95 protein-coding genes, 1 other RNA gene and 3 pseudogenes (1 of these 99 cut by a window edge) are annotated in these 114616 nt (G+C 63.1%); 41 read left to right on the forward strand and 58 right to left on the reverse strand.

The features are described 5' to 3' along the window. Positions 1–161 precede the first annotated feature (161 nt). Positions 162–791 (reverse strand): 23S rRNA (uridine(2552)-2'-O)-methyltransferase RlmE, encoded by a 630-nt coding sequence (rlmE, locus tag ABWY06_RS20700; protein ID WP_353927471.1) that lies wholly within the window; start codon positions 789–791, stop codon positions 162–164. Positions 792–895: 104 nt separating this feature from the next. On the opposite strand from rlmE, the gene yhbY reads away from it, so the two are divergent. Next, positions 896–1204, forward strand: coding sequence for a ribosome assembly RNA-binding protein YhbY (yhbY, locus tag ABWY06_RS20705; protein WP_353927472.1), 309 nt, complete (start codon positions 896–898; stop codon positions 1202–1204). A 35-nt stretch (positions 1205–1239) separates the two neighbouring features. Here the strand turns inward: yhbY and ABWY06_RS20710 are convergent, their stop codons facing one another. The 8 genes from ABWY06_RS20710 to grpE all read right to left on the reverse strand — a co-directional run bounded on the left by ABWY06_RS20710 (position 1240) and on the right by grpE (position 11892). After that, entirely contained in the window at positions 1240–1695 is a 456-nt protein-coding gene (locus tag ABWY06_RS20710) for a DUF4149 domain-containing protein (RefSeq protein ID WP_502948234.1), read from the reverse strand. Then, positions 1667–2143 carry a transcription elongation factor GreA gene (gene greA, locus ABWY06_RS20715; RefSeq protein WP_353927474.1) on the reverse strand — a complete coding sequence of 159 codons (477 nt, stop codon included), beginning with the start codon at positions 2141–2143 and terminating at the stop codon, positions 1667–1669. Before greA ends, ABWY06_RS20710 begins: the two co-directional genes overlap by 29 nt. Continuing rightward, the gene (gene carB, locus ABWY06_RS20720; RefSeq protein WP_353927475.1) at positions 2140–5361 is read right to left on the reverse strand and encodes a carbamoyl-phosphate synthase large subunit; all 3222 of its coding nucleotides are present in this window, start codon (positions 5359–5361) and stop codon (positions 2140–2142) included. Before carB ends, greA begins: the two co-directional genes overlap by 4 nt. Positions 5362–5532: 171 nt before the next feature. Continuing rightward, positions 5533–6681, reverse strand: a complete 1149-nt coding sequence (gene carA / locus ABWY06_RS20725) for a glutamine-hydrolyzing carbamoyl-phosphate synthase small subunit (protein ID WP_353927476.1) — start codon at positions 6679–6681, stop codon at positions 5533–5535. 354 nt (positions 6682–7035) lie between these two features. Next, positions 7036–7836 carry a 4-hydroxy-tetrahydrodipicolinate reductase gene (gene dapB, locus ABWY06_RS20730; RefSeq protein ID WP_353927477.1) on the reverse strand — a complete coding sequence of 267 codons (801 nt, stop codon included), beginning with the start codon at positions 7834–7836 and terminating at the stop codon, positions 7036–7038. A 226-nt stretch (positions 7837–8062) separates the two neighbouring features. Next, positions 8063–9187, reverse strand: coding sequence for a molecular chaperone DnaJ (gene dnaJ, locus ABWY06_RS20735; RefSeq protein WP_353927478.1), 1125 nt, complete (start codon positions 9185–9187; stop codon positions 8063–8065). A gap of 122 nt (positions 9188–9309) precedes the next feature. Continuing rightward, positions 9310–11223 (reverse strand): molecular chaperone DnaK, encoded by a 1914-nt coding sequence (dnaK, locus tag ABWY06_RS20740; RefSeq protein WP_353927479.1) that lies wholly within the window; start codon positions 11221–11223, stop codon positions 9310–9312. Between the two features lie 99 nt (positions 11224–11322). After that, on the reverse strand, positions 11323–11892 hold the full coding sequence (gene grpE, locus ABWY06_RS20745; RefSeq protein ID WP_353927480.1) for a nucleotide exchange factor GrpE: 570 nt from the start codon (positions 11890–11892) through the stop codon (positions 11323–11325). A 198-nt stretch (positions 11893–12090) separates the two neighbouring features. Between grpE and recN the strand changes: the two genes are divergently transcribed. Next, entirely contained in the window at positions 12091–13764 is a 1674-nt protein-coding gene (gene recN / locus ABWY06_RS20750; RefSeq protein WP_353927481.1) for a DNA repair protein RecN, read from the forward strand. A 173-nt stretch (positions 13765–13937) separates the two neighbouring features. Here recN and fur read toward each other — a convergent pair whose 3' ends face one another. After that, positions 13938–14342 (reverse strand): ferric iron uptake transcriptional regulator, encoded by a 405-nt coding sequence (fur, locus tag ABWY06_RS20755; RefSeq protein WP_353927482.1) that lies wholly within the window; start codon positions 14340–14342, stop codon positions 13938–13940. Positions 14343–14441: 99 nt separating this feature from the next. On the opposite strand from fur, the gene ABWY06_RS20760 reads away from it, so the two are divergent. Next, entirely contained in the window at positions 14442–14957 is a 516-nt protein-coding gene (locus tag ABWY06_RS20760; RefSeq protein ID WP_353927483.1) for an outer membrane protein assembly factor BamE, read from the forward strand. Between the two features lie 60 nt (positions 14958–15017). Here ABWY06_RS20760 and ABWY06_RS20765 read toward each other — a convergent pair whose 3' ends face one another. Beyond that, positions 15018–15326, reverse strand: a complete 309-nt coding sequence (locus ABWY06_RS20765) for an RnfH family protein (protein WP_353927484.1) — start codon at positions 15324–15326, stop codon at positions 15018–15020. Further along, positions 15319–15753 carry a type II toxin-antitoxin system RatA family toxin gene (locus ABWY06_RS20770; protein WP_353927485.1) on the reverse strand — a complete coding sequence of 145 codons (435 nt, stop codon included), beginning with the start codon at positions 15751–15753 and terminating at the stop codon, positions 15319–15321. Before ABWY06_RS20770 ends, ABWY06_RS20765 begins: the two co-directional genes overlap by 8 nt. 250 nt (positions 15754–16003) lie before the next feature. Here ABWY06_RS20770 and smpB point away from each other — a divergent pair, with 250 nt between their 5' ends. Beyond that, positions 16004–16486, forward strand: coding sequence for an SsrA-binding protein SmpB (smpB, locus tag ABWY06_RS20775; protein ID WP_353927486.1), 483 nt, complete (start codon positions 16004–16006; stop codon positions 16484–16486). A 363-nt stretch (positions 16487–16849) separates the two neighbouring features. Here smpB and ABWY06_RS20780 read toward each other — a convergent pair whose 3' ends face one another. Beyond that, positions 16850–17617, reverse strand: coding sequence for an FCD domain-containing protein (locus ABWY06_RS20780; RefSeq protein WP_353927487.1), 768 nt, complete (start codon positions 17615–17617; stop codon positions 16850–16852). A 280-nt stretch (positions 17618–17897) separates the two neighbouring features. Between ABWY06_RS20780 and ABWY06_RS20785 the strand changes: the two genes are divergently transcribed. From ABWY06_RS20785 to ABWY06_RS20805, 5 genes are all read left to right on the forward strand, one after another. Further along, the gene (locus ABWY06_RS20785; protein WP_353927488.1) at positions 17898–19586 is read left to right on the forward strand and encodes a lactate permease LctP family transporter; all 1689 of its coding nucleotides are present in this window, start codon (positions 17898–17900) and stop codon (positions 19584–19586) included. Between the two features lie 172 nt (positions 19587–19758). Next, entirely contained in the window at positions 19759–20907 is a 1149-nt protein-coding gene (lldD, locus tag ABWY06_RS20790) for an FMN-dependent L-lactate dehydrogenase LldD (RefSeq protein WP_353927489.1), read from the forward strand. 108 nt (positions 20908–21015) lie between these two features. After that, entirely contained in the window at positions 21016–23832 is a 2817-nt protein-coding gene (locus tag ABWY06_RS20795; protein ID WP_353927490.1) for an FAD-binding and (Fe-S)-binding domain-containing protein, read from the forward strand. Positions 23833–24006: 174 nt separating this feature from the next. Continuing rightward, a complete protein-coding gene (locus ABWY06_RS20800) occupies positions 24007–24279 on the forward strand; it encodes a PA2433 domain-containing protein (RefSeq protein WP_353927491.1) in 273 nt (90 codons plus the stop codon). A gap of 194 nt (positions 24280–24473) precedes the next feature. Further along, entirely contained in the window at positions 24474–24728 is a 255-nt protein-coding gene (locus ABWY06_RS20805; RefSeq protein ID WP_353927492.1) for a PA2433 domain-containing protein, read from the forward strand. A gap of 309 nt (positions 24729–25037) precedes the next feature. Here ABWY06_RS20805 and ABWY06_RS20810 read toward each other — a convergent pair whose 3' ends face one another. Continuing rightward, complete coding sequence (locus ABWY06_RS20810) at positions 25038–27935, reverse strand: ATP-binding protein (RefSeq protein WP_353927493.1); 2898 nt, start codon at positions 27933–27935, stop codon at positions 25038–25040. 458 nt (positions 27936–28393) lie between these two features. Here ABWY06_RS20810 and ssrA point away from each other — a divergent pair. Together ssrA and ABWY06_RS20820 are read left to right on the forward strand one after the other, a co-directional pair. Beyond that, positions 28394–28780: a transfer-messenger RNA gene (gene ssrA, locus ABWY06_RS20815) on the forward strand. Positions 28781–28967: 187 nt separating this feature from the next. Then, positions 28968–30224, forward strand: coding sequence for an integrase domain-containing protein (locus ABWY06_RS20820; RefSeq protein ID WP_353927494.1), 1257 nt, complete (start codon positions 28968–28970; stop codon positions 30222–30224). Positions 30225–30421: 197 nt separating this feature from the next. On the opposite strand, the gene ABWY06_RS20825 is transcribed toward ABWY06_RS20820, so the two are convergent. Together ABWY06_RS20825 and ABWY06_RS20830 are read right to left on the reverse strand one after the other, a co-directional pair. Continuing rightward, positions 30422–30781: a helix-turn-helix domain-containing protein gene (locus ABWY06_RS20825; RefSeq protein WP_353927495.1), complete on the reverse strand. Its 360-nt coding sequence runs from the start codon at positions 30779–30781 to the stop codon at positions 30422–30424. Then, positions 30781–31083, reverse strand: coding sequence for a type II toxin-antitoxin system HigB family toxin (locus ABWY06_RS20830; RefSeq protein ID WP_353927690.1), 303 nt, complete (start codon positions 31081–31083; stop codon positions 30781–30783). Before ABWY06_RS20830 ends, ABWY06_RS20825 begins: the two co-directional genes overlap by 1 nt. A gap of 142 nt (positions 31084–31225) precedes the next feature. Here ABWY06_RS20830 and ABWY06_RS20835 point away from each other — a divergent pair. Both ABWY06_RS20835 and ABWY06_RS20840 read left to right on the forward strand, forming a co-directional pair. Beyond that, a pseudogene (locus ABWY06_RS20835) lies at positions 31226–31696 on the forward strand (tyrosine-type recombinase/integrase); the annotation flags it as partial. 271 nt (positions 31697–31967) lie between these two features. Further along, positions 31968–33395, forward strand: coding sequence for a mechanosensitive ion channel domain-containing protein (locus tag ABWY06_RS20840; protein ID WP_353927496.1), 1428 nt, complete (start codon positions 31968–31970; stop codon positions 33393–33395). Between the two features lie 586 nt (positions 33396–33981). Here ABWY06_RS20840 and ABWY06_RS20845 read toward each other — a convergent pair. From ABWY06_RS20845 to ABWY06_RS20855, 3 genes and pseudogenes are all read right to left on the reverse strand, one after another. Beyond that, entirely contained in the window at positions 33982–34272 is a 291-nt protein-coding gene (locus tag ABWY06_RS20845; RefSeq protein WP_353927497.1) for an addiction module antidote protein, read from the reverse strand. After that, positions 34269–34567: pseudogene (locus ABWY06_RS20850) on the reverse strand (type II toxin-antitoxin system RelE/ParE family toxin). Before ABWY06_RS20850 ends, ABWY06_RS20845 begins: the two are co-directional and overlap by 4 nt. 217 nt (positions 34568–34784) lie before the next feature. Continuing rightward, the gene (locus tag ABWY06_RS20855; RefSeq protein WP_353927498.1) at positions 34785–35582 is read right to left on the reverse strand and encodes a substrate-binding periplasmic protein; all 798 of its coding nucleotides are present in this window, start codon (positions 35580–35582) and stop codon (positions 34785–34787) included. Between the two features lie 882 nt (positions 35583–36464). Between ABWY06_RS20855 and ABWY06_RS20860 the strand changes: the two genes are divergently transcribed. From ABWY06_RS20860 to ABWY06_RS20870, 3 genes are all read left to right on the forward strand, one after another. Next, entirely contained in the window at positions 36465–37358 is an 894-nt protein-coding gene (locus tag ABWY06_RS20860) for a GGDEF domain-containing protein (protein WP_353927499.1), read from the forward strand. 30 nt (positions 37359–37388) lie between these two features. Next, a complete protein-coding gene (locus tag ABWY06_RS20865; protein ID WP_353927500.1) occupies positions 37389–42050 on the forward strand; it encodes a CHASE domain-containing protein in 4662 nt (1553 codons plus the stop codon). 422 nt (positions 42051–42472) lie between these two features. Beyond that, positions 42473–43246, forward strand: coding sequence for a substrate-binding periplasmic protein (locus ABWY06_RS20870; protein WP_353927501.1), 774 nt, complete (start codon positions 42473–42475; stop codon positions 43244–43246). A gap of 58 nt (positions 43247–43304) precedes the next feature. On the opposite strand, the pseudogene ABWY06_RS20875 reads toward ABWY06_RS20870, so the two are convergent. From ABWY06_RS20875 to ABWY06_RS20885, 3 genes and pseudogenes are all read right to left on the reverse strand, one after another. Next, a pseudogene (locus ABWY06_RS20875) lies at positions 43305–43451 on the reverse strand (NmrA/HSCARG family protein); the annotation flags it as partial. A gap of 635 nt (positions 43452–44086) precedes the next feature. Beyond that, the gene (locus tag ABWY06_RS20880; protein ID WP_353927502.1) at positions 44087–44623 is read right to left on the reverse strand and encodes a YdeI/OmpD-associated family protein; all 537 of its coding nucleotides are present in this window, start codon (positions 44621–44623) and stop codon (positions 44087–44089) included. A 327-nt stretch (positions 44624–44950) separates the two neighbouring features. After that, on the reverse strand, positions 44951–45703 hold the full coding sequence (locus ABWY06_RS20885; RefSeq protein ID WP_353927503.1) for an SDR family oxidoreductase: 753 nt from the start codon (positions 45701–45703) through the stop codon (positions 44951–44953). A 97-nt stretch (positions 45704–45800) separates the two neighbouring features. On the opposite strand from ABWY06_RS20885, the gene ABWY06_RS20890 reads away from it, so the two are divergent. The 7 genes from ABWY06_RS20890 (at position 45801) to ABWY06_RS20925 (ending at position 52406) form a co-directional block, all read left to right on the forward strand. Then, a complete protein-coding gene (locus ABWY06_RS20890; protein ID WP_353927504.1) occupies positions 45801–46742 on the forward strand; it encodes a LysR family transcriptional regulator in 942 nt (313 codons plus the stop codon). 147 nt (positions 46743–46889) lie between these two features. Further along, positions 46890–47387, forward strand: a complete 498-nt coding sequence (locus ABWY06_RS20895) for a hypothetical protein (RefSeq protein ID WP_353927505.1) — start codon at positions 46890–46892, stop codon at positions 47385–47387. Positions 47388–47930: 543 nt separating this feature from the next. After that, positions 47931–48737, forward strand: a complete 807-nt coding sequence (locus tag ABWY06_RS20900; RefSeq protein WP_353927506.1) for a hypothetical protein — start codon at positions 47931–47933, stop codon at positions 48735–48737. Positions 48738–48818: 81 nt separating this feature from the next. Then, a complete protein-coding gene (locus tag ABWY06_RS20905) occupies positions 48819–49451 on the forward strand; it encodes a hypothetical protein (RefSeq protein WP_353927507.1) in 633 nt (210 codons plus the stop codon). A 159-nt stretch (positions 49452–49610) separates the two neighbouring features. Continuing rightward, positions 49611–49781, forward strand: coding sequence for a hypothetical protein (locus ABWY06_RS20910; protein WP_353927508.1), 171 nt, complete (start codon positions 49611–49613; stop codon positions 49779–49781). Positions 49782–49802: 21 nt separating this feature from the next. Beyond that, the gene (locus ABWY06_RS25990; RefSeq protein ID WP_502948235.1) at positions 49803–50513 is read left to right on the forward strand and encodes a TonB-dependent receptor domain-containing protein; all 711 of its coding nucleotides are present in this window, start codon (positions 49803–49805) and stop codon (positions 50511–50513) included. 912 nt (positions 50514–51425) lie between these two features. Beyond that, complete coding sequence (locus tag ABWY06_RS20925) at positions 51426–52406, forward strand: SMI1/KNR4 family protein (RefSeq protein WP_353927509.1); 981 nt, start codon at positions 51426–51428, stop codon at positions 52404–52406. Between the two features lie 205 nt (positions 52407–52611). Here ABWY06_RS20925 and ABWY06_RS20930 read toward each other — a convergent pair whose 3' ends face one another. Beyond that, on the reverse strand, positions 52612–52974 hold the full coding sequence (locus ABWY06_RS20930) for a DUF2195 family protein (RefSeq protein ID WP_353927510.1): 363 nt from the start codon (positions 52972–52974) through the stop codon (positions 52612–52614). A gap of 844 nt (positions 52975–53818) precedes the next feature. On the opposite strand from ABWY06_RS20930, the gene ABWY06_RS20935 reads away from it, so the two are divergent. The 3 genes from ABWY06_RS20935 to ABWY06_RS20945 all read left to right on the forward strand — a co-directional run bounded on the left by ABWY06_RS20935 (position 53819) and on the right by ABWY06_RS20945 (position 55927). Then, positions 53819–54337, forward strand: a complete 519-nt coding sequence (locus tag ABWY06_RS20935; protein WP_353927692.1) for a VOC family protein — start codon at positions 53819–53821, stop codon at positions 54335–54337. Between the two features lie 145 nt (positions 54338–54482). After that, positions 54483–54719 (forward strand): hypothetical protein, encoded by a 237-nt coding sequence (locus ABWY06_RS20940; protein ID WP_353927511.1) that lies wholly within the window; start codon positions 54483–54485, stop codon positions 54717–54719. A gap of 416 nt (positions 54720–55135) precedes the next feature. Next, complete coding sequence (locus ABWY06_RS20945; RefSeq protein WP_353927512.1) at positions 55136–55927, forward strand: PEP-CTERM/exosortase system-associated acyltransferase; 792 nt, start codon at positions 55136–55138, stop codon at positions 55925–55927. On the opposite strand, the gene ABWY06_RS20950 is transcribed toward ABWY06_RS20945, so the two are convergent. Beyond that, complete coding sequence (locus tag ABWY06_RS20950; RefSeq protein WP_353927513.1) at positions 55917–56747, reverse strand: ThiF family adenylyltransferase; 831 nt, start codon at positions 56745–56747, stop codon at positions 55917–55919. The two genes, ABWY06_RS20945 and ABWY06_RS20950, sit on opposite strands and share 11 nt — an antisense overlap. Positions 56748–57799: 1052 nt before the next feature. Continuing rightward, positions 57800–59032, reverse strand: a complete 1233-nt coding sequence (locus ABWY06_RS20955; RefSeq protein ID WP_353927514.1) for a lysozyme inhibitor LprI family protein — start codon at positions 59030–59032, stop codon at positions 57800–57802. A 241-nt stretch (positions 59033–59273) separates the two neighbouring features. Between ABWY06_RS20955 and ABWY06_RS20960 the strand changes: the two genes are divergently transcribed. From ABWY06_RS20960 to ABWY06_RS20995, 8 genes are all read left to right on the forward strand, one after another. Then, the gene (locus tag ABWY06_RS20960; protein ID WP_353927515.1) at positions 59274–61058 is read left to right on the forward strand and encodes a DUF1538 domain-containing protein; all 1785 of its coding nucleotides are present in this window, start codon (positions 59274–59276) and stop codon (positions 61056–61058) included. Continuing rightward, positions 61055–61417, forward strand: coding sequence for a P-II family nitrogen regulator (locus ABWY06_RS20965; protein ID WP_353927516.1), 363 nt, complete (start codon positions 61055–61057; stop codon positions 61415–61417). The genes ABWY06_RS20960 and ABWY06_RS20965 overlap by 4 nt, the downstream gene beginning before the upstream one ends. After that, complete coding sequence (locus ABWY06_RS20970) at positions 61414–61803, forward strand: hypothetical protein (protein WP_353927517.1); 390 nt, start codon at positions 61414–61416, stop codon at positions 61801–61803. Before ABWY06_RS20965 ends, ABWY06_RS20970 begins: the two co-directional genes overlap by 4 nt. A 102-nt stretch (positions 61804–61905) precedes the next feature. Beyond that, on the forward strand, positions 61906–62715 hold the full coding sequence (locus ABWY06_RS20975) for a tetratricopeptide repeat protein (protein WP_353927518.1): 810 nt from the start codon (positions 61906–61908) through the stop codon (positions 62713–62715). A gap of 233 nt (positions 62716–62948) precedes the next feature. After that, a complete protein-coding gene (locus ABWY06_RS20980; RefSeq protein ID WP_353927519.1) occupies positions 62949–64910 on the forward strand; it encodes a hybrid sensor histidine kinase/response regulator in 1962 nt (653 codons plus the stop codon). A gap of 606 nt (positions 64911–65516) precedes the next feature. Beyond that, positions 65517–65984 carry a hypothetical protein gene (locus ABWY06_RS20985; RefSeq protein WP_353927520.1) on the forward strand — a complete coding sequence of 156 codons (468 nt, stop codon included), beginning with the start codon at positions 65517–65519 and terminating at the stop codon, positions 65982–65984. A 424-nt stretch (positions 65985–66408) separates the two neighbouring features. Next, positions 66409–67062, forward strand: a complete 654-nt coding sequence (locus ABWY06_RS20990; RefSeq protein ID WP_353927521.1) for a tetratricopeptide repeat protein — start codon at positions 66409–66411, stop codon at positions 67060–67062. Between the two features lie 288 nt (positions 67063–67350). After that, positions 67351–67866 carry a DUF2059 domain-containing protein gene (locus ABWY06_RS20995; protein WP_353927522.1) on the forward strand — a complete coding sequence of 172 codons (516 nt, stop codon included), beginning with the start codon at positions 67351–67353 and terminating at the stop codon, positions 67864–67866. A gap of 385 nt (positions 67867–68251) precedes the next feature. On the opposite strand, the gene ABWY06_RS21000 is transcribed toward ABWY06_RS20995, so the two are convergent. Continuing rightward, on the reverse strand, positions 68252–69421 hold the full coding sequence (locus tag ABWY06_RS21000; protein WP_353927523.1) for a T6SS immunity protein Tli3 family protein: 1170 nt from the start codon (positions 69419–69421) through the stop codon (positions 68252–68254). Positions 69422–69582: 161 nt separating this feature from the next. Then, positions 69583–71082, reverse strand: a complete 1500-nt coding sequence (gene pdxR / locus ABWY06_RS21005) for a MocR-like pyridoxine biosynthesis transcription factor PdxR (RefSeq protein WP_353927524.1) — start codon at positions 71080–71082, stop codon at positions 69583–69585. A 135-nt stretch (positions 71083–71217) separates the two neighbouring features. Here pdxR and ABWY06_RS21010 point away from each other — a divergent pair, with 135 nt between their 5' ends. Together ABWY06_RS21010 and ABWY06_RS21015 are read left to right on the forward strand one after the other, a co-directional pair. After that, positions 71218–72423, forward strand: a complete 1206-nt coding sequence (locus tag ABWY06_RS21010; protein ID WP_353927525.1) for an NAD(P)/FAD-dependent oxidoreductase — start codon at positions 71218–71220, stop codon at positions 72421–72423. 558 nt (positions 72424–72981) lie between these two features. Then, a complete protein-coding gene (locus tag ABWY06_RS21015) occupies positions 72982–74295 on the forward strand; it encodes a methyl-accepting chemotaxis protein (RefSeq protein ID WP_353927526.1) in 1314 nt (437 codons plus the stop codon). Positions 74296–74818: 523 nt separating this feature from the next. Here ABWY06_RS21015 and ABWY06_RS21020 read toward each other — a convergent pair. Beyond that, entirely contained in the window at positions 74819–75583 is a 765-nt protein-coding gene (locus ABWY06_RS21020; protein WP_353927527.1) for a hypothetical protein, read from the reverse strand. Between the two features lie 282 nt (positions 75584–75865). On the opposite strand from ABWY06_RS21020, the gene ABWY06_RS21025 reads away from it, so the two are divergent. Then, a complete protein-coding gene (locus ABWY06_RS21025; protein ID WP_353927528.1) occupies positions 75866–76336 on the forward strand; it encodes a YniB family protein in 471 nt (156 codons plus the stop codon). A gap of 36 nt (positions 76337–76372) precedes the next feature. On the opposite strand, the gene ABWY06_RS21030 is transcribed toward ABWY06_RS21025, so the two are convergent. The 4 genes from ABWY06_RS21030 to ABWY06_RS21045 form a co-directional block, all read right to left on the reverse strand. Further along, positions 76373–76786: a hypothetical protein gene (locus ABWY06_RS21030; RefSeq protein ID WP_353927529.1), complete on the reverse strand. Its 414-nt coding sequence runs from the start codon at positions 76784–76786 to the stop codon at positions 76373–76375. Positions 76787–76868: 82 nt separating this feature from the next. Beyond that, complete coding sequence (locus ABWY06_RS21035; protein WP_353927530.1) at positions 76869–77441, reverse strand: hypothetical protein; 573 nt, start codon at positions 77439–77441, stop codon at positions 76869–76871. 122 nt (positions 77442–77563) lie between these two features. Continuing rightward, positions 77564–78079, reverse strand: a complete 516-nt coding sequence (locus ABWY06_RS21040; RefSeq protein ID WP_353927531.1) for a GNAT family N-acetyltransferase — start codon at positions 78077–78079, stop codon at positions 77564–77566. A 64-nt stretch (positions 78080–78143) separates the two neighbouring features. Next, the gene (locus ABWY06_RS21045; RefSeq protein WP_353927532.1) at positions 78144–78281 is read right to left on the reverse strand and encodes a hypothetical protein; all 138 of its coding nucleotides are present in this window, start codon (positions 78279–78281) and stop codon (positions 78144–78146) included. A gap of 167 nt (positions 78282–78448) precedes the next feature. Between ABWY06_RS21045 and pssA the strand changes: the two genes are divergently transcribed. Together pssA and ABWY06_RS21055 are read left to right on the forward strand one after the other, a co-directional pair. After that, positions 78449–79792: a CDP-diacylglycerol--serine O-phosphatidyltransferase gene (gene pssA, locus ABWY06_RS21050; RefSeq protein WP_353927533.1), complete on the forward strand. Its 1344-nt coding sequence runs from the start codon at positions 78449–78451 to the stop codon at positions 79790–79792. Between the two features lie 244 nt (positions 79793–80036). Beyond that, entirely contained in the window at positions 80037–80735 is a 699-nt protein-coding gene (locus ABWY06_RS21055) for a pirin family protein (protein WP_353927534.1), read from the forward strand. 91 nt (positions 80736–80826) lie between these two features. Here ABWY06_RS21055 and ABWY06_RS21060 read toward each other — a convergent pair whose 3' ends face one another. The 6 genes from ABWY06_RS21060 to ABWY06_RS21085 all read right to left on the reverse strand — a co-directional run bounded on the left by ABWY06_RS21060 (position 80827) and on the right by ABWY06_RS21085 (position 89178). Continuing rightward, entirely contained in the window at positions 80827–81276 is a 450-nt protein-coding gene (locus tag ABWY06_RS21060) for a GNAT family N-acetyltransferase (protein ID WP_353927535.1), read from the reverse strand. Between the two features lie 209 nt (positions 81277–81485). Continuing rightward, a complete protein-coding gene (locus ABWY06_RS21065) occupies positions 81486–83960 on the reverse strand; it encodes an efflux RND transporter permease subunit (RefSeq protein ID WP_353927536.1) in 2475 nt (824 codons plus the stop codon). Positions 83961–83988: 28 nt separating this feature from the next. Beyond that, positions 83989–85062 carry a YCF48-related protein gene (locus ABWY06_RS21070; protein ID WP_353927537.1) on the reverse strand — a complete coding sequence of 358 codons (1074 nt, stop codon included), beginning with the start codon at positions 85060–85062 and terminating at the stop codon, positions 83989–83991. Positions 85063–85212: 150 nt separating this feature from the next. Then, positions 85213–86571: a DUF1329 domain-containing protein gene (locus tag ABWY06_RS21075; RefSeq protein WP_353927538.1), complete on the reverse strand. Its 1359-nt coding sequence runs from the start codon at positions 86569–86571 to the stop codon at positions 85213–85215. 40 nt (positions 86572–86611) lie between these two features. Then, positions 86612–88531 (reverse strand): DUF1302 domain-containing protein, encoded by a 1920-nt coding sequence (locus ABWY06_RS21080; RefSeq protein WP_353927539.1) that lies wholly within the window; start codon positions 88529–88531, stop codon positions 86612–86614. A 32-nt stretch (positions 88532–88563) separates the two neighbouring features. Next, a complete protein-coding gene (locus ABWY06_RS21085) occupies positions 88564–89178 on the reverse strand; it encodes an RBBP9/YdeN family alpha/beta hydrolase (protein ID WP_353927540.1) in 615 nt (204 codons plus the stop codon). Between the two features lie 309 nt (positions 89179–89487). On the opposite strand from ABWY06_RS21085, the gene ABWY06_RS21090 reads away from it, so the two are divergent. Beyond that, positions 89488–90498, forward strand: coding sequence for an AraC family transcriptional regulator (locus ABWY06_RS21090; protein ID WP_353927541.1), 1011 nt, complete (start codon positions 89488–89490; stop codon positions 90496–90498). 3 nt (positions 90499–90501) lie between these two features. Here ABWY06_RS21090 and ABWY06_RS21095 read toward each other — a convergent pair whose 3' ends face one another. From ABWY06_RS21095 to ABWY06_RS21140, 10 genes are all read right to left on the reverse strand, one after another. Then, positions 90502–91269, reverse strand: coding sequence for a hypothetical protein (locus ABWY06_RS21095; protein WP_353927542.1), 768 nt, complete (start codon positions 91267–91269; stop codon positions 90502–90504). A 288-nt stretch (positions 91270–91557) separates the two neighbouring features. Beyond that, positions 91558–92187 carry a CoA transferase subunit B gene (locus ABWY06_RS21100; protein ID WP_353927543.1) on the reverse strand — a complete coding sequence of 210 codons (630 nt, stop codon included), beginning with the start codon at positions 92185–92187 and terminating at the stop codon, positions 91558–91560. A gap of 2 nt (positions 92188–92189) precedes the next feature. Further along, positions 92190–92885, reverse strand: coding sequence for a CoA transferase subunit A (locus tag ABWY06_RS21105; RefSeq protein ID WP_353927544.1), 696 nt, complete (start codon positions 92883–92885; stop codon positions 92190–92192). Positions 92886–92927: 42 nt separating this feature from the next. Beyond that, positions 92928–93938 (reverse strand): YeiH family protein, encoded by a 1011-nt coding sequence (locus ABWY06_RS21110; protein WP_353927545.1) that lies wholly within the window; start codon positions 93936–93938, stop codon positions 92928–92930. Continuing rightward, positions 93935–94261 (reverse strand): Rieske (2Fe-2S) protein, encoded by a 327-nt coding sequence (locus tag ABWY06_RS21115; RefSeq protein ID WP_353927546.1) that lies wholly within the window; start codon positions 94259–94261, stop codon positions 93935–93937. Before ABWY06_RS21115 ends, ABWY06_RS21110 begins: the two co-directional genes overlap by 4 nt. Then, the gene (locus ABWY06_RS21120; RefSeq protein ID WP_353927547.1) at positions 94258–94908 is read right to left on the reverse strand and encodes a DsbA family oxidoreductase; all 651 of its coding nucleotides are present in this window, start codon (positions 94906–94908) and stop codon (positions 94258–94260) included. Before ABWY06_RS21120 ends, ABWY06_RS21115 begins: the two co-directional genes overlap by 4 nt. Next, positions 94905–96233 (reverse strand): MFS transporter, encoded by a 1329-nt coding sequence (locus tag ABWY06_RS21125; RefSeq protein WP_353927548.1) that lies wholly within the window; start codon positions 96231–96233, stop codon positions 94905–94907. The genes ABWY06_RS21120 and ABWY06_RS21125 overlap by 4 nt, the downstream gene beginning before the upstream one ends. 383 nt (positions 96234–96616) lie before the next feature. After that, complete coding sequence (locus ABWY06_RS21130; protein WP_353927549.1) at positions 96617–97666, reverse strand: beta-keto acid cleavage family enzyme; 1050 nt, start codon at positions 97664–97666, stop codon at positions 96617–96619. 52 nt (positions 97667–97718) lie between these two features. Continuing rightward, positions 97719–98567: a TauD/TfdA dioxygenase family protein gene (locus ABWY06_RS21135; RefSeq protein WP_353927550.1), complete on the reverse strand. Its 849-nt coding sequence runs from the start codon at positions 98565–98567 to the stop codon at positions 97719–97721. Positions 98568–98580: 13 nt separating this feature from the next. Continuing rightward, positions 98581–99561 carry a quinone oxidoreductase family protein gene (locus ABWY06_RS21140; protein WP_353927551.1) on the reverse strand — a complete coding sequence of 327 codons (981 nt, stop codon included), beginning with the start codon at positions 99559–99561 and terminating at the stop codon, positions 98581–98583. Between the two features lie 260 nt (positions 99562–99821). Here ABWY06_RS21140 and ABWY06_RS21145 point away from each other — a divergent pair, with 260 nt between their 5' ends. Continuing rightward, complete coding sequence (locus tag ABWY06_RS21145) at positions 99822–100619, forward strand: sulfite exporter TauE/SafE family protein (protein WP_353927552.1); 798 nt, start codon at positions 99822–99824, stop codon at positions 100617–100619. 21 nt (positions 100620–100640) lie between these two features. Here ABWY06_RS21145 and ABWY06_RS21150 read toward each other — a convergent pair whose 3' ends face one another. From ABWY06_RS21150 to ABWY06_RS21195, 10 genes are all read right to left on the reverse strand, one after another. Next, positions 100641–103736 (reverse strand): DUF6519 domain-containing protein, encoded by a 3096-nt coding sequence (locus ABWY06_RS21150; RefSeq protein WP_353927553.1) that lies wholly within the window; start codon positions 103734–103736, stop codon positions 100641–100643. A gap of 37 nt (positions 103737–103773) precedes the next feature. Beyond that, a complete protein-coding gene (locus ABWY06_RS21155; RefSeq protein ID WP_353927554.1) occupies positions 103774–105903 on the reverse strand; it encodes a hypothetical protein in 2130 nt (709 codons plus the stop codon). Then, entirely contained in the window at positions 105900–109025 is a 3126-nt protein-coding gene (locus tag ABWY06_RS21160; RefSeq protein WP_353927555.1) for a putative baseplate assembly protein, read from the reverse strand. The genes ABWY06_RS21155 and ABWY06_RS21160 overlap by 4 nt, the downstream gene beginning before the upstream one ends. Then, positions 109022–111451 (reverse strand): putative baseplate assembly protein, encoded by a 2430-nt coding sequence (locus ABWY06_RS21165; RefSeq protein WP_353927556.1) that lies wholly within the window; start codon positions 111449–111451, stop codon positions 109022–109024. The genes ABWY06_RS21160 and ABWY06_RS21165 overlap by 4 nt, the downstream gene beginning before the upstream one ends. A gap of 7 nt (positions 111452–111458) precedes the next feature. Continuing rightward, positions 111459–111824 (reverse strand): GPW/gp25 family protein, encoded by a 366-nt coding sequence (locus ABWY06_RS21170; protein ID WP_353927557.1) that lies wholly within the window; start codon positions 111822–111824, stop codon positions 111459–111461. A 1-nt stretch (position 111825) separates the two neighbouring features. Next, positions 111826–112149, reverse strand: a complete 324-nt coding sequence (locus ABWY06_RS21175) for a hypothetical protein (RefSeq protein ID WP_353927558.1) — start codon at positions 112147–112149, stop codon at positions 111826–111828. Positions 112150–112258: 109 nt separating this feature from the next. Then, positions 112259–112771: a phage baseplate assembly protein V gene (locus tag ABWY06_RS21180; protein ID WP_353927559.1), complete on the reverse strand. Its 513-nt coding sequence runs from the start codon at positions 112769–112771 to the stop codon at positions 112259–112261. Beyond that, complete coding sequence (locus ABWY06_RS21185; protein ID WP_353927560.1) at positions 112768–113892, reverse strand: hypothetical protein; 1125 nt, start codon at positions 113890–113892, stop codon at positions 112768–112770. The genes ABWY06_RS21180 and ABWY06_RS21185 overlap by 4 nt, the downstream gene beginning before the upstream one ends. Then, entirely contained in the window at positions 113885–114205 is a 321-nt protein-coding gene (locus ABWY06_RS21190; protein ID WP_353927561.1) for a LysM domain-containing protein, read from the reverse strand. The genes ABWY06_RS21185 and ABWY06_RS21190 overlap by 8 nt, the downstream gene beginning before the upstream one ends. A 44-nt stretch (positions 114206–114249) precedes the next feature. Then, positions 114250–114616, reverse strand: partial view of a hypothetical protein gene (locus ABWY06_RS21195; RefSeq protein ID WP_353927562.1) — the 3' portion only. The gene runs 290 nt beyond the window's last position; the window shows 367 of its 657 coding nt (coding positions 291–657); its start codon lies beyond the right edge, outside the window — the gene reads right to left on this strand; the stop codon is at positions 114250–114252.

The following is a 114616-nucleotide window of genomic DNA, read 5'->3' on the forward strand; positions in this document are numbered from 1 at the left end:
GCGCGCGCTTCGCATGATATTCACCGGCCTAACTTACTACATTACCTACGGCTCTGGCAGGCGCCGTCTGTAACCCTTTGTGAAACACTTTCTACACAATATTCGCTAATGCTCACGGGGCGAAATACGAAAATCCTATCGACCCGCAAAAAAACCTCGTTTTACTCACTACGGCCGCGGTAGCCCCAAGCCAGCATGTATTGCTCGCGGGAACTGCCACGGGAAGAGTCCGGCTTGATCATCTGGACCTTGTCGAATTTCCGACGAGCGTCCTTCACGTAAGCATCAAACCCTTCGCCCTGAAACACCTTGATCACGAAATTACCACCCGGCTTGAGTATCCGAGCCGCCAGATCAAGAGCCAGCTCACATAGAAACATGGCTTTTGGCATGTCCACCTCAGGCGTACCACTCATATTGGGGGCCATATCGGAAATCACAAGGTCCACCGGTTGATTACCGACCGCCTCGAGAATCTGCGTCAGCACCTGGGGCTCGGTGAAGTCACCCAGGATAAAGGTCACGTCCGGGATGCTGTCCATCTCCAGGATGTCGGAGGCGATTAGGCGCCCCTTGTCGCCCAGCACCCGGCTGGTGACCTGGGACCAGCCACCTGGAGCAGCGCCCAGGTCGATCACGGTATTACCCGGACGCAGGATGCGGTCTTTTTCCTGGATCTCCAGCAGCTTGTAGCTGGCACGGGAACGGTAACCGTCCTTCTGCGCCATCTTCACGTACGGGTCGTTGAAATGTTCTCTCAGCCAGTTCTGGCTAGTTTTGGAACGGGCCACGCGGCACCTCAAAAGTAACGGGTAGTGATTAAACGGGCGGGCCCGGAGTGGCTCGGGTAAACTGGCCGCCGCTTTTTACAAGATTCAGACGTAGGGGTCAGATTATGCCGCTCACTCAGGAGCAGAAGAAACAGTACAAATCCATCGGCCATCATCTTAAGCCGGTTGTGATCGTGGCTGACAATGGTTTGACCGAAGGTGTGACAGCGGAGCTGGAGCGCGCGCTGAGTGATCACGAACTGATCAAGATCCAGCTGCGCATCACCGAGCGCGAAGAGCGCCTGGCCGCGATTGCCGCCATTTGCAAAGGCAGCAAAAGCGAGCTGGTCCAGGTCATTGGCAAGATGGCCTTGATTTACCGCAAGAACCCCAAGGCCAACAAGCTGCTGTCCAACGTCAGCCGTCACGCCTAAAGGGGACGCTCGGTGACTGAGCCGGCCCAGCCGACTCAGTGCCGTGCCAACCGCTCCTGGCTGCCGTCCCTCTGCGGAGCCGGCTGGACGACCAGCAACAGCCCACAAAACAGCAGTAGCAGATAACCGAACTGCAGCCACCAGGCAGCGTCCGGGGCCCACCGATGCACGCCAAAGTACGCCGCAGCGATCGCCAGCGCCGCCAGCAACGCCTGCCCGCGCCTGTCCCGCCACAACGCCGACAGGCCCGTGACCTGCACCAGCAGCAACGCCTGCACCAGTACACCCGCCACGGCCCCCAGGACCATCAAGGGCTTAAGGTGGGCACTCAGGTCTTCGACCAACAACGACGCCAGGCCAATCTTGCCCAGCGCCGGCAATACCGCGAAGTGCAGCAGCGCCAGGCCGCCGACCCAGCAGGTCTGCGCCAGCTGCCAACAGGCGACGGTAAACGTTGGCCGGCTAGAGATGACGGACTTCGACAATTTCATACTCCACCAAGCCGCTGGGCGTCTTGATCACCACCACGTCCCCTTCTTCCTTGCCAATCAGGCCACGGGCGATGGGGGAACCCACGGAAATCTTGCGCACCTTGAAATCGGCTTCGTCCTCGCCGACGATCTGGTAGACCACACGCTCATCGGTCTCGACATTGGCGATCTCCACCGTGGTGCCAAAGATCACCTTGCCGGTTGGCGTGATCGCCGCCACGTCGATGACCTGGGCGTTCTGCAAACGCCCCTCGATATCACGAATGCGCGCCTCGACCATGCCCTGCTGCTCACGGGCGGCATGGTACTCGGCGTTCTCCTTGAGGTCGCCCAGCTCCCGCGCCGTGCCGATGTCCTGGCTCAGCTTGGGACGGATCACCTTGGTCAGGTGGTGCAACTCCTCTTCCAGGGCGCGCGCGCCCTGAACGGTCATGGGGTATTTGGTCATGCCTTGATTCCTGCGTGAAGATCCTGCAAGCGACGCACGGTCTTCTCGGGACCGAACTTCAGCGCTTCACAGATCGCCGCGCCCGCCGCCAGGGTGGTGGTGCAGCAGATCCGGTGTTGCAGGGCATTGCGACGAATGGAATAGGAGTCAGCGATCGACTGACGCCCTTCGGTGGTGTTGATGATCAGCGTCACTTCGTCATTCTTGATCATGTCGACGACGTGCGGACGTCCTTCGGTCACCTTGTTCACGCGACGCACCGGCAAGCCGGCGGCCTCGATCATCTTGGCGGTCCCCGAGGTGGCGACCACTTCGAAGCCCAAGCTGATCAGGTCGCGCGCCAACTCGGCCACCAGCGGCTTGTCGTCGTCGCGCACACTGATAAAGGCGCAACCGCTGTTGGGCAGGATTTCACTGGCGCCCAGCTGTGCCTTGGCGAAGGCCTCGCCAAAACTGTCGCCCACCCCCATCACTTCGCCGGTCGATTTCATTTCCGGGCCAAGGATGGGGTCGACGCCCGGGAACTTGGCGAAGGGGAACACCGCTTCCTTGACGCTGTAGAAGTTCGGGATGATTTCCTGGGTAAAACCGATTTCCTTCAGCGTCTTGCCGGCCATGACCCGGGCCGCGATCATCGCCAGGGAGATACCGATGCACTTGGACACGAACGGCACGGTCCGCGAGGCACGCGGGTTGACCTCGATGACGTAGATGTCCTCGCCCTGCAGGGCCAGTTGCACGTTCATCAGGCCGACCACGCCGAGTTCCAGCGCCATCTTCTTGACCTGCTCGCGCATCTCGTCCTGCACATGGGCGGGCAACGAATAGGGCGGCAGCGAACAGGCCGAGTCACCGGAGTGCACGCCCGCCTGCTCGATATGCTGCATGATCGCGCCGATCACCACATCGGTGCCGTCGCAGACCGCATCGACATCCACCTCGATGGCGCAGTTGAGGAAGTAGTCCAGCAGCACCGGGCTGTCGTTGGACACCTGTACTGCTTCACGCAGGTAGCGCTTGAGCTCTTCCTCCTCGTAGACGATTTCCATCGCCCGACCGCCCAGCACATAGGAAGGACGCACCACCAGCGGATAACCGATCTTGTTGGCGCCGCGAATGGCTTCCTCTTCGCTGCGTACCGTGGCGTTCGGCGGCTGGCGCAGGTTGAGGCGCTCGACCATCTGCTGGAAGCGCTCGCGGTCTTCCGCGCGGTCGATGGCATCGGGCGAGGTACCGATGATCGGCACACCGGCTTCTTCCAAGGCGCGCGCCAGCTTCAACGGAGTCTGCCCACCGTACTGGACGATCACACCCTTGGGCTGCTCGACGCGGACGATTTCCAGCACGTCTTCCAGGGTCACCGGCTCGAAATACAGGCGATCGGAGGTGTCGTAGTCGGTGGAGACGGTCTCCGGGTTGCAGTTGACCATGATGGTCTCGTAACCGTCTTCGCGCAGCGCCAGGGCCGCGTGCACGCAGCAGTAGTCGAACTCGATGCCCTGGCCGATGCGGTTCGGCCCACCACCGAGGATCATGATCTTGTCACGCCCGGACGGCCGCGCCTCGCACTCTTCCTCATAGGTCGAGTAGAGATAGGCGGTATCGGTGGCGAACTCGGCGGCGCAGGTATCGACGCGCTTGTAGACCGGGTAGACCTCCAGCTTGTGGCGATGACGGCGCAGGTTCTTCTCGGTGACACCGAGCAGCTTGGCCAGGCGCGCATCGGAAAAGCCCTTGCGCTTGAGGCCGTACATGGCGTCGCGGTCGATCGAGGCCAGACCCAGGGTCTTGACCCGCTCCTCGTCCTTGATCAGGTCCTCGATCTGCACCAGGAACCAGTGATCGATCTTGGTCAGGGCGTAGACATCGTTCACGCTCATGCCAAAACGGAAGGCATCGGCCACGTACCAGATGCGCTCGGCACCCGGCACCGTCAGCTCGCGCTTCAGGATGCTGGCCGCTTCCGGGTTGCTCGGATCGACCTTGGGATCGAAACCATTGACCCCGACTTCCAGACCGCGCAGGGCTTTCTGCACCGACTCCTGGAAGGTCCGACCGATGGCCATGACCTCGCCCACCGACTTCATCTGGGTGGTCAGGCGGGCATCGGCCTTGGGGAATTTCTCGAAGGCGAACCGTGGCAGCTTGGTCACCACGTAATCGATGGCCGGCTCGAACGACGCCGGGGTACGCCCACCGGTGATGTCGTTCTGCAGCTCGTCGAGGGTGTAGCCCACGGCCAGTTTGGCGGCGATCTTGGCAATCGGGAAGCCGGTGGCCTTGGACGCCAGCGCCGAGGAGCGCGAGACCCGCGGGTTCATCTCGATCACCACCATGCGGCCAGTTTCCGGGCAGATACCGAACTGCACGTTGGAGCCACCGGTTTCCACGCCGATTTCACGCAGTACCGCCAACGAGGCGTTGCGCAGGATCTGGTATTCCTTGTCGGTCAGGGTCTGCGCCGGGGCCACGGTGATCGAGTCGCCGGTGTGCACGCCCATCGGGTCGAAGTTCTCGATGGCGCACACGATAATGCAGTTATCGTTTTTGTCGCGCACCACCTCCATCTCGTACTCTTTCCAGCCGATCAGCGATTCGTCGATCAGCAGCTCGCTGGTCGGCGAAAGGTCCAAGCCGCGGGCGCATATTTCCTCGAACTCTTCACGGTTGTAGGCGATACCGCCACCCGTGCCGCCCATGGTGAAAGAGGGACGGATAATGCAGGGAAAGCCGACCTTCTCCAGCACGCCGTAGGCTTCTTCCATGCTGTGGGCGATGCCCGACACCGGACAGGCCAGGCCAATGTCCTTCATCGCCTTGTCGAAGCGCGAGCGATCTTCGGCCTTGTCGATGGTGTCGGCGTTGGCGCCGATCATCTCGACCCCGAATTTTTCCAGGATGCCGTGCCGCTCCAGGTCCAGGGCGCAGTTCAGCGCGGTCTGCCCACCCATGGTCGGCAAGAGGGCGTCCGGACGTTCCTTCTCGATGATCTTGGCCACCGTCGACCACTTGATCGGTTCGATATAGGTGGCATCGGCCATGTCCGGGTCGGTCATGATGGTCGCCGGATTGGAGTTCACCAGGATGACCCGGTAACCCTCCTCACGCAGGGCCTTGCAGGCCTGGGCGCCCGAATAGTCGAACTCGCAGGCCTGGCCGATGACGATGGGGCCGGCGCCGAGGATAAGGATGCTTTTGATGTCGGTACGTTTTGGCATGGGTCTACTCTCGAATCCTTGGGTCAGTCGGCGAATCGTTCTGGCCGGCGCGCATCACCGGGGCGGGCATGCGCGGGGCGGGTTGATCGCCGTACCGCTGTCTACTGTCTCGTCGTGGCGTGCCGGGCAGTTGCCCAAGCGCCGCGCGCGACGCTTTCCCAAACGACCTGATTATTTGCGCTGGGCCATCGCGTCGATAAAGCGATCGAACAGGGGCGCCACATCGGCCGGACCGGGGCTGGCTTCCGGGTGCCCCTGGAAGCTGAACGCCACCTTGTCGGTGCGTTCAATGCCCTGCAGGGTGCCGTCGAACAGCGACTTGTGGGTGGCGCGCAGGTTGCCGGGCAGGCTCGCCTCGTCCACCGAAAAGCCGTGGTTCTGGCTGGTGATCATCACCACCCCGGTCTTCAGGTCCTGCACCGGGTGATTGGCGCCGTGGTGACCGTTGACCATCTTCAGGGTCTTGGCGCCGGACGCCAGGGCCAGCAACTGGTGCCCCAAGCAGATGCCGAAGACCGGGATCTCGGTTTCCAGCACGTCCTTGATCGCCTGGATCGCGTAATCGCAAGGCTCGGGATCGCCCGGGCCGTTGGACAGGAACACGCCATCGGGGTTGAGTGCCAGCACGGCCTCGGCCGAAGTCTGAGCCGGCACCACCGTCAGGCGGCAACCGCGCTCCACCAGCATGCGCAGGATGTTGGTCTTCACGCCGTAGTCGTAAGCCACCACATGGTAGGGCAGTTCGCTGGCGTCGATCTGCGGATGGCTGTCGCTCTCCAGGTTCCACACGCTGGCGCGCCATTCATAAGCCTTGGCGGTGCTGACCTCCTTGGCCAGGTCCATGCCCTTGATACCGGCGAAGCCGCGTGCGGCGGCCAGTGCCGCTTCTTCCGAAGCGCCCTCGCCGGCCATGATGCAGCCGTTCTGCGCGCCCTTTTCACGCAGGATACGGGTCAGCCGGCGGGTGTCGATGCCCGCGATGGCCACTACCTGGTTGGCCACCAGGTAGTCGCCCAACGACTGGGTGCTGCGCCAATTACTGGCCACCAGCGGCAGATCGCGGATTACCAGGCCGGCGGCCCAGACACGGGAAGACTCGGCATCTTCAGGCGTGGTGCCGGTATTGCCGATATGCGGGTAGGTCAGGGTAACGACCTGTTGGGCATAGGAAGGATCGGTAAGGATTTCCTGATAGCCGGTCATGGCGGTGTTGAACACCACCTCGCCAACGGTCTGACCGTCGGCTCCAATGGCTTCGCCGCGAAAAATGCTGCCATCAGCAAGGGCCAAAATGGCGGGCTTAAGGGCTGGCTTAGTCAAGAGACCTCCGATAAATCAAGCCTGACAGGGCATACGCGGGTTGTAAAAAAGCGGGATGACGTATGGACACGTCACCCCGCTTTTTTTCGAATCACTTTTTCAAGTTCCCGCGCGCTTTTAGTGGACACACTAAAGCTGTAGCTTACAGAAAAAGCCCTTTTTGGTCTACCCGCCATTGCTGCCGCGTTAATGGCCAGGCGACGAACCCCTCACCCTGCCCTCTCCCCAGGGAGAGGGAAACGCACCGTGCCATCTTCAGCGCACCGATCACACCGGCCCGACGAAAACCCACTGGCACCCGCACGTCCACCCCCTCTCCCGCCGGGAGAGGGTTGGGGTGAGGGGCTAACGGTGTCAGCGCAGCTCCAGCACGTCCTGCATGTCGTACAGGTTCGCCGGACGGCCTTGCAGCCACACCGCCGCCCGCACCGCGCCCTTGGCGAAGGTCATGCGACTGGAAGCCTTATGGGTGATCTCCACTCGCTCGCCTTCGGCGGCGAACAGCACCGTATGATCGCCCACCACATCGCCGGCCCGCACGGTGGCAAAGCCGATGGTCCGCCGCTCGCGGGCGCCGGTCTGGCCTTCACGGCCATAGACCGCCACTTCGGCCAGGTCACGCCCCAACGCCTGGGCCACCACTTCACCCATGCGCAGCGCAGTACCCGACGGCGCATCGACCTTGTGCCGGTGATGGGCCTCGATGATCTCGATATCCACCTCGTCACCCAGCACCCGCGCCGCGGTGTCCAGCAGCTTCAAGCAAAGGTTGACGCCGACGCTGAAGTTGGCGGCGAAGACGATGGGGATCTCCCGCCCGGCCTCGACCAGCAGCTGCTTCTCGGCCGCGCTGAAGCCGGTGGTACCGATGATCATGGCCTTGCCTGCCTGGCGACAGAGCGCCAGGTTCTGCAAGGTCACCGAAGGGTGGGTAAAGTCGATCAACACATCGAAGTCGTCCAGCACCGCCGCCAAGTCAGCGGACAATGGCACCCCCAGTTTGCCCAGGGCCACCAGCTCACCGACATCCGCACCCAGCAGGCTGCTGCCAGGCCGCGCGACCGCCGCCCCCAGGCGCGCCCCCGATTGTTGCACCGCCTCGACCAGGGCCTTGCCCATGCGCCCAGCGGCGCCCACTACGGCTATTCGTTGCATACCATCAGCTCCACGCAGCGAGCTGCAAGCAACGCCCTGCGCCGCCTGCAGCGGATTATCCAAACCCGAACAAACCGAGCAAACCGAACACACTCGGAACCGGAACGAGGATCGTCACGAGCGCAGGTCAGGCAAGGCGGAAGCAGGCGAAAAAAGCGCAGTTGACTGCAGTCAATGAGCATTTTTTTGCCTGCTTCCAACGCCGCATCACCAAGCGCAGTAGATCCTAGGCGTCGCCGAAGAAGCGCTTGACCCCATCGAACCACCCAGTCGCCTTGGGCGAATGGGACGTATCACCGGCCAACGACTTGCGGAACTCCTCGAGCAGCTCGCGCTGACGGCGATCCAGGTTGACCGGCGTTTCCACCGCCACCCGGCACATCAGGTCACCCGCACCGCCGCCACGCACTGGCGCCACACCCTTGCCACGCAGACGGAACAGCTTGCCGGTCTGGGTGCCATCCGGGATCTTCAGCTTGACCCGACCGTCCAGCGTCGGCACCTCCAGCTCACCGCCCAGGGCCGCGTCGGCGAAGCTGATCGGCACCTCACAGTACAGGTGCTTGCCGTCGCGCTGGAAGATCGCATGCTCGCGCACGTTCACCACTACGTACAGGTCGCCTGCAGGCCCACCCATGGCACCGGCCTCGCCCTCGCCCGAGAGGCGAATGCGATCGCCGGTATCGACCCCTGGCGGCACCTTGACCGACAGCGTCTTGTGCTCTTCCACGCGCCCCTGACCCTGGCACGAGGTGCAGGGGTCGGCGATCATCTTGCCGCTGCCGTGGCAGCGCGGGCAGGTCTGCTGCACCGAGAAAAAGCCTTGCTGCATGCGCACCTGACCGACACCGCCACAGGTGGTGCAGGTGACGGGCGCAGTGCCTTTCTTGGCACCTGACCCCTCGCAGGGCTTGCAGTTGACCAATGTCGGCACGCGAATGGTGACCGTGGTGCCGCGCACCGCTTCTTCGAGGTCCAGCTCCAGGGTGTAGCGCAGGTCGCTGCCACGCTGGGCACCGCCACGTGCGCCACCCCGGGCACCGCCGAAGAAGTCGCTGAAGACGTCGCCGAAGATGTCCGAGAAATTGGCACCACCGAAGCCCGGGCCACCCGCACCTGCGCTGGGGTCGACCCCGGCGTGGCCGTACTGGTCGAACGCCGCGCGCTTGCTGGCGTCAGACAGCACTTCGTAGGCCTCGTTGGCCTCCTTGAACTTCTCTTCCGACACTTTATCGTCGGGGTTGCGGTCCGGGTGGTGTTTCATGGCCAGGCGCCGGTAAGCCTTTTTCAGCTCAGCCTCGCTGGCGCCACGCTCCACACCCAGCACTTCGTAATAGTCACGTTTAGCCATAAGTCTTCTGCACTCTCAAAATCGTCTTCCCCAGACACGCCAACGCGGGAGCAAGCTCCCGCGCAGCGAATCATACCGGTCGGGCGAGGGCCGCGACCGGCTAGAACAGCAGCAAACCGCGCTTACTTGTTCTCCTTGACCTCTTCGAACTCAGCGTCCACCACGTCGTCGCCACCCTTGGCGTCGCCGCCGCCCGGGGCCGGCTCGCCGGCTTGCGGTTGCTCAGCGTACATTTTCTGCGCCAACGGAGCGGTAACTTCGGACAAAGCGCTCATCTTGGCTTCGATCGCCGCCTTGTCGTCGCCGCGCACCGCCAGCTCCAGTTCGCCCAGCGCTTTCTCGACCGCGGTCTTCTCGTCCGCAGTGGCCTTGTCGCCCGCCTCAGTGATCATCTTGCGGGTGGCGTGAACCAGGGCATCCCCCTGGTTGCGCGCCGCCGCCAGCTCTTCGAACTTGCGATCTTCCTCGGCGTTGGCCTCGGCATCGCGAATCATCTGCTGGATTTCGTCTTCGCTCAGACCCGAGTTGGCCTTGATCACGATGGACTGCTGTTTGCCGGTGGCCTTGTCCTTCGCACCGACGTGCAGGATGCCGTTGGCATCGATATCGAAGGTCACTTCGATCTGCGGCACGCCACGCGGGGCCGGCGGAATATCGGCCAGGTCGAACTTGCCCAACGACTTGTTCTGCCCAGCTTGCTTGCGCTCGCCCTGCAGCACGTGGATGGTCACCGCGCCCTGGTTGTCGTCGGCGGTGGAGAACACTTGGGACTTCTTGGTCGGAATGGTGGTGTTCTTCTCGATCAACGCGGTCATCACGCCACCCATGGTTTCGATACCCAGGGTCAGCGGGCTGACGTCCAGCAGCAGCACGTCCTTGACGTCGCCGGCCAATACCGCGCCTTGGATCGCGGCGCCCAGGGCAACGGCTTCGTCCGGGTTGACGTCCTTACGTGCTTCCTTGCCGAAGAACTCGGTGACCAGCTTCTGCACCAGCGGCATGCGGGTCTGGCCACCGACCAGGATCACATCATGGATGGCACCGACGTCGATACCGGCATCTTTCAGAGCGATACGGCACGGCTCGATGGTGCGCTGCACCAGGTCTTCGACCAGGGCTTCGAGCTTGGCGCGGGAAATCTTCACATTGAGGTGCTTCGGACCGGTGGCATCGGCCGTGATATACGGCAGGTTGACGTCGGTCTGCTGGCTCGAGGACAGCTCGATCTTGGCTTTTTCCGCCGCTTCTTTCAGGCGCTGCATGGCCAGCGGGTCACCCTTGAGGTTCATCCCGCTTTCTTTCTTGAATTCGTCGACCAGGTAGTCGATCAGGCGGATGTCGAAGTCCTCACCCCCGAGGAAGGTGTCGCCGTTGGTGGCCAACACTTCGAATTGGTGCTCGCCGTCGACTTCGGCGATCTCGATCACCGAGATATCGAAGGTACCGCCACCCAGGTCATAGACGATCACGGTGTGGTCGCCCTTGGCCTTGTCCATGCCATAGGCCAGCGCGGCCGCAGTGGGCTCGTTGATGATGCGCTTGACTTCCAGACCGGCGATACGACCGGCATCCTTGGTGGCCTGACGCTGGCTGTCGTTGAAGTAGGCCGGGACGGTGATCACCGCTTCGGTCACCGGCTCGCCGAGGTAGTCTTCGGCGGTTTTCTTCATTTTTTTCAGGACTTCAGCGGAGATCTGCTGCGCCGCCAGTTTCTGCCCGCGCACTTCCACCCAGGCGTCACCGTTGTCGGCCTTGGCGATCTTGTACGGCACCATCTGGATGTCTTTCTGCACGACCTCTTCTTCGAAACGACGACCGATCAGGCGCTTGACCGCATAAATGGTGTTGTGCGGGTTGGTGACCGCCTGACGCTTGGCGGACTGGCCGACCAGGATCTCGCCATCGTTGGTGTAGGCGATGATCGACGGCGTGGTGCGCGCACCCTCGGCGTTCTCGATGACCTTGGCCTTGCCGTTTTCCATGATGGCGACGCAGGAGTTGGTGGTCCCCAGGTCGATGCCGATAATTCTGCCCATTTTACTCTCCCGAAATTTTGAGTTGGCCACGATCCGGTTTTACCGCCCGCGGTAGTACGAAATCGCTTGGTGTAACAGATGGGGGCACTTGGCCGTATTTCAAGCCTGCTCGTCGATGGACGGCGGCGTTTCGGCCGGCGCCTTGCTCACCACGACCATGGCCGGGCGCATCAGGCGGCCGCTCAGCAAGTAACCTTTCTGGAACACCTTGAGCACACTATTGGGCTCGACATGGGTGCTTTCCTGCATCGCCATGGCCTGGTGGTGCTCCGGATTGAAGGGCACCCCTTCCTGGTCGATGGCCACCAACTGATAACGCTTGAGGGTGTCGTGAAAGATCTTCAGCGTCAGCTCCATCCCCTCGCGCATGGGCCGCAGGGCCTCACTGCTGGCATCGGACAGCTCCAGGCCACGCTCGAGGCTGTCGACCACCGGCAGCAGGTCGTTGGCGAACTTTTCCAGGGCGAACTTGTGGGCTTTTTCCACATCCTGTTCGGCGCGGCGGCGCACGTTCTGCAAATCAGCCGCTACCCGCAGGGCCTGGTCCTGAGCCGCAGCCAGCTCCTCTTCCAACACCTGGATGCGCGCATCCACGTCGTCGCCCGAGCCCATCTCGGTGTCGTCAAGGACGTCCGGCAAAGGGGTATCGTGGATCTGTTCGTCAGCCATTAGGGCTCTCCTCTCAAATTCGACTGCGCAGCTTAAATTTGCGCGGGTGTCGCCTATATGGGGCCGGATTCCCAGGCTTCAAGGCCGCGCACGGACACTCGACCGACAAAAAGCCGGAACCAATCGACAGACGGAGCATTGTCAGCCCGAAATAAAACACTGTATAAATAACCAGACATCCACCCCGGAGCGGCCGCCATGCTGGTGCATCTGTCCGTACACAACTACGCCATCGTCGAACACCTCGACCTCGAACTCGAGCGCGGCATGAGCGTCATCACCGGAGAAACCGGTGCCGGCAAATCCATCATGCTCGACGCGCTGGGCCTGACCTTGGGCGATCGCGCCGACAGTGGCGTGGTGCGCCCGGGCGCCGACAAGGCGGACATTCTCGCCAGCTTCGACCTCAGCGACATCCCCGAGGCCCGCGCCTGGCTGGCCGAGCGCGACCTGGACAGCGAAGGTCCCTGCATCCTGCGCCGAGTGATCACCGCGGAAGGGCGTTCGCGCGGCTATATCAACGGCTCGACCTGCCCCCAAGGCGACCTCAAGGCCCTGGGCGAGCTGCTGATCGACATTCACAGCCAGCATGAACACCAGTCGCTGCTCAAGGCCGACACCCACCGCCGCCTGCTCGACGAGTACGCCGGCAGCCAGGACCTGGCGCGCCAGGTGCAACTGGCTGCCCAGCGCTGGCGCCAGGCACGTCACGAGCTGGAGCGGCTGTCCAGCGCTGGCGATGAACAGCGCGCGCGCCACCAACTGCTCAGTTACCAGCTCGAAGAACTGGACAACCTGGCGCTCGGCGAACACGAGCTGGCGCAACTGGAACAGGACCACAAGGCCCTGTCCAACGCCGAAAGCCTGCTGGCCGCCTGCCGCCTGGTGCTGGAGCAATGCAGCGAGCACGACGGTGGCAACGTGCTCTCGGCCCTGACCTCCAGCCTGCAACGGCTGGCGCCGTTCAACAGCAGCCAGGGGCCGCTGGCCGAAGCGGTCAACCTGCTGGGCAGTGCCCAGATCCAGGTCGAGGAAGCGGTCGGCGAACTGAACCGCTTCCTCGACCATTTCGATGCCGACCCGGCGCGCCAACAGGCCCTCGAGGAGCGCCTGGACGCCATCTACACCCTGGCGCGCAAGCACCGCATCCAACCCACGGAGCTGGGCGCGCTGCAGCAGCAACTGTTCGAGGAACTGGAAAGCCTGAACGCCGACGACCAGGCCGCCGAACGCCTGGGCGAAGAATTGGCGGCCTACGCCCGCCATTACCAGGACAAGGCCGGCGAATTGAGCCAGTTGCGTCAGGGTGCGGCCGGCCGGCTGGCCGAAGCGGTGGAAGGCGAGATTCAGCGCCTGGGGATGCCCGGCGGCCGCTTCACCATCGAACTGCGCGGCGCCAACAGCGCCGAACCCCACCCCCAGGGCCTCGAGCATGTGGAGTTCCTGGTCAGCGCCAACCCCGGCCAACCCCTGAAGGCCCTGGCGAAGGTCGCCTCCGGCGGCGAACTGTCGCGTATTAGCCTGGCGATCCAGGTCATCACGGCACAGACCTCCCGCGTGCCGACCCTGGTGTTCGACGAAGTCGACGTGGGCATTGGCGGCCCGACTGCCGAGGTGGTCGGGCAATTGCTTCGTCGCTTGGGCGACCGTGGCCAGGTATTGACCGTCACCCACCTGCCGCAAGTCGCCGCCCAGGGCCACCAGCACCTGTTTGTACACAAGGCCCGTGGGGGCGATGCCACTCGCACCGCGGTGACCAGCCTGGATGGCCCGCAGCGGGTGGAGGAGATCGCCCGTATGCTGGGCGGATTGGACCTGACCGAAGAATCCCTGGCCCACGCCCGGCAGATGGTCAGCGCCGCCCAGGCTTGAAGCCGTAGGATAGGTGGGGCCGCCTAGGTGGGGCCGCCTAGAGCCGTAGGATGGGTTGAGCGCAGCGATACCCATGCTGAAGCGATACCCTCGGGAAATGGCCACCCATAAAAAAGCGACCCTAGGGTCGCTTTTTTGCCTGATGCCTGCCGTCTCGCAGGCGACCCCAAAGCTCAGCGTTTCTTGCGCACGTACAGAACCAGGTTATGGTCGACCAGCTCGAAGCCATGCTCCAGAACGATTTCCTTCTGACGCTTCTCGATTTCGGTATCGAAAAACTCGATCACGTCACCCGTGTCGACACAGACCATATGGTCGTGGTGGCCGCCATCGGCCAGCTCGAACACCGCATGACCGCCGTCGAAATTGTGCCGCACCACCAACCCGGCCGCCTCGAACTGGGTCAGTACCCGATAGACCGTGGCCAGTCCAACATCTTCGCCCGCCTCCATCAGTGCCTTGTAGACATCCTCGGCGCTCATGTGACGCTGCTCGGCGGAATCGAGCATCTGCAGGATCTTCACCCGCGGCAAGGTCACTTTCAGGCCAGCTTTGCGTAATTCGCTATTTTCAACCATGGTCGGCTTTTCTCTGCGGATGCTGCTTCGCAGCTCCCTGTAATGCGGGTATGATCGGAGGTCACTTTGCCCAGCCAAGATAGTGGAAGTCACCCACCGATGCAAAACTCCAAGCTATTGCTGACCAGCCTCACGTTCGCGGGACTGCTCGCACTCGCCGGTTGTTCGTTCCCCGGGGTTTACAAAATCGACATCCAGCAGGGCAATGTCGTGACGCAGGACATGATAGACCAGTTGCGTCCTGGAATGACCCGCCGCCAAGTGCGGTTTATCATGGGCAACCCGCTGATCACCGACACCTTCCATGCCAACCGCTGGGACTACCTGTACAGCATTCAACCCGGCGGCGTGGAGCGCCAACAGGAGCGTGTCAGCCTGATGTTCGGCAGCAATGACCAACTGATCGGGCTGACAGGCGACTTTATGCCCGGCGTGAGCCGCGACGAAGCGATTCTCGGCGAGGATGGCAGCAGCCCTGCGCAAAGCACCCCGCAGCCACAGACGGAAGAAAAACCCGCCCCCGGCTCGTTGCTGGAAAAAATCCAGGACGAAGTGGACAACGCCGAGACTGCACCGGTACCGACGCCCGAGCCCCTGGACACCACGCCGCAGTAAACCAGCACTCAAGAAAAAGCCCGGCATCGCCGGGCTTTTTTCTGCGTCGGGATCCGCCGCTCAACCCCGCTCGCCCTTGGCCTGGGCGGCACGGGCGGCGCGTTGCTTGCGGACCTCCTTGGGGTCGGCAAGCAACGGCCGGTACAGCTCGATCCGGTCACCGGCCTGCAGTGCATAGCCCTCGGGGTCGGCCACTGCACGACCGAAGATGCCCAGCGGGCAGGCCAGCAGGTCCAGCCCCGGAAAGTCCGCCGCGATGCCCGAACGCAACACCGCCTCGCGCAGCGAGGTGCCCCGCGGCACGCTCAGCCGAACCAGGCGCTGCCGCTCGGGCAGGGCAAACACCACTTCTATGGCGAGCTCATCCATGCAGCTGTTTGGCGCGGTGGCAAAAGGCGTCCATCAGGGTGTTGGCCGCCTGGTTGAACAGCGGCCCCAGGGTTGCCCGCACCAACGGACCGGCGTAATCGAAGGTCAGGTCCAGGCTGATCTTGCAGGCTTTCTCGCCCAATGCCTTGAACACCCACAGCCCGTGCAGTTGGGTAAAGGGCCCTTCCTCGAGGTTCATTTCGATCGACTGGCCAAAAACCAGGGTGTTGCGGGTAACAAAACGCTGGCGCAGCCCGCCTTTGGCCACCCCCAGGCTGGCACGCATCTGGGTGGCGTCCGCTTCCAGTACCTCGGTGCTCGAACACCAGGGCAAGAACTCGGGGTAACGCGCGACGTCATTAACCAGGTCGTATAGTACCTGGGCCGGATAGGGCAGCAGCGCCGAACGCTGGATATGGGTGCTCATGGGCGCCGTGCACCGACAGGGCCCGGCACCTCGTTCGCCCGGGCAAGCGGGATCGAAACCTTGTCGTCAGCCATGTGTGCGCTCGTGATACCTGTGAAAAGAACCGCCATTGTCCGAGATTCGCCGCGCGCCCTCAAGCCTGAGCCCGAATCCTACCCCCCGGACAACGACCTATAAGTGCCGCAGGATTGCACACCGCGACGCCTAAACTGTCGCCAGCCGGCCGGCGACTCCCTATAATGCGCCCCCTATGGCCAAACAAACGAAACACCCTCAGGGCACCATTGCCCAAAACAAGAAAGCCCGTCACGACTACTTCATCGAGCACAAATTCGAAGCAGGTATGGTGCTGGCTGGCTGGGAAGTGAAGAGCCTGCGTGCCGGCAAGGCCCAATTGGTCGACAGCTATGTGCTGCTCAAGAACGACGAAGCCTGGCTGATGGGGTGCCATATCGCGCCGCTGACCGCCACCAGCACCCACGTGATCGCCGACCCGGTGCGCACGCGCAAGCTGCTGCTGAACAAACGCGAGCTGGAAAAACTGGCCGCCTCGGTACAGCAGAAGGGCTTTGCCTGCGTGGCGCTGTCGATCTACTGGAAAGCACACCTGATCAAGTGCGAGATCGGTTTGGGCAAGGGCAAGAAGGAATACGACAAACGCCACACCGAACGCGAACGCGACTCCGATCGCGAACTGCAGCGGGCCGTGCGCAGCAAGGGCAAGGACGACTAGGGCGTTTGCCCGCCTCGGGAAAAACCCTGAGGTGGCGTCCCTAAGACCGTGATACCCGCGCAGGCGAGTATCCAGGGCCGCCGCCGGGCACCAACCGATGGCGCCCAGGTTCCGCGTCGCAGCGGTGCAGCACGTCCCAGGCGGTATTTCCACGCGAAGCGTGGCAACGATCAATTCGCCAGAACTCGCGGGCGTTGCCCGCCCTACAAAGAACCGATGCCTCCCACACTCCTGCGTGGGAGCTGCTCTACGACGCTTTGTGTAGCCGCCGCACGCTACTGAACCGCTGTGCAGGGGACGCGAAGCGTCAAAGGCTGCATTTCCACGCGGAGCGTGGCAACGATCAAGTCGGGGGGCGCCTAGCTACAAGCCCTGGCGCCGTTCCGCCCGGGCGGTGCGCTGGACTTCCTGTTGCACCTCGGCCAGCACCTCCTGCACATAATGGATATGCCGGTCCGACAGCGCCCGCGCCTGCTCGGCACGCCCCTCCATGATCGCCCGATACAGCTCACCGTGCTGCTCCATCAGCTTGTCGCGGGTTTCGCTGCGCTGGGCATACATGCCGCCGATGTTGGTCACTACGTTACGCTTGAGCAAATCGAACAGCCCGCGAATGGTGTGCAGCAGTACCGCGTTATGGCTGGCCTCGGCGATCGCCAGGTGGAAGCGCGCGTCGGCGGCGCCCTCTTCCGCCCGACTGACCGAACCGGCGCGGGCATAACAATCCTGCAGGGCCTCGAAGGCTTCCGTCAGGCGCTGGCGGTCGGGCTCGGTGGCCCGTTGCGCCGCGTAAAAGGCGCAGGAGCCTTCCAGGGTATGGCGAAACTCCAGCAAATCGCGCTGGGCCTCGGGGTTGCTCTCCAGTAGCTGCAGCAGCGGGTCGCTGAAGGTCGAACCCAAGGACTCGGCGACGTAGTTGCCGCCCCCCTGCCGACTCACCAGCAGGCCTCGGGCAGCGAGTTTCTGCATGGCCTCGCGCAACGAGGGGCGTGACACGCCGAACTGCTCGGCCAGCGCCCGTTCCGCCGGCAGCCGTTCGCCCGCCTTCAGCGACCCCTCGAGAATCATCCCTTCCAGCTTGTCGACGATATCGTCCGACAAACGGCGCGACTGTACTTGCCCGAACCCCATAACCCTTCCTCTGTTGCACCACCTGCGCCGGACGCTCTGCGTCGCGCCTGGTCGCCAGCCTACCCAGGCTCACCCGCCGGAGCAACGCCGGGTATCAGCCAGTATCCCGCGACCAAAGTTGTAGGACAGGAAATTGACAGGCCTACCCCAAGGCTTTTACCCTGGCTACCGTCAGCGGTAAATTGGTATTACCAATTTACCAAAAACATCACGCTAGCCGGCACCCATCCGGACCTGCGGCCAACGACTGCCCACCACAAGAATAAATCCGGGAGCCACGATGCAAACTTGGCAACAGCTGTACACCCCACTTGGCGGCCTAGGCCTGTCCGCGCTGGCGGCCCTTATCCCCATTGTGTTCTTTTTCCTCGCCCTGGCGGTGTTCCGCCTGAAGGGCCATGTGGCCGGCAGCATTACCCTGGGACTGTCGATCCTGGTCGCCATCTTCGCCTTCGGCATGCCGCTGGACATGGCGTTCGCGGCTGCCGGTTATGGCTTCGCTTATGGCCTCTGGCCCATCGCCTGGATCATCGTCGCGGCGGTGTTTCTCTACAAGCTGACCGTCAAGAGCGGCCAGTTCGAGATCATTCGCAGCTCGGTACTGTCGGTCACCGACGATCAGCGCCTGCAGGTGCTGCTGATCGGCTTCGCCTTTGGCGCGTTCCTCGAGGGCGCCGCCGGATTCGGCGCGCCGGTGGCCATCACCGCCGCCTTGCTGGTCGGCCTCGGTTTCAACCCCTTGTATGCCGCCGGCCTGTGCCTGATCGCCAACACCGCGCCGGTGGCCTTTGGCGCCCTGGGCATCCCGATCATAGTCGCCGGCCAGGTCACGGGCATCGACCCGTTCAAGATCGGCGCCATGGCCGGCCGCCAGCTGCCTTTGCTGTCGATCATCGTGCCGTTCTGGCTGGTGGCGATGATGGATGGCTGGCGCGGCATCCGGGAAACCTGGCCGGCCGCCCTGGTGGCCGGGGTGTCCTTTGCCGTCACCCAGTACTTCACCTCCAACTACATCGGCCCGGAACTGCCGGACATCACCTCGGCCCTGGTCAGTCTGGTATCGCTCACCCTGTTCCTGAAAGTCTGGCAACCGGCACGGGCCGCCCGCGCCGCCGTGGCCGGTGTGTCGCCGGCCAGTGCCGCGGTGATGGGTGGTTTCGGCGGCCAGCGCAGCACCACGCCGTCGCCCTATGCGTTCGGCGCGATCCTCAAGGCCTGGTCGCCATTCCTGATCCTCACCGTGCTGGTCACCCTCTGGACCCTGAAACCCTTCAAAGCGCTGTTCGCCGCCGGCGGCGCGCTGTACAGCTGGGTGTTCACCTTCGCCATCCCGCACCTGGACCAGCTGGTGATCAAGGTCGCGCCAATCGTCACGGCACCGACCGCCATGCCGGCGGTGTTCAAACTCGACCCGGTCTCGGCCACCGGCACGGCGATCTTCTTTGCCGCGCTGATATCCATGGTCGTACTGAAGATCAGCGCCAGGACCGGCCTGACCACCTTCAAGGACACCCTGGTCGAGCTGCGCTGGCCGATTCTGTCGATTGGCATGGTGCTGGCGTTCGCCTTCGTCACCAACTACTCGGGCATGTCCTCCACCCTGGCCCTGGTACTGGCCGGCACCGGCGCGGCCTTCCCGTTCTTCTCGCCCTTCCTCGGCTGGCTCGGGGTGTTTTTGACCGGCTCGGACACCTCGTCCAACGCCCTGTTCAGCTCCCTGCAGGCCACCACCGCGCACCAGATCGGCGTCAGCGATACCCTGCTGGTGGCGGCCAACACCAGTGGCGGCGTGACCGGCAAGATGATCTCGCCGCAATCGATCGCCGTGGCCTGCGCCGCCACCGGCCTGGTGGGCAAGGAAGCCGACCTGTTTCGCTTCACCCTCAAGCACAGCCTGATCTTCGCCGCCTTTGTCGGTCTGATCACCCTGGCTCAGGCCTATGTCTTCACCGGCATGCTGGTGCACTGAGGACATTCGGACCGGCTGCGCGTCGGCGATCCAGCGTTAGGCATGGCCTCGGGCTGCTTCTTTACACCTCGTAAAGTGCGTGCCCTCGGCCCTCTCTGCCTGGTCTGGCTCCAGCTCGCGAGATCCGTTCGACACAGTGTGGTTTTACTTTTTACAACCGGATGAGACACCCATGATCATCTCCGCCGCAACCGACTACCGCGCCGCCGCCCAACGCCGGCTGCCGCCGTTCCTGTTCCACTACATCGACGGCGGCGCCTATGCCGAACACACGCTCAGGCGCAATGTCGAGGACCTGGCCGGCATCGCCCTGCGCCAGAGGGTGTTGCGCGACATGTCCACACTGAGCCTGGAAACCCGCCTGTTCAAGGAAACCCTGAGCATGCCGGTGGTCCTCGCGCCTGTGGGCCTGACCGGCATGTACGCGCGCCGCGGCGAAGTGCAGGCGGCCAAGGCGGCCGCGGCCCATGGCGTGCCCTTTACCCTGTCCACCGTCTCGGTCTGCCCGATCGAGGAAGTCGCCCCGGCCATCGAGCGGCCAATGTGGTTCCAGCTCTACGTGCTCAAGGACCGCGGCTTTATGAAAAACGCCCTGGAGCGGGCCAAGGCGGCCGGGGTGACCACCCTGGTCTTCACCGTCGACATGCCGGTGCCGGGCGCACGCTACCGCGACGCCCACTCGGGCATGAGCGGCCCCCGCGCGCCGTTGCGGCGCATGCTGCAAGCCATGACCCACCCGCGCTGGGCCTGGGACGTGGGTTTGCTGGGCACGCCCCACGACCTGGGCAATATCTCCGCCTACCGGGGTAATCCCACCGGCCTGGCGGACTACATCGGCTGGCTGGGCGCCAACTTCGACCCGTCGATTTCCTGGAAGGACCTGGAGTGGATCCGCGACTTCTGGGACGGCCCGATGGTCATCAAGGGCATCCTCGACCCGCAGGACGCCCGGGATGCGGTTACCTTTGGCGCCGACGGCATAGTCGTATCCAATCACGGCGGCCGCCAGCTCGATGGCGTGCTGTCCAGCGCCCATGCCCTGCCGGCCATCGCCGATGCGGTCAAGGGCCAGTTGGCCATCCTCGCCGACTCGGGCATTCGCAGCGGCCTGGACGTGGTGCGCATGCTCGCCCTCGGCGCCGACAGCGTGATGCTCGGCCGGGCCTACGTCTATGCCCTGGCGGCGGCCGGCGGGGCCGGGGTCAGCCATCTGCTGGAGTTGATCGAGAAGGAAATGCGCGTGGCCATGGTGCTGACCGGCGCCAAGTCGATCCAGGCTATCAGTGCCGAGTCGCTGGTCCGCGAACTGCGGCCCGGCTAACGGCAAAAGGCGCTGCGACTTTCGCCGACGCGGCCACTCCTATCACTGCGCCTTGCACTAACCTACCCGCCGGCCGCTGCGCGGCCCGCCCACTGATCCGGAGCCTGCATGAGCCTGCCCGCCGCCTTTCTCGCCGCCGTTGACCGTCTGATCCCCGCCGAACGACGTTTCGACGACCCGCTGTCGACCCTGGCATTCGGCACCGACGCCAGTTTCTACCGGCTGATCCCCCAGCTGGTGGTGCGGGTCGAGAGCGAGGCCGAGGTGATAGGGCTGCTGCAGCTGGCCGGCGCCGAGCGGGTGCCCGTGACCTTCCGCGCCGCAGGCACCAGCCTGTCCGGCCAGGCGATTTCCGACTCGGTGCTGATCGTGCTGGGCGACCACTGGAACGGCCGGGAGGTGCGCGACAACGGCCTGCGCATTCGCCTGCAGCCCGGGGTGATCGGCGCCCATGCCAATGCCCTGCTGGCGCCCTTCCAACGCAAGATCGGCCCGGACCCCGCGTCGATCAATGCGGCGAAGATCGGCGGCATAGTCGCCAACAACTCCAGCGGCATGTGTTGCGGCACCGCGCAGAACAGCTACAAGACCCTGGCCGGGCTGCGCCTGGTACTGGCCGACGGCACTGTGCTGGACAGCGAAGATCCGCAGAGTGTCGCGGCGCTGCGCCAGAGCCACGGGGCGCTGCTCGAGCAGCTGGCGCAGCTGGGTCGCGACACCCGCGGCAACCCCGCGCTGGCGGCCAGGATCCGCCATAAGTACCGGCTGAAGAACACCACCGGCTTTTCCCTCAACGCCCTGGTCGACTACGACGACCCGCTGGATATCCTCTGCCACCTGATGGTCGGCTCCGAAGGCACCCTGGGTTTTATCAGCGCCGTGACCTACGACACGGTGCCCGACCACCCGCACAAGGCCAGCGCCCTGCTGGTCTTCCCCGACGTGGAAAGCTGCTGCCAGGCGGTACCGTTGCTCAAGCTGCAGCCGGTCTCGGCGGTGGAGTTGCTCGACCGCCGCAGCCTGCGTTCGGTGCAGGACATGGCCGGCATGCCGGACTGGGTCAAGGCGCTGTCTGCCGGCGCCTGCGCCCTGCTGATCGAATCGCGGGCCGCCAGCCAGTCGCTGCTGCACGAGCAGATCGCGGCAATCATGGCCGCCGTGGCGCCCTTCCCCCTGGAAAAGCGCGTCGACTTCAGCGAGGACCCGCGGGTCTACGAGCAGCTGTGGAAGATCCGCAAGGAGACGTTTCCGGCGGTAGGGGCCATGCGCCCGACCGGCACCACGGTGATCATCGAGGACGTCACCTTCCCGGTCGAGCGCCTGGCCGAGGGGGTCAACCGGTTGCTGCAGCTGCTGGAGAAACACCGTTACGACGAGGCGATACTGTTTGGCCATGCCCTGGAGGGCAACCTGCATTTCGTCTTTACCCAGGGTTTCGACGACCCGCGCCAGGTCGCCCGCTACGACGCCTTTATGCAGGAGGTGGCGCAGCTGGTGGCGGTGGAATTCGGCGGCGCACTCAAGGCCGAGCACGGCACCGGACGCAATATGGCGCCCTTCGTCGAGCTGGAGTGGGGCACGGAAGCCTACCAGTTGATGTGGGCAATCAAGCGCCTGCTCGATCCGCTGGGCATCCTCAACCCCGACGTGGTGCTGTCCGAGGATCCCCAGATCCACCTGAAAAACCTCAAGCCGCTGCCCGCCGCCGACGCGCTGGTCGACACCTGCATCGAATGCGGTTTCTGCGAGCCGGTCTGCCCGTCCCAGGGGCTGACCCTCAGCCCGCGCCAGCGCATCGTCATCTGGCGCGATATCCAGGCGCGCAAGCGTGCCGGCATCGACACCACCGCGCTGGAAAGTGCTTACCAGAAACAAGGCCTGGACACCTGCGCCGCGACCGGGCTCTGCGCCCAGCGGTGCCCGGTGGGCATCAACACCGGCGCCCTGGTGAAAAAACTGCGCAGCCTGGATGCCCCTCATGGCAAGCGGGCCGACTGGTTGTCCACGCATTTTGCCCAGAGCCTGCAGGGCGCGCGCCTGGTATTGCACGTGGCCAATGGCGCGCGCCTGATGCTCGGTGCGCCCCTGCTGAGCAAGGCCTCGAAGGCTTTCAGCAAAGCCTCAGGCGGACGCGTGCCCGAATGGAACCCGGCCCTGCCGCAACCGGAGCGGGTCATCCGCCTGCCCGTACCCGCCGCCAGCGACACGCGACCACGGGTGGTGTATTTCTCCGCCTGCGTCAGCCGGGTCATGGGCCCGGCATCGGGCGATCGCGAGCAGATGTCGCTGGCCGGCAAGACCTTCGCCCTGCTGGAAAAATCCGGCTACCAAGTGGTGGTTCCGGCCGGCCTGGACGGCCTGTGCTGTGGCCAGCCGTTCGCCTCCAAAGGCTATCCGCAACAGGCCGACGACAAGCGCCGTGAGCTGCTCGATGCGCTGCTGCAGGCCAGTCGCGGCGGCCTGGACCCTGTTTATTGCGACACCAGCCCCTGCACCCTGCGCCTGATCCAGGACCTGGCGGACAGCCGGCTGAACATCTGCGATCCGGTCAAATTCATTCGCACCCACCTGCTCGATCGTCTGACCTTCACCCCCCAGGCGGAGCCAGTCGCGGTGCATGTCACCTGCAGCACCCAGCACCTTGGCGAGGCCCAGGCCCTGATCGAAATCGTCCGCCGCTGCAGCACCCAGGTAGTGATCCCCGAAGGCATCCACTGCTGCGGCTTTGCCGGCGACAAGGGTTTTACCACGCCGCAGCTGAACCGCCATGCGCTGCGTAGCCTGAAGGACGCTGTGCAGCACTGCAGCGAGGGCATCTCCACCAGCCGCACCTGCGAGATCGGCCTGAGCCAGCACGGTGGCATCGACTACCACGGCCTGGTCTACCTGGTGGACCGGGTGACCCAGGCCAAGCCTGCCTCTTAGCCCTCAATCTGGACACAACCGCTACGGGGAAGCGACTGCTCGGCCGGAAAAATACTGAACCCTGTTCAAATCGCGGCAGTCCATTTTTCAAGCCCGATGCGTTGGGCCGATCTCGAGCGGTGATCACGCCACCCGGCGAACACCGTGATCAATAACGATGAGAGGAATACCCCCATGAAGCGTATTGCCCTGTTCTTCAGTGCCGCCCTGTTAGCGGCCCCGGTCTTCGCCGCCGACCTGTGCACGGTCAACATGCAAAAGCTCGACGACAGCATGGCCACCCATGCCAACCTGGCTTCGCCGCTCAAGGAACAGGTCGCGGAACATAAAAAAGCGGCTGAGGCTGCTCGTGCCGCCAACGACCTGGAAACCTGCGGCACCCATGCCCAGAAGGCCTTGCAACTGCTCGAAGCCCCAGGCGACAACGGTGAAGCCGACGCCGGTTGATAGCACCGTTGCAACGCCGCCAGGCCCGCCATTGCGCGGGCCTGCTGGTTTTAGCGCCTCGCGGAGGGCGCTGAAGGCACGCCCAGCGTCCTACCGTTCCTCCGCTGGCCCGCCTCGCACCAAGCATCGCCGCGCTCGCGACTGACACTTTTTACCTATAGTGAAAAGCGCCATCACCGTTCGAGGACACCATCATGCGCCGCCTTGCCCTTTGCCTGGGTCTGTTTTGTGCCACCCTCTGCAGCGCCCCGGCCTGGGCGATGCACTGCCCCGCCGATATGGCGCGCATCGACGAGATGCTGAAAAGCGAGCCCCCTGCCGATCCCGTGGTGCTGGAGAAGGTGAAAAGCCTGCGGGCCGAGGGGGAGGCGCTGCACAAGGCCGGCGACCACAGCGAGTCGGTCAAGGTGCTGGGCGAGGCCCTGCAGTTGCTCGAAGCCAGCGAATAACCCGCGCCGCGGCTTGGGCGGTGAAACTGTCACCCCGGGTGGTTGTGGGAAGCCCGGCTTCGGACCGAGGCCGTCGGGGCGCGCACGCACCGCGCCTCCCGCACTACACAATTGATAATTGATGGGTATCGCTTCGCTCAACACCATCCTACCCACCGCGTGAAAATGCCGTCCCTTAACACTCCCACAACAACAAGCTCCGTAGGGCGGGGTACACAGCCACGGCTCGCGGGCTGCACCCGACCTACACGTGCACCACGCGGAAACCTGAAGCCCCCGACCGTTTCGTAGGGCCGGCAGCGCCCGCGCCTAGCGCCCCAACAACGACAACGCCAGGCGACGCAACTGCGCCAGGTCGACGGGTTTGGCCAGGCAGGCTTCGGCACCGCGCTGACGCGCCTGGGTAAACAGGGTCTCGCCCACCGCGGCGCTCATCACCAGCACCGGCACTCCTTGCAACTGCGGGTTATGCCGTACCGCGTCGAGCACTTCCAGCCCGTCACCGTCCGGCAGGTCGAGGTCGAGCAGCAGCAAAGCCGGCACGCAGTGCTGCAATTCATCCAGCGCCAGCTGCACCGAGCGGGCCCCACGCACTTCGGCGAATTCGCGCAGGGCTTCCTGCAGCACCTGCAGGCACACCGGCTGGTATTCGACACAAAGCACCGTAGCCAGCACCGAGGTCGCCGGTTCGGCTTCCACCAGCGTGGACTCGGGCGCCGCCGAGCCCGGCAGGTCGATCCAGAAGCAGGTCCCGCGCCCGGGCGCGCTGCGCAGGCCGACCTCGCCCTGCATCATGCTGGCCAGCTCGCGACACAGCACCAGGCCGATACCGGTCCCGGGAATGCTCGAGTTTTCGCGCCCCAAGCGCTGGAAGGGTTGGAACAACTGCGCCTGCTGCTCCTCGGTCAGACCATTGCCACTGTCCTCGACCCACAACCGCACGCAATCCGAGCGCACCTCGTAACCCAAGCTGATCAGGCCCTGCGGACCGTTGTACTTGATGGCGTTGGACAGAAAATTGAGCAGCACCTGCCGCACTCGCCGCGCATCAGCCTGCACATATAGCGGCGAACTGGCCGGTGCCATCAGTTGCAGCTGTTGCTGGCGCTGCTGCAATTCGGGCTGGATCAGCTCCGCGCAACTGGCCAACAACTCTCCGATTTCCACCGGCATCAACTGCAGCTGCTGACGACGCGTCTCACTGCTGGACAGGTCGAGGATATCGTCCACCAGGGAGGTCAAGTGACGGCTGGCCTTGACGATTTCACGGGCATAACCGACCTCGACCTGCAAGCCGGCCTTGTCCTGGGCCTCCAGCTCGATCAACTGGGCGAAGCCATGGATCGCATTCAGGGGCGTGCGTAACTCATGGCTCATGCTCGACAGGAAACGGCTCTTGGCCTGGCTGGCCGCCTGGGCCTCCAGGCTGGCGCGGCGCAACTCCTCCTGTACCCGCTTGAGACGCGTAATCGCCACATGGGTACCGGCCACCCGCAAGGCTCGTCCTTCAGCGTCTCGCTCGAGAACTTTGCCGCGGCTAAGCAGCCAGGCGTACTCGCCCTGGGCATCGGCATAACGGTATTCGGCATCGAAATAGTCCTCGCCGCTGCTGGCGAAACTCAGGCGCAAATGACGCACGCGTTCCAGGTCGTCGGGGTGAATACGCTGGTTAAATTCACTGAAGGGCATCCGTTCGCAGGGTAAACCAAAGCGCTCGGCAAAACGGGTGCTGATATGGATCTGATGGCCATCCGCGGAGACTTCCCAGAGGCTTTCAGTGGTGCTTTCCAGCACCAGTTCGAGCAGGCGTTGAGCCTCGAATCGTTCGTTCTCGCTGGCCTGCAGCTGCGCGCCGGTCTGCTGCACGGCAAGGGCCATTCCCGACAGCTCCTCGATGGGCGTGTCCGGGGCCTGCGGCTGGTAATCGCCCTGGCCGAGCCGGCGCATCATTGCCACGATGCCGGAAATCGGATCGATCAGCGCATTGCTCAGGCGCCGTGAACGGACCCACATCCAGCCGAAAAACAGCACATAGAAGGCCACCAGGCCGGCGATCAGCAGGTAACCGATCTGCTGGTACCGCTCCGCCAGACGATTGGTTTCAGTGAAGATATTCGCTTCATCGACCACCAGCAGCAGACGCCAGCCGGTTTGCGGAATCTCGCTCCAGGCCACCAGTTGCTGCCGGCCACCGAGCGAAACCTCCTGCACGTTGCTCTTGCCTGCGGCCATGGCCTTCAACAGCGATTGCATGTCGGGACGACGGGCCAGGCTGAAATCTTCCGGCTTGAGCACCTCGCGCCGCACCGCCTCATCGTAGGAGTACTGGGTCAGCTCGCGCAGGCCCAAGTCGTGCTCACCGGCGGCCGGCAGTGCCATGATGCTGTGGTCGCGATTGACCAGCATGGCGTAGCCCTGCCACGGCACCTTCAGCTCGCCGATCTCGGCCAGCATCTGGCCGACCGTCATGTCCAGGCCGACCACGCCTTCGAGGAAGTCGCCACGGTACACCGGCGCGATGGCCGACAACGTCCAACCCTGACCCGCGGGGTCCAGGTAGACGTCGGTCCAGGCCACCTTGCGCGTCGGGTTGTGCTTGGCATCGGCCAGGTAATAGAAATTGAACGCCGGAATCACCATGTCGTGGGGATACTGCTCGGGCGTCATAAAAAACGGGTAAATGCGGTTGTAGCTGTCCCAGGTATTGAAATAAATCGCCGCCACCAGCGGGTTGACCGCGCGGATCGAACGCATCAGGGGATCGACCTGGGACAACCGCAAGGCCTTGTCATGGTCCTGTTGAGCCACCGGCGTGCTGCTGGCATAAAAGGATGCCGCCCGACCGTCGTCGCTGCGGCTGTAGTACACGCCATCCTCGCTCAATACATGGCGCTGACGTTCGAGCGCGTCGGGTTGAAAGCGCTTGTCCTCCAGGGCCGTGCTGACCGCATCACGGTAGATCTGCACCTGGGACTCCACCAGGCGCAGACGACTGTCGATCACCTGCCCCTCGCGCTGAACCGCGCTGGACAGGTCGCGCAGGGCGCTCTGCTGCAGATGCTCCACTTGGGCATCGCGGATCGCCGTATTGGTCAGCAGGTATACCGTGATCAATCCGGACTCCACCAGGATCAGCGGCAGTAACGAACTTTGCACAAAGGCACGCCAGATCCACTGGCGCAACGGATAACGCGACGGTCGCGGCATAAGGCTCTCTCGGGAGAATGCAACGCTAACAATAGCCGCGGATGATATCGCGTGACGGACTGTCTGACGTTAAGACATGCCAGCATTTTCTTGGTTAAGTGATATCAGCGGCCTGCAGTGCAGCCGAGCGAGTCGCTCCCACGGCGAGCGCCATTCCATCATACCGCCGCCCACCGTCAATGCCCGTCGAACCTGCGCTGGGGGGAAGGCGCAGGAAGCAGGCAGCCCTCTAGCCCTCCTCATACCCGCGCAGGTGGGTATCCAGCAGTATTGGCGAGTGACTGGGGACGCGGCCCGAACACCCCCTCGATGCCACCATCACACGGACGACATACCTTGAGCGCACGCTTGACCGCCAACCGCCGCAGGTACGGATCGTCGCAGCCCTACCGCGGGTGTCGACGCTCGGGAACCTTTGCCGTACACTGCGCGTCCTACCTTGGTAGCAAGGTTGTTTTGGGGCCGATTAGGATTCGACGCCGGTTACAAAACTTTAGGGGCATGCCGAGTTGGTAACAGAACTCGTAAATCCACTGTTGCACAATCCATAATTGCCAATGATGACAATTACGGTGCTCAACTAGCTGCGTAAGCAGCCTAGTCGCACTTCTGGTAGCTTCGGCTCCAGCAATCATTAGGGGATGTCTGTAAACCCGAAATGATTGTCAGATAGAACAGAATCGTCGCCTAGTACGTTGTGGACGAAGCGATTAAAACTTACACAACTCGCCCAAAGCACCCTGCCCGTCGGGCGGCTGAGGGTTAACTCAATAGACACGGCTAAGCATGTAGGCCCGACAGCGGCGAACTGGCGGACGGGGGTTCAAATCCCCCCGGCTCCACCATTTTGATATCAAAAGACGTCCCAGGACGTCTTTTTTTATGCCTGGAATCCAGCAAATCCGGGGGTTTAGCGTCCACTGACGTCCACTGAGCGCTACTGAAAGCTACTGCGTTTGGTATTCCCATTGGTATTCCCAGCCTTCCGCAGCTAATTTTGGGAATACCAAAAAGCGCCAGGGAGGCCGTGCCATGGGCCCTCGAGCCACTCGTCTGACGGATCGTCAGCTCAAGGCAGTCAAACCCAAAGACAAGGATTACGTGCTCACTGACGGCGACGGGCTGCAGTTGCGCGTCAGGGTCAATCGCTCGATGCAGTGGAACTTCAACTACCGACATCCCGTCACGAACAACCGCATCAACATGGCACTCGGCACCTACCCCGAACTGCCGTTGGCACTGGCCAGGAAAAAAGCCCTCGAAGCCCGCGAGCTATTGGCCCTGGGCATCGACCCCAAGGAGCAACGCCAGGCGCGGGAGCAGGCCCGACAAGCCGAGACCGAACATACCCTGGAGAACGTCGCCCGCGCCTGGTTCGAGCTGAAGCAGGATGCGGTCACGCCCGCCTATGCCGAAGACATCTGGAGCTCGCTGACCCTGCATGTCTTTCCCAGCCTGGGGCCCCTGCCGCTTTCGCAGATCAGCGCCCCCATGGTCATCAAGATCCTGCGTCCCATCGAGACCAAGGGCAGCCTGGAAACGGTCAAGCGCGTGAGCCAACGGCTGAACGAGATCATGACCTACGGCGTCAACGCCGGGCTGATCTTTGCCAACCCGCTCAGCGGCATTCGCGCCGTGTTCAAGAAACCGAAAAAGCAGAACATGGCGGCGCTCACGCCTGACGAGCTCCCCGAACTGATGATGGCAATCGCCAATGCCAGCATCAAGCGCACGACCCGCTGCCTGATCGAGTGGCAGCTGCACACCATGACCCGTCCGGCAGAAGCCGCCACCACGCGCTGGGCCGATATCCAGGTCGACCGGAAACTCTGGATCATCCCCGCCGAGCGCATGAAAAAACGCCGCGCCCATGCCATCCCCCTGACCGAGCCCGCCCTGGCGCTGCTGGAGACCTTGCGACCCTACAGCGGCCACCGGGAGTACGTGTTCCCCGCCGATCGCGACCCGCGTACCCACTGCAACAGTCAGACGGCCAATATGGCCCTCAAGCGCATGGGCTTCGAAGGGCGCCTGGTCAGCCACGGCCTGCGCGCCATGGCCAGCACCATACTGAACGAACACGGTTGGGACCCCGAGCTGATCGAAGTCGCCCTGGCCCATGTCGACAAGGACGAGGTGCGCAGCGCCTACAACCGCGCGGACTACATCGAGCGAAGGCGCCCGATGATGGCCTGGTGGAGCACCTATATCCAACACGCCGCCACCGGCAGCCTGCTAGCCAGTGCGATCAATGAAAGCCGGGATAGGAATGTCGTGCCGATACGGTGATCAACCCGTGTAGCCGCGCTTTACGTTGGGCGGGTGGGGCCGCCTAGGCTATCCCGTGCCCCTCATTCCCTCATGCGCTTGCCAGCGTACTCTGCGTCGGCGAAGGTCATCTGCTTCATCGGGAAGCTCGGCGGGTGGTGTCCCGATATTTTGCCAAAATCAGGAAGTCTTTTTCACCGTTCCCCTAATGCAGAGCCTCACGCCGTTCCAGCCAGCAGGCTCTCATAGGGTATATTCAGGCCATCGTGCAATCGCTTAATCATTGCCAGGCTCAACTTGCGCTTGCGGTTGAGCACTTCGGAAACCCGGCCGCTCGAGCCGATAAAAGGCTCTAGGTCACGCGGGGTCAGCCCCTGCTGATCCATGCGAAATTTAATCGCCTCAACCGGGTCGGAGGCCGGCATTTGATAGTGCTCGTCCTCGTACTTGCCGATCAGCAGCCCCAGAATCTCCAACTCGTCGCCGGCGGCAGAGCCGACAGGTGCGCCCCACAATTCATCCAGGCGGGCCATGGCAGCTACATAGTCATCCTGGGTACGGATTGGCTTAATATTCATTACACGGTCTCCGCGTTGATTCTGTCGTATTGGGCATGGGTGCCGACGAAGCGAACCTTGGCAAGCTGCCGGTCATAATCAATGGCCAGCACAACCCGGTACTTGTTCCCCGCGATGTTGAACACCACTCGCCCTCCCTTGAGGATACTGGCCGTGCGGATCTCCGCTTTCAGATCCTGCGGAGTGCGATAGGTAGCCTTCTCCATGTGCCGGTACCACTCGACCAGCGGCGTCTGCGCGTCATCGAAGGCAGCACTGCTCTCCCAAAATGCCCGCAGCGTACCCCTCGAAATAACATGCACCACCAAGCCCTCCCATTTTGGGAGAATATACCGAAATGCCTACAGCAGAACAAGCGGAGGCGGTTGTGCCGCTTTGCTTCTATCAACGTCCCCCTTTCCCGCTTCCCGCTACACATCCTGCACCGGCCGTACGAGCCATATCGACCGGAAACTCTGGATCATCCCGGCCGAGCGTATGAAAAAACGCCGCGCCCATGCCATCCCCCTGACCGAACCCGCCCTGGCGCTGCTGAAGACCTTGCGACCCTACAGCGGCCACCGGGAGTACGTGTTCCCCGCCGACCGCGACCCGCGCACCCACTGCAACAGTCAGACGGCCAATATGGCCCTCAAACGCATGGGCTTCGAAGGACGGCTGGTCAGCCACGGCCTGCGCGCCATGGCCAGCACCATCCTCAACGAACATGGCTGGGACCCGGAGCTGATCGAAGTCGCCCTGGCTCATGTCGACAAGGACGAGGTGCGCGGCGCCTACAAGCGCGCCGACTACATCGAACGCCGCCGCCCGATGATGGCCTGGTGGAGCGCCACCATCCAACACGCCGCCACCGGCAGCCTGCTAGCCAGTGCGATCAATGAAAGCCGGGATGGGAATGTCGTGCCGATACGCTGATCAAGGGCTACGACCGGCGAGAAGCTGTCCTTGGGGGCGTCTGAAAACTACTGCGACTCAGCCGGCCGGATTGAGCTTTACCTCTGCCGGATGGAACCCGCATCGCCACTCGCGCGACAGGTCATTGCGCGATCCCTCATTGCCTGATGCAGGTCTTCGAGCAGGAGGCAGTACCCGTGCAGCCCTACACGAGGATTGTGCAGCACTGAGCGTTCACCTTTGCCGCCGATCCAGTCATGCTTACCCTCTCTCACCTACACCGGAGTGCGGCATGCTCGCGCTGATTCACCAACACCCGCTGCTGATAGCCGTCGGCCTACTGCTCGCTGACCTCGCGTGCTGGCGTCTGCTGCCCGCCGAGGGCAAGATCTGGCGTGTGCTGCTGCGCCTGGGATTCTTCCTCGCCTACAGCCTGGTGATCATCGAAGCCGGGATGAGTCCGCTGCAGCCACCGCCGTGGACCGAGCCGGCGCTGAACATGATGGGCTCGGTGCTGGGCATCGCGTGGTGGCTGTTGTGCGCACGCACCCTGACCGTGGTCCTTGGCGTCCTGCTGATGCCACGCAGCGGCCACGCCGGACGCCTGCTGCAAGACGTGCTGGGCGCGGTGATCTTCCTCGCAGCCCTGGTCGCTGCCGCTGCCTACATCATGCAGCTACCGGTCAAGGGCTTGCTGGCCACCTCTGGGGTGGTCGCCATCGTCGTCGGCCTGGCGCTGCAGAGCACCCTTAGCGACGTATTCTCCGGCATCGTGCTTAACACCACCAAGCCGTACCGACTGGATGACTGGGTGTCGATCGACGGCACCGAAGGCAAGGTGATCGAGATGGACTGGCGCGCCACCCACCTGCGCACCAGCCAGGGCGGTACGGTGGTGATCCCCAACTCGGTGGCGGCCAAGGCCAAGATCCTCAACCTCAATCGCAGCGCCGATATCCACCAGCTCAGCATCGGTGTCAGCGTGCCGGCGCAGGTGCGCCCGCGCCTGGTGTTCGACGCGCTGAACCGCACCCTGCAGGGCGTGAGCGCGCTGCTGCCAGCACCCAAGGCCAAAGTCACGGTGAAGGCCTCGGACCTGCATACGGTGGAATACGAGATCAGCGGCTACGTCAGTGCCCAGAGCAACAAGACCGAGGTTCGCAACCTGATGTTCGACCTCGCCCACCGCCACCTGCAAGCCGCCGGTATCCTGCGCGGCAATGAGACCCAGGAAGTGGCGCACAGCCCCCAGCGCGCGCTGCTCGACAACGTGAAGATCTTCCGCTCGCTGAGCGCCGAGGAGAAAGATCGCCTGGCCGAACAGATGCAGCCGCTGGCCGTCAGCGCTGGCCAGGTGGTGCTGGAACTGGGTGTGGTCAGCGAACAGTTGCTGGTGATCGGTACCGGCGTGGTGTCCGCCGCGGTGCACGACGGCGAACGCTTCGTCGAGGCCGGCCGCATGGGTCCCGGCGAGATTCTGGGTGAACAGGGCGTCATCCACGACACACCTTCGCAGGCGCGTTTTACTGCACTGCGTTCGGGCATGCTCTATCGCATCGACAAGCCCCTGCTCCAGGCCAGCCTGGAGCAACACAGCGAGATCGGCAACGCCCTGCAAAAGATGCTGAGCTTCCGCGAGCAGAGCAGCGCATCGCTGCTGGAGCCGAAGCCTGTAGAGACCAAGAAAGGCGGTTTTCTCAGCTGGCTGCAGCGTTCCTGAGCCGCTAATCCTGCAGCAGAGCAACGGTCACCCAGCAGGCGTGGCCGCCGTATGTGGGTCGAACGCGACCTTCTGGACCTGGTTACTAGCAACGTTCTGTCGCTCAGGGCCAGAGCTGGGTACCCAATACGCCTTCTATCTGTCCACCGACCGGCGAGCAGCAGGCAAGCCAGTCGGACTGGGCAGTGTCTGTCTTCTCCAAAGGTTTCCCGTCGGCGGCATGACTGAATCCAGGAAGCCGCTACCGGCAGCCTGCTGGTCAGCGCGATCAATAAAAATCGGGATGGGAACGTCGTGCCGATACGGTAATCACGGGCCAATACCGGCCAGAAGCGGACTGCCTGTAACTAAATCCGCCCCCCTTTCGGACTTTTCAGTTCAATAGTGCAGGCAGATCTTGCCAAAGTGACTGGCTGTGATCTGGTGGGCAAAGGCCTCGGCAATCTGCTCCAGCGGCTAGCGGCTAGCGGCTGTCGATGACGGGGCGCCAGCTGAAGTCTTCCAACGTACGCACCCTGTCCTGCTGCTGCTCGCGGCTGCCGACGATCAGGCCTCGCGTTGAGCTGTACTTCAACTGGACGTGCTCTTATTGCGCATGCGGGCGGGCGGTCAAATCAACACCCAGCGCCCGCATCACTGCCAGCATGGTTTTCAGTGTAGGGTTCCCGTGTTCGCTGAACGACTTGTAAAGCTGCTCTCTGGCCAGGCCCGTTTCCTTGGCCAGCTCTGTCATCCCCTTGGCGCGGGCAACCACACCCATAGCCTTAGCGATATAGGCGGCGTCTCCAGTGTCCAGGGCGTCCGCGATAAACACCGCTATCGCCTCCGGACCGTCCAGCGCTTGCGCGGGGTCGTAGTCATAAATTGGCTCGGTCATTGCGGTCTCCACTCACCTGCTAGGCGCTTCGCCGTTTCTATGTCCCTGGTCTGGCTGCTCTTGTCTCCACCACATAGCAGGATGACGATTTCCGTTCACGCTGCTAAAAGTACACCCGATAGCCAGGGCCATAGGGAATCCTCTACTCGCTTACTCCCTGACCGACGGGTAACACATCGCCAGGCAGACCATTCGCCAAGCGGAATATGCGGGCGGCAATTGCGGCCTTTGCCCGCTGATTCTTCAGCTTGCTTTCCCAGGTCATGAACGTGGCGGTTCGTTTGATTTCGACCATGGGGCTACTGTGCTTTATAAATCACACCAGGTCAATCAGGCGCGGAGCGACCTTGCTTTCCCGGCCAGTGGGAGTCGTTCATCACGCCCAGGACGGGCAGGCGTTCGCGCCTGCTTGGCCATTTGCGCGCCGCGGGTGCAAGTGCACACCGCCGTAATGCAACGCTGAGCAAAGTAAAAGCTCGCGGCCACGTGCTCTACAGGGAAAACGGCTGCGCTTACGGCCGTGTATAGCGCTGCACGATCCGCGCATAACTGCCATCCACCACCAGCTCACGTAGCGCATCGGCATAGGCCTGGACAAACGCGGGGTCGTTAGAACGCTTGCTGAAGGCAATCTCCGCTGCCTCACTGGACACCACCACGGCTGTGGGCTTGATCCGGTCGCTGAGGCCGAGCTGCTGGATCTCGTAGGCGCCGGTGTTTTCGTCGGCAATCACGCCGTCGATACGTTCCTTGCCAACCATGCGCCAGAGGTTGCTGCGATTGGCCACCAGTGATAGCTGCGCGGCAAACGCCGGCTCACTCACAAGCTGCTCATAGTCTGCGCCGTAGGCCACGTCGATCTGCGCGCCCAGGCGGAACTCGGTGTGTTGTAACTCCAACAACCGGGTGAAGGACCAGCGCTGCAGCGCCTGTGAATGCATAAACAGAATATTGCGCGAGGGCGGCAGCACCGGGCCGGAGAAATACGCATACGACTCGCGCTCCGGGCGGCGGAAGGCACCGGGGAGTATATCCAGGCGGCCCAGTTCCAATTCCTTGAGCGCACGCGCCCAGGGCAGTTTGCGTAACCTGGTCTGGCAGCCCAACAGGGCTAGTGCAGCACGGTTGATCTCAATCGAAATACCAACCACCGTGCCATCCTCCGTTTGCATGCTGAACGGCGGATCATCATCCCAACGCAGAGTCTTCTCGCAGGCAGCTGCCGCCAGGCTCGGCCAGCAAGCCAGCAGCAACAGGGCAAGTAACAAGGCTAATGGCGAGCGGCGTACCTCGACAGCAATCAAGATCATTACTCACGCTGGCTCGGGGGAGTGAAGGTGAGTCTAGCAGCCCTTTACCTCACTCAAGCAAGCCGCCACCGCGCCGGGGGCTCGCGGACAAATCAGGGGTAGACCAGATAGCACAGACCCAGGTTTTGGCATGAATGAGCACGCAGCGGAGAAATGAACCGTGGCCCGTCCTCGCCTTCATCGCGCACATTTCGCGGGTTGCACCCACCCTACAAAAAGCCCCAGCAGCGCCCGCGCGGGACGGTATCGACTAAAGCAGGCATGTCCGCTTTTGTAGAGTGGGTGGGGCCGCCTAGGCTAGCCGCGCAGAACGACGGCCTGGCAGACCACGCACAGGCTCCGCGCGGCGTAACCCACGCGGATAGGTGTCCAAATGCAGTTGGCCATGCCGTGTTTTGCCGGACGGCGGCTCTACCCAGCCGAGATTGCTAAAGGGGGGTTAAGACGCTTTTGTAGGGTGGGTTAGCCGCGCAGAACGACGACCTGGCAAGCCACGCACAGGCTCTGCGCGGCGTAACCCACGCAGGCCGGCGCCCAGGTGCGATAAGTCTCTGGATACCCGCCTTCGCGGGTATGACGGTTTGCCTGAGAGCATGCCGCGCGCCCTCTAGGTAGGCCGCGGGTTCAGCCGCAAGGTAGCCGCCTGGGGTCAATGGATACTCGAATGGGCAAGTCCCCGGCAGCGCTTCGCCATCATGACCACTACAATGCGAATGCGTGGTTTGGGTTGATCTGATCGCGGCGTCGCAGCACTCCAGATGACAGCTGACCTCAGGAAACAATGCCTGGCACGGCTTTACAGCTGTGCGCAGATGCCGCTGTAATGGCCACTGATCTGTCCGATAGGATGCCTTAATGCCGGAGTCAGACGCCGGATCGAACTTGATCCTGATTATCGACGATAGCGTCGATACCATCCGCTTGCTGAACAGCATGCTCACCGAGCAAGGCAAGATCCTGTTCGCCATCAACGGTGAGGCAGGCATCCGCTTGGCCAAGCTCCAGCAACCGGCGCTGATCTTGCTGGATGTGGAAATGACCGGCATGAACGGCTATGAAGTGTGCGCCGCACTCAAGGCCGATCCCATCACCCGGGATTGCGCCGTCATCATCATCACCGCACACGTTGGCATGGAACACGAGATTGCGGCACTGGAAGCGGGTGCCGTGGACTTCATCAGCAAACCTTTCAATCCGCCAGTGGTGCGAGCCCGCGTTCAGACTCACCTGCGCTTGCAACAACAGGCGGCCATGATGCGCCAGCTGGCCAATCGCGACGGTTTAACCGGGTTGTACAACCGTCGTTACCTCGATGAAGTGCTGGCGCAGGAATTCGAGCGGCACCGGCGGCAGCAATTGCCACTCGCACTGGCGATCATCGACGTCGATCATTTCAAGGCTTACAACGATCACTATGGCCACCCCCAGGGCGATGCGTGCCTGCAAGGCGTGGCCAATGCCATCAACAGCGGCGCCCGCCGCCCAGGCGAATGGGTGGCGCGTTACGGTGGCGAAGAGTTCGCGGTCATCCTGCCGTACACCGACGCGGCTGCCGCCGAAGGTTACGGCCAGTGGATCTGCGAGCAAATACAGGCTCTGCAGATCCCGCATCAAGGGTCGACCACCGCCCCGACTGTGACCATCAGCGTCGGATTGGTTTCGCTGGTCCCGACGCTCCAGTCCTCCATGCAACAGCTGGTTGCCGCCGCCGACCAGGCGCTCTATCAGGCGAAAACGGACGGTCGTAACCGGGCCATCGTTCACCACTGTTCTTAGCTACCCGACAGACCGGCAGAGGCTTTGCCCATGCGCTATAGAACGCGGCCCCCCACGACTCGCGGGCAATGGCTGCTCACTGTCCTGGTACTGGCCGGCATTTATTATGCCGCTGCCCGACTCGGGCTCCTGTTGGATTTCGCCAATACCAACGCCTCCCCGGTCTGGCCACCGTCGGGCATCGCCTTCGCCGCCCTGCTGCTGTTCGGCTATCGCATCTGGCCTGGCATTACCATCGGCGCCTTCGCCGCCAACTTCGCCGTGTTTGCCGCCAATCATGTTGCCGCGGACAGCACCTCGGTCCTCGTCTCCTTGCTTATCGCCGTGGGTAACACCCTCGAGGCCATGCTCGGCTGTTACTTGTTGCGGGCTTGGGTGAAGTCCGAACGCTTCCTGCCGTCACCGCTAGCGGTCGCCCAGTTTGTGCTGATCACCCTGCTGATGTGCACGGTCAGTGCCGGCATTGGCACCAGCAGCCTGGTCCTCAGTGGCATCGCACCCGAAGCCGCGCGCATGGTCATCTTCACGACCTGGTGGCTGGGAGACGCCGCCGGCATTGTCATGCTGACACCCTTGCTGGTCAGCTGGACCACCCGTTTCGACCCACCCTGGCCCGCGCGATCCGTTGTCGAGATGACCCTGTCCGCTCTACTGCTGGTGCTGGTGCTGGTGGTCCTGTTCGGCCAGCGTATTCCCGGCGATGCCGAGAATCGGGCGCTGGTGTTTCTCTTGCTGCCGACCATCGCGTGGACCGCCTATCGCTACGGATTGCACGGCGTCACGGCGGTCCTGTTGTTGATCACCGGTAGCGCCGTCTGGAGTACAACACAGGGTTACGGCCCCTTTGCGACCGGCACGCTGAATGAATCCTTGTTGACCCTGGAAGTCTTTATTGCCCTCGCCAGCGTCACGGGCCTGGTACTGGCGACTGACCTCACCGAGCGGGCAGGAGCCCTTCACAAAGCCTTCGGCACAGTGCCCTTTCGCCATGTTCGCCCGCAGTGGGGAGCGCTGCTGGTCAGCCTTGGCCTGACCATACTGACCTGGCATTTCGTGGCTTCAGGAGCGCAGGTCCAAGCGACTGATCGTTTCGAATACCTGGTGAGCGACGTGCAGCAGCGCATCGAAGAACGCCTGCGGACCTATGAGCAAGTGCTGCGCAGCGGACAAGGCCTGTTCCGCGCCTCCGCATCGGTTGGCCGAGATGAATGGCGGGAGTTCGTGCAGGCGCAGCAGATCGAGCAAAACTACCCGGGTATCCAGGGCATCGGTTTCGCCAAACTGTTTCTCCCTCAGCAGAAGGCAGCGCTTGAAAGTAGTGTGCACGGGGATGGTTTCCCAGACTTTCGGGTGTGGCCCGAGGGCGAGCGCGAGGAGTACAGCGCGATCCTGTTTCTGGAACCCTTTACCGGGCGCAATCTGCGTGCCTTTGGTTTTGACATGCTGACCGAGCCGGTGCGTCGCGCCGCCCTGATCCAGGCCAGAGACTCGGGCCTGCCGACCCTCTCGGGCAAGGTCAGGCTGGTGCAAGAGTCCGACAGCGATGTACAGCCCGGCGCCCTGCTCTATTTGCCGATTTACCGTAAGGGCCTGCCGCTCGCTACGCCAGTCGAGCGCAGAGCGGCATTGGAGGGTTTTGTCTACAGCCCGTTCCGGATGAAGGACTTTATGACGGGTGTACTGGGCACGAAAACCGCCGAAATTGGCATGCAGATTTTTGATGGCGACGGGATGGGCGAAGCTGCACTGATGTTCTCCAGTGGCTCAGCGTCACGGGAGCAACAGGCCAAGTATCCCAACCCCTTGGTGCGGCAAATCACGATTTCCCTCGCCGAGCATCAGTGGACGCTGAGGATCACCACCTTGCCGGCATTTGAAGCCTCGATAGACCGCCAGAAATCGATTGTGGTGCTGGTTGGCGGCTCGCTTATCAGCCTCCTGCTATTTTTTGTCGTGCGAAATTTAACCACCCTACGCGAGGACGCCAAGACGCTCGCCAAGCAACTGACCGTCGCGTTTACCGAATCCGAGATCCGCTTTGGCACGCTGGTCAATGCCGCCAGCGAGTTCTCGATCATCGCTACCGATATCAGCGGCACCATCCAGATATTCAATACCGGGGCCGAGCAGATGCTGGGCTACCGCGAGGCCGAACTGGTCAATCGGCAAACACCGTCCGTGCTGCATGTGCGCGAGGAAGTGGAAGCACGCGGCGCCGAATTGAGCCAGCTGCTTGAGCGTCCGGTCACGGGTTTCGAGGTATTTGTCGCCCTGGCCCGCCAAGGTCGGGCCGAGACGCGCGAATGGACGTATGTGCGCAAGGACGGTTCACGATTCCCCGTGCAGCTTACGGTTACCGCCGTGCGTAATTCGGCGGGCGAGGCAATGGGATTTCTTGGCATCAGCAAAAATATCAGTCACGAAAAGGACGCGGCGCAGCTGCTACTCAACGCCATGGAGCGGGCTGAAGATGCCAGTCGGGCGAAAAGCGATTTCGTCGCCAGCATGAGCCACGAGATCCGTACCCCGATGAATGCGGTGCTGGGCATCACCCAGTTGCTGTCGAATACTCCCCTGTCCGCCGCGCAGGGCAAATACCTGCAGATGCTCCGGGGAGCGGGCGAATCCTTGCTCGCCATTCTTAATGACGTACTGGACTTTTCCAAGCTCGAGGCTGGGCACCTGGCTATCACTCACGCGCCGTTCAGCTTGGGCGATGTGCTCGGTGCGCTGGCCACGATGATGTCGGTCAACGCCGCCCACAAGGACCTCGAGCTGGTTATCGGAGTGGAGCCTGATGTGCCGGACGCGCTTATCGGTGACGCGCAGCGCTTGCAGCAGGTGCTGGTCAACCTGATTGGCAATGCCATCAAGTTCACCGAGCACGGGGAAGTCGCGTTGCTCGTCCAGCAGGCAAGCTCCGAGGGTGGACCTCTGCGCTTGTGCTTCCGGGTACGGGATACCGGCATCGGCATCACGGCTGAGCAACAGGCGCGCCTGTTCGCACCCTTTACCCAGGCCGACAGTTCCATCGCCCGCCGTTTTGGTGGCACCGGGTTGGGGTTGGCGATTTCGAAGCGCCTGGTGTCGCTCATGGGCGGAACCATCACCCTTGATAGCACGATTGGCAGCGGCAGCATGTTCGACGTTGTGCTTCCGCTTGCGCAGCAGCAAGACCAGGCCAGCCAAGACATCGCTCGCTCCCGCGGCAGCCTGCGCATCCTGGTCGTCGATGACAACCCCACCAGCCTCGACTACCTCTGTAAAACAATCGCCAATTGGCAGTGGCACGTCGATGGCGTGGCCTCCGGCAAGCAGGCAGTGGAGCGGGTGCATAAACTGGCCCTGCGCCACGAAGGCTATGATGCGATTATCGCGGACTGGCAGATGCCCGAGATGGATGGGCTATGCACCCTACGGGAGATACGGGCGTCGCTGCCGAATCGCCCCCTCCCCGCGATCATCATGGTCAGTGCCGTCAATTACGACGCGCTTATGCAGTCCGCGGCGCCGACGGAGATCGCTGCCGTATTGATCAAGCCGTTCACCAGTTCCAGCCTGTTCGATAGCCTGCACAAGGTGCAGGCAACACGCATGGGCCTGGAGAGCTCCGCTCACCCGGACAGGGTGCATGCAGCGGCCGGGAAGTCCTTGCAAGGCGTTCGCCTGTTGCTGGTCGAAGACAACGTACTTAATCAGTTTGTGGCCAAGGGGATGCTGGAAAACGCCGGGGCCAGTGTAGATATCGCCGAAAACGGCCAGCAGGCGATCGACAAATTGCGAGAAGATCCACAGCGCTACCAGCTGGTGCTTATGGACGTGCATATGCCGGTCATGGACGGATTCTCGGCCACCCGTTTGATCCGCAATGAACTGCAGCTGACATTACCCATAGTGGCCGTTTCCGCGGGGGTGTTGAGTCACGAACGCGAGCAATGCGCCGCGGCCGGCATGGATGCGTTCCTCGCCAAACCCATTGACTGCGAGCAAATGCTGGCCACCATCCGTCAACACCTATCATTTACTGTTCAAGCCGCCAATCTGCAGACAGCCTCCACGGCACCAACAATTCCAACGGACACGGAAGAGAACCTTGAGGTCTTTGATATCGAGCCGTTGCTCAGCCTGGGCACGGACGCCCCCGCCTATCTGGATAGCCTGATTGCGATGGTCAAGAGGACGGTCGCCAATGGACGCTCGCCCGTTACCGACGTGCAACGTGCCTGGCAGGAAGGGCGGCCTAACGATGCAGCCGGGCTACTGCACACCTTGCGTGGCTCCCTGGGCACGTTCGGGGCCAAGCCCTTTGCCGCAACCACCCTGCTACTCGAACGGGCCATTTGCGAGAACGACGCTGCACGTGTCGATGCGTTGTTTCCTGTGCTCACCCAGGACCTGGACGCCACGCTGGCGGCGGCAGGGCGCTGGCTAACACGTCACGCCGCCCAGCAAGCCGGCGCGCACCAGTCGTTGGCATGCGATCTCACCCAGCTACCTGAGCTGTACGCGCTGCTGCAGCAACAGGATCTCGCGGCCTGCCAACTCTACAACCACATGCGTTCTTCGTTGTTTGCTGAACTGGGCAGCGATGATCGAAGCGCGTTGGAGCTGGCCATGGAGCAATTGGACTTTCAGGCGGCAATAGCGGTGATTCGGCCGATGCTGGAAAGCATGGCGAAGCCTATAGGCTGATCAGGCTTGAGTGAGCGCCTTGGTGGATGCTCTGTTACTCACACGGTGGGCTGTCGTTGAACGGCGCGCCGAGACCACCCTACGTCCTCGTTGAACAGGGCTTTTTCATATGCGCTGGACGCCATAGTGGTTTTGCCACGGGTGGAATGCCGTTCGTAGGGTGGGTTAGCCACGCGAATCGCCGGCCTGGAAACCCCACCGCACGCTCCGCGCGGCGTAACCCACGCGGGTCGGCACTCCAGCCGTTCGTGACCGACGCTAACGGTCAGGCGCAGAAGCGGGATTGGAGTGGCCTGTTGAACGGATGATGGGAGGCCATTTGCAACAGGCTGGGCGTTTGGCCCATGCCACGGTCTATAGTCTTTTTGCCCTTCTTAGCCAGATCCCCCTTTGAGTAGCGCCCGGCCCACCAGGTAGCACATTTGAGATATCCGACACTTATAGCGGCGCTGTGCTGCCTGTTGCTCGGCAGTCCTGTCTGGGCCGAGCAGTATCAGGTCGTTACCGAGGAGTGGGCGCCGTATAACTACCGGGAAAACAACCAGCTTACCGGCATGACCACGGAGATCGTTCGGGCCATCATGGCCCTGACCGGAGACGACTTCGAGGTGGTGCTGCTGCCCAGTATGAGAGCCACGCTCGCCTTGCAGAGCCGCCCCAAGACCATCATGTACTCCCTGTTCCGTACGGCGGAGCGCGAGCCGTTGTACAAGTGGGTCGGCCCCATCGTCGAAGAGTCCATTCACCCCTATCAGTTGGCCAACGCGCCGCAGCCCGTGCATTCCCTGGAGCAATTGCTGCAGGCCCCACAGATCACCACGCGCCATGCCGGCCTGGTGCCCAAAATGCTGCAGTCGCAAGGTTTCAAAAATCTGGACAAAAGTGCAACCACCAGCCTGCAGCTCTACCGCATGCTGCTGGCCGGCCGCACCGACCTTATCATCGGCGACACCGATGCGGGGGTGGCGTACTACAGCCGCCAGCTGAACATGCCCCCCGGCACGCTGCGGCGGATTCCCATCGAGCTCTATCGCGCCTCGCTGTACATCGCCTTTAGCCGTGACTGTGATGAGCAGTTGGTAGCCGCCTGGGCCCTCGCCCTGGAGCAGCTGCGCCGCTCGGGGGAACTGGCGCGCATCCAAGGTCGGTACGAGCAATCGGGAGCAATCGGGGTGGGAGTAAATAAAAGCGAATGAAGCACCGTTGGTACAACCCTTAGCCTGCACCCCTTAGCCTATTGCTCCCCTGCACCGTTCACACCCCGCCAATGGCCTCGCGCACAAAGGGTTCGTAGCTGCGCAGCGGGCGTCCCTGGAGGGTCTGCAGCCGCTCCACCGATACTTCGGCCTCTTGCATGCCGAACTTCTGGATGCCGGCCATCATCAGCCGCATGTCGTACGCCGCGCTGGCGAACCACGCCGCACGCGCCGCGCGGCGTAACGCACGCGGACAAGTGCCCAGTGCGAGAAGATCCCTGCGCACGCCTGCAACAACCTGCGGGTTGCACCCGCCCTACCGGAGCGCCATCGCCCAGCGCACCGCTTTTCGTAGGCTGGGTTAGCCTCGCGGAACGCCGGTCTGCAAACCACACCGCGCGCTGCGCGCGGCGTAACCACGCGGGCGGGTACTCGGGTGGGATCAGGTCCCTGGATACCCGCCTGCGCGGGTATGACGGCTGTCTGTGCGCCGTGAGGTCTGATCGTGCAGCGGCGTGCAAGGCGCTGTCTGGCCATCCGCGGCCCTGGGATGTCCGTCGTTCCCGCGAAGGCGGGAACCCAGGTGCGAGGCCACGCACGCGCACAACAGCCGGCGGGTTGCACCCGCCCTACCAGAGCGCCATCGCACCAGCCGAATCGCTTTTCGTAGGCTGGGTTAGCCGCGCGGAACGCCGCGCTGGCCAACCACGCCGCACGCGCCGCGCGGCGTAACCCACGCGGGCGGGGGCCCAGGTGAGACAAGGCCTCTGGATACCCGTCCGCGCGGGTCTGACGGGTGTTTGCAGGCGCCCCGTCAGATGCGCCTCTGACGCCATACCCCTACTCCGCCGCTTGGGGGGCGCTGAGACTCTTGCTGTAGTGGCCGGATTGATCGAAGCAGCAGACGCGGCGTTTGCCCGCCGCCAGCATTTCGCAGGCACTCTCCAGTCGCTGTTTACGGGTCTTGGCCTGCTTGGCAGACTCAATCCAGTGGATCCAGTCCAAGCGCGCAATGGTCGTAGTGTCTTCCCAGGTGGCTTTAGCCGCCGCAGAGGCAGCCAGCGCTTTTTGTAGCTCATCGGGTAGCGGCGGCTCCGGCTCCGCTTCGATCGGAGAAATTTCGACTGTGACGACCTCTCCGATACAGGCGCTGGCAGCCTCACGCAGCTCCTTATGCACCCTGAGCCAGTGGCTGAGCTGGCCATCAGGCTCAAGCGTGGCTTGGAATGGATGGCCGTTGAGGGTGCCCATTACTGTGGTTCGTCCTCGCCTGGGTAGCGTGTCACTGGCAGTCTTGGGCAGGATAAGAAACGCCCAGGAGTCATCGTTACCCGGCGTTGCCGGACGCAGCAGCTTTGTTGTAAATGTCGATTTCATGCCGCCACCCCAGGATGCATTGGGCACCGTCAGCCCCTGCCTAGCCTAGTGGTGATTGTGGTAAACGCGACAGCGCTTGGGGAAAAATACGACAGGCTTCACGGCAACCCCTGCTGTCTTCCTGCGATCGAAGGCGACTCCGGTGTCGCGAGACGCCATACCGATTTTGCCACCGGATACCGTACTGTTCGTAGGGTGGGTTAGGCGCATGACACGGCCTTTCGGTTGACGCGCTTAACCACTGCACCGTAACCCACCAGCGGGCACAGACACCAATCCCCCAAAAGCAGCTGTCCGCTACAGAGGCTAACGAGCGGGTTGGGCCGCTCAGACCAACCGGGCGCCGCCGTCGATATGCAAGGTGGCGCCGTTCATAAAGCCGTTGCTCATCAGGAACACAACGGCGGCACCTGCCTCGCTGGGGGTGCCCAGCCGATGCAACGGCAGCGACTGTTCCAGCGCGGCCACGAACGCATCACGCCCCTTGCCCAGCGCCTTGCTGAAAATAGGGGTGTTAATCGGGCCGGGTGACAAGGTGTTGACCCTAATTGGCGCCAACTCCAGGGCGAGGCCCCGCGCCAGCGCTTCCATGGCGGCCGACGCCGCCGCCAACACCGCACTGCCATGGGCATTGGGGCGGTCCGACAGCATCCCGGAGATAAAGGTGATGGAACCGTCTTTTGCCAGGCGCTCGCCAAGGGCGCGTATGGCGTGCACCGACGCCCACATACGCTCCTCAAATGCCCGGCGCAGGTGGTCGATCTCGGCATCCATGACTTTACCGACCACATAGGTGCCGGCCAGAAGAACCAGGTGATCCACCTTCGGGATATCCACCAAGGCGGCGTGGAGGGCTGTGCTGTCGGTAACATCGGCTGCGCGCCAGCCGTCCAGGCCGTTGTCGCGGGCGGCCTGCTCGGCACGGGTGGCATCGGAACCGATTACGGTCACCTGTGCGCCGTCGGCCTTGGCCTGAATGGCCGCGGCCAAACCGATGCCCGACGTCCCCCCGAAAATCACCACGGTCCGGCCCTGCAGATTGGCGGGCAACGTACGATTGAAAGCAGCTGTAGCAGTCATATCCATCTCCTTTAACGCCGGGATGGCGTCGGTGGGAGAAAGGCTAAAGCCTTAGGTCGAGATTGATAATTAGGGCACAAGTCGCTTTACTGGTGCCATGAAGGAACAAATAGGGTTGGACCGCCTGACCGGTCTTATTGCCTTTGCTCGCGCCGCGTCCCTGGGCAGTTATACCGCCGCCGCCCGCGACCTGTCGGTCTCACCCTCCGCCATCAGCAAAAGCGTGCAGCGCCTGGAACAGCACTTCGGGCTGAAGCTGTTTAGCCGCACGACCCGCTCGCTCACCCTGACGCCGGAAGGGCGGGATCTGTACGAGCGGGCCTTGCGCATTTTGCGCGAGGTGGACGATATCGATCAGGCTGCCGTGGCCTCTCGGGCCGAGCCATCCGGCACCTTGAAAATCACCGCACCACCGCCGATCGGTCTGAACATCCTGGCGCCGGCACTTCCTCGGTTTCGCGCGCGCTACCCAAAGCTCGCCATCGACCTGCGTCTGGGCGACCAGTTTTCCGACATCATCGAGCAAGGCATCGACGTTGCGGTACGCGTGGGCAACCTGGCGGATTCGCGGCTGATCTCGAAAACCCTGGGGCCCCATCGCATCGCCGCGTTTGCTTCACCGGTTTACTTGGCCCGGCGTGGCACGCCCCAGCAGCTCAGCGAGCTGGCGCACCACGACTGCGTAAATTTCCGCTATCAGAGTTCAGGCCAAGCGCTGCGCTGGCCGTTCCAGGTGGACGGAAAAGTGATCGAGTTAGTGCCGGACTCGGCCATCGTCATCGATGCCAGCGACGCCGTTGCAGCCGTGCTCGCCGCGGGGGGCGGCATAGGCATTTCGCCTACCTATGTAGCGGCGCCCTACGTGGCGCGCGGGGAGTTGACGCCGCTGTTTCCCGCGCTGGCGGTGGAGCGGTTTTCCATCACCGCGTTATGGCCGGAAAGCCGACGAGGCAGCCCCAACGTCAAAGCCTTTGTGGGTTTTCTCGAGGAGCTGTTTCCGACCCCCACCCCCTGGGACAAGATCGTCCGCAACGCCTGAAGAGTGGCTTGGGGCAGGCAGCAGACATTGAGCGACGGAAAATAAATCGATCCCCGTTGGCCGACGAGCCCGCCAGACTGAATACAATATCCCCCCGACTCTCCCGGGCCATGACTATGGCTACCCCGGACACAGGAACTCGCCTCCATGGCCTCTCCCGATAAACAGCAAAAACGCGCCCAGCGGGCCAAAGCCAAGGCCAAGCAGAACCGCGTAGGCAAATCCAAGTCCCCGGTCGTCCACCCGGTGCTGGCCAACCCGCTGATCAACGAACCCTTCGATGACGTTGAAATCGACCTGAGTACCTTTGACTTCAAGGACATCGAAGAGCACGGTTTCGACCCGGCGCACTTCGACGACCTGTTTCAGGCGATGAAAGTCGGCGAAGGCATCAGCCTGCTGGCGCTGTGCGTGGTGTTCCTGCAGTACCCGGTGTTGGAGCTGGTGATCGCCGAGGAAGCAGAGGATGCGGCGACCGACTTTATGATGGGCCTGCTGATCACCTATCGCGGGATCTTCCACGATGAAGACGAAGACACCGCCGTGGAGTGGATCGGCGGCAGCGCGTTCCAGCATGCCTACAACGAGGCGTCGCTGATCCTGCAGAAGAAAAACGCCCGCGCCACCCCAGGCGCCCGCGCTTAACGAACAGGATGGATCGGCCAGGCATAAGGTCGCCGACACCGGATTTTGCCAGCGGATGTAATGCCTTTCGTAGGGTGGATTAGGCGCATGACCACGGGTTATCTGCTGAGGCGCCAACTGGTTGCGCCGTAACCCACCGGCGGAGCCTGCACCGTACGAATGGCCTCGCGGCAATGGTTACCAGCCCATGGTTGGCAGTATCGGGCACACTAGGCACAAGGCATACAATCAAATGACTACCATCCCTTTACAAGACTCTAAAATGACATGGACTACTAAATACATATTAACAATTACTCCCCCGATACTTTTTTTCCTATTTTGGAAGCTGGGGATTTTTTCCTATGACTACTTCAACTGCCAAGGAGGTATCAAAAATCTTGCCCCATGCTCAGCCGGGAGCATTGATCTACTACCATGGCTAGGCTTCAGCCTGTTTTTTAGTCCGATTTTATTTTATCTATCGTTACCTATCTGTGGATTTTTCTTAATAGATACCGGTGCGAAACACATTGGCTCCAAACGGGGAGTTATAAATCCACCATGAAACAAAAAGCACTGACTTGGTTAGCCAAGCTAGCAAAAATAGTCACTCAAACAATATTTTTGAAGCAGAGCGATGCCCCTTCGAGTCCGTATTCTGGAGCAGCATCAATGACTTTTCGAACGAGCCTGAACTACGCCGAGTTACCAGCAAGCTTGAAAGCAACAGTGGGTGAATCTGATTTCCTCAAGGCCTACAACTGTCCCGACAGTGGATCAGTGGTCGCGTGGATTATCAACCGGTCGCTGGGTCGCCAGCAGGAACTTGAATTTTCCTTAAGCCTGTCTCGCCTCTTATCGCCGCTGGAACGAGAGCAAGCATTGCCCGAACCGGTTGAGGTAGCTGTTCCCGGGCTGGACGTCAGTGTCATAAAGACTTATCGGCTGGACCAATGTACCGACGTACGTTATGAGACCTATACAATTTATTCAAAAGATCTTCAGGCGCAAATTGCCACATGCGAGCAGGTCTACTTCTTGCCAGCACTAACGGATGTTGCCGATATGGTTCGCCAGGCCGTTGAGTCAGCTACGTTTCCAGCGACTTATGGTGGCTGGACGTTGCCAGAGCAAGTAAACCATTGGGTTTACGTTTTTTACCGTATTAGACATCAGGCTGGCGAGACGGGTGCTCATGAGGACGTCATCTTCAGTATCAAACTGATCGAAAAAATGAAGGAAACAGATTTGAACATCGAGCAGATTTTGCCCTTTATTATAAAAGGGCTGGCAACAATGGAATCGATTGACCCCGTCGAACTAACAAAATCGTTCAACCGACGCACCGGGCTGAATATTGCGCCCTAATAGATTATCGAATAGGCATGAATCACTGGGACGGGCTTATATTCGCCCTCTCGCTTACAGTGACATGTGCAAGGAGGCGTCGTGACTTCAAAGTGGGATGACTATATCGAGGCCAGGAGCAGCGGCCTCAAGATTAAATGGAAGCCATTGCTGGCTGAGCAGTTAGGTTATATCGCGGATCTGGGTGAAAAAGAGAAGAAAGTTTACTTGGAAGAGTTATGCCACCAGTACTTTGACCTTGGAAAAACCCAGATTCCCATCCAAGAACCAGCGATATGGGATGCCATCTTAGTCCTTTGGAAAGACAGGTTGAGCTGGAATGATGAGCAGCTGCTCTTATGGATCGTAAAATCGATCAGCTTCAAAGGGACGTACCAGCTACTCGAAAAAGATCCTAGAGAGCTGCTCAGACGGATTCTAGCGCTTAATCCGGGAAAGCTTGAAGCCAAGACACTGCTATTCGAAGAGCTACTGGATATATTGGATTTTGCCATGCATTCAATCGACACCGGGATGCTGATTGATAAATCCGTTGGTGAGGCGGTGATTTGCGAATGTGAGGTTTTGCTGGCGGGGGAGCCGGACCTTAAATTGTGCAAAACCAGGTTTGGCGGTGACTTCGCCTACTACAAAAATAGGTTTCTAGCCGGATATGATTATTCAAGGGTAGAAACCGATTTGAGTTTTGATGAGTGGTATAACAGCACCATATAAAAAACATGCTGTATGCCTCTTCGGGGTTGGAGTTAATCTCTAAGAGTCCCCCACCCTGCGCTTGATCTGCCCTGCAGCCCCCGATAACCCTGCAGCCGCCTGCCGGCATGCCAGCGCCGCAGTTGGTACCACGGCCGGACAACAAGGACGCTTAATGCCGTGCCGGAGGCTCAGGGGCTGCCGGTCCGCGGCACGCTGTTCGCCAACCCCAATGGCAAGAGCGAGCGTGACCTGTTCCTCGGCGAACCCGACCTGAACGACTACGACCGCACCCAGTACGTGCTCGGCTACGAACTGTCCCACCAGCTCAACGACACCTGGCTGCTCTAGCAGAACGACCGCTACGCCTATGTGGATGATCACTGGGTGGCGCCCCTGCACGGCTATCGGTTCGTCACCAACCCGCAGACCGGTCTCGACGTCATGCGCTACGGCGTCGACTGGCAGCAGACCAATCGTGGGCTTGGCATCGACAACATCGCCCAGGCCACGTTCGCCACCGGAGCGCTGGCTCACACGTTGCTGATCGGTGCCGACGACTACCGCTTTACCTCGAAAGTCGACGGCCTGTACGACTACAACCCGCCGATCATCGACCTGTTTGAATCGATGTATGGGCAACCGCTGAATTTCGGCAATTGCTACCGCTGGGACAACAGCATCGACCAGCAAGGACTCTACCTGCAGGACCAGATCAAACTGCAGAACTGGGTGCTCACCCTAGGTGGCCGCTACGACTGGGCCGAGACCAACATACGCCAGCGACAGCGAAGGCTCAGACTACGCCGACAGCTTCACCGTGCCGTCCTACACCCTCCACGACGCCGCGTTGACCTACGACCTGCAAAGCGCGCCCCTGCCCGGTGTGCGCCTGGCACTCAATGTCGAGAACCTGGCAGACAAGCACTACGTCGCCACCTGCAGCAGCAACTTCGATTGCTACTAGGGCCTGCTGTCGAGCGTGACTTACGACTGGTAAGCCTGGCTGGGGCGGGCGGGCTAGGTCCGCTCGCCGGCGTCACCATGAGTGGAACGGCGGGGCTAAAGAGCGGCGCTAAATGACGCCGTTAAAACGTGAGACGCAAACCGGTTGCGCCTTAACCCACCACAGGGCCAGACCGAGCACTGCTGGGTGGGTTATCACAAGTACAGATCCCACACTTGCTTCACTCACCCGGTTCCGCGGACCTTGCCACCGCGGGACACCGGACCGTGCAACCGGGGACAGACAACGGTTTGCAACCGGGGACAGACAACGGTTTAACCTGAGGTGATCGAGTAGTAGCGCAATTAATCATGGCCGGCCTCAGTCACCTCTCGGTTGAATCCAGGGTATCGCGCAATTTCAGGGCGTTGAGCAAGCAAAATAGATCAGACCTCAGAGGGACCTTGGCGTTGGGCTAAAACACAGTCATAATTCCTGGTCAGGTTTGCTATTCATCTAACCATAGCCTTGTGGGGGCCGTAATTCATGCCCTATGCAACATGTCCGAATTGCGGCTGTTATTTCCACTTAAGGGCTACAAGCAGTATCGCAGCATGGAATATAAAACTCCCAAAATCGAGCAATTGCACCAGACATTTAGAGTGTTTTGGGTGTTGGAAAGAACTTGTAGAATATGATGTCGTTGAAGTTCTCCGAAGACCGGACCCTGGGTTAGATGAGGTTATGGTCGGCGAAAAAGGAGCCGTAGTATTGAGAGACTCTGATATTGCATTCGAAGTGGAATGCGCAAACACAGATGGCACAACCAGATGGATGCACGCCTTCCTGAGGAAAGACATAAAATATGTCCAAGCATAGGAATCACGCTTTATAAAACACGGTCTCGAATGGCAGATACAAACCGGCGGGCATTATTCATCGACTTGCCTTGAACACCCCGCACCCCATTACTCTTGGATACTTCAATCCGCCTCCCGCTCCGGCGCTGGATATCCGAACATTAGGCGAAGAAATAGCAGGTGGAAATCATGAACGCTTGGGAAAAATTCAGGAATTCGGTAGAGCATAAATTCTCATACCATGCTGATTCGCTCGCAGATGGAGCCACTGCTCATGACCTGGCAGATTTCCAGGCTCGCTTAGGCATTGAGCTGCCGCTATCCATTACCGACATTTATAAAAATGCAAATGGGCAAAACCAAAATAAAAATGCGTATTTCTTTGGTATGGAATTTCTCTCCCTTGAAAAAATCACTGAAAAAATTGATGCGGAATTAGAACTACTCGAACAGTTGGCTGACGAGTGGGACATGTGCTCCTCCACACCAAAGGAGCATATTCGCCAAGCTTATGTGAATCCAAAATGGATCCCTATTTTCCATGTGAACGGCGCCTACATCGGAATAGATCTTGACCCAGACAAAAACGGAAACCTTGGCCAAGTCATAAATTTCGGCATTGATGACGAAGACAAATTCGTTCTCGCGAGGTCTGTGGATGAATTTATTGAACTGTGCACGGGTCTAGTGAGCGACAGTAAAGAGATTGAGCCGCAGAACCAGCCAGGAGTGTACTCCTACAATAATTCATATTTAGTCAACGCACTCACTAAAAATTCAATTTCACACGAAACCAAATCCTTCATCCCCAAAGACCCTGGCTATACTTCTATATGGCTATGCCAAAAAACTGACCGGGCAAAACTCGAGGCTTACTTTGAAGGTCACCGATGCTCTTTCATACATGACTTTCAAATTAACGCGAACGAATTCAATTCAACCGGGTCGATTTCTTCCCAAGATGGTTCACCTGGACCGCTTGAAACATGGATCAAGCTAGAACTATGTTTTGGAAACTCCGCACGAACGGCCTTGGAAAGGGCTAAAGAGCTAGGCATTAGCCATGTCACAAGAATGTATTGCATCAAAGAGTATAATTACGAAAAACTATGCAGTGGAATTATTCACAGTGATATGGCGATTTTTCTTGGCAGCTTTAGAACCGAATAATTTTAAATAACTGGGAGGCAGGTCGCAGTTTCGGCTGGCCTGAGCAAACAGTCTCCCGTCCCTAACTGACGCCGTGAGATCGGCGTCGCGACGCTTGGTCATTAGCCTCTCATCATTAGAGGTGGCTGGAATACGAAACGTGAACAACTGCTAATGATACTCCCCCCTTCAGCTTCCGAAGCCAACGTGGTTCCTTGCCGCTTAATCAAGACCCCTTACATCCCAGCCCGATGGTGATTTCCTCATTTTCCAACACGCCCTCGTCGGACTCGACAAACAGGAAGGCTTGCCTGGACTCCTTCAGCAGCAGATCCTCGTACCTGACTACCTGCGGGCCATTACGCACCTGATAGCTCCCCCACATCGACCGGCATCCACAGTTCCCGGTACTGGCAAACACCTCAAGCTGGACCTGGTAAAGCAGCACATTGCCATGCCTCACCAGCGAGCCATTGCTGAGGGCCACACAGCTTTCCAAATCGTTGACAAGGGTCACCACCGGCTCTGCGGCCCTTGCCGGGAACGCAACAAACAGAAGCCAAATACAAATAGCCAGGTGACGGTACATAGGTGCCTCGGTAGAGAGATACAGGAGGGAACAGGCCGCGGCTGGAACGATCGGGTGGTGCGCCCACCATTTTTCCAACGAGACCAACTGGGACGGCACGTACAGCCCCCTGCCATCCGGCCCCAGAAAACGCTCGTTGCACGAAAGAGGCTACCCCGCGATGGGATCAAACAACAATGGCCTGCGTTACGTACTACTGGGTCCTGACTTCTTTCAGCAGCTCGGGATGGCGATCACGGACCTTGATGACGGGTGTGTGCGAGCGTACTGGGGTAGCCTCCTCCCGCACGGCCCTGTGGCAGACAACTCACTGTCGTTCCCGCGCAGGCGGGAACCCAGATGCGAGGAGTTGCTGGATACCCGCCTGCGTGGGTATGACGGCTGTCTGTGCGCCGTGAGGTCTGATCGTGCAGCGGGGTGCAAGACGCTACATGGCCACTGCGACCCAGGGTTAACCGTCGTTCTCGCGAAGGCGGGAACCCAGGTGCGAGGCGTCTCTGGATACCCCGCCTGCGTGGGTATGACGGCTGTCTGCAGGGGCCCGGTCGTATGACGGAGGCCGAGGCGGCGGCGCCCAGTCGGTAGATGCCGGCTTGCAGCTCGGTGAGCAACAGCCTGCGGGTTGCACCCGCCCTACCAGAGCGCCACTGCCCCAGCCGAGTCGCTTTTCGTAGGCTGGGTTAGCCGCGCGGAGCACCGGTCTGCAAACCACACCGCACGCGCCGCGCGGCGTAACCCACGCGGACGCGCGCCCAGATGCGATAGGGTCCCTGGATACCCGCCTGCACGGAAGCAGCGATGCCGGCTTTACCCGCACCGCCTTATGTGACGCATGCGCGGCGCGATGTACAGTACCAGGCTCTCCAGCCCTCTCCCGGCTTCACAGCGCCGGCGGAGACATGGCGTAAAGGCGCGATTGGCCACTCTCCTTCAGGAGCCTTCTGTGTTCTCTCATACGTTTATCGGCGTCACCGACTTCGAACGCGCATTCTCGTTCTACACGGCGTTAATGGAGGTCCTCGGCAACTCGCTGCGGTTCTGTGATCGCGAACGTCCGTGGGCGGGCTGGCAGTCAGACCCGGAGCCCCGGCCGCTGTTCCTGATTGGCGCTCCGTATGACCAGCAGGCACATGACCCGGGTAACGGACAGATGATCGCGTTCCTCGCACCTACGCACGCAGCGGTGGACCAGGCGTATCGGGTGGCGTTACAGCAGGGTGGGGTGTCCGAGGGCGCGCCTGGCCTCAGACCTGACTACCACGCACACTACTATGGGGCCTATTTCAGGGACCCAGAGGGCAATAAACTCTGCGTGGTCTGCCACGACGCGCAGCAGAGTCCAGATAGGGAACCAGGCTCCTAGCCCCACCCGGATTAAACGGGCCGACCTGTTGTCGGTACCCGCCGCAGGGTCGCGCAACGGCGAATTTCGGGGTCTGAGCACTACTCGGGCGACACCGGAAGCAGCCTGAAAGCTTGCCCCCTTATCCTATCTTTAGGCACTCACCATGGATCAGCAACAACCCGACACCGTACTGATCCCGCTTGCCCGGGACGAAGCCGTTGTGCTGTTTGCGTTTTTACGGCGCTTTAGCGACACCGATACCCTGGCCATTGAAGACCCCGCGGAACAGCGAGCGCTGTGGAACCTATGTTGTGCCTTCGAAAAGCACGCTTCATTCTCGTTCGAACAAAGCTATCCCGAATACTTGGAAGCAGCACGCGCAAGGCTCAGGGAGGAGTGAGCCTGCCCGGCAGACGGCGTAAGGCCACCTCAGTCGGAGTTAATAAAATTCTGTTTACCCTATGGACCCCCGTCAGCTTGAGCAGTGAACTGACGGGGTGAAGTGGCAGTAAGTTACGGCGAACAGCATGCAGCGAGGCGTGCACGGTTTGAATTCACTTCTAGCACTAGCGCTGGTACGGCAGCGAACAGCGAACACAACAACCGCCAAACCACGGCATCCAATAGACAATCAAGCAGCAAGAGAACCAATTGTGATCCGCCCCCTCGATTACTACCCGCATACGGCACGTTTGTGCGACAGTTATCGCAATGTCGCGTTTTCGTATATTTTTGACCCAAACTGCAAACACGTTCGCTGATTAACAAAAGGAAAAACGCATACTCCGCGCTCAACTCCTCGGCAAGAGCAGTATCTTGACTCCCTGGTTCGATTTCACCACCCTTTCCCCGGCAGACAGTTCCTCGGCGCTGCTGACGGATATCCATCGCCTGCGCCACGAGGTCTATTGCGTCGAACGGGGCTTTCTCGACCCCGCGCAGCATCCGGACGGGTTGGAACGCGACGAGTATGATCGGTGCTCCGTGCACATCGGCGCCAGCTCGCTGGATGGCGACCTGGTCGGCACGGTCAGGCTGGTGCAGCCCAACGGCGGCATGCCGTTCCCGTTCGAGGATCACTGCGCACTGTTCGATACCGTGGCGTTGCCGCCACGCGAGCAGGTGGCCGAAATTTCCCGCCTGATCGTCAAGAAAACCTACCGCCGCCGACGGGGCGATTCGCTGGAAGGTGTCTCGGCGGAGTTTCTCGAAAAAGGCAGCGCCGCAGCGATCCTCCCGCCCGCCCCTTCCGGCGACGCGCGCAGTAACAGCCCCTTGCTACTGCTCGGCATGTATCGCGAGATGTATCGCTACAGCCGCGCCAATGGCGTGCGCTACTGGCTGGCCGCGATGGAGCGTGCGCTGGCGCGCTCGCTGGACAGGATGGGCGTCAAGTTCGTGCCGATCGGGCCGAAGTCTGAATACTATGGCCCGGTCACGCTGCACCTGATCGACCTGGACGTCCTCGAACAGAGCATGCGCACGGAAAACAAGTTTCTCGCCGCCTGGTTCAGCGACGAACCGATTCCCACCTGGATGATGCTCGAGACCGTGCTGGGTGGCTTGGCCGCCACAGGGTCTCGGCCGGCCCCTACCCCTATTTGCTGATATCGATGTGTTGGGTGACGTGATTGCGGAAGCTGTGCGCCAACAGGGTTGGCGACTCCGGTACCGGCAGGCCGGCCAGCATATCGTGCATCATCGCCACCGCCATGGCCGCCACGGTGAAGCTGCCGACCGCTATCTGTGACGCGGGGCAGGGCCGGCCATCTTCCATGATGGTCAACGCCTTGCCGACCTGCTCGACCACCTGGCTGTCCAAATGGGCGCCTATGCGTCCCATCAGCTTGCCGAAGACCACCGCATAACTGGCATCGCCCTCGGCCTGCGCGGTTTTCAGGTCGTTGGCGATGATCTGCGGCAGCGACGCCTGGGTTTCCGGCGGGAAGTAGAGCACGCCCGCGCCGAAACCGATCGACAGGGCCGTGAAGACCGGCTTGCCCATGACCTGCGCGGCCATATGCAGGCTCATAATGGCTTCGAGGTCGAGGAAATCGATGGTATCGAAGACGATATCCACCTGCGCCACCAGCGACTGGACGTTGGCCTTGTCCAGGTTGGCCTGGACGGCCTGCACCTCGGCCTGGGGATTGATGCGCAGGATCTGCTTTTGCAGTGCCGCTACCTTTGGTGAGCCGATATCCTCGAAGTCGTAGAATTGCCGATTCAGGTTGTGGGCATCGACCGTGTCGCCATCGATCAGGACGAAACGGCGAAACCCCATGCGGGCGGCCGCGATGGCCGTGGAGGCGCCCAGCCCGCAACCGGCGATCAGCAGTGCGCTGTCGTGGATTTTCTGCTGGGTGGATGTATCTACATAGCCTTCGTTACGGGTAACGAAAGTGTCGTAATTGAATTCGGCGGACATGAACGGCCCTTAAAGAATGGGTGCAGGCCAAAATAATAAGGCATTATTATTTTCCTCACTACGCCTGCCTGACTTATTGACCTGAGGACAACAGGATGCAGATCACAGTTACGAGAAAATCATCAATCAGAAGCAAAAATAAAACGTAACCTTACCCACCAGCGGCACATAAATTCAGCCAAATACTAAAACGCGTTTCGCGCTTCACTTCAGCGATAACCCCCTCGTATTTTTACCAATAACCTAGTTACCCTGGCAGCTCCCAGGAAAAGCCTTTAGCCAATTCTCATATTCTGCCCCATGATTAACCTCTGCTTCGGCAATCAAACGACTAACGTGCCGAAACTCAAGAGTACTCGCAACTTCGTGAAGCTCCTCAACCGACAGCCCATCCTCATAAAGATAAATAAGCAGGACGGCTAGTGCCGCTTGCGCGGAGGGCAGCACATGGTGCAGCTCATCGATTGCTTCCAAGGAAACTTGCTCATAGGTGCAACTGGCACAATTGTAGTAGGCTATAACCGTACCGCACTCCCAGAGTGGAACTATATCCCGCTTGGCAAGCGGGGATCCCTCCAGCAAAACGGAGGCTGACATCGAAAGCCAAGGAGACTGTCATGGTCAAAATTCTCTATGTGCTGTTTTAGACCCTCTGAGAATCCAAGATTTTTCAAAGTCACCATCAGAAATGTCCAGTTTTAAGCAGGGTACGAAGTGCTGCATGACAAGCAGAATCGAGGACCGACAGCATCCTTTGGCAGAGATAGAAAAGCGCACTAGCGGGACCCTACCATATGTTACCCAGCGGTTTCTATTTTCAATTATAATTGAAATAAATCGTCACCGGCCGCTGATTTCTCATAGCGTATGGCGGCAGAAGCTCCGATTTTGATGCGCCTTCCTTTCGCACTCCGGCAGTGGCCGCACGGGGCCGAAAATGCAGTTCCCTGAGGCAGTCCATTTTCGGACCATCCCTGACAGGCTTATTCTTCCTCAGCTCTGCTGATTAATATAACTGCCCCCCGTTATCATCCAAGCGGAGAAAACGGCGCCTACTCGCCTCCCACGTTTTCGCTGATAAAGTCCAGGCGCTGGCTTAGCCACTGCCGAACGATTTCGGCCGCGGCCTGTTGCGCCTCATCCGCCGAAAAGCCGTGCTCGTGCTGCAACCAGGTGCTGGTTACCTGCCGGGCGGGCTCGAGGGCCGCAAGGGCCTGTTGGCGCAGCGTTGTCGGCCAGGACGTCTCGTCGTTCCAGTCACGCACGATCTGTTCGAGAGCCTGCGCCGGTGCAGCCGGGGCCTTGAGAAAGGCACGCGGCGAGCTCGTAGCCCTGAGCGCCAGCAGGTTCCAGTCGGCGTAGCTGGCAAAGCGCACAGTGCCGCTGTTTTCGCTTGCCGCGGACACCGCCTCGTCAACACTGCTGCTCAGTTGCTGCCAAGGCGCTTGTTCGAACAGGGGGTCCAGGGGTTCGCAGATCGGCGCAAAGCTGTCGCGGGTAGAACCGTAGAGCGGGCCAAAGGCGTCGTAGGCGGCATCCCCCTGACGCGAGAACACAAAGCAGTGCACATAGGCGCGCTGGTCGGCGAAGAAGGCGTACTCGGCCCGCTCGATCATCATGCGCAGCAGCGTCAGTTCGACCCGATCACGACTCACCGACTGATCGCGTTCCAGGTCATCGAATAGCGAGCGCGGGTAGTCATCGCTGGCCAGTGCCGCGAGTACCTGGCGACGGCTGCCGTCGGCCTCCCCTTGCGTCACCCCACTGGCCGGCTCAAAACGATGCAGATACACCCGCCAGGCCGCAGCCAACTCATTGGTCGGATAACGCCTCAACCCTTCTGCCGCCTCGGTCGGACGATAGGGAATGCTGGCGATAATCGCGTCCAGGGCCGCCGTGTCCGGCTGGGTCAGTTGGCCCACGTCGATCACTCGCTGGCGCAACAGCGGTTGCAGGCAGGCAACCAGTGTCTGCCGGGCATCGCCGCAGGCATCGCGGATGTGCAACCAGGCTCGCTGGCGACTGCGCAAGGCTTCGCGCTGATCGGGCTCCAGGTTGGCCATCGCCCGCTCGTAGTGCGCGCCGAGGGTGCTGTCCAGTGCACTTAATTCGGCATCGGCACAGAGCGCCCGCTCCACGCTGGTCGAGGCGTTCTGGCAGTCGAAGGACGCCGCCCCGGCAGGTGTGCCGGCACCCAACAGCAGTCCGGCAAACCACCCCAGGGATACGCGGGGCGAGAAGGGACGGGCCATGCTGGCCTTGGGTGTTTTATTTCGATTGCGCATTGGGCCAACACAATAGGTTAAGGGTCGAAATCATTATCCTTGAGCACCCCGCCCCTGCACCACCGGACAATCAGGTGACCGCACACGCTCTGTCCGGCGCCGAGGTTGCTGCCCGGCGCTCAACGTCCCTGGGGTTACGCCCATTGCGCGGCCCTTAACTGGACGAGGCTGGAAACGGCGTTTACGCTCCTAGCCATTCTGCTGATCCTCCATGGGGAGATCCGCCGAGCCTGGGGAGCCTATGAAAGACTCTATTCGGTATGCCGATTACCTGCGCATGATCGGCGCAGGCCGCCGCGAAATCCCCCTACGTGACCTGGTCGGCGCGCCGGTTCGCGGCGCCGATGGCCAGTGGCACGCCGCGCCCCAGCCAACTGCGAAACTGCGCGGGAACGAAATCACCGCCGTCCTCAAGCCCTATATCAGCGTGCGCCTGAAGGAGCAGTTTCGCGCCGTGGCGCCCTTGGCGCTGTACCTGGCACTGTTCCAGATCCTGATCCTGCGCCAATTGGTGGAAGACTCGCTGCTGGTCACGGCGGGTCTATTCGCCGTAATAGCCGGGCTGATGCTGTTTATGGAAGGGCTGAAACTCGGCCTGATGCCTTTCGGCGAAATCATTGGCAGCAACCTGCCCCGCAAGTCTTCCCTGCCCGTGGTGTTGCTGGTCACCCTGCTGCTGGGTATCGGGGTGACCTTCGCCGAACCCGCTATCGGCGCACTGCGCGCCGCCGGACAGAACGTCTCCGCGGAACGCGCGCCCTACCTCTGGGCAATTCTCAATCAGTGGACCAGCGAACTGGTGCTGGTGGTGGGGGCCAGCGTCGGTCTGGCGGCGGTAATCGGCACGCTGCGCTTCCTCTACAGCTGGAGCCTGAAGCCATTGATCTACCTGTCGCTGGCGCCCGTCCTGTTGCTGACGGTGTTTCTCGCCCTTGACCCGGAACTGAGCAAGGTGATCGGCCTGGCCTGGGATGCCGGCGCGGTCACTACCGGGCCGGTTACCGTGCCGCTGGTGCTGGCGCTGGGCATCGGCATCGCGTCCGCCGCCGGCAAGGGCGGTTCCGGACTGTCGGGCTTCGGCATCGTCACGCTCGCCTCGCTGTTCCCGGTTATCGGGGTGATGCTGCTGGCGTTGTATGTGGCTGCTACCTCCTCGACGGCGGAGATCATCGCCGCGGCACAGGCGGCAGCCGGTGCGGGCCAGCAGGTCTCGGCCTGGTACGAGGTCAGCCCGGGGCTGGAGATCGTCTCCGGCGTGCGGGCCATCGTGCCCCTGGTCCTGTTTCTGCTGGTCGTACTGAAACTGCTGCTGCGCCAAAGCCTGCCGCGGCGCAGCGAAATCCTGCTCGGCATCGTGCTGACCGTAATGGGCATGTGCCTGTTCAATCTCGGCCTGACTTACGGCCTGTCGAAACTGGGTGGGAGCGCGGGTTCGTTGCTGCCGGCGGCGTTTATGTCAATTTCCGGCGCGGACAATTCCCCGCTGTATCTGTACCAGGTAGGGCTGGTGCTGGCCCTGGCCTTCGCCTGGGTCCTTGGCTACGGAGCGACCGTCGCCGAGCCTGCGCTGAACGCCCTCGGCGTCACCGCCGAAACCCTGACCAACGGCTTTATCCGCAAACGCAGCCTGATACGGGCGGTGTCGATCGGCGTGGCCTGCGGTATCGCGGTGGGCGTGGCCAAGCTGGTGTTCGACCTGCCATTGGTTTGGCTGGTGGTGCCGCCCTACCTGTTCGCCGCCGCGCTGACGGTTTTTTCGAGCGAAGAGTTTGTCAACGTGGCTTGGGACAGCGCGGGCGTGACCACGGGCCCGATCACCGTGCCGCTGGTGTTGGCCATGGGCCTGGGGCTGGGCAATGCCACCCAGGCCGTCGAGGGGTTCGGCATTCTCTGCATGGCATCCGCCGGCCCCATCATCAGTGTGATGCTGCTCGGGCAGTGGGCGCGTTACCAGCAGTGGAAACAGGCGAAAGCCGCCCTGGAACAGCCCGCGAGTCCATTTTTACCTACAGGGGAAGCGGGATGAAAGCTGAAGGGATCACCTACCTGACCGACGTTGCCCTGATCACCTGTGTGGTCGCCGCTGGCCGCTCAGATGCGGTGATCCGCGCCGCCCAGGGCATGGGCGCGCCGGGGGCCGTGGTCTACCACGCCCATGGCGTGGGGCCCCGCGAGCGCCTCGGCCTGCTCAGCATCGCCATCGACGCGGAGAAAGAAGTGGTCAGCCTGCTGGTGGCCGCCGACTACCAGGACGCGGTGCTCGAGACCATCTACCGCGCGGCCGGGCTGGATGTGCCTGGTGCCGGCATGATCTATGCGACCGCGGTGGAAAAAGTGGCCACCTATATCCCCCGTGAACTGCTCGCCCAAGGGAAGGCCTCGTGAACGGGGTGGCTGCGGGCATACCGGGCGGGGCGGCCAAGCTGATCACCTGCGTCTTGCCCGACGACGGTACGGACCGTCGCCTGTTGCAGCTGCTGCGGGAGGCGCACGGCATTACCCGCGCCGACAGCGTTTACTGCCGCGGCGTGGCGGTGCTTCAAGCCGCCCAGGCTCAGGGCAACCAGGTGCCGGAGGCGACCCTTGCCCGGGTGATCAACGTGGTGGTGGATGACGCCCAGGCCGACGCGGTGTTCGAGCTTATCTGCGTGCACGCCCGGCTGAGCGAGCCGGGCAATGGCCCGGTGTACAGCGTTGCCTTGACCTTCGCCACGCCGCTGACGATGCCCGTGGGCCTGCCGGAAGAATCCGAGGCGTCGGAGAGCCTTTAGCCGGCGCCGCACCTACCGCGGACGGGGCACCACGCACAATCGCTGCCCGTTCCGTGGGCTTGCCTGCACGCCCCGTGCACCTGCCCGTTGTCCGGTTTCACTGTGTGCGGCGGGCTGTCGCTGGACAACGCGCCGAGACCGCCCTACCGCTATGTCCCAGGCGCCTTAACGCCCGGCCGCTCGCCCGCCACGCCACCTGTTCGCCAGGGACTTATGCAAAGCATATCGAAACGCAAATGGTCCGCGCTGACCCAGTCAGCCGGAGAAGGCAATGCCGATGCCCAGTGGGAACTGGGCTACTACCTGGAGCATGGCGCCGTCACACGATCCGGAAAGGTCCTGGCGACTCCCGACAGAAGCGCAGCCACGGGTTGGTACCTGCTGGCCGCCCAACAAGACGACGCCGGTGCCAAAAACGCCCTTAGCGCCCTGCTGAGTGCTGGCGATAACCCCGACTACAAGGCGGCGATTTTCTGGGCAAAATCGGCCATTCGGCAAGGCGACGCCAGCGCTGCCTACAACCTGGGCATCATCTACCGGGACTTGGGCAAACCTAAAGCCGCGTTTGGGCAGTATCAGCTCGCGGCGGCAATGGGGGACGCCGATGCCCACCTGCAAATTGGACTCTGTCATTTGCTGGGTCAGGGGACCGCCATCGATCATGGCGCCGCGCAGGCCAGCCTGAACAAGGTCCTGCTTGCCCCTTCCATTGGGACAGCCAAACGTACCCGGGAGGATGCGCTGTACTGGCTGGCGCTGATCAACCTGATGGGCCTTGGCCAGCGCCGAAACCTGGGGCAAGCCCAGGATATGCTGGAACGGACCAACGCGGACGATGATCATGAGCAGGCCAATGACATCCTCCATGTCATCGGCCATGCGGCCACACGTCGGCTTCGATCACCGGTGTGATCTGTCGCTCCCAGGGAGCCCGGCAGCGGACAATACCGCTATTGCGCAGGCCTGGACCGGCGGCGCACAGGCTCAGGGGACTGTCCGACCTTATTAACGATGCAAACTATATTTTATAACCGCCTCTGTACAACTTACGCATCGAAAACAACAAAAAGAGCGGCTGTACTTTTTCATTTACAGATGAACTTCTGCATACTCCCAAGCAAATAACTCAGTCCCATGGGGCCGTGATGCAGGATCCACAGCCATTGGCAGCGGCGCTTACCGACAACGACCGATATCGCGTGTTGGTGGAAGCGGTCATCGATTATGCCATCTACATGATCGATCCCCAGGGCATCGTTCGCAGCTGGAGCACCGGCGCCAAACGGATCAAGCTGTACGAGGAAGCCGAGATCATCGGCCAACATTTCTCGATCTTCTATAGCCCCGAAGACCGTGTCGCGAATCTGCCGATGAAGGCCCTGGCGATCGCCGCCAGCGAAGGGCGTTTCGACGGAGAAGGCTGGCGGCTACGAAAGGATGGCACACGCTTCTGGGCGCTGGTGGTGCTCGACCCCATCTGGGCCGAAGACGGCAGCCTGATCGGCTATGCCAAGGTCACCCGGGACCTGACCGAACGCAAGTTGGCCCAGGAGGCTCTGCGCGCCAGCGAGCAGCAGTTCCGTCTGCTGGTTCAGGGCGTGACCGACTATGCGCTCTACATGCTCGACCGCAACGGCATCGTGACGACCTGGAACGCCGGTGCGCAGCGGATCAAGGGATACGAGCCCAACGAAATTATCGGCAAACATTTCTCGTTGTTTTTCGAGCCTGACGACGCCGAGAACGGCGCTCCCCAGCGCGCCCTGGAAACCGTGGTGCAAGACGGCCGCTTCGAGGGCCAGGGTTGGCGCCTGCGTAAAGATGGCTCACGGTTCATGGCCCATGTGGTCATCGACCCGATCCGCGAAGACACCGGCACCATCATCGGCTTCGCCAAGATCACCCGCGATATCACCGACACCCACCTTGCCCAGGCGGCGCTGAAAGAAGCGAAGGAAGCCCTGTACCAATCACAAAAAATGGAAGCCCTGGGTCAGCTTACCGGCGGAATCGCCCACGACTTCAACAACCTGTTGATGGTCATTCTGGGCAGTCTGGAGCTGGCGAAAAAACGCCTGACAAACCAGCCGGCCGTTCTGCCCCTGCTGGACAACGCCATCGCCGGCGCTCAACGGGGCGCGTCGTTGACCCAACGCATGCTGGCGTTTGCGCGTCGGCAGGAACTCAATCCCCAGCCGGTCGATGTCGGCACCTTGATCCGGGGCATGTCCGACCTGCTGGCCCACTCGCTGGGCCCGCAGGTCGCCATCGAAACGCGTTTTCCCTTGGTCCTGCAGCCCGTGCTGGTGGACGCCAGCCAACTGGAAATGGCCATCCTGAATTTAGCCATCAACGCGCGCGACGCGATGCCCAACGGCGGCACCCTGGTCATCGCGGCCAGGGAGGAGCGGATAAGCAGCGCGCCAGCCCTCGAAGACCCGGACATTTTCGTCTGCATCTCTGTCACAGACGAAGGCATCGGCATGGACGAGGCCACCCTGCAGAGGGCCATGGAGCCGTTCTTCACCACCAAAGGCCTGGGCAAGGGCACTGGTCTGGGCCTGTCGATGGTGCACGGCCTGGCCCAGCAATCCGGCGGCGCCTTCAGCCTGAAAAGCGTACTGGGCCAGGGCACCACCGGCGAGTTACGGCTGCCGGTTTCGCCTGCGCTGAACCCTGCCATGGACGGCGACGCGGCCCCCTCCACCAGGCCACGCGCCAGTGCTGACCCGGCTCGGCTGAAGATATTGTTCGTCGACGATGACCCGTTGCTGCTGCTCAGCGGCACGGCCATGCTGGAAGATTTGGGGCACTGGGTGCTGGCGGCCGATGGCGGCGCCGACGCCCTGGCGTTGTTGCCGCTGCACCCGGATTTCGACCTGGTGATTACCGACCTGGCCATGCCGGGCATGTCCGGGCAGCAACTGGCCGAACAGATCCTGCGGCTGGTGCCCGGGCTGCCGGTGATCCTGTCGTCCGGCTTTACCGAGTTCGCCACGTCCAGCACCCACGGCCTGGCGAGGCTACCCAAGCCCTATACCCAAAAGGAGCTGGCCCAGGTGATAGCCAGGATACTCACCCCGGCCGGCATCCGCGCCACGCCGTAGCCGGCTCCCGGCACCGCCGGGCGGCGCTGGCGCCCCCTTTCCCTGCGACAGGTGGGACTGTGCAGGGACAGGCCGATTGAACCGCGCAGACCAGTGGCGCGCACGCGATGTCCAGCGCGACCTCAACCGAGAACGACAACGCCGCGGGAGCGCGCATATGATCACCACCCGGGTTATCGATATTCGCATCACCAGGGCCAGCGGCCAGGTTCGGGCCGGGGCATCAGAGTTACTGGCCGGCTTGAGCTGCATCGGGCCGGACATGGAAATGTAGATCTGCTCGCAACCCCATCACCTGCCCTCTCTACACGCCATACTAGCGTCCCTGTGTGGCAATCATCCCTCGCGGCGAAAGCATAAGCGCATCCGCAGACACAGTTCTCAAGCGCTTGGCGCGTCCATGGGAGCGTTTTGCCCCATGACTTTTCCGAGGGAAACATTTAAATTGACGCCTCTTTGTCTAAGACCCTCCTTGGCGGGCAATCCTCATTGACCGTCGCGTGCCCCCATCAGGCTTTAACGTGCGCGCTACAACAGCGGCCTTCGGCCTGGGTCCTTCACTTACATAAAAAATAATCACCCCACCTTACGGATATAGGACCTTATATGGAAACGCTTAGGCAATTATTGTCCGACCCCCTTAGAAAGAAAGCTTTTATAGGGTTAATCGCGTTCAGCCTGCTTAATACAGTACTGACATACAACCCAAACACACTTGACGTAACCCTGATTTATCTGCTGCTTTGCCCAGCATTCAATGCATTTGCAATTTATCTGATACTTACGCTACGAGGCGAGGAGAAACTTCATCGACTGAAACCTCAGCTGGTCACCAGCATTGGAGTTTGGGGTTACTTATGGCGCTCGTACATTATCATTGGCACGGCGACGCTTATGGCATTCCTCTCCCTGTATTGGGTGTTCGGCTTCCACTCGGCGGGATCGAGCGGCACGCAGTATCTCGCACTTTCCATGCTTGCCCTGTTCTGCATGCCAATCACCTGTTGGCTGTTTTTTTCGATAGCCAGGCAGGCACAGCTTGCACAGCTCCTGACGCTGTTCAGGGGGGTCTAGCCTCACGCGCCAAACCTTGCTGGACCCAAGCAGGGCTGCTGGACGTTATCAACCATTCGGCGTAGCCCTGCTACTCACTGGCTCCGCCGACATAGCGTGAGTCTGCGCGGCAACAGGGCCTGCCAAGCCTGGAAATATCCACTATCGCGCGCAGGCCAAAAACCGCCGGGCCTTGTACAAAACTTACAACTCTCCCTCTTGTGCGCAGTTGTATCAAGCGGTGATGCTAGGGCCAGATCCAATGGGCCTGGATACTGTTACTCCGCACATTCGAAATTCCGCTGATGGACGTAATTCGGCCCATGCATCTGCTGCCCGGGCCGAGACAATGTTCGCTGCAAACGTCACCCTGCCTGCCATCGCCGCCTTCGCGCTGGCCCACAACCGTCGCGCATCAGCCGGTCACCATATCCTTGGAGCTGTCATGCCTTTCTCCGCCTTCGCCTGTATCGACAACGGTATCGATGCGTACAGTTGCGGCGATTACCTCACCGCGTTCAACGAGTTCTCTCAGGCGGCCCAGGCGGGGGAACCCGAAGGCAAGCACTTGCTGGCCAGCCTGTATTACCAGGGACTGGGTACCGAACGCGACCTGCAACAGGCCGTGCGGCTGTTTCAGGAAGCCGCCGACGCCCACTATCCGCCGGCCCTGGCCAACCTGGCGCTGATGCATGGCAATGGCGATGGCGTCCCCCTGGACCCCAAAAGGGCACACGAATACGGCCTGAAGGCGGCGCAAGCGGGGGATCCACAGTCGCAGTTCAACCTCGGGCAGGCCTACCGCAAAGGGCTGGGCCTGGCGCAGGACCTGGAACAGGCCGCCTATTGGTACCGCCAGGCCGCGGAGGCGGGCTCGCTGGCCGCGCAGAACGAGTACGGCCTGTTGTTCGCCCAAGGCCTGGGCGTGGCCCTCGACCCGGTGCAGGCCTTCGCCTGGATCGATCTGGCGGCCAGTGCCGGCGATCCTCAGGCGCTGAGGAACCGCGCACAACTGCTACGCGTGCTCGAGCCGGACCAACAGCACATCGCACGCCAACTGGCGGCGGAGTATGCCGCCCGCTACGCCGCTCACCCATAAACTGCGCACTCATCCGTTTGCGTTTTTTGTGGACCTCACTACCACGGCTCCCAGGGCGCCGGTGGTGTGCGGAGCAGAGTGTGCCTGGGAAGTGGAGCTACTGCGGGCCTCAACCTGCCGAAAAATCGGGACTTTCCCTAGCAAAGCTTATAAAATTTTACACCGCACAAACGCTTATTTCGCTGTGCTCCTCCACAGTTCTACGGGCTAACCGAAAAAAGCAAAAGCTTGTAACTTTGCTACGCCCTACTTCAGCCTTCGAACTCACATTCATACGGAAATTCCGATATGCGCAAATTATTCATCATATTACCTCTTCTTTTCGCCACTCACACGTTCGCTGACGCCAAAAGCGAAAAAATCGGGGAGCTGATGAAAGCACAGGGGCTGCTTGAGACCTGGACTCAGCAAATCGAACTAGGCAAGAAATATAATAAGAAAACCAGTACCGATGCAATTGAACAGGTCCTCTCGAAGCTAAACCCCAGCGACGAATTCAAGAAACGTCTCAGGATCGCGGCTGACACATTTATCAAAAAAACAGAAGCGCCCTGGACACCGGAAAAAATTGTAGATGTTTGGGCGGGTTTTTACGGACCGGAATTCACCGAAACCGAGCTCGATCAATTGATTGCATTCTACCGTTCGCCACTGGGACAAAAAGATATCCGCGCCTCACGCAAAGCGGTAGATAATTTCTCTAAGTATTTCCAAGAAGCCAGCCAACCCATCCTTGAAAAAGCCACCTCGGATTTCGTAGAGGAACTCCAGATTATTGCCAAGGAATGCAACTGCGCCAAATAGACTATTGCGTCAGCCGCATTAACAACATGGTGAAGGCGTATGGCTAGCGCGTTGCATTCAACGTCACCGGTACAGCCATAGGGCGACTCCCCGAGGGCCTGTTGACACTACCCGCACGGCCGCGCCGAACCTAGTTTTGAAACCAGGCCCGGCATGAAACGGGCCGTCGGGAGCGTCAGAACGAAGCACGAGTAACCCCTTATCGCATCAGAACAGGACCGGCGTGGCGTGGCGTGGCGTGGCCCGACCCTGCGGGTTGCGCGAAAAAGTGCACAATGCCGCGTGGCGAACCTGGGCAAGGGAATGACCCTTGCCGGCGTCTCGCGCCTTGCCTGGAACCCTTCTTCGCAGCACCGCGCCTCGCGAGGGTTAATGCCCACAGGCCCTAATCCGAACGAAGGTTGACTTCAGCCGGGTCGGCCAGCGCCTGGGACGGGTACACCTGCCACCAGGCGCCTTGCCCCGAACAGTGGAATTTCCGCTCGAGCGGCGCCTTGACCAGGCGCAGCACTGGCTGGTCGTCGACGCTGGACGTGGCCCAGTTGCGGTTCCAGTCCCAGCCGTCCTGGAACGGCCGGGACAAGGTCGCGGTCAAAACCTCCCGGCCCTGGAGCACGGTCACCTTGTCAGCGGAAACAATCAACTTGTTGCCGCCCGCGCCCGGCGCCCCGACCGTGGACCAGGTCCGGCCGCTGTCGGTGGTGAAGTCGATCGGATCGCGACAGCCGCCGCCGTTGGAACCACAACTCCCGGAATCCTTTCGCCAGGGCGCAACCAGGTACTGGCCGTTGCCGGCGTCGATAATGAATTCGTCCTGTGGAGCGATGGAGTACGAACTTCCATCCCAAACCCTGACCAGGCTGCGGATGCCCAGCTTCTTATCGACGTAGGTCAGGTTACCCTGGATGCAGGCGTAGGCCTGCCAGGGTTCGAACTCGAAGTAGCGCGCTTCGTCGATGCGGTAGACCACTTGAGGGGCCGCAACCGGTCCGCGATACAGGGCTCGTTGATCGGCATCCGCGTATTGATCGAGGTTGGGCTGCAGATCCGCCCAGAAGCGGAAATCAAAATCCGTGGACAGCTCCCTCAGCTCACCGTTCTCCTGCACCTCGGCTCGTACTTCCGCCGCCTTGAGGTGAATGCTGTCGCCCTCGAGCCAGTAGAGTGCGAACGCGAACGAATCGACCGGACGTTTGCCCACATTGCCGTAGGTCATATTCTTCGCCTCCAGCAGATACGGCCTTGGGCAACCGGGCGTGGCCTGGCGAATCCGCTTGCGCAGCTTGTCGCGACCGTCACCCGCAAGACGAAAGGGGCTCAAGGCGCTCCAGTCCACCAGGTGTTGCCGTATCCCGCGAGCCTGATCGACGTAATACAGATCGGGTACTCCACACGGGCCACCCACCGGCACGGCCTGGATAAAACGCTGGCTGTCGATCTGGTTGACGATGCCACCTGGTCCGGGAGTCGCCGGTTTGGCCACATTGGCACCGGGTGTGCTGCAGCCCAGCAACCAGGGCAGGGTCAGCCCCATCAGGCGGATCACGGATCTCATGCGCTGTCCTTCGGGTGGCGTTGGGTCGACCTGCATCTTGCCTGAATGGCCGACCCGTTAGCGCTTTTATCGGTCAGCCATTCGGACACAGGCCAAGGCTCACGATCGCCGCGGAGGCGATGCGGCCCTGGCCCCAACCCGCGGGCACCTCCACTGGCGACTCAACCCCGCAGGGTCTGCGCCAGGCGTCGCGCCGCCGCGTCAATGGCGGCGCAGTCGTATGGCGCAAAGCCCATGACCAGGCCTGGTGGCCGCGGCCGGGTGCAATAGCAATAGCGCCCCAGCGGCAGCACATCGATACCCGCCTCGTTCAGGCGTGTCCAGGCCAGCTGCTCGTCGATCCCCTGCAGCTCACCGACCACGTCGAGTCCGGCACGAATTTCCGGCACCTCGATCAAGCCGCGCCAATGGCCATGGGCGGCCTCGGCGAAGGCGTCGGCGCGCTGCCCATAGAGTTTGCGCATGCGCCGTACATGGCGGTCGAGATGGCCCTGAACGATAAAGTCCGCCAGCACCGCCTGGGCCAGGCTGTTGGCGTGCCGGGCCAGCAGGGCCGCGGCGCGGGTAAAGGGCTCCACCAGGGGCGCTGGCAGCACCATATAGGCCAGGCGGATCGACGGAAACAGCAACTTGCTGAACGTGCCGGCCAGAATCACCCGACGTTCACCGCCGGGCAGGCTGCGCAGGGCCGGAATCGGCTTGGCGATAAAACGGTACTCGCTGTCGTAGTCGTCCTCGAAAATATAGGCATCCTCGGCGCTCGCCCAGCGCAGCAGTGCCAGGCGCCGCGCCGGCGACAGCTCGGCGCCCAGGGGCGCCTGGCGCGACGGCGTGACATAGGCCAGACGCGCCCTGGGCGCCATGGCAATGCCGACCTCGACCTGAATACCCTGCTCGTCCACCGGCACCGGCACCTGGGAAACCCCCATCAGCGCCATCAGCTGGCGCGCCCCGGGATAGCCCGGGTCCTCGATCCACACCTGGCCGTCGACCGGCACCAGCAAGCGCAGGCTGAGATCGAGCGCCTGCTGCACGCTGCTCAGCACCAGGATGTGTTCGGCGGCTACCCGCACCCCGCGGCTGATCGCCAGGTGGCCGGCAATGGCTTCGCGCAGCGCCGGCAAGCCGGCGGGGTCCGCGTCCATCAGCGCCGGCAGCCGTGAGTGGCGCAGGTGCTGGTTGTGCAGCTGGCGCCAGAGGTCCACGGGGAACGCCCGCACGTCGCCGCGATGGGGGAAAAACGGGTACAGCCCGGGCGTCCTGTCGCGCTTCGCGAAAATCGGCGTAAGTCCCGCTACCCGTTGCATCCAGGGTGTATCGGGCAAGGCCTGGGGCAACTCCGGCGGCGCCACCTGGCGCCGCACATAACCGGTGTGCAGCCGAGCGTCTGGCACCACCTCGCTGACCCGAGTGCCACTGCCGACGCGGGTCAGCAGATACCCCTCGGAGCCGAGCTGCTGGTAGGCCGCCTGCACGGTACCCCGGGCGATCTGGTAATGGCCGGCCATCGCACGGGTGCTGGGCAGTTGGCTGCCGGCCGGCAACCGGCCACTGAGAATCGCCTCGCGCACGGCTTCGTACAGCCAGCGTTGCAGACCGACCCCGGGCGCAGGCGGAGCCAAAGGCAGAAGTACAACGAGGGGCGAGTTGTCGGCGGCCATGGCACATCCAAAGTGGACTAATAAAGTAGGACAAAACTGGCTCAATACCATGAGCCATAGTACCGACACAATGAAGCCGACTTCGCCAGCCGTCCCGCGCTGGCGAGCCCAGGTTTCTACTCGGAGCTCCTCCCCATGCAACAGCACATCCTGATCATCGGTGCCGGCTTCGGCGGCCTTTGGAGCGCCTTGAGCGCGGCCCGCCTGCTTGACCTGCACGGCAATCGGCAGATCGCCATTACCCTGCTCGCGCCCCAGGCCGCCTTGCAGGTGCGCCCGCGTTTTTACGAAGCCAACCCCGCCAGCCTGAGCGCCCCGCTGGAGGCCTTGTTCGACGCCGTAGGGGTGAATTTTGTCCAGGGCCTGGCGGTCGCCATCGATAGCCTGGACCAACACGTCCGCTACCGGGACGCGCGGGGCGTCGAGGCCGAGCTGCGCTACGACCGCCTGATCCTCGCTGCCGGCAGCCAGGTCAACCGCCCGGCCCTGCCCGGCATCGAAGAATTCGCCTTCGACGTCGACCGCCTGGACTCGGCCGTCGAATTGGAGCGCCACCTGCATCGCCTGCGCGAGCTGCCCGATAGCCCGGCGCGCAATACCCTGGTGGTGGCCGGCGGCGGATTTACCGGCATTGAAACCGCCACCGAACTGCCGGCGCGGCTCAAGGCGATCCTCGGCGAGGACACGCAGGTCCAGGTAGTGGTGGTCGACACGGGCAGCCGTATCGGCGAAGCACTGGGCAGCGAGATCGCTCCCCTGGTCGCCCAAGCCAGTGAGCAGCTGGGCATCCACTGGCGACTTGGCTTACCGGTGGTGGCGGTCGATGCCGGCGGTGTGACGCTGCAGGACGGCAGCCGGATCCCGACCAAAACCCTGGTGTGGACGGTAGGGGTCAATGCCTCGCCGCTTACCCGCCAGATCGAGGGCGAGCGTGACCGCCAGGGACGCCTGCATGTAGACAGCCGCCTCAAGGTCGTGGGCCAATCTGCGGTGTTCGCCACGGGTGACACTGCCTACGCCGCGCTGGACGACCAGGGCAACCATGCCCTGATGTCCTGCCAGCACGCCATCGCCCTGGGCCGTTACGCCGGCCACAACGCGGTGGCTGACCTGCTCGGCCTGCCGCCGCTGCCCTACCGTCAACCCAAGTACGTGACCTGCCTGGATCTGGGGGGTTACGGCGCGGTGTTCAGTGAGGGCTGGGAACGCAAAGTACTGCTCACCGGCGCGGACGGCAAACAGCTGAAGACCCAGATCAACACCCAGTGGATCTATCCACCAGCGGCGGATCGCGCCAGTGCACTGGCCGCCGCCGACCCGCTGATTCCGGTGGTTGCCTAGGGCCCCATGCGGTAACACGGGACTGGGCAGGGGGATAATCAGTCCTCTCCCCCTTGTAGGAGCCCCACCCTCAGGCCGAAGCCATGGCGGGGATCCCTGGGCAACACGCAGGTATCAGGGCCCCTCCGGTGCAAGGGCGCGCCGCCCACTGGATGCAACGCCAAGATAGCAGCCTGCCAGCGTCCCGCGACTGGCCTGTGGACATTATTTCGCGGCAACGCGGCGCGTATGGCCAGTGTCCACCAACCCTGGCCGCTCGGCATTGGTCAGGAGAGGATCAGGTCGTCGTAGTCGCTGATCGGAAAGTCCTCAAGAGAACACCCACCCCAGCCGACACGCCGTAGTAGAACTACGCGGGTGAGTCCCCTGCCGGGGCAAACTGCGCCCCTCGTTCGAATGTCCAACGAGGAATAAACAGTTGCCGGCAGTTCAGGCCCATCCCTTGGGAACACCCGCGCGGCTGGATCTTCCAGCGCTTGTCCCGCGCTGACGTCGCCTCGTATTGACACCTGTCTACCCTATCCAGCCTTCACCTGGACCTGCTGCCGAGGGATCACGATGTTCACTAGCAAACTGAAAAAAGAAAATGCGGCCCTGCGCGCCGAGCTGACCAGCATGCAGAAAATCCGCGAGGCGCTGAACCAGGAAATGCTGGTGCTGGAGCTGGACCCCGCCGGCTATATCCGCATCGCCAATGAACAATTCCTCAAGGAGCTGGGATATACCCGGGAAAGCTTGCTGGGGCGCAGGCTGGAGGAGCTGTTCCCCGCCAACTTTCGTGGCGAGGTCAATTTCAGCAAATACCAGAACGCCCTCCAGCGCGGCGAGCACTGCAATGGCGCCTTTCGCTTTTTAGCCGCCAACGGTGAGGAAACCTGGTTACGCTGCATCGTCCAACCGGTCCAGGATGAACAGGGCAAGTCCAGGAGCATATTTATCTGCGCATCGAACCTCACCCGTACCATCGCCACCTCCCGCGACCAACAATGCTTCCTCGATGCCCTCAACCGCTCCACCGCGGTTATCGAGTTCAACCTGGATGGCACCGTCATCACGGCCAATGAGCAGTTCCTCAAGGGCATGGGCTATTCGTTGGCGCAGATCAAGGGCAAGCACCACCGGCTGTTCTGCGAACCCGAGGAGCACCATTCCTCGCAGTACAAGCATTTCTGGGAGCGCTTGAACCGCGGCGACTACATCGCCTCGCGGTTCAAGCGGGTCGACGCTCGAGGCCAGGTGGTCTGGCTGGAGGCCTCCTACAACCCGGTCCATGACAACCACAACCGCTTAAGCAAGGTGGTCAAATTCGCCACCGTCATCACCGACCAGATCAACCGTGAACAGGCAGTCGCCGAAGCCGCCACCATTGCCTTCAGCACCTCGCAGCAGACCGACCTGACGGCGCAAAAAGGCGCGGCGGTGGTCAAGCAAACCGTCGAGGTCATGCGCCAGATCGCGCAAAAAGTGCAGGAAGCCGCGGAAGGCATTGGGGCCCTGGATAAACAATCGCTGCTGATCAGCTCGATCATGAAGACCATCAGCGAAATTGCCGATCAGACCAATCTGCTGGCCCTGAATGCGGCGATCGAAGCAGCAAGGGCCGGCGACCAGGGCCGTGGTTTCGCCGTGGTGGCCGACGAAGTGCGGCAACTGGCGGGTCGCACCAGCAAGGCGGCCGAGGAAATCATCGGCGTCGTGCAAAAGAACCAACAGCTGGCGCAGGCCGCCGTACAAAGCATGGCCAGCAGCAGGGAACAGGCCGAGCAGGGGCTGACCCTCGCCAGCGAAGCCGGCGAGGTGATAGTCGACATTCAGGATGGGGCACAGAAGGTCGTCAGCGCCGTTGGCCAGTTCGCCAATCAACTGACTTGAGAGGCGGCCCGCTATGCCGCGCCGCAATGACCAGCGAGTGACCGGCCCAAGCGGCCCGATCGGGGAACAGCCCATGGGCGCCAGCGGCGGCCTTCAGGCGTTGGGCTTGGCCGGTTTGAACCGCCAGGACTCGCCCGGTGCCTGGAGTTTGGGCAGCGCGGTACCCAGGTCGCGGACCGGGCCCGGCGTGGACTTGTAGACAGCCCAGCCACAGGGTAGCCGCTGTGAGTAGCGGATCGGGGAGGTCGGGCGGTAACGTGCCCTGGCTTGCGGCTGAGCGCCGCGTGCCCATATGTGATTGCTCGCCATGGTGTCGCCTAGTTCAAGAGACTAGAGATCGCAGCACCGGGAGTGGTTCACAATTTGGTCAATTCGTTGAGTATGGCGGACTAACATCAAGCGGGTCGGTTAACCCGATGGGCGGATAAACCCTTATCGAGTGATGCCAGTTCTGTGTCGGCGCCCCGGCCGGCCTGGGCAACCGAATCAGCAGGGCCAACAGCACCGAAAAAGGCGGGGGAAATCAGGGCGCTGCCGGTTCCGGCGTATCGGTGGTTTCAGGCGGCCCCAGCGCCATACCGGTGCGCGCGGTCAGTGCCTGGGTGACCGCCGTCAGCATTTCTCGGCCTTGCTGGTCATTGTTCGGATACACCGCGCACAGCGGGAAAAAGGGCAGGGGAAACTCCAGGCTGGGGCCTCGCCCAAACGGGTATTTGCGTACCAGGTACAGACTGGAGCAGGCACGCGCGGCGTCGCCATCGGCCCCTTGGTCACTGTACCGATAGACCGCCAGCAGCTGCGACACCTTCAAGCGCTTGACCTGATTGCATTCGGGACGATGGGTGAAAGTGCGGGACCAGACCAGCTGCTTGGCATCCGGGTCGAGCACCAGTTCCTCGCGACCGACCGTGTCCAGCCGCTGCCTGTAGGCGCGCCACACCCGGCCGCTGGCCAGGGTGCGCAGCAATAGAGCCAGGTACAGCATCACCAGGATGTCGAACAGGCTCAGGACAACCCAGTCTTCCAGCAACCACGGGAGCACGCTGCCCGGGAACAAGGTTAAAGACAATGCCACCAGCAGTATGGCGCCCAACACTTCGCCGACCAGCTGGTGCAGCGGTTTCGCCGTGGTGACCCGGCTTTCCAGGAAGATCGGCCGGCCAAGATCGCTCAGCCGCTGGCGCAAACGCTCGGGGCTGTCTTCGATGCGCTTGCACTCGGTGTTGTGCGCGGAAATAAACGCCTTTTTGACGGGCTTTTTAGCCGTTGCAGTCTTTGAACCGGACACTCTGGGTTCCAGCGGTAACGCGAGGGCGCGAAGCGGCCCATGGTAACCGCAAGCCACGCCGCAGCCACGATCCCGCGCAGTTTTAGCTGGCGGTTCGGCGAACAGAGGCCTGTTCGGTAAAGGCTGGGGATTGGCGCGCCGTCCGGCGACAGCCCCGCGTGGCGCCCACCCGCCCATAGACCTTTCGGAAAACTGCTCTAGCCTTGGGTAAGCGAACCGCCGATCGGTTCGTGGCCGAGGCGGCCCGGCAGCGCGCCGTTCATTGAGCAAGGACGCTTATCTATGAACCACCGGCAAGCGTTGCGCGAAGCACGTATCAGGCAGGCGCTGGGCATCGGCTTGGCCGTGGTCAGCCTGACCAGCACCCTGCTGTCACTGCTCAAGCTGTTGGCCCAGCAGCAGCCAGCGCTGCCCTGGGCACGCCACCTGGCAGAACCCGGAGGCCTCTTGCAGGGCCTCTGGGTCCTGGCGCCGACGCCCGATCCCCAGCACTGGCTCAGCGGCCCCAACCTGGCGTTCCTGGCCCTGTATTGGGCTTTTTTTGTCGGCCTGGCGTTTTTCGCCTCGGGCCGGCAACTCGGCGAAAAGGCGGCGACACGCCATGGGCCGGTGGGCGCCACCGCCGAGGGCCCTGCCGTCGAACCGTCAATTAGCCGTCCGAGCATCCTGAGCCAGGTCCACCAACTGTATGTGGCGCCGATCCTCACCAGCCTGATCGCCGGGCTGCTGCTCAAATGGATCTTCGAGTTCTAAGGCCACGCGACAACGGTTAGGTGCTGGATGCCCGGCTCAATCGAGCTCCTCGTCGTCGCGAATCAGCACGCAACTGCGGCCGCGCGGGTCTTCGCTGCAATCGTGCACGTAATACATCACCACCTCGCCCAGGCCGGGCATGGTCGCGATGTAATCGCCAATTTCAGTGACGAAGAACTGCGCGGTGGCTGGTTTGGCCTCGCATTCCACGAAGGCGGTGACAAACAGCTCGGGGTCGCTGTCGCCAAAAAACGCCTCGCGCTCTTGGGCATCCCACGCGTCTGGCGCCTGGAAGGGACCGGTAAACAGGATACGCGCATCACCCAGGTCGATTTCCTCGGCCTGGGGATCACGTTCGTCCGCCCGGTAAACGGTGCAGTCCTGGGCGGCAGGGTCGTTGAGAATGGCCTGGCGTGCGGCCAGGCGCTGTTGCGGATCGAGGGTCGGCACGGGGAACTCCGGCGGAAAAAGAGGGCTCGGGCCTGCATTGTTGCAGTGCCAGCCGCCCCTTGACCAGCGCCACCTCCCCGCTTCAGGCGCGCGGGCGCTGCAGCAACTGCTCGATCAGCTGTTCCACCCGGCGCACCTCGGAGATGGCCATAAAGCCTTCCTGCCGGGTCTGGCGATCACCGTCGCTGTCGCGGTAGGCCTCCTTGCGCAGTATCAAGTTGCCCGTGCCGTCCGGGTGCTCGGTGCGCTGCAGGTCGAGGATAGTGCCCGGCAGGTAGTTCTTGACCGTCACCGAGCGGGCGCCTTCCAGCGTCAAGGCCCGCTGGTTGGTGATGGCATAGATGATTGAATGCGCCTTGCGCCGCATCCAAAACGGCGTCCCCAGCCCACCCAGGCCGATCAGCAAAAAGGGCAGCCCAAACAACGGAAACCAGTTCCAGCCGCTGTCGAAGCGCGGCCATTCGAAGCCAGCTGCGCCGCAGATCCAGAACGCCGCAAACGCCGTCCAGGGGATAAAAAAAAGCCATATCAGGAAACCCGAACGCATATAGCGCCCTGGATCGGGTTGGCCCACCCAGACCAGTTTTTCGCCGGCTTTGAGCTCGCCCTGCAGGCGCTGCTGCAGCGCTGCCGGTAACGCCGAAATGCCTGTCATGCTTAGCTTCACCCTGTACAAGTCGCAGTCGCGGCGACGCTACCCAATCGCTGGGGCATTGTCCATCGCCCCGCAGTGCCGAGGTGCTTGAGCGAGCGTGCAGGTGGGTCGGCGGCCAAGGGTCAGTGCGGCGCAGCGCGCAAACGCGCCATGCTGAAAGCCGACGCATAGATACCGTCACGCACGGCATAATCCTGAAACTCACCTTCGATGGCAAAACCGAATTTGCGGTACAGGGCCAACCCCGCTTCGTTGTCGGTGTACACCGTGAGCTCGACGCGGCGCAGGTTCATCCAGTTGTCGGCTACGTCCAGCACGGCGGCCAGCAGCTGGCTGCCGATGCCGCGCCCCTGCCACTCGGGAGCAACGGCCATGCCGATCTCGGCGCAGTGGCCGCGGCGCACCCGCGCATGCTGCTGCAGGGTGCAATGCCCCACGACCGTAGCCTGGTGCAGGGCAACCAACCTGACCAGGCGTTCGCCATCCTGGCTCAACCGCGTGCGCCACAATTCGGGCGACGGGAATGGCAACTGCAACACCTGGCGCGCCACCCGCGGGTCGCCATACAGGGCGATCAAACCCTCGAGGTGCGCTTCGCCTCCGCGCGCGAGGGTGACCAGGGATTCGCCGGTCGACATATGCGTTCGTCCTTACAGAAGGTGGCGGGCCAGTCTACGGAGCCCATCCGACCTTTGACCAGCCTCAAGGGTGCTCGCGCTCGATGGAGGCTCCCGCCTGGCGCTCGGCGGGCGCATAGGCCAGGTGGGCCAGGCCGGTCAGCAGGACCACGGCCAGCAGAAAGACGCTGCTATGGTCCTGCAGCAGTTCGATGGACAGCATGGGTAAGTTCCTCGTATGTCCGCTGAAAACCTGAGCCGACCCTAAGCCGCTTCGCCCAGGCTGTCGACCTGTCAACTTTTCATGCGTAAACAATGGGTACAGGTCCTGGTCCGACGGCACGCCTGGTGTAAGCTGGGGCCCCCTCTGGTTTCCTGTCGTCGAGCCCTATGCCGTTCCTTGCCAAACGTTCCGTACTCGCTCACCTGCCCGGTTTTCCGCTGGCGGCCGATGCCGTCGAGATCCTCGACAGTGCAGCCGACTTTCGCCGTTGCCTGCTCGAGCGTATCGCCCGGGCCGAGCGGCGCATCTCGCTCGCGGCGCTGTACCTGCAGGACGACGAAGCAGGGCGCGAGGTGCTCGAAGCCCTGTACGCGGCCAAGGCCTCGCGGCCGGCACTGGAAATCGTGGTGCTGGTCGACTGGCTGCGCGCCCAGCGTGGCCTGATCGGCGCGGGTAAACAGCCGGGTAACGCCGCCTGGTATCAGGCCGAGCGCCTGGCCCATGGCTGCGAAGTACCGATCTACGGCGTCCCCGTGCAGACTCGCGAGCTGTTCGGCGTGCTGCACCTCAAGGGCTTCGTGATCGACGACTGCGTGATCTACAGCGGCGCCAGCCTGAACAACGTCTACCTGCACAAGTTCGAGCGCTACCGCCACGACCGTTACCACCTGCTGCACAACGCCGCGCTGGCCGACTGCCTGCAGCGGTTTATTCATCAGGCGATTCTCGCGTCCCAGGCCGTGCACCGCCTCGACCTGCCGTCGCCGCCCACGACCCGCAGCATCGGCCGTGCCATCCGGCATTTTCGCAGCCGGCTCAAGAGTGCCCGCTACGAGGTGCCCGCAGCGCTTGGCAGTACCGACGGCCTGCGGGTCTGCCCGCTGGTGGGCGTCGGCAAACGCAACCCACTGAGCCAGGTGCTCTGCGAGCTGATCGCCTCCACCCGCCAGCAACTGACGCTATGCACCCCCTACTTCAACCTGCCGCCGATCCTTAGCCGGGAGATCGACAAGGCGCTGGCCCGTGGCGTGAAGGTCGACATCATCATCGGCGACAAGACTGCCAACGATTTTTTCATCCCCCCCAGCGAGCCGTTCAAGATCATCGCGGCCCTGCCGTATCTCTATGAGATCAGCCTGCGGCGTTTCGCCAAGCAGCGTCAGCAGGCCATCGACCGGGGCCAGCTGAACCTGCACCTGTGGAAGGACGGCGATAACACCTATCACCTCAAGGGGCTCTGGGCAGACCAGCGCTACACCCTGCTGACAGGCAACAACCTGAACCCCCGGGCCTTCCGCCTGGACCTGGAAAATGCCCTGCTGATCGACGACCCGCACCAGCAGCTGGTTGGTCCGCGCCAGGCCGAGCTGACGCAGATCATGCAGCACACCCGCCGCATCGACAGTTACCAGGCCCTGCAGAAACCCGACGATTACCCCGACGCGGTGAGCAAGTTCCTGCGCAGGGTCAGTCGGGTACGCGCCGAGCGGCTGCTTTACCGCATTCTCTGAGCGCCAGGATGGCGGGCTGGCGCTGGCCAGCGCGCCGAGGCCGCCCTACGCCGCACGAAACCACCGCCTCCTGTCTGCCCGCCCAACAACATCTAATTAATAGATAATAAATCCGCAATAAATGCGCTTATATCCAATTCATAACTGATTGATCATCTGTTTCAAGCCCAGGGCCAACCGCCCGACGCCGGCCTCGACGGTCGGCTGTCGGCGCTGCGCCCTCCCTACTCAGGAGCACTTGAACATGATCGACGTACGGCCTTTTCAGCAATTGGGCGGCGCCCACCACGGCTGGCTCAATGCCCGTCACCATTTTTCCTTTGCCGAGTATCACGATCCCGCCCGGATGAACTGGGGCACGCTGCGGGTCTGGAACGACGATGAAATCGCCCCGCACAGCGGTTTTCCCAAGCACCCCCATCGGGACATGGAAATCATCACCTATGTGCGCGAGGGTGCGATCACCCACGAGGACAGCCTGGGCAACCGCGGCCGCACCGAGGCGGGCGACGTTCAGGTGATGAGCGCGGGGAGCGGTGTCGCCCACAGCGAATACAACCTGGAGGACCAGACCACACGGATCTTCCAGATCTGGATCACCCCGAATCAGTTCGGATTGCCGCCGAGCTGGGGCGCAAAGCCTTTTCCACGGGGCGAGCGGGCGGGGGCTTTTGTCACCCTGGCCAGTGGCCAGGCCGAAGACCGGGACGCGTTGCCGATCCGTGCCGACGCTCGGGTCGTCGCCGCGACCCTGCAGGCCGGGCAAAGCACCCACTACCACCTGGGCAAGGGCCGCCAGGCCTACCTGGTGGCGGCGGCCGGACGTTTCGAGGTCAACGGGGTGACGGCCGAGGCGCGCGATGGCGTGGCCATTCGGGACGAGGAAGTGCTGACCTTTACCGCCCTGGCTGACACGGAGCTGGTGTTGGTCGACCTGGCCTGAGGGTATTCGAGCACGCGGGTGGACAACGCCTTGTTGTTCACCCGGACACCCGAGCGGCATGGCAACGGCCGTTCGGTATCCGCCGGGCGCCTCAGGTCGGCGCCAACCGCCAGACCCAGATCTCGCCCTGGTCGGGGTGCTCGAAGTCCGCCTCGAGGAAAAAGCCCAGTTTGGTCAGGATGGCGGTGCTGGCACCGGCCAGGGGTTCGCTGTGGGCGATCAGCTCGACCCGCGGGTCGCTGCCGTGCGCGAGCTCGACCAGGGCCTGCGCCAGGGCCGATGCCACCCCCTGTCCCTGGTGTTCGTCCAGGGTGGCAAAGCGTATCTGCACCTCACCATTGACCGGCGCGCTGGCAAACCCGCCGTGACCGACCACTTGCTCCCCCCGAACCGCCAGGTAACCGATCCAGGGCGCATTGAAACCCTGGTGAGCATACCTCTGCGCGGTCGCCGCGCAAATCGCCCGCAGGGGCTCGTCGAGTAGCAGGGCGGCATCATCCGGGGTACCGGATGCAGGAACAGGCAGTAAACGCAGTGACATGGCCAAAGGGTCCCGAACACAGGGCGCCCGCCGGTTGCGGTGAGGCAGCGGGACGCAAACAAGGAAGGCCGCCATTGTCCGGGTTTTACCCCGGACGTCACAAGCCACCGCGTAACCTTCAGCGCTTGGGCCACTGCCCGCCCGCGCTGCGTGGCATGCCCAAACCTGGATGCGCAGCGGATCCCGCCGCCGACGCGGCCGTGCGCGGGCTAGGCCGGACCGGTTTCGGCCACCGGCGCGCTGGCCTCAGTCTTTTTGTCTGGCAGCAGGAAGTACGACAGCGCCGGAATCAGCACCAGCGCGCCAAGCATGTTCCACAGGAACATAAAGGTCAGCAGGATGCCCATGTCCGCCTGGAACTTGATCGGCGACCAGGCCCAGCCCACCACGCCCACCGCCAGGGTGATGCCGACCAGGCCCACCACGCGACCGGTGAAGGCTACCGCCCCGCGATAGGACTCCGACAGCGACAGGCCCTGGCGCTGGTAATGCAGCTGCACGCTGAGCAGGTACAGCGCGTAGTCCACGCCTATTCCCACGCCGAGGGCGATCACCGGCAGGGTGGCCACCTTCACGCCAATGCCCATATAGACCATCAGGGCCTCGCAGAGGATCGAAGTCAGTACCAGCGGCAGCAAGGCCACCAGCGCCGCCCGCCAACTGCGGAAGGTCACCAGGCAGAACAAGGTCACCGCCAGATAGACGAACAACAGCATGGTGCGGTTGGCATCACGCACCACGATATTGGTCGCGGCCTCGATGCCGGCGCTGCCGGCGGCCAACAGAAACTGGCGATCCGCGGTGCTGTTGGCCTTGGCGAACTGGTCGGCGATGGCCACCACTTCATCCAGCGTCTCGGCCTTGTGGTCCTTGAGGAAGGCGATCACCGGCATCACCGAGCAGTCGGGATTGAACAGCTCCGTGGCATTGACCGAGGCTTGCTGCGCGGCGTAGTTGAGCACGTTCTGGTTGCGCTGGAGGCTGTTGAGCTTGGGGTTGCCCTCGTAGGTGCCGGCGGTGATCTGGCGCACCGCATTGACCAGCGACACCGTGGTTTGCACCCCCGGATTCTGCTGCAGCTCCCAGGCCAGGCGGTCGGCGAGGACCAGGGTCTGGTAGTTCAGGCAACCTTCCGGCGCGGTCTTGACCATCACCGCGAACAGGTCGCTGGACAGCGCGTAGTGGCTGGTGATGTAGGCGTTGTCGCGGTTGTAGCGCGAGTCCGCGCGCAGTTCCGGCGCACCGCTGTCCAGGTCGCCGATCTTCAATTGCAGGCTGACTACGAAGCCGCCAATGCCCAGCAACAGGGCGACCAGCACGGCACCGATCGCCCAGTTACGGGTGGTGAACAGGTCGAGCAAATCCCACAACTTGCCAAAACCGCGATGGGCGTCGGCCCGCGAGTCGATACGCAGGGCTCGCTCTGCCGCCTTGCGGCCAACGCCGACGTAGGACAGTGCCACCGGCATCAGCAGCAGGGAGGTGAAGATCAATACGGCGACACCGATGCTCGCGGTAATCGCCAGGTCCTGGATCACCGGAATGTCGATCAACAGCAGCACGGCGAAACCGACGGCGTCAGCCAGCAAGGCGGTGACCCCGGCGATAAACAGGCGGCGGAAGGTGTAGCGCGCCGCCACCAGCTTGTGGGTACCGCGACCGATGTCCTGCAGGATGCCGTTCATCTTCTGCGTCGCGTGGGACACGCCAATGGCGAAGATCAGGAAAGGCACCAGTATCGAGTAGGGATCGATGGCGTAACCCAGCCAGGCGACTATGCCCAGTTGCCAGACCACCGCGGTCAGCGAGCAGGCGATCACCAGCAGGGTGCTGCGCGCGCAGCGGGTATAAAGAAAGATGATGACCAGGGAACTGACCACGGCCAAGGCGAAGAACAGCATCACCTGGAGCATGCCGTCGATCAGGTCGCCCATCAGCTTGGCGAAGCCGATGACCCGGACCTTGTACGGACCACTGCCCTCCACGCCGCTCGAATGCGCCTCGCCGTCACCGGCGAATTCGTACTGGCCGCGCAGCTTTTCTTCCAGCGTGCGGGAGAACTGGTGGTAATCGATGCCCGCACCGGTCGCCGAGTCCTGCTCGAGCAGCGGCACCACCAGCATGCTCGACTTGAAGTCGTTGGCCACCAGGCTGCCGACGATCCCGGCGCGGGTAATGTTCTGCCGCAGCTGCTCGATGTCCGCCGGCGAGCCCTGGTAGCTGTCGGGCATCACCGAACCACCCTGAAAGCCCTCCTCGGTGACTTCGGTCCAGCGCACCGCCGGGCTCCACACCGACTTCAACCAGGCGCGGTCGACGCCCTGGGTGAGAAACAGCTCATCGTGGATCTTCTTCAGTACCTCCAGGTACGCCGGGTCGAAGATGTCGCCCCGGGTGTTTTCCACCACCACCCGCACCGAGTTGCCCAGACCCCGCAGCGACTTGCGGTTCTCCAGGAAATTCTGAATGTAGGGCTGGCTCTGCGGAATCATCTTCTCGAAGCTGGGGCGCAGCTCCAGACGGGTCGCCGCCAGGTAACCCAGCACCAGGGTGGCCAGCGCCATCAGCAGCATAAACAGCGGCCGATAGTTGAACACCCAGCGCTCCAGCCGGTTGCCGGAGCGCGGATCGAAGTCAGCAAGGTCGCGGATCACCGGCATGCTGTCTTGCTTGATATTGCCCATAACCTGCTACTCGCTCTGATTCTTCTTGTTATTCGACGGGCAACACGCGCACGCCACGACTACCGACCAGCACCAAGGCACCGTCGGCCGCCTGGACGGCGCTGGCGATCGGCGACTGCTCCGTTTGCGGCACGCGCTGCAAGGGACTGTCGCCTGCCAGGGTCTGCAGCATGTGCCCAGCCTGGGTGAAGAGCCGGTAGCGCCCGTTGTCGCCTAAAAACGCCGTGGTGATGTTGACCTGCAGGTCACTCCCCAGCGGCTGCCAGCTGGCGCCGTCATCGGTGCTGCGAAACACGTGGCCGCGCAGGCCATAAACGAGGACCTCGCCGGGCTGACCGATGACGCCGAAGTAACTGCCCTGGTAAGGCGTCTGCACGGTGTTGAAACGCTGGCCGCGCTCATCCCACTTGAGCAGCAGGCCTTGCTCGCCGGCGATGTACAGCCCATCGCCGGTCGAGGCGATGGCGTTGAGGTGGAACCCCTGGGGGTTGTCGGTGAGGTCCTGACAGGGAGTCCAGGTTTGACCGCCATCCTCGGTACGCAGGATCAGGTTGAACACCCCGACCACATAACCCAGCTTGTCGTTGGCGAACCAGACGTCGAGGAAGGGCTTGTCGGCGCCCTCCTCCACCAGTCGCTGGCCTTCGGCGGCCAGCAGGCCCCACTGTTCATTGTCCGGCTCGGCAGTGGCCAGGTCGCTGTAGTGCTTGAGCACCAGGGCGCCGATCTGGCGACCGTCCAGTTGCTTGTTCCAGGTCACCCCGGCATCGCCGCTGTGCAGCACCACGCCGTCGTTGCCGACCGCCCAGCCCTGCCCGGCGGAAGGGAAATGCACGGCGCTCAGGTCGGAGCTGACCGGTACCTCGGCCTGCCGCCAGCTCTTGCCGGCATCATCGGAATAAAGAATGTGCCCACGCTGACCCACTGCCACCAGACGCTGCCCGGCACGGGCCAGGTCCAGCAAAGGGCTGTGCATGGCCAGGGCGCTCGGCCTGGCCGGCAAATCCAGCACGTCGACATAACCGGCGCCCTGGGCAACACCCTGCGCCAGCGCCAGCCACGCGCCCAACGCCAGCAGCACGCAGTTCTTGAATGAACACATAACGCGACCTCTTGAAAAAAAACGCCGGGGTGCAGTTCCGAGCCAACCCGACGCCTGAATCAGGCCCCGGCTGGTCGGTCAGCACGCCGACCTCCCGCTGCGCTGTCGGGAAACCACAACGCAGCGGCCGGAGCTTTTGTCACAGCTCGCTCAGCGAATGCCGGCGCCCGCCAGGGACTCGGCTGCCCACTGGGCGTTGGTCAGCGACTCGATGTAACGGATGCCGCCGTACGGCCCGACGATGCCGTTGATGTTGTAGGAGTTGCCCACCAGGTCGTAGATCACGAACGGGGTGGTGTCCGGTACCTGCTTGTCATAACTCTGGCTGAGAAAGGCGAAGGAGCCACGGTAGATCTGGCCGCGGGCATCGTACTGGTCGGACGCCAGGGCTACCCAGCTGTCCTCGTCCAGGTAGAAGCGGCGCTTGGCGTAGATATGCCGGGCGCCGTCCTTGAGGGTGCCTTCGACGACCCAGACCCGGTGCTTCTCCCAGCGCACGTGGTCGGGCGCCAGGTGGTTGGCGGTGGTCAGGGACTTGGGGTCCTGGGCGTAGGTCAGCTCGTAGGTGTTATAGGGCAGGATCATTTCCTGCTTGCCCAGCAGCTTCCAGTCATAGCGGTCCAGCGCACCGTTGAAGACGAACACGTCATCGTAGGTGCCGGCGCCGGCAGTGCCCGGGTTCGGGGTGTCGTAGGCCAGGCTCGGCGCCAGCTTGACCCGACGTTGGCCGGGCAGGTACTGCCAGGCGCGGCGCGGCCGCTCGGTGGCGTTGGCGGCATCCTTGAGCATGATCGCCTCGCCGGCACGGCGGGCCGGACCCGAGTAGTACAGCTTCATCTGGTAATACACATCGGTGTTGACGATGGGCTTGTTCAGGTCTTCGTAGATCGGGTAATTGATAAAGGCCTGGCCGGTGGTGGCCAGCGTGGCCACACCCGCGGCGTCGACGTTCCAGGAGTCGTACTTGGAGTTGATGGTGACTCCCTGGTAACGCAACAGGTGATTCCACATGGCCTCGACGCCCGACTGCGGGATCGGGAAGGGCACGCCCGGCAGCACGTTATCCAGCGCCAGGCCGCCATTGCCGGTCTTGGCGCCGGTGGCATTTTTCACCGCGTTATCCAGCACCGGCTGGGGCATGGCCACGGTGCGATGGGTCGGGTAGACGTCGACGCGAAAGCCCGGGTAGCGCTTGGCCAGTTCCACGGTGGTTTCGGTCAGCAGGTTCTTGTACTGCTCGACGTTCTTGCCATCGATCGCCAGCAGCGGCTGCTCGCTGGCGAAAGGGTCCGGACGCATGCTGTCGCCAGCCTTGAAGGCAGCCGGCGCAGTGGTCAGGCCGCCCTCATAGGCAGGGATCGAACCGTCGGCATTGGCCGCTTTCTCGGCGCCCACCAGCGTCAAGCTGCTGCCCAGCTTGGCCGCTTCTTCCGGGGAAACGGCGGCGTGCACCGCACCGGCGAAGGCCACGGCCAGGGAAGTCGCCATTACACTTTTCACGAATGTCATCTTGTCGGTCTCCTGCTCGGGTCTCGAGCAACGCGGATAGTCAGAAGGTGGTCTTCAAGGTCAGGTAAACCGCGCCACGGTCTTGCGTGGTCGCCCCGCCGCCAGAGAATGAGGAGTAGCCTGCGGCGTAACAGGTGTGGCGCTGCCCGGCATCCAGTGCATTGGGTGTCGAGCCATCGGTGGCGCCGTTGCTGCACTTCTCGGCATCGCCGAAAGAATCCACGTACTTCAGGTCAACGAAATACTGGTTGTAGATGACCGCGCCCACACCCACCGAGTAGGTGCCGGTGTCTTCGGCGCCGCCACCCTGGACCGGCGATACGCCGTCCAGGCCGAGGTTGACCGACATCGGCGCCGTCATGTCCACACCGGGGAACACCTGGAACCAGGTGGGCGTGAAGTTCACCGCCACACCCCAGTTGTCGCGGGTCGCCTGGTCGATGCCGTGGTAGCTGTCCTGGCCCTTGTAGAGCGCCTGGTTGTGGCTATCGAGTTTCAGCAGGTTGCTGTAGTAGAGCTCGCCCAACAGGGACGCCGAATCGAACAACGGCGTGTCGCCGATGGTCATCAGGCCGTTGAGGGTCCAGTGCAGGGTGTCACCGGTGGCGCTCATGCTGTCGCCGCTGCCTGGCAGCTCGGTGACCACGCCAGTGGCCGCCACGCGCGCAGGCAACACGCCAAGACCGTTGGCCAGGCCGCCGGGGCCCGAGGCGCTGAGAATGGCGGGGATGCTCGCCAGCGGCATGTTGTGGCGGATATTCAGGTCGCTGGCGACGCTGATGCCGGCGACGTCCTTGGACAGGCTCAGGCCGATGATGTCGATGTCGTCGCCGTAGGCGAACTGATAGCTGGTGGTGCTGATGGAGCGCTGCACGTTGGCGATCGGACCGCCCGTGCCCTGTGCCGTCATCCGGGTGGCATCCAGCACCGCCTGCGGCAGGATCTCCGAGGTGTTGCGGTAGTAGGCCCCCAGGGTGCCCTCCAGCCACTCCGGCGACCATTTGAGCATCAGGCCCCAATCACCACGCTTGTCCGGGGTGAGGTCGTCGCCACGGCGAATGTTGGTCAGGGTGCCGTTCGGCCCCGCCAGGCCCGGGCCACCGGTATGGCCGAGGAGGAAGGATTGAGCGCCAAAGCCCACCAGGTCCGAGCTGCCGTAGTAACTGCCGGCTTCGGGCAGGCGCGCCGCATCCCAGTCGAGGAAATATTGGGCGCCGAGGGTCAGTTCGGGATTGACGGTAAAGGACGTGGAAATCTGGTTACGTGGTGTGAACAGTTCCTTGGCCTCGGTACCCGGCGCCGCGGCAAGCTTGGCCAGGTCCAGACCGGACTGGCCGTAACTGATGGCATGCACCGGGTTGAGCAGGGTCTCGCCCCAGAACACGTTGTGCTGGCCGGCCTTGATGCTGAGCATCGACTCGCCGCCGATTTCAGTGCTGTAGAACACGAAGGCGTCGAGAATTTCGCCGGACGGGCCACTGTAGTAGCGCTGGGCATAATTGCTCAGGTGCGGGCTGCCCAATACCGGGTTGCCGGCGCCGGGCTGACCAGCGATGCTCGAGAAGGCCTGGTTGCCGTTGACGAATGGGTTGCTGTTGGAGCCGGCGTTGTCATAGGCCTTGTCATACCAGCTGGCCGTGCTGAGGCGAAACCCCTTGTTGCCCTGGTGGATCACGTCCAGCTCGGTCAACAGATCGACGCGGTTGGTGATATTGCTGCCGGAACGCCGGAAGTTGTAGTCGCCATCGTTGTTGTTCGGCGTGGCCAGCAGGGTCTTGTCGGCACTTTCGGTGCGCACACCGTAGTTGTACTTGACGGTGTTGTCGAAACGGATAGACCAGTCCGGATGACCCGTGTCGACCTCGAAGGCCTGGGCCACTGGCGCGCCGGCCAGCAGGATGGCCGTGGCCAACAGGTTGCGCCGCAGGCGGTGAGCACCGCGAACGTTCGTGTTGTACATGGGCTTGTCTCCGTAGATTGTTGTTATTGTGTTCATACGACCTCGGGTATCGCGTGGCGGGCGGTTGAGCCCGTCCCCGTGTCACGGTCCAGCGCTGCAATGAAGTGCTCGGCCTGCGGCCAGGCGCCGTAGCCGGCCTGGGGATTGAGGTGGCCAACCGCGCCCAGGTCGACCAGCTCAGCGCCCCACTGCGTGGCCATGCGCTCAACCGCCGCGAAACTGGCCAAGTGATCGTTGCGGCTGGCGGCCACGATGCAGGGGAACGGCAGTGGCTCGGCGGGGAGCGGATCCCAGCCGTTGGCCTGCAAAATGCTCGGGCTCGGGTAGCCTTCCGGCCAACTGGCGGCGAGGTCCGGGGGCGTCGCCAGCAGTGCACCCTGGATGGCGTGGCGGTAACGGGCCGCCCAGTGCGCCACCATCAGCACCCCGGCGCTGTGGGCGACCAGGATCACCGGACCGTCGATCTGCAGCAGTTCGTGCTGGATGGCTTCGACGCGCGCCGCGCAGCTGAGCTTGCAGGTCTGCAGCGGCGGCACCGAGCGCACCTTGGCCAGCCGGGCCTGCAGCACTGTCTGCCAATGCTCGGCCACATGGTCACGCAGACCCGGAATAATCAGCACGGTAGCGGAGGTTTGTAGCTGTTCCATCCAAACACCTTTGGGTTCAGGGACGCGCCGGCTGCCCAGCCGCACGCTTCTGACTCCACACTAAAGAGCCCTCCCCCCGCCCGCTTCACATTCCACGTCAGCGACTTTTCATTTAGTGACAAGGGCGACGCGCCGGGCCCAGCGGCGGCCAGAGCCGGCGGGGCCCGACGCCCCACAGGCCACCCGAAAACAGCCGCTGAACGCGGTGTGGCGGCCCCCCCCTGTCTTCTCATTTCACGACATTTTGGCTATAACTAATAAACCGCCGGCGTAGCGGGAACCCCTTGATAACGCGGGAAAACCACAAGAATGATCACGTTCGCCCGCATTGCCGTGCTGACCAATTACCTGGAGGTCGCCCGCCACCTGGGGCTTAACGTCTACAGCCTGCTGTCGCAGGTAGGCCTTAGCCCCACGCAGCTGGAAGACCCCAAGCAACGTATTCCGATAGACACGGCCGTTACCCTGCTCGAGGAATCGGCGCGTCTCAGTGGCTGCGAGACGCTGGGTTTGCGCATGGCCGAACAGCGCCAGCTGTCGGACTTCGGTGAAGTCAGTCTGTTGCTCAGCCACCAGCGCAGCCTGCGGGATGCCTTGCAGGTGATCGTGCAGTACCGCCACCTGCTCAACGACGCCCTGGCGATTCATGTCGAGGAAGCCGGTAACCTGGTGATCATTCGCGAGGAAGTGGTCTCGTCCGCCTACAGCCGCCAGGCCATCGAGTTGGCGATCGGGATCATGCACCGCTTCTGCGCCGTGTTGCTCGGCGCGCACTGGCACCCGACCTGCGTGAGCTTTACCCACCAGGCACCGGCAAACCTGGCCGTACACCGGCGCATCTTTGCCTGCAAACTGGAATTCGGCAGCGAATTCAACGGCATCGTCTGCACCGCCGCCGACCTGGATACCGCCAACCCCCAAGCCAATGCCGCCATGGCACGCCACGCGCAGCGTTATCTCGACTCGCTGCAAACCGAAGGCGAACCCTCCCTGGTGTTCGACGTGCGCAAGAGCATCTACCTGCTGCTGCCCATGGGTCGTGCCACCATCGAGCAAATCGCCCAGACCCAGGGGATCACGGTGCGGACCCTGCAGCGCCGCCTGAATGACGACCACGCCAACTTCAGCGACCTGGTCAATGGCGTGCGCTGCGACCTGGTGGTCCGCTACCTGGAGAACCCCGGTTACTCGCTGGGACGTATCGCCGACATGCTCGGCTATTCCATGCCCAGCTCCTTTACCCGCTGGTTTATCAGCCAGTTCGGCATGCCGCCGGCGGCCTGGCGCAGCGCCAACAAGATTATTCCGGACAGGTCCTAGGCCTTATCCACCGCTACCCGCCGCCGCCCCGCCCTCGGCCTCGACGGTGACGGCCAGCTCATCGAGATCGATCACCGCACGACCGAGGTAGAACTCGGCGCCGCCATGGGCCTGTCCCGTGCCCTGCAGCAGTTCGGCATGCACAAACTGGTAACTGCTCCTGATCTTGCGCAGCTCGGCAGCATGCTCGGGATACTTCGTGAGCAGAGCCTCGAAACGCTTCTGGATGCTCGTGTCGAGCGCTTGCAGTGCTGCACTCGACAGCAACCATCCGGCCTTGTCCGGCAGAGGGTAATGGCGCAGCTGATAATCCAGCAACAGGCTGGCCAGGGCATTGCCCTGGGCGTTCAAGGGCAGCCGCGCGTCCAGCTCGGCCTGGCTCAACGGCGCCTGGAGTTCGTTGACCGCCTTGAGCAACGAGCGCTGCTGCAGCAGCAACTGCTGGACGAGTTGCGGATAACGCTCGCGCTGCCGGATCGGCAGACTGTCCAGCTGCGCGAAGACCCGTTGCATGACGCGTACCGGTTGCACCAGCTCGATCGGCTGGCCCAGTTGCAGCACCGTGGTGTCCAGGGTTTGCAGGTGCTGGTAAACAGCAGTCAGGCCGCGCGGATCGGATTGCCGCTCCGACGGGTTGAAGTACAGCAAGGCGCTGGCACAGAGCAACTGACTGCGACTGCCAAGCTCGCTCAGTTGCTGGGCCCGGCGTTCATCACCCCAGGCCCATGGGCTCAGCAGGCACAACAGACACAGCAGCAACTTCGTTCGCATCTTCCCTCTCCTCGCTTTTTTGTTGTTATGGCGGGTGCTTTGACGAATGGCCGCGATTGCTTCGGGTAACCTTTCCTGACGGCAAGCAGGGCCAGTACGGCTGTGCGCGCCAGCGCAACAGAGCGCTCACGGCGCTGAAATAAAAAAACGGCCGACTGCCGAAACAGTCGCCGTAAAGGATCCGGGGGAATGCAACCCCGGACGAGTGACACGCACCGCCATGGAGTAACGGTGCGCGGTTCGTAGGGCCTGTTGACACTATGCGCGTGTGGCTAGTGTCAACCGGCCCTACCGCAGGATCTGGCAGCCGGTGGCCGCCTGCAGATCCGCAAAACTCACGTCGGGGGCCATTTCCACCAGGCGCAGACCGGCAGCGGTGACGTCCAGTACGGCCAGGTCGCTGATGATCCGGTCGACCACGCCGACACCGGTCAGCGGCAGGTCGCAGCGCTCGAGGATCTTGTGCGTGCCGCCCTTGGCGCAGTGCTCCATCAGCACCACCACGCGTTTGACCCCCGCCACCAGGTCCATCGCCCCGCCCATGCCCTTGACCATCTTGCCGGGGATCATCCAGTTGGCCAGGTCGCCCTGCTGTGACACCTGCATGGCACCGAGCAGGGCCAGGTGGATATGGCCGCCGCGGATCATGCCGAAGCTTTCCGCGCTGTCGAAGAAGCTGCTACCCGGCAGGGTACTGACGGTCTGCTTGCCGGCGTTGATCAGGTCGGCGTCAACCTCCTCCTCGGTGGGGAACGGGCCGATGCCGAGCAGGCCGTTCTCGCTCTGCAGCCAAACGTCCATGCCCTCCGGGATGTAGTTGGCCACCAGGGTCGGCAGGCCGATGCCCAGGTTGACGTAGAAACCGTCCTGCAGTTCCTGGGCGGCGCGCTGCGCCATTTCTTCACGGGTCCAGGCCATGCTCAGTTCCTCACCGTACGCACTTCGATACGTTTTTCCGGATGGCGGTTGAGCACCAGACGCTGCACATAGATACCGGGCAGATGGATCTCGTCCGGGCTCAGCTCACCGACTTCAACGATTTCCTCGACCTCGGCGACGCATACCCGGCCCGCCTTGGCGCACAGCGGATTGAAGTTGCGCGCGGTCTTGTTGAACATCAGGTTGCCCGCCTTGTCCGCCCGGGCCCCCTTGATCAACGCCACATCAGCGGTCAAGGAGCGCTCCATGACATACCACTGGCCCTCGAACTGGCGGGTTTCCTTGCCTTCGGCGACCAGGGTGCCGTAGCCGGTCTTGGTGAAAAAGGCCGGGATACCGGCACCGCCGGCACGCAGTTTCTCAGCCAGGGTGCCTTGAGGCGTGAAGTCCAGCTCCAGTTCGCCGGCCAGGTACTGGCGCTCGAACTCCTTGTTGCCGCCCACATAGGACGAAATCATCTTGCTGATCTGCCGGCTGAGCAGCAGCGGTCCCAGACCGAAGTCATCCACCCCGCAGTTGTTGCTGATCACCGTGAAGCCGCGCTTGCCGGTTTCGCCCAAGGCTTCGATCAGTCGCTCGGGGATGCCGCACAGGCCGAAGCCGCCGGAGGCGATGGTGATGCCGTCGTCGACGAGGCCGGCCAGCGCGGCCTGGGCGTCGGGATAAATCTTGTTCATCTGCACCTCTCGTTGTTGTTCTGCAGCGCAGCCGTGGCCCGGCTACATCGCCCAGCGCAGTAACAGCAGCACCAGGGCCGCCAGGAAAACGGTTTCACCCACCATCAGCAGGATCGGCTTGATGCCCACCGCAGCCAGTTCCTTGAGCTGGGTTTTCATCCCCAAGGCGCTGATGGCGACGACCAGGCACCAGCGCGACAGATCGTTCAGCCCACCCTGTACCAGCGTCGGCACCCAGCCGGTGCTGTTGACGCAGGCGAGCAGCAGGAAGGCGACCGCGAACCAGGGCAGCAACGGCGGACGCTTGCCGGTGGGATCGGCACCCTGCAGGCGGGTGATCATGGCGGCACTGACGATCACCGGCAGCAGCATCGCCACGCGCATCAGCTTGACCACGGTGGCGGTGTCGCCGGTCTCGGCGGACATGCTGTAGCCGGCACCGACCACCTGGGCGACGTCATGGATGGTGGCGCCCAAAAACACCCCGGCCATCTGCGGCGACAACTCGAACCAGTTCGCGATCATCGGATAGAGGATCATCGCCAGGGTCGACAGCGCCGACACGCCGATCACGGTGAACAGCGTGGCCCGCTCCTTCTGCGGATGGTTGGGCAGCGCGGCGGCCAGTGCCAACGCCGCCGAAGCGCCGCAGATGGCGGTGGCACCGCCGGTGAGCATGCCGAAAATACGCTTGAAGCCCAGCGCCTTGGCCGCCGCCACCGAGACCAGAATGGTCACCAGCACCACGACTATCACCAATGCAATCGGTTTCCAGCCCAGTGCGGCGATTTGCTCCAGGGTAATGCGCATGCCCAGCAGGGCGATGCCGATGCGCAGCACGGTACGCGCGGTAAATTCGATACCGGCCTTGCACTTGCCATCCGCCGCCAGGAAATTCAGCGCCAGCCCCAGCAGCAGGGCAAACAGCATGACCGGGGCGCCGTAGTGTTCGGACAGAAAACTCGCCGCCGCGGCGGCGATCAGGCTGACGATAAAACCGGGGGCCAGTTCCCGCGCGCGGCTATTGAAGCTGACCAGAGCGATACTGCTCATGACACGGACTCCTCGGCATCGATGACAATGAATACCTGGCCCTCGAGCACCTCGACCGGGTAGTGGCCGACCTTGAGCGCGGTCGAGTTGAGCAGGTAACCGCTGGCCAGGTCGAAGCGCAGGCCATGGGCACAACACTGGATCACCCGTCCCTGCAGCAGCCCGCCGCACAACGAGGCTCCCTGGTGCGGGCAGCTGTCATCGATGGCGTAGAACTGGCCGGACACATTGAACAAGGCCAGGCTCTTGCCATCGAACTCGAGCAACTTCCGGGCACCGGGTGCCGGCACCTGGCCGGGCTGAATTGCGTAGCGCTGGCTCATTGCGCGCTACCCTTCGCCAGGGCTTCCTGCATGGCGCGGAGCAGCACCTTGGCCGGTTGCGCACCGGACAGCGACAGATGGCGGCCGAAGACGAAATACGGCACACCGTTGGCGGGCATGCCGCCGGCCACGAAGGGGCGGCCGTCGCCCTGCAGGCTGTCGGTCAGATCCGCTAAGGCAAAGCCGCAGGACTCGGCGATCGCCAGCAGGGTGGCGGGATCACCCAGGTCTTCGCCGTTCTGGAAATAGGCCACGAACAGGCGCTCCAACAACCCATCGCACTGCGCCGGGCTGCCCAGCTCCGCGGCGCGGGCCAGCAGGCGATGGGCATCGGCGGTATTGGGCATGCGCGCAATAGCGGCGAAATCGATGTTCACCCCGGCGGCGCCTGCCACCTCCCGTACCTGGGCCTGGCGCTGGCGCACGGCCTGCTCGCTGCCCAGCCGACGCACATAGAACTCGGCAAATGGCAAGCCGCTGGCCGGCAGGTCCGGCAGCAACTGCACGCCGCGCCAGGTCACATCCACCACCGCCGCCGGTTGCGCGGCCTGCAGGTCGGCCAACGCACGCTCGAACTGGCGCTTGCCGATCAGGCACCAGGGGCAGATGAAATCGAAGAACACCTCGACCTGTAACGGGCGGCTCATGGTCGCGCCTCCCGTACCGCCGCGGCGGCCGGTTCGGCTACGGGTTGCGCATTCAGCCGCGCCAGATCGTTGTGGTAGTGGCGCCGGGCGTAGAAGAACACCGCGGCGGCCGCGATGCTGATCAGCGGCACCAATTGGAATGCCGCCTGCAAGCCGATCAGGTCGGAGACTTTGCCGGTGATCAGCGGCCCGGTGGCCAACCCCAACAGGTTGTTGCACAACGTCAAGGTCGCGAAGGCCGTGCCGTGCACCCTGGAGTCGGTCAGGTTGGCGACCATGGCGCCGGCCGGACCGGTGGTGCCGGCGGCGATCAGCATGCCCAGGCCGATCAGCACCAGCTGCGGCATGCCGGACGGCAGGGCGAAGGCCAGCGACAGCAGCGCGCAGCTGCCCAGGCAGTAGCCGATGGCCAGGCTGATCTTGCGATCCGGACGGTTGCGCCCCAGGCGGTCGCAGAGCATGCCGCAGAGGATCATCCCGGCGCCGCTGCACAGGACGATGATCGCCGCCACCGCGCCGGCCTTTTCGGTGGTCATGCCGTAGAAGCGGTTCAGATAGCTGGGCATCCAGACGACCACCGTGCCGCCGACGAACAACTGCAGGCCGCTGCCGACATAGGCCCCGATCACCGAGCGAGTGGAATACAGGGTGCGCAGCGGCCTGCTGACCTTGTCCGCCACCTTGCCTGCCGCCGCCACGGCACGCGGCGGGGCAATGCGCGCCCCACGAACGATCAGCGGATAGAGCATGGCCAGCAGCAGACCGAACAACGCCATGCCGGCAAAGGCCCAGCGCCAGCCAAAATGCTGTGCCATAAATCCGCCAGCCGCCATACCCAGCACCGAGCCGAACATGCCACCGGAAATGAAGGCGCCCGAGAGGCTGGCCCGCATCTCGCGGGGGAACACCGAGACCACCACGGCGATGCCGACACTGCCGTAGGCCGCCTCGCCGACCCCGACCAGAAAGCGGGCGATTAACATCTGTTGGTAGTTCTCCGCCAGCGCGCAGCCCAGGGTCGCCAGGCTCCACACTACGGCCATCAGGGTCAGGCTCTTGACCCGGCCGAAGCGATCGGCCAGCAACGACAGCGGGAAGGTCAGCAGGCCGACCATCAGTGCAACTATGCCGCTGAGCAGGCCGAGCTGACTGTCAGTCAGCGCCCATTCGCCCTTGAGCAGCGGGAATACCGCATTGAGCACCTGCCGCGACATATAGTCGGAGATCAGCAGCCCGAAGGTGAGTGCGAAGACGATCCAGGCATAGGTGCGCGGAATGCCGAGCGACGTATCGATACCGTCGTCGCTGATGGGGTGTGCGGCCATACTGCCTCCTAGAAAGCGTGTCTTGTACGTGGAACCGGCTGTGAAAAAGCGTCCCCCGACTCTTTGTGGGAGCGGGCATGCGGCACCGGCTCTTGCCTGCAGGGCGACAAGCGGGAGCGCCGAACGGGCAGAAGCTTTTTCACAAACGAATCGAAGACGGTCGGACAGGGTTGGCAGGCCAGCCGAGTACGCCCTGCCCCCGCGCTCATAGCGTCCGCGAGGGCGTATTGCATGCATCAACGACACTACGGGAACGCTGTAGGGCGGTGACCGAAGGCCACAACCCTCCCGGCACCCTGCCGGGACGCCCCGAAGCTGTCTGCTGACATTCATGCTGGGCTACGCCACTGTCACGGCCAACCCACCCTATTCCTACGGATGAGTCACTTGCGCAGGAAGCCTTGCTGACCCCCCTTCGGATTCGGGGCGAAGCCGTTGGCGGCCAGGGTTTCTTCGACCGTCTCGTAGAAAACACCGATCTTAAGGATCTCGCGGGCTTCCTTTCCGTTGGCAACAGGACGGCCGATTTCTTTTGCCAGGCGTACCAACTGTTCAATCTGCTCGACGGAAGTCATCTTGCGCGAACGGTCCTGGGTCCAGAGGTTGTCCTCAATCCCGCAACGCACGTGAAGGCCCATAGCCATGCCCATCAGGTTGATCGGCAGGGTGTTGAGCATGGTGCTTTCCACCGTCAGCATGGTCCCGTCGGGGATGGCGCGCAGGAAGTTGGCCATGCTGTAGATGTGCGGCTGGTCCATGCCACCACCAATCGCCACCCAGTTGCACACCAGCGGCCCCTTGTAGCCACCGCGGCGAATCAGGCGCTCCACCGACTCGTAGCTGTTGATATTGTAGAACTGGAAGGCGCTCTGGATGCCGGCGGCACTCAGGCGGCGCACATGCTCCTCGATGAAGCTCGGGCCGGAGGGCACGATCATCTCGCGGTAGGCTTCATAGGTATCGCTGCCCATGGACGTACCCGCGTAGTCGCGCGCGTCCATCTGCTCGATGACGTTCATCTGTGTGGTGTTGACCGTCACAGTGACCTGGTCGGGTTTGGGATCGAGTTCGGCAAGCATGTGGCGGGTGTCGTCATGCAGCCACTTCGCAGCCGCGCCGTCTTCCGGGGGGGCGAAGGAGATAGAGCCGCCGACCTGGATGACCATGTCCGGTACGGCCTTGCGCACACCGGCGATCAGTTCGTTGAACATGGACAGGCGCTTGGACCCCTTGCCGTCCAGCTCGCGCACGTGCAGGTGCAATACAGAGGCGCCGGCTTCGTAGCAGTCAACGGCCTTCTGAATCTGATCTTCCATGGTCACCGGAATGTCTTCCAGATAGTCGGAGGGGAACCATTCCGGGCCATAGGGAGCAGCGGTGATGACGAGCTTATCCTGGTTTTCAGGGAAGAGAGAACCGTCAAGAAAGTTCATTTCTGTTGCCTCCAACAATTGAAAGTGAGTGGTGCCACCAGGGCGTTCCGACTCAGTAGGTCTTGTCGCCGATGATCCCCGCGCGTTCCATCTTGCGATGGCACGGCGGGTAGTCCATGACGGCGTAGTGTTGGGTGCTGCGGTTGTCCCAGATCGCCACGCTGTTGGGCTTCCAGCGCCAACGCACCTGGTACTCGGGGATGTAGGCCTGGCTGATCAGGTAACGCAGCAGGTCGGCGGCGCCGGGGTTGGCGTCCTGGCCGAAACGCACGCGCTCGGGGGTGTGGTAGTTGCTCAGGTGGGTGGTGAAGGCGTTGACGAACAGCACTTTCTCACCCGTTTCCGGATGGGTGCGCACCACCGGGTGCTCGGCGTCCGGGTACAGCGCCTTGAGCGCCAGGCGTTTTTCGATCGGCATGGCGGCACCGAAACTGGCCTCGATGCTGTGACGGGCACGCAGGCCCTCGATCTTCGCCTTCACCTCCGCCGGCAGGTTCTCGTAGGCCAGCACCATATTGGCCCACATGGTGTCGCCACCCACCGGCGGGCACTCCACGCAGCGCAGCACGGAGCCCAGCGGTGGCGCCTCGCGCCAGGTGGCATCGGAGTGCCAGGCGTTCTCGTAACGATCGTTGGGCTTGTCCGGGGTCTTGTAGATCTGCACCAGACCCGGATGCTCCGGGTCGCTGCCGGCCACCGGATGGTCTTCCAGCTCGCCGAAGCGGCGGGCGAAGGCCACATGCTCGGCGCGGCTGAAGTCCTGGTCGCGCAGGAACAGCACCCGGTGCTTGAGCAGTTGAGCGCGGATCTCGGCGAACAGGCCGTCGTCGTGGATGGCATCGGCCAGCTTGACGCCGACCAGCTCGGCGCCGATGGCACAGCTCAGTTGTTCGACTTGCATGACAGTGCCCTCCTCAGATGACGAAGATCGACGAGCCGGTGGTCTTGCGCGACTCAAGATCACGATGGGCGTCCACGGCGTCCTGCAAGGCGTAGTGCTGGTTGATCTCGATCTTGATGCGGCCGCTGCCGACGTGGTCGAACAGCTCGCCGGCCAACTCGGCTTTCTCGGCCGGATCGGCAATGTAGTCGGCCAAAGCCGGACGGGTCATAAACAGCGAGCCCTTCATCGCCAGCATGACCGGTTCGAAGGCCGGGATCGGGCCGGAGGCGGTGCCGACGCAGACCATCAGGCCGCGGCGCTTAAGCGAATCCAGCGAAGCCATAAAGGTGTTCTTGCCGACGCTGTCGAATACCACGTTGACGCCGACGCCATCGGTCAACTCGCGCACGCGCTTGGCGACATCCTCGTGGCTGTAGTTGATGCAGTGGTCGCAGCCGTGGGCACGGGCCACTTCGGCCTTGGCCTCGGTAGACACGGTGCCGATCACGGTCAGGCCCAGCAGCTTGGCCCACTGCGCGACGATCAGGCCGACACCGCCCGCGGCAGCGTGCAGCAGAATGCTGTCGCCGGCTTTGAAATCGTAGAGGCGACGCATCAGGTAGGCCGAGGTCAGGCCGCGCATGGTCATGGCCGCGGCGGTCTCGAAGGCGATGGTTTCCGGCAGTTTGATCAGCGGCGCGGCCTGGATCAGGCGCTCGGTCGAGTAGGCGCCGAGGGTATTGAGAAAACCGGTGTAGGTGACCCGATCGCCCACCGCCACGTTGCTGACGCCCTCGCCCACCGCCTGCACCACGCCGGACGCTTCCACACCCATGCCGTTGGGCAAGGGGATCGGGTAGGTACCGTTACGGAAATAGGTGTCGGCGTAGTTCAGGCCGACCGCCACATGGCGCAGGCGCACCTGGCCGGGACCGGGCTCACCGACCTCGACGTCCTCATAGCGCAGCACGTCGGGACCACCGGTTTCATAGAAGCGTACGGCTTTGGCCATGCCACCTTCTCCATTTGGAATTGTTATGTTTTGGGATCACAGACCCGTTGATTGAACTTTAGGGAGACTGTCGCGCGCACGCTTCTCATCCCACGACAGCCGCTTTTCATTTCATGACAGCCCCTCTAACGCCAGGCTGCCCGCCCATCAACCTGATAGCATTTATCCCGGCGCTGTTGCTGCCTGGCCGGCAGAACGAGCCAAGCGTCGCCAGCCATTCAGCGTCCGGCGACAGCCCTTGAACCTAGCGAAGAGTCCCCATGGCAATCGCCCTTATCCTCGGCATTCTGGTAGGAGCCGTCCTCGGCGTGACAGGCGCGGGGGGTGGGATACTGGCGGTGCCGGCCCTGGTCGCCGGCATGGGCTGGTCCATGCAACAGGCCGCCCCGGTAGCCCTGACGGCGGTGGTCAGCAGCGCGGCGATCGGCGCACTCGAGGGGCTGCGCAAAAGGCTTGTGCGCTACCGTGCCGCGATCCTGATGGCGATCAGCGGGGTGCCCTTCACCTTGCTGGGCCAGCAGCTGGCGCAGGTCATTCCGCAGCCCTGGTTGATGGGGCTGTTCGGCGGCATCATGTTGAGTGTCGGTATTCGTCTGCTGCTCAAGCATGGTGCCCACGCCATGCGCGTCGAAACCACCATGGGCGCCCTGGCCCGCATCAATCCGCAAACCGGGCGCTTTCACTGGTGCTGGGGTACCGCGCTGCTACTGGGCGGTATTGGTGCCCTGACGGGCTTGCTCACGGGTCTGCTGGGGGTCGGCGGTGGCTTTGTCATAGTGCCGATGCTGCGGCGCTTCACCGATGTCTCGATGCATGGCGTGGTCGCCACGTCGCTGATGGTGATCACCCTGGTGGGCAGCGGGGGCATCGCGCTGGCGCTGGCCCAAGGCGCGGCGATGCCGATGCAGGCCACGCTGCTGTTCGCCATGGCCACCGCCGCCGGCATGGCCAGCGGACGCCAAGTTGCCGCCTACCTGTCCGAACAGGCCGTGCAGCGCGGCTTCGCCCTGCTGCTGATCGTCGTGGCGCTGGCGCTGATGGTGCGCGCCAGCCTCTGACCCGGCGGCCGCAGCGCCGAGCTAGAAATCGACGATATTCAACCCGCCATTGCCGAATTTTTCCGGTTCGTGGCCCACGGCGAACAGGCGGAAATCGTTATGGGCGAAGTTGCCCAGGTACTTGCCCTGGGTCGCCAGGGTCACGCCGATATCCTGCTGGCGCTCCAGGACGTTCTGGCTCAACGCCAGGTCGAAGGCCAGCAACTGGCTCTCCACCCCGGCCAGGGTATTGGCATCGGCCACCAGGCTGCGGTAACAACCTGCGAGGGTGGCACCGCCGCCGGTGGCATTGCCGGCCTGTTGCACCTGCTTAAACATCTCGTCGCCCAGACGCACCTCGCGCAGGCGGTTATTGCGCAGGCGCAGGTGACCCGGGCCACGCAGCAACTGGATACGCCCGTCGCGAATACCTGCACCGAGCATTTTCATCTGCGTGTCATTGAGGGTCTCGCCATGACTGGACTCGCCATACAATGACAACCGCCCCAGCAGGCGATTGTCGGTCAACAGGGTGTCGGCGTCGGCGTCGGCCAACGCCAGGGCGAAGCCGGGCTGGTTGATCAGCAGGAAGCCGCGCAGGCGCCCCAGGGCCATGCCGATTTGTCGTTGGCCGACCTGTTTGTCCAGTCCCGTGCGCAACGCCAGCAGCGCTTGTTGCTCGTCCGTGTCCAGATTGAAAGGCGCGGTACCGTTGCGCAGCAGGGCATCCATCTGGCTGAAAAGGGTTTTGCGTTGCGCCGCGGTGTACGCGACGAAGGCGTCCACCACCTTGGCCGACACCGGCGCGAACAGGCTGTCCTTGGCCAGGCTGGCTTCGAAGGGCGCCAACAAGGGCACGGCCTTGATCAGGTCGATACCCCGTTGCGGCGAGATACGCTGATACGCGTCCAACACGCACCCGGACAACTCGACCTGTGCCGCCCCCTCGATCTGCAACAGGCTGTTGCCGGGGTCGGTCAGGCCCATCAGCCGCATCCCCTGCAAGCGCACCTCCTCGCAACGGACCAGGCGTATCACCAGGCCATCGCCCAGGCTGTTGATCTCGAAGTCGCGCAGGGTGACCGAGCCGAAGTTGAACAGGTTGAATTCCTGCTCGCGCACGATCAGGCGGCTGGCCGGACCGGCGCCATGGATATACAGGTAGGTGTTTTCCGTGACCCCCAGGTCGATGCTGTCCGAGAGCATATGCGCGCCCGGCAGCAGGCACAGGCAGATATCACGACGGCCCTGGTCGACCAGGGTCTTCAGGGCCTGGTCCAGGGTGGCGAACTCGCCGCCCTCGCCGACACTGGTGCAGCAGCCCCCGCCATGGTTCTTCAGGCATAGCGCATCGAGCGCCTCCTGCACGGTATTGATGCCCTCGGCCAGCATGTCCGGGCATTTGCTCGAGTCGTAGGCCACTTGCGCCGCCACGGCCAGGCGGGCGGAAAAATGCAGGTCGTTGTACTTGCCGGCCACCGGTTGTCCGGCCTCCAGCAACTCGGCCCGGCAGCCCTGGTCGAGCACATCGGGGGCCAGTCGCCAGACGACCGCCGCCACCCCCTCGGCGCTGGTGTTCACCACCTCGCTGAGGCTGCCGTTGGACAGCAGGCCAGCGGTCGCGGTGAAGCGTACCTGGGCCCCCACCACGGGAAACTGGCCGTTGAACACCGCCACCTCGAGCGGGCTGGGCAGGGCCACCGGCTGCGGCGCCAGTGGATCGGGCATCACCTGCTGGCCATCGCCGCCCAGGTAATACAGGTTGGTCAACTGGCTCAGCGCCGGAAACAGCGAGCGACAGTCGGTCAGCGTGGTCCAGGCACTGCCCTGGCAGCGCAACACCGCCAGGCGGGTGAACGCCCGCAGGATGCCCTGGGGTGCGACAAATTGCGGTTTGTTCGCCTCACGGGGCCATTCCACGTCCGCCGTGGCCGTGCGCGCGGGCACCGTCCAGTAGTCGGCCACCCGGTACTGCCCGGGCACGAACTTGATCTCCACCCCGTCTTCCAGTTCGACCCAGCCGTTGGCGCTGTTGGGCGCGGCCGGCAGCAGTTCGGCCCAGCCATCCCAGCGACGTACCCGCGGGTTGCCGCTGAAGGCGGCCTTGGTCAGTGCGCCGGTGGCGCTCGCCAAGTCGAGGGTCACCACGTTGCCTTCGGTCTTGAGCACCTGCACCAAGGGGCCGGGTTGGCCGAGCAGGTCGTGGGTGTCGCTGTAGAATTCCAGCCAGCAGCCTGCGGTAATCGCCAGGTAGGCGTCCCGGCCGATACTGGCGACTTCGAATTCGTTGGCGTTCGGCTCGCCCAGCCAGCGGGTCACCCGGGTCTGGATACTGCCGTTATCCCGCGACCACTTGTAGCGCAGCTTGCTGCCCAGGCTGCCGTCCTCATGGATCTCGACCCGGTAGAGCAGGTTCTCCAGGCGCCGGAAGCCCGCCTCGGGGGTCAGCAGGCAAGGGTCCTTGGGCGGCGTGCTGGGTTCGGCGCGGGCCGCCATCTTGCCATCTGGCGCCGCGCTGAAGCTGGTCCAGGGCTCGGCGCTGAGGCAATTGAGGTTGGCGTTCAAGTCACCGGCGCGGAGCAATTTGACCTGCCACACCAACTGGTCGCGAGTGGCGGTATCCGGGCCGCCCAGGGCCACCTCGCGGATCAGCGGATCCTCCAGCGCGGTGACATGCCGCAGCCAGGCTTCCAGATAACCGATGTACAGGCCGTCCTCGGGGGCGATCGCTGCGCCGCTGGCGTCATAGACGCGAATGGCGTTCAAGGCCGCCGCCCCGGGTGGCGGCAACGCCAAACGGCGGCCGCCGGCGGGCACTATGGGCGACACGTTCGCCGGGACATGGGACTGGGTCAGGAGGGTCAGCGCCAGTGGGTTATCGCACAGCAGGCCCTCGACATAGTAGCGGCCGGCGCCGATATCGATGTTCTGGCCGTTGCCGGTGAGTTTGAAACCGGCCTGGGCCCACGGCCCGGCGCCCTGACCCAGGGTGTCGCGGGTCTCGGTTTCGAGGCGGCGGTTGAGGATGTCCTGTTGCTCGTTCCAGTCGGCATCCAGCTGTACCCGGCCCTGCTGCATGCGCACGGCCCGGTAGTGCTGGCGCGGTTGATCGGTGGAGCGAGTGAGATCGGCTTTCATGGGATCGTCCTGATAATGACGCGGTCAGTTCGCAAGCTCAATTGACAAAAATCACCCCGGCCTCCAGGCCGAAGCGCAGGTACTCGTCCAACGCCTGGCGCAGGTTGGCCTCCCGTTGAGGCTGCTGCAGCAGGTTCCACACCCCCATCTCCGCACCGTTCTCGGCCCCGGCGCGGATCTCCGGCGCAGTCGACAGGCTGAGCTGGGCATAGGCCGGATGGCCGAAGGTCACCGCGGTAAATGCGGGCGTGACTCGCACCTGCTCCAGCTTGGCCTGGCTGGCCGGCAGGTCGCGGGTCACCAGGTCCGGCTGGCAGCGATAACGCCGCGGGGTCAGCGACGTCGGCGGCAGGTAGCTGAAGCGCACGCAGCCGGTCTGCCGGCGGGTGATCTGCACCAGGTCGTCGAACAGGCTGTCGCTGGCGTGCAGCTCGCCGGCCGCCGTGCCGCCGAACACCGTGCAGCGGGCCAGGCTCAATGGCGTGTCTGGCAGCGCGAACGCCTGGCCACTGGCATTGTCGAACAGGCTATCGACGGCGCCGACCCCAGCAATGGCGTTGTCCACCCGGACCGGCCCGCACAGGCAATGGCTCAGCTCGAGGGCCAACTCGCTGCCGCTGCCGGTGTGGCGAATGCCGCCCGGCAGCAGGCTGCAGTGGCGCAGGTTGACCCGCCGCAACGCGCCGCTCAACCCCAGTTCACCGTCGAGCAGCAGCCCGGACAGGCTCAAGCGGGTATCACCGTTGCCCCGCAGGCGCAGTTCGCCGATCAGCACCGGCCGACGGCGATTGAGCGCCTCGATGGCCAGGTGGGTGTCCGGCAAGTCGAGGTCGACCATCAGGACCTCGGTGCTGTCGTTCATCAATCGAACCAGGGTCCGTGAACCGGGCACCACCGCAGCCAACGCGGCAGCCAAAGTCGGCTGATCGCCGGGCACGCGCAGCAGCGCGTCGAAGTCCGACGGGTCGAGCAACCCCAGCGCCGCCTCGTCTTCGCGCCGCAGGGGACGGCGGTCGTAGGGGCCGCCACCGATATCCCCGGGGAAACCGTAGGCATAGGCCACTTCCACCCGGCCGGCGCTGGCCCCCGCAGGGAGCGCGATCCGCCCCAGCACCGGGTCGAAGCCCACCAACGACTGCCCCGCCAGCGCGGGGAAACTGCGGTCCGGCCGACCGGCCTTGCGCGCCGTGACCAGCAGGCTCTGCGGCGGGCGGCGCCACTCCTCGGGCACCACGCCGGGCAGCGGCGACAGGTTACAGACCAACAGATGCTCGGGCGGCACCTCGACGCCATCCAGCCAGATGCGCAGCACGGCACCACCGGCGACGTCGGCGAAATAGGCCAGGCGGGGTTCCTCGCCGTCGGTCAGGGCCTGGCGCAAGGCCGTCAACTCGTCGTGCAGCACTCGCCGTGACAGGGGTTCCGGGACGTTGATCGGTTGCGCCAGCTGGGTGATCTCGGTTTCAGTGCGCGGCCGGTTGAACAGTAGCCCGTCGTGCTTCAAGGGGTCGTCGACGAACGTCCGACCCAGGGCATCGAAACTGTAGAAGCCCTGCAGCGGCAGCAGCCGTGCACGGGCCGTGGCCCGCTGCAGCGCATAGGCCTGCAGCCGCCACAGGTACAGGCCGAGGTTGGCGATGTTGTAGCGCCCGGCGGACAGGGGCCGGACCTCGCCGCTGTGGGCAGTGCGATCAAAGGGCCCGTCGAGCCGCTCCAGGCGCGCCGCATCGCGCAAATCCGGGGTACGCAGGTTGTGCGGGCGCAGATGGTTGAGCGATTGGGTGGTGGCCAGCAGCTCGAAGAATTCCACGGCGCGGGCGCGCCAACCGCTGGTGTCGAATGCCAGTTGCTCCAGCACCGGCACGGTGCCCTTGCGCTGGCGCAAGCGCAGGCTGTTGGCGACATAGGCGCGCATGCCGAAGGCCTGGGTACCGCTGACCGAATAGAGGCCCCGCACGCCGAGCAGGTCGCCGATATAGGGGATCAGCCAGTCGTCACAGGTTTCGATAAACCAGTTGTCGTACAGCTGGGCGATATCCGCCTCGAGCAGGTCGCCCTGCTCGGCCAGCACGCCCAGCAAGGCCCGCAGCGGACCACCCTGCTCGGCATCGCGGGCGCGGTAGAAGGCCGGCAGCTGGTTCAGCAGGAAGTCGGCGTCGATGGTCATAAGGTCAGCTCCGTCAGCAGCACATCCAGGGGGTCAAGCAGCAACAGCTGCGCCGGCAGGATCTGCCCGTCCTGCCAACGGGCGCCGCGCGCGCGCAGGCGACCGTCGGGGCCGGCGACGCTCTGAACCTGCAAACCGTCCTGCAGGCGCAGCGTGTCGAGGTCGATACGCGCCACCCCCGGGACCGCCTGCATCACTGCCAGCACCTCGCTGCCGCTCAGGGACTGACCATAGCCCCGGGCGGCGAAGCCAAAGGCCGCGCCCAGGGCCTGGTGCAGGGCGGCCAATACCTGGGGGCTGGTATAAGCCGGCTCCACCCGCACCTTGGCACTCAGGCCGAAGCGCCGAATCACCCCGGGTTCGACGCGCAACGCCTGGTGCGCCGGGCGTACCCGATCCACCGCCGCCACCAGGTTGCGAAACAGCGCGGCGCCGGGTTCCAGTGGCTCTCCATCCACCGCGCTGACCGTCAGGTGCACCAACCGCCCCTCGCCATTCCACAACCACACCGCCTGGGCCTTGCCGATGCCGGCAAACGCCGCGGCAAAATCCTCGAAGTCGCGCAGCGAGACGATACGATCCAGGGTCAACACGGTCAGCGGTGCATTCTGCCGCGCGCGCTCCCGGGGTTCGGGGTCGGTGCCGCCCGTTGCCGCCACCGGATTGATCACGTCCTTGACACCCAGGGGCCGGTTCAGCAGCAGGCTGATCTGGCCCTGCCCGACATTACCGGCCGCGCCGATGCCGACCCGGTAGCGGGCCTGGACGTTCATCTGCCCGCTGGGCAGGCGGCGGCCATGCTCGCCATCGCCGAACTGCACCCAGGTCGTGCCATCGTCGTCGCGGCGCAACAGGTAAGCGCTGTCCTGGGCCGTCAGTTCGCCGATGCGCGCGGCTTCCTGCCAGCGCAGGCCATCGACCCGCACCTCGAGGGTGCTGGCGATGCCCGTGGCAGTGGGCGCGCTGACATGGGTCAGGGGTTTCTGGCGCAACGCGAAGCGTTGGTAGGCCCGACTGCCGTCGCCGCTGCCGAGCACCTCGGCCTGTACCTGCATCTGTTTGCTGTCGCCATGGCTGGCCGGCGCCACATTGGCATTGATGCGCAGGGTCGACGGCAGGTAGGCATTGAGCAAGTCGCTTTCCAGCTCCAGGCGCGAACGGCCGTTGACCACCTCGTTGCGCCGCACCTGCACCACTTCCGAGGCGAACCCCAGCTCGACCTCGAACACCTGCCCCTCGGCGAAGGACAGCCTGGCCTGCACGCCGTCGCGAGCGATCTCCAGGGCCGCCAGGGGTTGCCCCGCCAACAGGCGCTGGCGGGCCTGGGCGTTCTGCGCCAGCGCAGGCAGGGTATTGCCGCTGAGCGCCAACCAACGCTCAGGCTCGAGACCGGGCTGCAGGCGGTCCAGGGTCAACAGATGCCCGTTGATAAAGCCGGAGCGTGGACGGCTGGCCCAGGGCAGCAGCAAGGACTCGCCGAACACGCTGGTGTCGCGCAGATGTTCGTTGAAGCGTTCGCGCAGCTGTTCCCCCTGCAGGCTCAGCCGACTGGTCTTGGTGCTGAGGGTAAAGGCCGCACGGGCGTCCTCACGGTTATCCAGCACCCGGTACAGCTCCTGGTAATCGGGGGTCGCCAGCACCAGCCAGCTGCCACTCACCATCCGCGGATGGCTGGCGTCCAGGTGCACCGTGTGCACGTCCCGGGGGTACAGCCGGTTCTGCGCGATGATCTGCTTGGCGAGGCCCGGGCCGGACCAGCGCAAGGCGATGGAGGCGTTCGCCGAAATCTCCCTGTATTCCAGGCGCAGGTCGAGCTTTTGCCCCGCAACCAGGTTGTTCAGTACCGCGCTGTGTTCCAGGTCCACGTCGCTGTTGGTCCACTGGTCGATCAGCAGTTGACCGGCGATCCACAGGCGTACGCCGTAGTCGGCTTTGACAAAGAAACTGTAATTGCCGCTGGCCGGAATCTGCAGCCAGCCGCTCCAGCGGATGGAAAAACTCTCGCTGTCGATCCCCGGGGCCGGACTGCCGGTGCCCCAGTCGAAATTGATCGTGGCGTCGGTGCGGGTCAGTTTGCGCTCCTGCAAGTCGTCCCGGTCGAAGTACTCGCCGTGCAGGCCACTGCCGCTGGCCACGGCCGTCGGCGGATCGGAGATGTCCGCCAAGGTGAAACCGGGCCACTGCCGATAGAGGCTGATCGGCGCCTGGTCGTCGTTGTCGAAGCCCAGGTAACTGGCGCGCAGGCTGCGTGGCATGGCGCGCCAGTCCGGAGCTGCCTGGCCGAACAGGGCGGCCTTGGTGCGCAGGGCATAACAGCGCGGATTGAGCTGGGCGGGATCGATCGGTGGCTGGTTAGAGCCCAGCGGCTGGTCCAGCGTCACCAGGCTGTAGCCTGCCAGCGGATCGACGCTGGCCTGCGCCGGGGCCACCACCTGCACACGCACCACCCGGCGAAAATCCCAGCGTTCGCTGCCCGGGTCGTTCTGTCGCTCGTCCCCGACCACCAACAAGGCATCACCGGCATTCAAGCCGGTATTCTGCCCTTTCAGGTACAGCACCGTGGCGCCGCGCTGGGGCAGCAGCGGCTCCTCTTGGACCACCTGCAGGGCATTCCAGTCCGCCCGTGCCTGCAGCGCTTGCAGCGTCTCGAACACCTGGGCCTGCTGGTCCTGGCCCGGCACGCTCTGGCAACGTGCCCCGGCGTCGATACGGGCCTCGGCCGGCGCTCCGGGCGCCGTTTCCAGGGTGAAGGCCAGAAAGGTCGAGGCCGCCACCCCGGGGCGCAGTTCATAACCGATGGCCCGGCCGAGTTCCAGCACCGAACGACGTTCGCTGGCCGTGCGCAGGAAACCTTCGTTGACGATCCGCTCCTGATAGAAGCTCAGCACATCCAGCACCCCGGACCAGGCATCCAGTAGCGCCAGCGCCGGATCGTCCGCGGCGCGGCTGGTCAAGGCCTGCAACTCGGGCTGAGCCGCCAGGCGGGCGCGCTGGCTGGCGTAAAAACGACCGTGGGTGCCAACCCGATAACGCAGGCTCGGTTGGCCCGGCGGGTTAAGCGCCTCGACCGGGGTCAGGGGTGTCACCCCGGCACAGCAATCGCAGAATTTGCCGTCGCTCACAGGCCACCTCGCATGTTCAGCCGCAGGCGGCCGTTCTCGGGGAAATTCGGGTCGTTATCCAAGCGCAGCACCTCCAGCGCCGCGGCGCTGATCAGCCCCTCCTCGCGTTCGCCCTTGGCGGTCTTGCCCCAGCGCTGGAAGCGCAGCACCTCGACCGAGGCCACCCCCGGCACGGTCTGCACCGCCGCGATCAGGCGCGACAACGCCAGGCCCTGGCCGAAGGTGAAATGATCGGGGTGGAAAAACCCCCGCTGGCCTTGCTCGTCGCGCACGCTGGCCAGGCGCCGCAGCACGGCGAGCTTGACCGCGGCCGCGAAGTAGCCGGGCAGCACGCAGAGGGTCAATTCGATATCCAGGGCCACATACACCGGCTCGCTGAGGTCCAGGTCATAACCGGCCAGCCGGAAGGTCTCCAGGTGCTCGAGCAACTGTGCGCGGAACGGCGCGTCCAACGGCTTGCCGTCCTTGCGATCGAGGCTGACGAACACCGTGTACCAGCTGCCGGTCCAGCGCAGGCGGGCCGCGGCGCGCTGGACCTCGGGGTGGCGTTCGGCGGCCCGCGCGTAATCCTCTTCGGTCACCGCCCGTTCCTGACTGCGGAACGCCTCCGGGGCGAACAGTTTCACCGCCTCGGCGCTTTCCGGTTCGGCCCCGCCCTGAGCCGCCAGGGGGTTGCGCACCCGGTCGACGAAGGGCGCGATCGCCAGGTCGTCGCTGACCAGCCGGGTGATGCTGTCCGCCCCGACATTGCCCAGACTGCCGCCACCCTGGCGGTAGCTGGCCAGCAGGCGGCTGCCCGGCTCGGGTTGCAGTCCGAAGCGGTTATCGCCGAAGCGCAAGTAGACCGCGCCGTCGGCTTCGGTTTCGACCACGAACTCCTGGGCGAAACGGTCACTGCCGAGCAGGTCACGCTGCGGCCGCCAGGGCGTGCCGCCGGGCAAGGGCTGGTTGCCGAACTGGTCCGGATCGTCCGGCAACAGTTGCATATCGGCTGGCCGGGCTCGACGAGGGTCCTGGCGCAGGGCGCGCCGGGCCGACCAGCCGGTCTCCAGCGCCGTTTGATGGGCATAGGGTTCGGCGTAGGCGATGCCGAACTCCCCCAGACGCGGACGGTATTTGCCGCTCAGCGGCACCGTCGCCGGCAGCAACGCCTCATATGCCCGGCTCAGGCCATGGTCGGCCAGCACCACGTTACCGCGGGCCACCGCGATCTCGCGCACGACCTGGGCGCCACCCTGCTCGAACTCGGCGCTGACGCACAGCGCGAAGGGCAAGGCATCCTCCTCGTGCCAGCGCACCAGCTGCAGCGGGGTTTGTGTCAGGGCATCGAATCCCGGCTCGACCGCGACCAGGCGCACCGGGTGGCGGTGCGAACGATCGGCATCGGCGCCGGTGCCCAGGGTCGGGCTAAGCACCTCCTCGAGGATCATCACCATCCCCGGTTCCAGGGCCAAGGCCGGCTCGTCCACCAGCGCCGCCTCCAGCGCGCCCCGGCCCAGGCAGAAGGCCGTGTCGCCCCAGGCGTGCAGGCGGATACGGTTGTGCGAGGACTGCAGGCGCAGCGCGTGCAGGGTCTCGAACACCTGGGTGTTGGCGTCGGGCAACAACTCGAGGGTCGCCAGACGCACCACCGCTGCATTATCGACGCCCCGGGTCAGCAGCCGGCTGCGGGCGGGCAATGACTGGCCATCGGCACCGGCGCGGACCTCCAGGGTGACGTGCACACGACTGTTGCAGCCGTCGTGAATGGGGTAGCCGAGCAACCGCGCGTGCCGACGCAGGGACACCCGGCGCCGCGCCGTACCCAGGTAGGCCTCGGTGGCGACGGCGTCCTGGTAGTAACTCAGCTGATCGCCGACATAGGCCAGCATTTCCACCAGGGCCACGGAAAAATCCGCCGGATCGCGCTCCTGGAAGCCGGGAATCAACTGCCCCATGCGATCGAGCATCAGCCGCCGGAAACTGCTGAAATCCTTGGCCAGGTAGTCGAGCAAGGGTTCGAGCGGCGCGGTCGGCAGGCAGGCACTCTCCTCGGCGCAATCGAATTCCGACGGGCATTGGGCCTTGAAGCTGAAACGAATGCTCGACAGGCAGGGGTCGAACCCCGCGGGCACCTCGTCCGGCGCCGCCGGGTCGAGCAGCACGAAGTCATACCAGGAAAAATCGCCGGCACGGTCGACCGTGATCTCCAACTGCTTGCCATTGACCGTCAGGCTCTCGATGCGAATGCCGCGAATGCGCACCCCGCCGTCGATCCGGCAGTGATCCAGGGTCAGGCCGAACACCGGGTGGACAAAGACCAGCTTGAGGCTGCGCTGATCCTTGCTCGTTACTTCCAGGTAATCGATGCCATTCAGGCTGGGCGGCTGCAAGTCGCGCAGCAGCTGCAGGCGGTGGGGATTATCGCTGCGAAATTGGCGTTTCATCGGGCTTTCATCCTTGTGCCAGACCGCGGCTGAAGGTCGCCAGTTGGCGCTCCCGATCACGGCGGACCTGGTAGAGCACCGTTACGTTGAGGCGCGCATCAAGCGTCTCGAGCAGCACCTCTTCCACCTCGATCAGTTCGCCCAGCCACTGCTGCAGGGCGCCCTGCACGGTCATCTGCAACGCGGCCGCCAAAGTGTCGCTGTTGGGGGCGAACACCAACTGCAGCAGGCCGCAGCCGAAATCGGGACGGTTGACCCGCTCGCCGGGCACGGTGAACAGCACCTGCTCGATCTGATTGCGAATCCGCGCATCGTCGAAGACCTCGGCACTGCGGCCGCGCGAGTCGATGCGAAAGGGGAAATCCAAGGCCATGTCAGACTCCTGAAACCCGTACCTGGGTGACCACGACCTGCATCGGCGTACCGGTCGGGGTGCAAATGGAAGTGCTGGACTGCAGCAGCACCGGTTGTCCACCGGCCAATACCCGGGTGGCGCCGACCAACCACTGGCCGCTGACGCAGGGGCCGTTACCGGCCGACGGCGGCGGCATGCTGCAGCCGGCGATCACATAGGGCGCGGCCAGGGTGGTGACGGGCTGGCCGGACAGGGTCACCCGGGGAAACGGCGCGGTAGGGGTGGCCTGTCCGCCATGGGCACAGAGCACCGTGGCGCCGACATGCAGGAGAAAGCCAGGCATCAGCGTTTCCCCGCGGGCGATGGCACCCGACCGTCGATATCCCTCGCGGGGCTTGATTTGCCGGACAACGCTGCAACGCTGCATCCCTTCATGGCGGTTCTCCTTGGCCCTAAATCACGGTCAGTGCACCCTGGTTGATGTTCACCGTCGGCCCGGTCAGCATGATGGTCGCGCCCTGGCCATTGCTGATGGTGATGCCGATCTCATTGATTGAAATCATCGCGCCCAGGGCGGTCTTCAGCAGAATGCCGCCGGTGGGCCCCGGCAGGTCGGAGATCATCAAGCCGTTCTGGTTGCCGGTCTGCAGAACGATGCTCGGCGACACCGGCAATCCGGCCAGGGCCAATACCGGCACCTCCGCCGCGCTGGCCCAAAAGCCACCCACCCAGATCGGGTAGTCCTGATCGCCCTGTTCGAACTCGACCCAGACCCCGGCACCGATCTGTGGCACGACAAACACGCCACTCTGCTTGCCCGCCAGCGGCACGCAGGGCATCGCCCAACTGGACAGGCCGATGCCGAGCACATCGGGCACCTGTACCTGGATCCGCCCCATCTGCATGGGGTCGAGGTTGTTCAGCACCATGCCGCGGTACTTGCCATAGAATTTGCCTTCGCTCATGCCGGCACCCTCGGTACGGTTGAAATCAGGCCATTGCGGGTCAGGGTGAAGCTCTGCTTGAACTCGCCCGGCTTGAAGCTGCTGCTGACGGTCTTGACGTAGTAGAGGCCGTCGAACGCCGCCCCGGCGCCGCGCACCCCGACCAGTTGCCGCGCCTTGAGGATATGGCCATAGCGCAACACATCGACCGAACCGGTGGCGGTCACCACATCGGCCGAGCCGGCCGCGGCCGCCAAGCCTTTCGACAGCGCCGCCATGGGCGACAGCTTGGCGGTTTCCTTCATCAGGTGAATGGACTTGGGCAAGGGCGGCAGCGCCCCCAGCGGCGGATTGGCCAGGCTGATATCGGGAATCGGCAGCGGAATCGGCAATTTGCTCAGGGCGTTCTGGATAAACACGATGGGCAGCGACGCCTTGGTGTTATCCACGCTGAACGACAGCGCCTCGACATTGCTGTGGGCGTCCATGCCCAGGTTGAGTGCCGGCTGCGGCACGCCGAGCTTGATCTCGGGGCCCCAGTAGGCGGTGTTCATGCCGGGCAGCGGCCCGGGCTCGACGTAGAACACGTAACCGGCGTCCTTGGCCAGCTGTTGCACATAGGCCAGGTCGGTGCCCTCATGGGTGGGGATCTTGTCCACCGGGACGGGCACGTCGTTGAACAGCGGCGGGATCACCAACGGCACCAGGCCGAACAACGCGTACTTGGCGATGATCAGGGCCACCCGCGCCGGCGCCGGCATGGCCGGATACGGCAGGCCGTTGAACTCCTGCTGGTCCATAGCCACCGAGAGGTCCTCACCGGTGATGGTCAGGGTGCTCTGCCCCGGCTCGTTGGAACCGCTGACCTCCTGCTTGGTGATCAGGCCGTCCATCATCACCATCGGCAGGCTGTTGATGGTCACCAGAATCATTACCCGCAACCAGGGCACGCTGCCACCGGCGAGCAGCAACAGGCTGTGCAACGGCGACTGGTTCTGCAGCGCGAAGCTGATCTGGAAGCCGCTGCGGGTGCCCGCGGCCGAGGTCACCTGGACGGTCTGCAGCGCGTCCATCACCGCCTTGGGCACCGGGACCGGCAACGCCGGCCCGACCAGCAACGAGAGGTGCAGGCCCTTAAGCATGGTCGGCCCCCAGCATGCCCTCGGGCAGCGTCAGGCGGATGCGCCGGCCGATCTCTTCCAGCTCCAGGGGGTGCAGGCTGCCGTTGGCGTCCGGCAAACGCCAAAACTGCTGCGGATCGCCGAGCACGGCCGCGGCCATGCGGTCGAGGCGGTCGCCTTCCACCACCCGATACTCCTGCACGGTCACGAAACGCCCCGGGTCCGGGACAAAGCGCCGGCGCAGGTACACCACCGGCGTCCCCTCGGGGGGTAGCCACTCGGCGGTCTCGACGCTGTGGTAGCGGCTGTTGGGCGCGAATCGACTGTCGTTCATACACAAAGTCCTTTTTTGTTCTGCGCTGGCAAGCCAGGGCGCGGCTAAAACAGGTTACTCAGGCCCAAACTGGCCAGGGTGGCGCTGGAGGCCTTGCGCGCCATGCGCTCCCGGCTCTGGTGGTAGACCATGTACAGGTGGCCACCTTTGTCGCCAAACCCCAGGTCGTTGACGTTGAGGACCCGCATGCCCAGCGAGACCCGCGCGCGGATCGGGTTGAGGTTGATGTCGAACGCCTCCTCGACGATGCTGAACTCGGTGATGCGTACCGGCACCACCCGGGACGGGCTCCAGACGAACAGCGGCAACGGCGCCTGCACCGGAACGATTTCCAGGGTGCCGGCATTGGCCATCTGGTTGTTCCGAATCAGCGCGCCGCTCTCGGGATAGACGATGGTTTCCAGGGCCGCC

The organism is Pseudomonas sp. (assembly GCF_040514055.1).
GTDB lineage: Bacteria > Pseudomonadota > Gammaproteobacteria > Pseudomonadales > Pseudomonadaceae > Aquipseudomonas.

What these genes read in the sequence shown, in the direction of transcription:
- yhbY (WP_353927472.1), top strand. Translation starts at nt 896, where the DNA reads ATGCCGCTCACTCAGGAGCAGAAGAAACAGTACAAATCCATCGGCCAT.
- ABWY06_RS20710 (WP_502948234.1), bottom strand. Translation starts at nt 1,695, where the DNA reads ATGAAATTGTCGAAGTCCGTCATCTCTAGCCGGCCAACGTTTACCGTC.
- greA (WP_353927474.1), bottom strand. Translation starts at nt 2,143, where the DNA reads ATGACCAAATACCCCATGACCGTTCAGGGCGCGCGCGCCCTGGAAGAG.
- carB (WP_353927475.1), bottom strand. Translation starts at nt 5,361, where the DNA reads ATGCCAAAACGTACCGACATCAAAAGCATCCTTATCCTCGGCGCCGGC.
- dapB (WP_353927477.1), bottom strand. Translation starts at nt 7,836, where the DNA reads ATGCAACGAATAGCCGTAGTGGGCGCCGCTGGGCGCATGGGCAAGGCC.
- dnaJ (WP_353927478.1), bottom strand. Translation starts at nt 9,187, where the DNA reads ATGGCTAAACGTGACTATTACGAAGTGCTGGGTGTGGAGCGTGGCGCC.
- dnaK (WP_353927479.1), bottom strand. Translation starts at nt 11,223, where the DNA reads ATGGGCAGAATTATCGGCATCGACCTGGGGACCACCAACTCCTGCGTC.
- grpE (WP_353927480.1), bottom strand. Translation starts at nt 11,892, where the DNA reads ATGGCTGACGAACAGATCCACGATACCCCTTTGCCGGACGTCCTTGAC.
- recN (WP_353927481.1), top strand. Translation starts at nt 12,091, where the DNA reads ATGCTGGTGCATCTGTCCGTACACAACTACGCCATCGTCGAACACCTC.
- fur (WP_353927482.1), bottom strand. Translation starts at nt 14,342, where the DNA reads ATGGTTGAAAATAGCGAATTACGCAAAGCTGGCCTGAAAGTGACCTTG.
- ABWY06_RS20760 (WP_353927483.1), top strand. Translation starts at nt 14,442, where the DNA reads ATGCAAAACTCCAAGCTATTGCTGACCAGCCTCACGTTCGCGGGACTG.
- ABWY06_RS20765 (WP_353927484.1), bottom strand. Translation starts at nt 15,326, where the DNA reads ATGGATGAGCTCGCCATAGAAGTGGTGTTTGCCCTGCCCGAGCGGCAG.
- ABWY06_RS20770 (WP_353927485.1), bottom strand. Translation starts at nt 15,753, where the DNA reads ATGAGCACCCATATCCAGCGTTCGGCGCTGCTGCCCTATCCGGCCCAG.
- smpB (WP_353927486.1), top strand. Translation starts at nt 16,004, where the DNA reads ATGGCCAAACAAACGAAACACCCTCAGGGCACCATTGCCCAAAACAAG.
- ABWY06_RS20780 (WP_353927487.1), bottom strand. Translation starts at nt 17,617, where the DNA reads ATGGGGTTCGGGCAAGTACAGTCGCGCCGTTTGTCGGACGATATCGTC.
- ABWY06_RS20785 (WP_353927488.1), top strand. Translation starts at nt 17,898, where the DNA reads ATGCAAACTTGGCAACAGCTGTACACCCCACTTGGCGGCCTAGGCCTG.
- lldD (WP_353927489.1), top strand. Translation starts at nt 19,759, where the DNA reads ATGATCATCTCCGCCGCAACCGACTACCGCGCCGCCGCCCAACGCCGG.
- ABWY06_RS20795 (WP_353927490.1), top strand. Translation starts at nt 21,016, where the DNA reads ATGAGCCTGCCCGCCGCCTTTCTCGCCGCCGTTGACCGTCTGATCCCC.
- ABWY06_RS20800 (WP_353927491.1), top strand. Translation starts at nt 24,007, where the DNA reads ATGAAGCGTATTGCCCTGTTCTTCAGTGCCGCCCTGTTAGCGGCCCCG.
- ABWY06_RS20805 (WP_353927492.1), top strand. Translation starts at nt 24,474, where the DNA reads ATGCGCCGCCTTGCCCTTTGCCTGGGTCTGTTTTGTGCCACCCTCTGC.
- ABWY06_RS20810 (WP_353927493.1), bottom strand. Translation starts at nt 27,935, where the DNA reads ATGCCGCGACCGTCGCGTTATCCGTTGCGCCAGTGGATCTGGCGTGCC.
- ABWY06_RS20820 (WP_353927494.1), top strand. Translation starts at nt 28,968, where the DNA reads ATGGGCCCTCGAGCCACTCGTCTGACGGATCGTCAGCTCAAGGCAGTC.
- ABWY06_RS20825 (WP_353927495.1), bottom strand. Translation starts at nt 30,781, where the DNA reads ATGAATATTAAGCCAATCCGTACCCAGGATGACTATGTAGCTGCCATG.
- ABWY06_RS20840 (WP_353927496.1), top strand. Translation starts at nt 31,968, where the DNA reads ATGCTCGCGCTGATTCACCAACACCCGCTGCTGATAGCCGTCGGCCTA.
- ABWY06_RS20845 (WP_353927497.1), bottom strand. Translation starts at nt 34,272, where the DNA reads ATGACCGAGCCAATTTATGACTACGACCCCGCGCAAGCGCTGGACGGT.
- ABWY06_RS20855 (WP_353927498.1), bottom strand. Translation starts at nt 35,582, where the DNA reads ATGATCTTGATTGCTGTCGAGGTACGCCGCTCGCCATTAGCCTTGTTA.
- ABWY06_RS20865 (WP_353927500.1), top strand. Translation starts at nt 37,389, where the DNA reads ATGCGCTATAGAACGCGGCCCCCCACGACTCGCGGGCAATGGCTGCTC.
- ABWY06_RS20880 (WP_353927502.1), bottom strand. Translation starts at nt 44,623, where the DNA reads ATGAAATCGACATTTACAACAAAGCTGCTGCGTCCGGCAACGCCGGGT.
- ABWY06_RS20885 (WP_353927503.1), bottom strand. Translation starts at nt 45,703, where the DNA reads ATGACTGCTACAGCTGCTTTCAATCGTACGTTGCCCGCCAATCTGCAG.
- ABWY06_RS20890 (WP_353927504.1), top strand. Translation starts at nt 45,801, where the DNA reads ATGAAGGAACAAATAGGGTTGGACCGCCTGACCGGTCTTATTGCCTTT.
- ABWY06_RS20895 (WP_353927505.1), top strand. Translation starts at nt 46,890, where the DNA reads ATGGCCTCTCCCGATAAACAGCAAAAACGCGCCCAGCGGGCCAAAGCC.
- ABWY06_RS20900 (WP_353927506.1), top strand. Translation starts at nt 47,931, where the DNA reads ATGAAACAAAAAGCACTGACTTGGTTAGCCAAGCTAGCAAAAATAGTC.
- ABWY06_RS20925 (WP_353927509.1), top strand. Translation starts at nt 51,426, where the DNA reads ATGAACGCTTGGGAAAAATTCAGGAATTCGGTAGAGCATAAATTCTCA.
- ABWY06_RS20930 (WP_353927510.1), bottom strand. Translation starts at nt 52,974, where the DNA reads ATGTACCGTCACCTGGCTATTTGTATTTGGCTTCTGTTTGTTGCGTTC.
- ABWY06_RS20935 (WP_353927692.1), top strand. Translation starts at nt 53,819, where the DNA reads ATGTACAGTACCAGGCTCTCCAGCCCTCTCCCGGCTTCACAGCGCCGG.
- ABWY06_RS20940 (WP_353927511.1), top strand. Translation starts at nt 54,483, where the DNA reads ATGGATCAGCAACAACCCGACACCGTACTGATCCCGCTTGCCCGGGAC.
- ABWY06_RS20950 (WP_353927513.1), bottom strand. Translation starts at nt 56,747, where the DNA reads ATGTCCGCCGAATTCAATTACGACACTTTCGTTACCCGTAACGAAGGC.
- ABWY06_RS20955 (WP_353927514.1), bottom strand. Translation starts at nt 59,032, where the DNA reads ATGCGCAATCGAAATAAAACACCCAAGGCCAGCATGGCCCGTCCCTTC.
- ABWY06_RS20960 (WP_353927515.1), top strand. Translation starts at nt 59,274, where the DNA reads ATGAAAGACTCTATTCGGTATGCCGATTACCTGCGCATGATCGGCGCA.
- ABWY06_RS20965 (WP_353927516.1), top strand. Translation starts at nt 61,055, where the DNA reads ATGAAAGCTGAAGGGATCACCTACCTGACCGACGTTGCCCTGATCACC.
- ABWY06_RS20980 (WP_353927519.1), top strand. Translation starts at nt 62,949, where the DNA reads ATGCAGGATCCACAGCCATTGGCAGCGGCGCTTACCGACAACGACCGA.
- ABWY06_RS20985 (WP_353927520.1), top strand. Translation starts at nt 65,517, where the DNA reads ATGGAAACGCTTAGGCAATTATTGTCCGACCCCCTTAGAAAGAAAGCT.
- ABWY06_RS20990 (WP_353927521.1), top strand. Translation starts at nt 66,409, where the DNA reads ATGCCTTTCTCCGCCTTCGCCTGTATCGACAACGGTATCGATGCGTAC.
- ABWY06_RS20995 (WP_353927522.1), top strand. Translation starts at nt 67,351, where the DNA reads ATGCGCAAATTATTCATCATATTACCTCTTCTTTTCGCCACTCACACG.
- ABWY06_RS21000 (WP_353927523.1), bottom strand. Translation starts at nt 69,421, where the DNA reads ATGAGATCCGTGATCCGCCTGATGGGGCTGACCCTGCCCTGGTTGCTG.
- pdxR (WP_353927524.1), bottom strand. Translation starts at nt 71,082, where the DNA reads ATGGCCGCCGACAACTCGCCCCTCGTTGTACTTCTGCCTTTGGCTCCG.
- ABWY06_RS21010 (WP_353927525.1), top strand. Translation starts at nt 71,218, where the DNA reads ATGCAACAGCACATCCTGATCATCGGTGCCGGCTTCGGCGGCCTTTGG.
- ABWY06_RS21015 (WP_353927526.1), top strand. Translation starts at nt 72,982, where the DNA reads ATGTTCACTAGCAAACTGAAAAAAGAAAATGCGGCCCTGCGCGCCGAG.
- ABWY06_RS21025 (WP_353927528.1), top strand. Translation starts at nt 75,866, where the DNA reads ATGAACCACCGGCAAGCGTTGCGCGAAGCACGTATCAGGCAGGCGCTG.
- ABWY06_RS21035 (WP_353927530.1), bottom strand. Translation starts at nt 77,441, where the DNA reads ATGACAGGCATTTCGGCGTTACCGGCAGCGCTGCAGCAGCGCCTGCAG.
- ABWY06_RS21040 (WP_353927531.1), bottom strand. Translation starts at nt 78,079, where the DNA reads ATGTCGACCGGCGAATCCCTGGTCACCCTCGCGCGCGGAGGCGAAGCG.
- ABWY06_RS21045 (WP_353927532.1), bottom strand. Translation starts at nt 78,281, where the DNA reads ATGCTGTCCATCGAACTGCTGCAGGACCATAGCAGCGTCTTTCTGCTG.
- pssA (WP_353927533.1), top strand. Translation starts at nt 78,449, where the DNA reads ATGCCGTTCCTTGCCAAACGTTCCGTACTCGCTCACCTGCCCGGTTTT.
- ABWY06_RS21055 (WP_353927534.1), top strand. Translation starts at nt 80,037, where the DNA reads ATGATCGACGTACGGCCTTTTCAGCAATTGGGCGGCGCCCACCACGGC.
- ABWY06_RS21060 (WP_353927535.1), bottom strand. Translation starts at nt 81,276, where the DNA reads ATGTCACTGCGTTTACTGCCTGTTCCTGCATCCGGTACCCCGGATGAT.
- ABWY06_RS21065 (WP_353927536.1), bottom strand. Translation starts at nt 83,960, where the DNA reads ATGGGCAATATCAAGCAAGACAGCATGCCGGTGATCCGCGACCTTGCT.
- ABWY06_RS21070 (WP_353927537.1), bottom strand. Translation starts at nt 85,062, where the DNA reads ATGTGTTCATTCAAGAACTGCGTGCTGCTGGCGTTGGGCGCGTGGCTG.
- ABWY06_RS21075 (WP_353927538.1), bottom strand. Translation starts at nt 86,571, where the DNA reads ATGACATTCGTGAAAAGTGTAATGGCGACTTCCCTGGCCGTGGCCTTC.
- ABWY06_RS21080 (WP_353927539.1), bottom strand. Translation starts at nt 88,531, where the DNA reads ATGTACAACACGAACGTTCGCGGTGCTCACCGCCTGCGGCGCAACCTG.
- ABWY06_RS21085 (WP_353927540.1), bottom strand. Translation starts at nt 89,178, where the DNA reads ATGGAACAGCTACAAACCTCCGCTACCGTGCTGATTATTCCGGGTCTG.
- ABWY06_RS21090 (WP_353927541.1), top strand. Translation starts at nt 89,488, where the DNA reads ATGATCACGTTCGCCCGCATTGCCGTGCTGACCAATTACCTGGAGGTC.
- ABWY06_RS21095 (WP_353927542.1), bottom strand. Translation starts at nt 91,269, where the DNA reads ATGCGAACGAAGTTGCTGCTGTGTCTGTTGTGCCTGCTGAGCCCATGG.
- ABWY06_RS21100 (WP_353927543.1), bottom strand. Translation starts at nt 92,187, where the DNA reads ATGGCCTGGACCCGTGAAGAAATGGCGCAGCGCGCCGCCCAGGAACTG.
- ABWY06_RS21105 (WP_353927544.1), bottom strand. Translation starts at nt 92,885, where the DNA reads ATGAACAAGATTTATCCCGACGCCCAGGCCGCGCTGGCCGGCCTCGTC.
- ABWY06_RS21110 (WP_353927545.1), bottom strand. Translation starts at nt 93,938, where the DNA reads ATGAGCAGTATCGCTCTGGTCAGCTTCAATAGCCGCGCGCGGGAACTG.
- ABWY06_RS21115 (WP_353927546.1), bottom strand. Translation starts at nt 94,261, where the DNA reads ATGAGCCAGCGCTACGCAATTCAGCCCGGCCAGGTGCCGGCACCCGGT.
- ABWY06_RS21120 (WP_353927547.1), bottom strand. Translation starts at nt 94,908, where the DNA reads ATGAGCCGCCCGTTACAGGTCGAGGTGTTCTTCGATTTCATCTGCCCC.
- ABWY06_RS21125 (WP_353927548.1), bottom strand. Translation starts at nt 96,233, where the DNA reads ATGGCCGCACACCCCATCAGCGACGACGGTATCGATACGTCGCTCGGC.
- ABWY06_RS21130 (WP_353927549.1), bottom strand. Translation starts at nt 97,666, where the DNA reads ATGAACTTTCTTGACGGTTCTCTCTTCCCTGAAAACCAGGATAAGCTC.
- ABWY06_RS21135 (WP_353927550.1), bottom strand. Translation starts at nt 98,567, where the DNA reads ATGCAAGTCGAACAACTGAGCTGTGCCATCGGCGCCGAGCTGGTCGGC.
- ABWY06_RS21140 (WP_353927551.1), bottom strand. Translation starts at nt 99,561, where the DNA reads ATGGCCAAAGCCGTACGCTTCTATGAAACCGGTGGTCCCGACGTGCTG.
- ABWY06_RS21145 (WP_353927552.1), top strand. Translation starts at nt 99,822, where the DNA reads ATGGCAATCGCCCTTATCCTCGGCATTCTGGTAGGAGCCGTCCTCGGC.
- ABWY06_RS21150 (WP_353927553.1), bottom strand. Translation starts at nt 103,736, where the DNA reads ATGAAAGCCGATCTCACTCGCTCCACCGATCAACCGCGCCAGCACTAC.
- ABWY06_RS21155 (WP_353927554.1), bottom strand. Translation starts at nt 105,903, where the DNA reads ATGACCATCGACGCCGACTTCCTGCTGAACCAGCTGCCGGCCTTCTAC.
- ABWY06_RS21165 (WP_353927556.1), bottom strand. Translation starts at nt 111,451, where the DNA reads ATGAAACGCCAATTTCGCAGCGATAATCCCCACCGCCTGCAGCTGCTG.
- ABWY06_RS21170 (WP_353927557.1), bottom strand. Translation starts at nt 111,824, where the DNA reads ATGGCCTTGGATTTCCCCTTTCGCATCGACTCGCGCGGCCGCAGTGCC.
- ABWY06_RS21175 (WP_353927558.1), bottom strand. Translation starts at nt 112,149, where the DNA reads ATGCCTGGCTTTCTCCTGCATGTCGGCGCCACGGTGCTCTGTGCCCAT.
- ABWY06_RS21180 (WP_353927559.1), bottom strand. Translation starts at nt 112,771, where the DNA reads ATGAGCGAAGGCAAATTCTATGGCAAGTACCGCGGCATGGTGCTGAAC.
- ABWY06_RS21185 (WP_353927560.1), bottom strand. Translation starts at nt 113,892, where the DNA reads ATGCTTAAGGGCCTGCACCTCTCGTTGCTGGTCGGGCCGGCGTTGCCG.
- ABWY06_RS21190 (WP_353927561.1), bottom strand. Translation starts at nt 114,205, where the DNA reads ATGAACGACAGTCGATTCGCGCCCAACAGCCGCTACCACAGCGTCGAG.